The following is a 114,608-nucleotide window of genomic DNA, read 5'->3' on the forward strand; positions in this document are numbered from 1 at the left end:
ACCAGCGTACCTTCCTCAATCACAGCCCACCCACCGGGTTACATCGATCGGGAGCTGGAGCAAATCGTTGGCCTGCAAACCGATAAGCCCTTGAAACGGGCGATTATGCCCTTTGGCGGCATTCGCGTGGTTGAAACCGCCCTCAAGGCCTACGGCTATGAACTAGATCCGCGCACGAAGGAAATCTTTACCAAATATCGCAAAACCCACAACGATGGGGTCTTTGATGCCTACACACCCGAAATGCGCCGCTGCCGCAAATCGGGGATCATTACCGGACTGCCAGATGCCTACGGTCGGGGTCGGATTATTGGTGACTATCGCCGCGTGCCGCTCTACGGGGTGGATCGCTTGATTGCCGACAAACAGGCGCAGCAGGCCTCCCTTGACGTCGATGTCATGGATGAAGAAACCATCCGCCTGCGCGAAGAGCTCTCAGAGCAAATCAAAGCCCTCCATGAACTCAAGGAAATGGCCGCCAGCTATGGCTTTGATATTTCACGGCCAGCGGCCAATGGCAAAGAGGCTATTCAGTGGCTCTACTTTGGCTACCTGGCGGCGGTCAAAGAACAAAACGGCGCTGCCATGTCCCTTGGGCGGGTCTCAACCTTTCTGGACATTTACTTTGAACGGGATTTGCGTCACGGCACAGCCACAGAAGCCGACCTTCAAGAGTGGATTGACCACTTTGTCATGAAACTGCGGATGGTGCGCTTCCTGCGGACGCCGGAATACAATGAACTCTTCTCTGGGGATCCCACGTGGGTCACGGAGTCCATTGGCGGTATGGGTCTCGATGGTCGCCCGTTGGTGACGAAAACCAGCTTCCGTATTCTGAATACACTCTATACCCTGGGGCCTGCCCCCGAACCCAACCTGACGGTGCTGTGGTCGGAAAACTTGCCGGAGGCCTTCAAGCGTTTCTGTGCCCAAGTGTCCATTGACACCAGTTCGATTCAATACGAAAACGACGACCTGATGCGTCCCTACTGGGGGGATGACTACGCGATCGCCTGCTGCGTTTCAGCGATGCGAGTCGGCAAACAAATGCAATTCTTTGGGGCACGGGTGAACTTGGCCAAGGCCCTCCTCTACGCAATCAACGGGGGGCGGGATGAAGTCTCTGGTCAGCAGGTGGCACCGATGTTTGCCCCAATTACCGGCGACACCCTGAAGTGGGAAGAGGTGCTGCCGCGCTTTGAGCAGATGATGGCTTGGTTGGCGAAGGTGTATGTAAATACCCTCAACGTCATCCACTACATGCACGATAAGTACTGCTATGAGCGGCTGGAGATGGCGCTCCACGATCGCGATGTCTTCCGCACAATGGCCTGTGGTGTGGCTGGTCTATCGGTGGTGGCGGATGCCCTCTCGGCCATTAAGTATGCCGAGGTGAAAGTAATCCGCAATGCCGAAGGGTTGGCCGTAGATTACGAGATCAAGGGCGACTTTCCGAAGTACGGCAACAATGACGATCGCGTGGATAGTCTTGCCGTGTGGGTCGTGGAAACCTTCATGAACGAAGTCCGCAAACACAAAACCTACCGCAATGCCGTGCCTACGCAGTCAATCCTGACAATTACCTCCAACGTCGTCTATGGCAAGAAAACCGGCAGTACTCCCGATGGCCGCAAGGCGGGTGAACCGTTTGCACCAGGGGCCAACCCCATGCACGGTCGCGATACCAAAGGGGCGATCGCCTCACTGGCGTCCGTGGCCAAGTTGCCCTATGTCCATGCCCAAGATGGCATCTCCAACACGTTCTCTATCGTGCCTAGTGCCCTTGGCAAGACCCGGGAAGATCAAATCAGCAACCTGGTGAATATGTTGGATGGGTACATCCATGATCAGGGCTTCCACATCAACGTCAACGTGCTCAACCGCGAAATGTTGTTGGATGCTATGGATCACCCTGAACGGTACCCACAACTCACCATTCGGGTGTCTGGATATGCGGTGAACTTCATTAAGCTCACCCGCGAACAACAGTTGGATGTCATTAACCGCACGTTCCACGAACACTTTTAGGCTCACGGGGCAACTGCTGCCCAGGTGAACGCCGCCTCCTCTACTTCGAGCGATCGGGGTAGATTTTTTATGGTGGTTGCGTGGGGGTTCGAGGGCATGGTGAGTCTGGTAAATCTTCCCTTTTTCTATGGCCATGGGGCGGGCGATCGCGCCTGTTTGCTCCTCCATGGCTTGGGGGGCGGGGCTTATGAACTGCAACTGTTGGGAGAAGTTCTCTATGAAACGGGCTGGACGGTTCAGGGTATTCTCTATCCGGGGCACGATCGCCCCAGAGCCCAAATGCCGCCTTCGACTTGGCCGCAGTGGTATGAAGCAGCAGTGAGCGCTTTTGAGGCCTTGCGAGAGAGCTACTCAACGGTTGCGGTGGTCGGCTTTTCCACAGGGGGGACCCTAGCTCTCCATCTTGCCCGTCACTACTCCATTGATGCCCTAGTGCTCCTTGCGCCCTTTTTGCGTATCTATCGGCCTTGGTTTTTGCCGATCACGCCAGAGCGGCTTGTGCAGTCTCTTGGGCAGTGGATTCCCTGGGTGCCTCGGCGGAGCCTACCGCTTCGCGATCGCACTGTGCGCCAAGCCGCAGAAGCCGCCTGTTTTTTTAAGAGTTTCAACTTACAAGCCGTCCGCAGTGCCCTCGACCTCATTGCCCAAGTGGAGCAGGAGCTGCCAATGATCACAACGCCGACACTGATTCTCCAAAGTCGCGCCGACACCATCGTGGCTCCCCAAGGGGCACAGAGGATCTATGAAGACTTAGGCAGTCCCGACAAGGAATTGCATTGGCTCAAGGATTCGGATCATTTGCTCCCCCTGGATGTGGAGCGAGAGCAGGTATTCGCCAAGGTGGTCGCCTTTTTGGGAAGATAGTTGCAGTTGGTTACTGGCCCTGCCATGGAAACATTGGATCTACGGGGAACGCCCTGTCCTTTGAACTTTGTGCGCACGAAACTGCGCCTGCAACAGTTGCCCCCCCAGCAGCCCCTTGAGGTGTGGTTGGATGCAGGAGAACCCATTGAGCAGGTGCCCGATAGTTTGCGGATGGCAGGCTATGAGGTTCTCAGAATTGAGCCACGGCAGGACTATTTTGCCCTTCAGGTGCAGCGTCCCGCATGAGTGAGCTGGTGGGCTTGGTGCGAGCTGTCCAGGCCAATTACTATCGTGTCCGCCTACGGGAACCCACCAATGGGGTTGAGGAACTCCTCTGCGTGCGCCGTGCTCGCCTCAAGAAGATGGGGCAACAGATCTGCGTGGGAGATTGGGTGGTGGTGAGCCATCCCGATTGGCCAGGACAACGGGGGGCGATCGCTGAGATTTTGCCCCGCCGCAATCAATTGCCCCGCCCGGCAATTGCCAATGTAGATCAGATTTTGCTGCTTTTTGCCTTAGCCGAACCCCCTGCCGATGTCCATCAAATTACCCGCTTCCTTTTGACCGCTGAAGGGTTAAATGTTGAAATTCAGGTGGTTTTTACCAAAGCGGATTTGGTTTCTCCCCAAGTGCAACAGCAGTGGCGCGATCGCCTGCAACAATGGGGCTATCGTTGCCATGTCCTCAGCCTTATCCAAGGAGCAGCTTGGCAGGCTCTGCGTCCCCATCTGGCCAATCAAATCACGGTCGTCTGTGGCCCCTCGGGGGTCGGCAAAAGTAGCTTGATCCGCCATCTTACACCTCGGGAGGATATTCGCGTCGGCGTGGTCTCCGATCACTGGCATCGAGGACGGCACACTACACGTCATGTGGAACTCTTTCCCCTACCGGCGGGGGGCTGGATTGCCGATACACCGGGCTTTAACCAACCGGAATTGCCCCCAGAGCCGCAGCAATTGGCGGCGGCTTTTCCGGAGATTCGCCAACGGCTAAGCAAGAATCAGTGCCTCTTTGATAACTGTCGCCACGATCAGGAACCGGGCTGCTGTGTCCGTGGCAACTGGGAGCGCTACCCCCTCTACATTGAGTATTTACACCAGCTAGAAACAATCGCTAGTTCAGAGCCATCCTTGGGGAAGGTGCCCCCAGTGAAGGCCAAGAGTGACCGCCAAGGTCAGCAGCGCCTTGAACCCCTCTTGGATCCGAAAAAATATCGTCGGCGATCGCGACGGCAGCAACATCAGCACCTCAATCCCATGGCTGAAGAAGTCCTCGATAGCGAATGGTGATGACTATGCCCCCCGTGTTGACCTCTATCCTGTTGAGTGTCACAGGTCTTGCCCTTCTGATCTGGCTGGTTTTGCTGCTGTTTTGGGGAGAGTTTTGGCGCCCAGACCAGCGGCTACAGGGGGGAGATCTGAAGGTGTGGCCAACGGTCGTGATTGTCATTCCAGCCCGCAATGAGGCGGCGGTGATTGGCACCAGTGTGCGATCGCTCCTAGAACAGGACTACGCAGGACCCCTCCACCTGATTGTCGTGGACGATCAAAGTGACGATGGCACAGGAGACATTGCTCGCCAAACGGCTTTTGATCTCGGTCAGGGCGATCGCCTGACAATTATCGAGGGCACACCGCTCCCCCTCGGCTGGTCAGGTAAGCTCTGGGCACTGTCCCAAGGCATTGAAGCAGCCCGTGCCTTTGATCCCGATTACTTGCTGCTGACGGATGCCGATATTGCCCACGATCGCCAAAATTTGCGCCAATTGGTTGCCCACGCCCGTCAGCAAAAATGCGCCCTGGTGTCCCTCATGGTGAAACTGCGCTGCCAAAGTCTCTGGGAAAAACTCCTGATTCCCGCCTTTGTCTTTTTCTTTGCCAAGCTCTATCCTTTCCGTTGGGTCAACGATCCGCAGCGGGCAACGGCAGCTGCCGCCGGCGGTTGTATTTTGATTGATCCCGCGGTGCTGGACAAAATTGGTGGCATTGCCTGTATTCGGGATGCCCTGATTGATGACTGTTCCTTGGCCGCCGCCGTCAAGCGAGCCGGCTACCGCATTTGGTTGGGGCTGACCCCCACCACTGTGAGCCTGCGTGCCTACAATACGCTCGGCAGTATTTGGCAGATGGTGGCTCGCACCGCCTATACGCAGTTGTCCTATTCGCCGCTTTTGCTTGTGGGAACGGTGATTGGCATGACCCTGGTGTATTTGTGGGCCCCCTTTGCCCTTGGGATCGGTCTTATGAGTCAATCACTGCCCTTAGCCGTCATGGGGGGACTCACTTGGGGGGCCATGGCGATCGCCTACGGGCCAACGGTGCGTTTCTATGGCCTTAATGGCGGTTGGGCGCTGACACTGCCCGTGATTGCCTTTCTCTATACCCTGATGACCCTGGATTCTGCCCGTCGTCACTGGCAAGGCCGGGGCGGTGCTTGGAAAGGACGGGTTTATCCGCGCAAGTCATAGCAAGTCATAGATAGGGCGATAGGCCATGACAATGAGGGCGTCACTGGGGTCAAGGCCCGGAGAGTCTGTGGGACAAGGGTTGAGCAACACCTGTTGATTTTGGCGGCGAATCCCCACAAGGAGAACTGGATTGGCGGGATGGCGGTTGCTGTACTCACTCACCCAAGCACTAAGGGCAGGAAATGAGAGGCCATAAAGGTGGCAGGATAGTACCTTGGCTCAATAAAGTAAAACTCATTGGGGTGATCGGAGTAGGTCAGGAGTTGGCGATAGACCTTGGGCATTTGCCGAAAGAGGGCACCTTGAGCCAGGATGCCAGAACTCAGGATGCCAGAACTATAGTCTTGGCTGAAAATGACTTCATCGACCCCTGCTTCCTTGAGGTGGCGCTGGCGATCGCTATTCACCAATTCGGCCACCACATAAATATCCTGCTCGTGGCCGGGGGTTTTCTCTAGGTGCTTCACCACAAGGGCAATAAGCACATTTTTTTCATCGGGGACTGCCATATCGACATCGGCACGCAGAATAATTGCCTTGGCCTGGGGGCATTGAGGCATTCGAGGGTACTGCGGTGGGTGGCATCCCCCTGCACCACAAAACCATCGGTGCGCTCTTGAAATTCGGAGTTAAGTTTAATGGGTTCCGCACACAACAGGACAATATCGCGGGGAGAGTAGCGGTTGGCCTCAATGAGTTGCCGTAGTACAAGGGGAGCCTTGGTGTTCCAATTGCAGATAATAATTGCTAGCAGATAATAATATGGTTGCTAAAGAAGTTCATGGGCAGCGTTTGGGCAAGGGCTTGGCTGACAAAGTCGGCGGAAAAGTCGGCGGAAAACTTGCCAATCAGGGCACCAAAGGCAAAGGTGCCAAAGCGCAGTAGTAGCCGTTCACGACTTGCCTCAGCAGGGTTCGCGGGCATCGGGATACTCTCCCACCAGTGTGATGATTGCATTACTGAGGGCCTCCCAAGCTCGGCTTGGCGACTGCAATGCCTCTTCGCTCCAGACAAAAGCCACAATCAACAGCCCCAGAATCGCGATCAACCCCAGGGTCAGGAAGCATTAAAGCCGCGCTTGCATTGGCTAGTGAGGGAAGCATCACGTCTATTCTAGGATTCCCTTGGTGACTATTTCCCTCTTGTAGAGTCTCCCAGATTCCAGTATCCTGACTGCTATACAGCCCTTTGCAATAGGATGGAACCCCCTCAAAACTGCAAAGACTGCTTAATAATGGAATCACATCCCCTCCGTAGGGCGATATGGCAGAGGAGCAATTTATCCAGCATCATGGAAACAACATCGGCAGTAAGGGAGCAGTCTCTTGAATAGGTCTGACCACCAACGACGCCGACGGAGAATGTATATCTGGGGTCGCCCCTAGAAGAATAGCTGCAATGTCTGCCGCTGCCTCAGAAATTTTATTTGTCCTGCTGCTCACCATCGCCAATGGTATTTTTGCTGGTGCTGAAATCGCAGTGGTCTCTGCGCGCAAAGCCCGCCTCGAGCAACTGGCAAAACGCGGTAAACGCAAGGCGAGGGCAGCTTTGAAACTCGCCAACTCCCCCAATGATTTTCTCTCGGCTGTACAAATTGGCATTACTCTGATTGGTATTCTCAGTGGTGCTGTGGGGGGCGCCACCCTTGCCCAGCGGTTACAGGCTGCCCTGAGTCCCGTGCCATGGCTGGGTCAATACAGCCAGCCTTTAAGTATTGCCCTTGTGGTGACGGGGATTACATATCTTTCCTTGGTGATGGGTGAGCTGGTGCCCAAGCGAATTGCCATGACCTATCCGGAGGCAATTGCCTGCAATATTGCCAAGCCAATGACTTGGTTGACGAAATTAGCAGCCCCGATTGTGCATTTACTTAGTGTCTCCACAGATGCCATCTTGCAAGTATTGGGCATTGCCACCACTGCCGACCAAACGGTTACGGAGGATGAAATCAAGGTCCTGATTGAGCAGGGGGCCCGGGCGGGTCTCTTTGAGGTGGCAGAGCAGGACATGGTGGCGCGGATTTTTAACTTGGGCGATCGCCCGATTCAGTCCATCATGACCCCCCGCACCGATATTGTTTGGCTGGATATTGAATCTTCCCTTGAAGAAATAGAGGCGGAAATCCTAGCCAGTTCCCATTCACGGTTTCCTGTAGCTGAGGAAACCATTGATCACTGCTTGGGGATTATCTCAGCCAAGGATTTTTTAGCGGCTCGCTTAACCCAACCAACCATTGACCTGCGGCAACTGGTGCAGCCGGCGCTGTTTGTTCCCGAAGGCCTACCGGCGCTTGATGTCCTTGAGCTCTTTCGCCAGTCGAGCCAACACATTGCCCTAATTACCGATGAATACGGTGGCATTGAAGGACTAGTCACCCTCAATGATCTCACGGAAGCAATCATTGGCACACTGCGCCACGATGAGGAGGAGGAACCACAAATTATTCAGCGGGAGGATGGCTCTTTGCTGTTGGATGGTCTCCTTTCTACCTATGAACTGAAGGAATTGCTGCGGCGGGAAAGCTTGCCGGAGGAGGACACTGCCAACTACCACACCCTTGGCGGGTTGATCATTACGCTATTTGGTCGCATTCCCCAGTCGGGAGATTATATTGAAACCGACGGCCTGCGCTTTGAAGTGGTGGATATGGATGGCAACCGCGTTGACAAGGTGCTGGTGACTGAACTGGTGAGCGATGATGCCCTTGCCGATGAGGGCAAGCACAAGGAGAAGGATTAACGACGGCGCAAATCGGCTACCGTGCGTTGCAGCGATCGCCAGCGTTGTTGTCGCAGTTGGTTAAGGGCCCGTTTCAGGGGGGGCAAAGGGGGGCAATCACCGCCATAGCGCCAAGCCACATAGGCCTGGGTCAGGGTTGCAATGGCCCGCTGACTGACGGCATCAAGGCGGCTACAGGTTTGCAGCGATCGCGCGTATTCCCAAGGGGTTTGATTGGCGCGCTTCGGTAATCCCTGCTGTGCCAGACCATCGAGCATTTGCACATAGAGGCGGGCGATCGGCGGCAGTTTTTGCAGACGTTGACGGTATCGCCACCCCTGGAGAGCGTACCCCAAGCCCCAGACAGTGATGGCGCCCCCGAAGAGAATCAAAATCCCTTGGACAATACCCCCCAGCCCTTGGCTAAAAAGATCAAAGAATTTTTGCAAAGCGGTTTCGAGGGTGGCAAAAAGGGTACCAAAGAGTCCTGTCACTGGGGTCGGCAACCAGCCGGTGACCCACTGCCAAAACTGCTGGAGAACGCTAAAGGTCTGATCCACTTCTAGAGTAGCTGGATAGAGATCGTGCCCCGGAATCGGATCAAAGAGAAACCATCCCAAATTGGGGAAGTAGGCCTCCGTCAAGGCATAGGCATCGGTATTACGAACCACGTACAGACCCGTGAAGGGGTTAAATTCCCCTGTTCCTAACCCTGTTACCAAGCGGCTGGGAATACCAATACTGCGCAACAGCAGTGTCAACGCACTGGAAAAGTGATCGGGATAGCCCCCGCGCCACTCAAAAAGAAAGGCCTCCACCAAATCTTGATCTTTACCTAGTTCAGGAATATCAGTTCTCAGGGCATAGGATTGCTTCAGGGCCTGGGTGAGGTAAAGGGCTTGCTCGTAGGGTTCAGGAATCGAGCGATCGGCCTTTGCCAGCAGATCCTTAGCGAGGGCTTGGAGTCGCGGTTTGAGATCCGCCGGTACTGCCAAGTAGGCCTCATACCCGAGGGGAGAATGCAGTCTAGGAGCGCTGCGCAACAGGGAGCGATCGCGCACCGGCACTTGAGAAATCACGGAATAGGTCAGCCCCGCTGGCAAGGGCACCGGCGCCCGCAGCCCACCATCGAGATCGCGGGCAATTTCACGGGTGGGAAAATAGAGTTCGCGCGGCTCATAGAGGTGGGGAATGAGGTTACTAAACTCAGAAACAATCGTGTAGGTCTGAATCACTTCCTGCGTTGGCATCTGGGAGAGTTGCTGCGGCAGCAGATAGCGAAAACTCCAAGGGGAACGCTGCAGCACTTCCGCCTCATCGTTGCGACTAATGCGCCAACCCCGCCCCGTATATTGGTCAAAGGCAAGGACTCGCCAGAAGCCGGGGGCTTGCGATCGCACTCGCAGGAGCTCCTGAGGGGTCATTATGCCCCCAATGGTCTGGTCAATCTCGGCACCAAAGCCATAGTAAAAGTTCGAGTCAAAAGTTTGATCGGTCAGTTCCTCCCCCAAACCGCGACCACCACGACCACTGACGTAGCCCGGATTGATCACACGGGTTTGGTCAAACTCCCCTTGAACTTCAATTTCAGCACTGACGGGCAAGGTGCGAATCTGATAGCCAGGGAAACGCGGCAGCAGCACAAAGACCATCATTCCCAAGCCAAGAATCAGGGCAAAGAGACCAACCCATTGCCGCCAAGGCAAGCGCAGGGACTTTAGTGTAGTGGATAGCAAGCCCAGGCGTGAGCGGTAGTCGAGGACTAAAACCGGTAGGGCGATCGCCAGAAAGATTAAAAGAAACACGCCAAAGATCATGGTTTGACTGAGGGTGGCCGCTACACTGATCAAAATCAGGGCAATCACCATCGAGTAGCCCAAATCCTTGCGGCGGGGCAAGTCAAAACTGTGGAGCACTTGCAGTTGGATTAACAGTTCCGTCAGCAACACCCGTGAATCTTGGTTCAGTGCGGCCAGCCGCCCTAAAAACACCGCCAATGCCACCAACATACCGATGGCAATCACTAGCTTAGCGACAACATTGCTTTGCCGCCGTGCCCACCAACTCCAACCAAAACCGGCAATGGAGAGGGGAACTGCCCAAAAACTATGCGTTGTTTCTGAAGCAACATCCGTGGTCACCAGGCCAACAATGACCATGCCCAATACCCCTAGGCGCAGCAGCAGGGAATCCTCAATATCTTTGGCCGGGGCCAGCATCGGTGAGTGGGCAAGGGGTTGCAGCCAAGACCGAAACATAAAGGCAGCAGGGAAAAACTGTGCCCTAATCCTAACAAATGTCTACTGGAGAGGGGGCAAATTAGCCCCTAGGGGCATGGCCTTCTAGCTCCAGCGTTTCCTTACCCTTCAATCACAGGGTTTGTCTATATTTTGCCTCTGGGCCAAGTCAGTGCAGCAGGAATCAGACCCTCCCCTGGCGACACCTTAGCCGCCAGCGATCGCGGGAATGATGCTGACCTCGTCGCCATCCTTAAGGGGCGTTTCAATGCCATTGAGGAAGCGAATATCCTCATTATTGACGTAGAAATTCACAAACCGCCGCAGCTGACCGTTTTCATCACAGAGGCGCCCTTTAATGCCGGGGCAGTCCTGCTCTAGCTTCTCTAGGAGTTCAGCGATCGATTGGGCTTGACACTCCACCGTTGCCTGATCGCGGGTGAGTTTTTGCAAGGGAGTCGGAATCAAAACAGTAACAGCCATAGACCTCTAAAAACCATCCATAGATTTCAACAACGTGTTAGGAAAACTAACTAGACCAATACCGGTTGCCAATCCAACCGTTCGAGGGTGCGCGATCGCTCCAAGGCGCGCTCAAAGCTGGCCAACTTGGGTTCAATTGTCAAGGGTTGACCAATATCGTTTTGTACCGCCTCTTGGGTTTTCAGGCCATTGCCCGTGATATAGACAACGGTCACCTCTTCGGGGTCAATTTTGCCCGATTCCACCAACTTTTTGAGAACAGCAATTGTGGTACCGCCAGCGGTTTCGGTGAAAATCCCTTCCGTCTCCGCAAGCAGCTTAATGCCTGCCACAATTTCTGCATCGGTGGCCGCCGCGATCGCCCCATTGGTTTTGCGGGCAATGTCTAGGGCATAGACGCCATCGGCGGGGTTACCAATGGCAATCGATTTAGCAATGGTGTTGGGCTTCACGGGTGCCACAAAGTCCCGCCCCTCGGCATAGGCTTGGGCAATGGGGGAGCAGCCGACCGCTTGGGCACCACTACAGCGGACAGGTTTGTCAGCCACTAGACCCACTTCCACAAATTCACGGAAGCCTTTGTAAATTTTCGTGAACAGAGAGCCGGAAGCCAAGGGGGCCACAACGTGGTCAGGAAGTTGCCAGCCCAACTGTTCAATTACCTCATAACCTAGCGTCTTTGACCCTTCCGAGTAGTAGGGGCGCAAATTGATATTGACAAACCCCCAGCCATGGGTATTTGCCACCTCCGAGCAGAGACGGTTGACTTGATCGTAGTTGCCCTCAACCGCCATCACCGTTGGTCCATAGATGAGCGTCCCCAAGACCTTACCCGCTTCCAGATCCGCTGGAATAAACACGCAGCAGTCTAGCCCCGCATGGGCCGCGATCGCCGCCGTTGAATTCGCCAAATTGCCGGTACTGGCACAGGACACCGTCGTAAAGCCCAATTCCCGCGCCCGTGTCAACGCCACCGACACCACCCGATCCTTGAAGCTGAGGGTGGGCATATTCACCGCATCGTTTTTGATGTACAGATGCTTGAGCCCGAGCCGCCGCCCCAGCCGCTGGGCTTTGATGAGGGGAGTCATCCCTGTGCCCACATCAATGGGGTTTGCCGAGGTCACCGGCAAAAAGGGACGGTAGCGCCAAATGGACTTCGGACCCGCCTCAATGGTGCTGCGCGTTACAACTGCCGCCAAGCGTTCCAGATCGTACTTCACCTCTAGGGGGCCAAAACAGTACTCACAGACATGAATGGCTTGGGGTTCGTACTCTGCGCCACACTCTTTGCATTTGAGGTGGGTAAAATAGGCGGTTTCGGTGGTGGAGGTCAAGGTTGCGGTCATGGGTCTCAGACTGCCTCAGACAAGTTGTTGACCATCCTAGCAGGGGGCGATCGCCCTGTCAAACATATCCGACTATTTTTATCGGGATTTGAGTGACCAGCAAAAGTCTTGCTGTTGGCGATATGTTCCTAATCCTCGGTTGGCACTCTCCTGAGGCCTTTTGAGACTTCAACGAATGGGGGTATGGACTGTCACCAGCTTTGTGCCATCGGGAAATGTTGCCTCGACTTGCACCTCTGTGAGCATTTCTGGCACCCCCTCCATAACCTCATCACGGGTGAGCAGCGTGGTGCCATAGTTCATCAAATCGGCAACCGTGCGCCCCTCCCGCGCTCCTTCCAAGATGGCCGCAGAAATATAGGCCACCGCTTCGGGATAATTGAGCTTGAGACCCCGGGCTTTGCGACGTTCGGCCACAAGAGCAGCCATAAAAATCAGGAGCTTGTCTTTTTCTTGCGGGGATAGTTGCATCGTTGCTAGGGTTAAGCATTGGCTCTACCTCATATACTAACCTGTGGCTTGGGGGCCCAGAAAATCAATGTCAAATCAATGAGCGATAAGGTCAGATTGCGAAAACACTATCTTGAATGGCGGCAGCACCTGAGCGATCGCGAGTGGCAAGAGCGCAGTCAGCGCATTTGTCAGCACTTGTTTGATCATCCCCAGTTTCAACGGGCAACCACGGTGTTGACCTACGTGCCCCATCGCCGCGAGCCTGATTTGCGCTCCCTGTGGTCACTCCCGAAACAGTGGGGCTTACCTCGTGTGGTGGACCAGGATTTACAGTGGCATTGTTTTGATGCCAAAGAAGACACTCTCCAGCAAGGCCCCTATGGCCTCTGGCAACCGTCCCCCGCAGCTCCCCCTATTGATCCCGCTTGCGTTGATCTGTGTTTGATTCCTGCGGTTGCCTGCGATCGCCAGGGGTATCGCCTCGGCTACGGCGCGGGTTTTTTCGATCGCCTCTTTGCCCACCCTGAGTGGCAGCAGGTGTGCCGCTGGGGGATTGTCTTTGAGGCAGCGGTTGTAGAAGAATTGCCCCATGATCCGTGGGATCAGCCGCTGCAAGCGATTTGCACCGAATCAGGCCTCTGGGAAATCAGCTAAAGACCCAGCTTGGCCAACACTGGCTGCGTCGAGACGACGTGTTTTCTCAAACCGAGTTCCTCAGGATGCAGGCCAAGGGCGAGACCCACCAGTTGCGGCAAATGGAGAATCGGCAGATTGAGGGAAACCCCCACCTGCTGGGCAATCTCCGGTTGACGGGCATCGAGATTGAGGTGACACAGGGGGCAGGGGGTGACAATGCAATCCGCACCCTTGGCGATCGCGCTTTGCAGTCGTTGGGCTGCCATCGCAAAACTGGCCGCCGTGGCATAGCTAGAAATTGGCCAACCACAGCACTGGGTACGTCCCTCATATTCCACAGGGGTCGCTCCCACCGCCTCAAATACCTGCTCCATCGAAGTGGGGTGAAGCGGGTGATCAAAGGGAAGTCTCTCTTGGGCACGCAGCAGGTAACAGCCATAAAAGGCAGCGCAGCGAAGTCCTGTGAGGGGACGACGGACGCGATCGCGCAACCGGTCTAGACCCACATCGCCAACAATGGCCCAGAGCAAATGCTTGACCTCCGTTGTCCCTTGGTAGGGAGCACAACCCTGGGCTGTGAGAACCTGATTAATTTCGGCCACGTACTCCGGGCGATCGCGCTGAAACGTCTTGAGGCGCTCATCCACATGGCCAATCACCCCCTGACAGGTGCTGCAATGGGTCAACAGGGGCAAGGCCAACTGTTCTGCAAGGGCAATGTTGCGGGCATTCACGGTATCTTCCAGCAGCCACGAATTTTCCTTAAATGTCCCTGAGCCACAACAACTGGCTTCCTTCAGTGCCACAAGCTCTATATCCAACAGGGGGGCGATCGCCCGCGTTGAAAAATCTAATTCCCGACAGGCACCTTGAGCCACACAACCGGGATAGTAGGCATAGCGCAAAGCAGACATACCACTTGAAAAGTCTAAAACCTGCCCCTAGTCTAGCCAATCATCAGATTCCTTCGTAACGTCCCGCTGCTCAGTTATAATCCTAGGACTTAGAAACAAGTGCTCAGTTTTTAGTCAAAAGTGCGTGTTGCCATCAGGCAATTTCTTGCCTTCTTTCAATCATCTATGCCATAGGAGTGCGATCTTGCGTTACTTATTCAGTTCAGAGTCCGTCACCGAAGGCCACCCCGATAAAATTTGCGACCAAATTGCCGATGCCATTCTGGATGCTTTGCTTACCCAAGATCCCCAGAGTCGTGTGGCCGCTGAGGTGGTTGTTAATACGGGTTTAGTTCTAATTACCGGGGAAATTACAACCAAGGCCCAGGTCAACTACGTTAACATAGCGCGGCAGAAAATCCATGAAATTGGCTATACCGATGCCAACAATGGCTTTGCCGCCAATAGCTGTGCCGTCATTGTTGCCCTTGATGAGCAATCCCCCGATATTGCCCGTGGTGTGGATACGGCCCAGGAAGCCCGGGAGCAGCTCAGTGACACCGAACTGGATCGCATTGGTGCCGGCGATCAGGGGATTATGTTTGGCTATGCCTGCAATGAAACCCCGGAGTATATGCCCTTGCCCATTAGCTTGGCCCACCGCATGGCACGTCGCTTGGCCGCTGTCCGTAAAACTGGTCAGCTTCCCTACCTACGTCCCGATGGCAAAACCCAAGTCACGGTCATCTATGAGGATGGCAAGCCAGTGGGGATTGATACAATTTTGATTTCCACCCAACACACAGCCACCATTGATGACCTTAGGGAGGAAAGCGCTGTTCAAGCCAAGATTAAAGCCGATCTCTGGGAGGCGGTTGTCAAGCCGGTTTTTGCCGATTTGACCCTCCAACCCGATGGGAACACCCGCTTTTTAGTGAATCCTACGGGCAAATTTGTGATTGGCGGTCCCCAAGGGGATTCAGGACTCACGGGGCGCAAACTGGTGGTGGATACCTACGGTGGTTATGCCCGCCATGGCGGCGGTGCCTTTTCCGGTAAAGATCCGACAAAAGTGGATCGCAGTGCCGCCTATATGGCTCGTTACATTGCCAAAAACATCGTTGCCGCAGGGCTAGCGGACAAATGCGAGTTACAGATTAGCTATGCCATTGGCGTCGCTCGCCCCATGAGTCTCTTTGTGGATACCTTTGGCACGGGTAAACTGGCCCCAGAACAATTGTTGGAGTTGATTAAAACCCACTTTGATCTGCGCCCCGCTGCCATTATTCAAACCTTTAACCTGCGTCAGTTACCCCAAGATCGCGGTGGTCGCTTCTACCAAGATGTGGCCGCCTATGGTCACTTTGGGCGCCATGATCTTGACTTGCCTTGGGAAAGACTCGATAAAGTCGCCGATCTGCAAGCTGCTGCCGCTCAGTTCCTAAGTGCAGTCTAGAAAAACATGGGGGGAGTTGTCTCCCCTGTAGTTACTGGCTGACCCGTTGCAGGCAGGTTTGGGCGGTACTGGTGAGCATCTGGCGCACTTCCGGCTTGATATTGGTCTGCACACTTTCACCAATGGCTTGAAACTCGGCTAAGGTCAGCGAGGATTGCAGTTCATTGATCACACAGGTGCAGTAGGCATTGCCGTATTGCGCCATTTCGGGCACTTGCTGTTCCAGGGCGGTGGTGCATTCACTGGTGAATCGAGAGACCACCTCTGGCGGATAGGGGGTGGCGATCGCCCCCCCGCCGAGAGACACTGCACCTAAAATCGTCATCGTCAAGGGGATGGATGATTTTTTTAGTAAAGACATTCTGGCGATTCCTCGTATATCAAAGCTTAATGCCCATTGTTGAGAGACTTCTCCAGTTTAGGCAAGTTCCAGAGAATGCGCCACGGTCGCGGATTCGTCCCGTGGCCAACATTTACATTCCCATAGCCAAACGATTAAACTAAAGGATTGGATTGATTGCCCCTACTTGGTTGTTACCCATCGCTCTATGACCCTATACAATCCCTCTTTGTACGAAGAACCCATTTCCCAAAAGAACCTCACTGCTGTTGGCCGGGCCGATCGCTCTATTTTGGAATGGTTACAACAAACGGGTCGATTAATTCCCCGTGATGCCAATGAGGCGGACCCAATCATTGATAGCACCCTCGATGATATGGGTGAAATTGAGGAATTTGTGGGTGACTCCTTGGGCGATTACGACGAAGAAGAGGACCTAGGGCTTGAGGAGTAGGGCACAGATCCCCCTATTATTCGGAGTGATGTGCTAGAGCTATCCCCATGCCCTCCACCAAAACCACCGCTGCCATTGAACCCCGCTGGCTGACAGGACAGCGACTTTTTCGCCTCCTCGCCCTTGGCCTCCTCATTGCTAGCATCGCTTACGACACCGGGGCAAACTACTGGCAGCGGCCGTTGCAAACCTTAACAGTGCCTTGGTTGGTGAGTTTTGCCATCGTGGCGGTTCTAGGGATGGCCGTCGTGCCCATATTGCGGCGGTTGAAAACTGGGCAAATTATCCGCGAAGATGGCCCACAATCTCACCTGCAAAAATCGGGTACACCGACGATGGGGGGAATCTTTTTTGTGCCGCCGGGGTTAGGGCTGGCGCTCCTGTGGACGGGGTTTGCTCAGGGGAAGCTATCGCCAACGGTGGTGGCGATCGCGCTGCTGGTGCTGTGGTATGCCGCCATTGGTTGGTGGGACGACTGGCAAGTTCTGCAGCGCCAATCCAACAAAGGATTATCGGCTCGGCTGCGGCTGCTCCTAGAGGGCATTGGGGCGGCTCTTTTTTGTGCTTGGCTGGTGGGTAGTGATCCTGCGGCAACGGTTGTGACGGCTCCTTGGGGGTGGGTCTGGCCTTTAGGGGTGGTATTTATCCCCTTGGCAATTTTTGTGCCGATGGCGGAAGGGAATGCCCTGAATCTTACCGATGGTCTCGATGGTCTTGCCGGTGGCACTGCGGCGATCGCCCTCCTTGCTTTAGGTATGATTCTGACTGCCCATCCCGATTTGCAAATTCTGGCCGTTGTTATGAGTGGTGCCTGTCTTGGCTTCCTCTGGCACAATCACCACCCGGCACGGGTGTTTATGGGGGATACCGGCTCCCTGGCCCTGGGGGCAGTTCTTGCGGGCATTGGCTTGGCGAGTCACCACCTCTGGGAACTGTTAATTGTCAGTGGTCTTTTTTTTGTGGAGTCCCTTTCAGTGATTGCCCAAGTGCTCTACTACAAGGCCACAAAAGGCCCCGACGGTGTGGGCAAGCGGCTGCTGCGCATGGCCCCGCTGCACCATCACTTTGAGTTGGGGGGCTGGTCGGAACTGCGGGTGGTGAGTACGTTTTATGGGGTGGTCGCCCTGTTGGGACTGCTCTGCTGCCTCCTGCAATGGTTGGCCTAATCCAATGGGGGAAGTGCCATGAAGGCCGCAGTGCTCTACGGCAAAGAAGATGTGCGCATTGAAACCGTAGCCGATCCCACACCGGGGCCGGGGGAAGTGGTGATTCGGGTACGAGCTGCCACCACCTGTGGCACCGATTTGAAGGTGTGGCGGCGCGGCGGTCATGCGCGGATGCTGACACCGCCGATTCTCTTTGGCCATGAGGCGGCCGGGGAAATTGTTGCGCTTGGAGCCGGCGTGACGGGATGGCAGCTGGGCGATCGCGTGGTGGCCAATAATTCCGCCCCCTGTGGTCAGTGTTTCTACTGTCAGCGGCAGGCCTTTTCCCTCTGTCCCCATCTGGAATTTAACAATGGCACATTTGCCGAGTACTTGAAAATTCCCGCCAGTATTGTTCGCCAAAACCTTTTGCCCATTCCAGAATCCCTCCCCTTTGCTTTAGCCGCCCTCACAGAACCCCTCGCCTGTGTTCTCCACGGCATTGCCCGCTCTGGCTTTGACCCGGCGATGGTGGAAACGTGGCCGAGTCCACCACAAATTGTTGTCCTTGGGGATGGCGCCATTGGCCTGATGTTTGTCGGCGTGCTGGCCCAGCAGGGGGCACGAGTTCTTGCCTTTGGCGGTTCCGATCAGCGGCTGGCGATCGCTACCACCTTTGGGGCAGAGCAAACCATCAATCATCACCGGTGCGGGGATATTCCCGCCGTCGTCAAAGACTGGACAGCAGGACGGGGCGCCGACATTGTCATTGAAGCCACTGGGATTCCTGAAGTCTGGGAAACGGCAATCGCCTGTGGTCGGCCGGGCGCCACAATCAACCTCTTTGGCGGTTGTCCTCGGGAAACAACTATCCACGTGGATACAGAACGCCTGCACTACGAAGAACTCACCCTCAAGGGCGTCTTCCACAACACCCCTGCCTTTGTCCGCCAAGCCCTGGCATTGATTGCCAGTGGTACACTGCCCTTTGAAAAGCTCATTAGTGGCCAAGCCCCCCTAACGGAGATTGAAAATGTTCTGCAAGCGATGAAGGCACGCCAAGTGATTAAAGTGGCACTGCAACCCTAGCTATTCCCGCAGCAGCAAATAGTACAACTGCCCTGGCGTATTAATGAGACCGGCGCGCACTTTGGCGACATCTCCCGTACCCATGAAAATATCGACACGACCGGGGCCCCGGATGGCACTACCCGTATCCTGATCCAAGACAAAACGGCTAACGGGGGTTTGCTGCCATTGACCTTGGGCCTTGAGGGGAATCTGCGTGTTGATCACCGCCAAGGCGCCCGGTGGCATTAGAGACTTATCGGTGGCAATGGAACGCTCAGGCGTGACCGGTATCGAGAGACTACCTGTGGGGGGACGCCCTTGGGTGGGTTCAAAAAAGACAAAGCTGGCGTTGCGGGGTAAATAGTGATCTAACTCAGCGGGGTTGGCCTGAAAGTAAACGATAAGGCGGGGTAGTGTCAGTTCCCCACGGGCCATCTTGCCATCGCGAATGAGTTCTTGGCCAATACTGGTGTAGGGGTGATTCGTTTTGCCGGCATAGCCCACGGTAAAGCGGCGACCATCGGGCAGTTGCAGTTCAGCCGACCCTTGGACGTGCACAAGAAAGGCCTCTAGGCGATCGCGCAAATAGACCAGTTCCAGACCCCGTAAAGGGCCATTGCGCCACTGCTGCCCATCTGCTCCTTCCAGTTCCAAGCGGGTGGGGTGCGGCTCTGGCCACTGCTCAAAATTAGGGGGGCGACGAAATAGAGGGTAGCGGTATTCTGCTGTGGGCACCAAGCTGGCACGATAGGTCGGGGCATAATAGCCCGTGAAATCCACTCGCCCTTGGCCATCGGCGCCGATGGCCTGATAAAAAACAAATTCTCGTTTGACGGCTGCTTGCAGTTCTGCTGCAGAGCGACAGGTTTGTACCAGATGGCGAAAGCGTTGGAGAGAGCGAATGACCCGCTGCTGGAGATTTGGCCCCAGGATTGCACCGGGCTGGCCGGGGGCGGTGTAAGTGCTATAGTCTTGACCCGCTTTAGGAGTGTGCAGGTAACGCAAACTGTGGTCAATGGCTTGCAGCAGCCGTGCTCGTTCCCTAGGAGATTGGCAGAGGGCAGTATCTAGGGCAACGGTTGGTGGGAGTTGGCTTTGGCGCATCAAGGGGGCAACCCTTGGTGCTGTGGCGATCGCGCTCGCTGCCAGGATCACGATGCCCGAAACAACGCCTGTCAACAAACCCGCCATTGGTTTTAGGCAAAGCGATCCACACTAGAGGTAAACACAGGCTCTACCCGAATGGCAAATACCTTCGAGGGGCGCACCACCATATATTCCCCTTGGATATTCTTGATGGGAACAGAAATAAAGTCGTTGGAATCGGCTTTGGCCGCTAACTCGTTGCTGTACCACTTCTGGAAGTCTTGAATGGTGGGGAAGCGCACCTCCTCACGGTGACCGCCCTCTAGAAATAAATGAACCGCAAATTCAGAAGGGGTTCTGGGCATAGGCGCGATCGCTCATCCTTATCGTGCACATTATCTTCCTATTATCGCCGCAATTGGTGGCTTCAGGTACTAGGGACCGCCCGTGAGGGGCCGGGGGGCGCGATCGTAGTACTGGGCGGTCATGGCTGGGTTGAGAGCGCGAGCACGCTCATAGTCCGCCTGCGCCAGCTCAACATTGCCACTGTCGAAGTGGGCCATGCCCCGACTATAGTAGGCAGCAACAAATTGAGGATCCCGTGCTAGGGCAGCATCAAAGTCCACAATTGCTGCATTGTAGTTTTGTAGGGCAAGATAGGCCATGCCGCGGTTGTAATAGGCGGCAATAAACTGGGGATCGTTGTGCAGCGCGGTGGTGAAGTCCGCAATCGCCCGCTGCATATCCCCTTGGTCGTAATAGGCCAGGCCGCGAGCAAAGTAGTAGTCAGCACTGGGGTTGAGTCTGATCGCTTGGCTAAAGGCATCAATGGCAGCGGCCAGATCCCCCGTCCCTTGGTGCATTAATCCCACGTTGTAGTAGTCCTCGGCACTGCGGGGCATAAGGCGTTGCAGTTCCTGAAGTTCGGGGGGAGTCAGGGTGGCGATCGCTATGGGCTGTGCCACAACAGCACTGCTGAGACCAACAAAAGCAGCTAAGATTGTCAAAGCACGGAACAGGTGTTGGCGCATCGTCGGCCTCCTTTCGGCATTGCTCAGCCTTACTTCGATCCTAAAAGAAAATGAAGCCATCGGCCAGCAAACGATAACAGTTGTAATAAATTGCTGGCTACGACCCTTTTCGGGGTGGTACACAGTCTTGCGCTCTATAGCGGCTTTAACTCCTTGGAAAAAGGGCTGGGTGTGGATATCTTGAGGTTTTTCTGCGCCGAAGACAGTGCTCTATTTCTTGGATGAGGTGTGATCTAGGGCACTGACACGGAACTGCGGATGACGTTCAAAGGGGCTTGTAATTAACAATGCGCCCAAAACTCGCCGGCTGCAAACTAGCGCCACCCACCAGCACCCCATCAATTTCTGGCTGGGCCATGATCGCATCAATGTTGTTGGCATTCACTGAGCCACCGTACTGAATAGGGACATCGGGATTTTGCAGCTTACTGCGAATCAGGCCAATGACCCGGTTGGCTTCTTTTTCTTCACAGGTATCGCCCGTCCCGATCGCCCAAATGGGTTCGTAGGCAATCACCAAATTGGTCTGATCCACATCCACCAAGTCCAGCGCCAACTGCTGCAAGATGTGGTTTTCTGTTTCGCCGGCATCCCGTTGGGCCTTCGTTTCACCAACACAGAGAATCGGTGTCAGGCCGTGGCGTTGGGCAGCCTTGAGCCGTTGGTTAACCGTGGCATCCGTTTCACCAAAATACTGCCGCCGCTCACTGTGGCCAATAATCACGTAGCGCACCCCCAGCTCCGCCAGCATTGGTGGCGAAATTTCACCCGTAAACGCCCCTTGATCTGCCCAGTGGACATTTTGGGCGCCCAGCTTCACCCGCGTGCCGTGCAGATTCTTGGACAACACACTCAAACAGGTGTAGGGAACACAGAGCACCACCTCGCGATCGCTGGGGGTATCCACCAATTCCCCTAAGAACTCCTGGAGGAAGGCCACTGCCTCCTGTTGGGTTTTGTGCATTTTCCAGTTGCCAGCAAGAACTTTTGGGCGCACTCGTCCTGACTTTCCTCTGCGAAACTTAACCTGATCAAGCGTACCACACGGGTTATCCCTAATCATTAGAGGAAGTGACTGCAAACCTCTGCTTGAGACCTAGCCCAACTTGTCCCAAACCGCCGCGACACGGGGAGATTGACCCTTGGCTTGGACGCGCGGCGTACGCCGTCCGAATTTGACTTGGTAGGTGTCATTGTCAACTGTTACGTAGCCCCGTTGCAGAACCTCCGCGAGGGCGGCGCTGACCTCTTCGGCAGACCACTGTAACTGCTCAGCCAATTCTGGCACGGTGCAGGGCATCGGCTGGCGCATCATCAGTGTCAACAGCGATCGCTGGCGATCGGGTAAAACCAGTAAATCTGCTGGATTGAGACCCCCATTAGAACCACTGCTGGCATCTTGACTATTCATCATCGGTAGTGTTCCTCAACGGCAGTGGCACCCAAGAAGATCAAAATTCCCTACTCCTAAGCTACCCTAATCCAACAGATGCTGCACAATACTCCTGATAACAAGACTGTAGGGATGCTCAGGATAGCGTAAACAGAAAATATCGCTGCTCCCCAGTTGAAACATCTCTTCACAAACAGGCAGGATGCCCGCAACCGGCACACCATAGGTCGTCTCCACCTGCTGCTTGAGGGAGTCTTGATTAAAAGCACTGGGGACTTTGTTAACCACCATCACCATTTTCGGCACATCAAGCTGTCGCGCCACATCAACCGTGACCGCTGTTCCTTGAAAGTCTTGGCGATCAGGGCGCAGAATCAGTACCAAGGCATCGGAAATCGTAATCGACAGCAGGGTTTCCTCATTCAGTCCTGGGTGGGTATCAATCAGCAAAAAGTCCAGATTCAGCCCTTGCAGCAACTGCTGAAAACCATCATTCAGGAGGCCGACATCGTAGCCCTCCCGCAAGACACGGGTAATTTCACTCGTTTTGAGGCTAGAGGGAATCAGATAGATGGCTCCTTTGGCTTGCTGGCCGTGGGCAGTAATGAGATGGCTGACCTCACGCGCCACATCGGTAATTTTACAGCGTCCCCACAGGTAATCATTGAGGGCATGTTCCGTATCTTCCGACTCAAGGCCAAAGAGCACATGGATACCGGGGGATTGAATATCGGTGTCTACGATCGCCACCCGATAGCCCAATATCGCCAAGGTACAGCCCAGATTTGCGGTTGTATTTGATTTGCCTGTGCCCCCACGAAAAGAATGCACAGAAATAATGCTCCCCATGGCCGCCCTCGCTGATCTGAGAATTCAACGTCTATTTTCCCATTCTGCCGTCGAGGAAACATCCCATCCCAAATTCAGAAGATAGAACCCAAAGGGCCAGCCCATCAGCGAAAAGGTCATTCCGCGTCTGGGAAATACTGCTGGGTGTAAAACTGGGCATAGCGGGCAGACTGGGCAAGCAGTTCTTCGTGGCTACCGCTTTCAATGATCCGCCCCTGCTCTAGAACAAGAATGCGATCGGCGCGACGAACCGTGGCCAAACGGTGGGCAATAATAAAGACGGTGCGGCCCTTCATTGCCTTCTCCAAAGCATTTTGCACCAAGGTCTCTGATTCGGCGTCCAAAGCGGAGGTCGCCTCATCCAAAATTAAAATCCGCGGATCGGCATAAATGGCGCGGGCGATCGCCAGGCGCTGCCGTTGGCCGCCTGAGAGATTGATACCCCTCTCCCCGAGCCATGTCTGATAGCCATCGGGAAGGCGCGTAATAAAGTCATGGGCATTGGCAATTTTGGCTGCGTTAATCAGTTGCTCCCAATCGGGTTGAGAATCCCCAAAGGCAATGTTGTGGGCAACGGTGCCCGAAAACAGTATCGTTTCCTGGGGCACGATGCCAATTTGCCGCCGTAAACTCTTGAGAGTGACGGTTTTAATATCAATGCCATCAATGAGGACCTTCCCCTGCTGGGGATCATAAAAACGGAGCAACAGGTTGACAACGGTTGATTTCCCGGCTCCAGAATAGCCCACCAGGGCAATGATCTCTCCCGGCTCCACCAAAAGATTAAAGTCCTGCAGAACGGGCTGCTGGGGGTCATAGCCAAAGTAAACCTGGGCGTATTCGACTTTTCCAGAAATTGGCGGTAGGGGTTGGGCGTCGGGTAACTCCCTGACGTTGGGCTCAATGCTCAATAGACCAAAACTGCGATCTAGGGAAGCTTCGGCAATCTTGAGATAGTTATAGTTATTGGAAATTTGATTGACTGGATCGATGAGCAGGGCGGCAGCAGCGCCAAAACTCACCAACTCTGGTGCACTCAGATGCCCCAGGCCAATCTGCCATGCCCCCAGAATAAACAGAGTCATGATGCTGAGGGCCTCTAGAAACCCGACCACAGGGTACTGAATGGCCTGAATACGGGCAATTTGAAAGCGGGCGCGACAGTTCCTTTGCACCTCCTGCTCAAAATGCTGCAGGGCATTGTCTTCCGTGGCGAAGGCTTTGATGAGGCGAATCCCAGCAACGACCTCCATGAGATAGGAGGACAATCCCCCCACGGCGTCTTGGTTACGACGAGATGCTGCCCTTAGCTGACTGCCAAACCAGCCCATTAGGGCGACGACTAAGGGGGTGAGGATCAAGGCGGCAAAGGTTAACGGCCAGTTGAGATAGATCATGTAGACCAACAGGACAAGCACCGTGAGGGCAGCGGGTAGCAGTTGTTGCAAAATCCGCTGAATAATTTCGGCGATCGCCTCCACATCTCCCGTCAGACGGTAGGTCAAGTCCCCTGTGGCTGCCCTTTGAAAATAATCGATACCAAGAGACTGAAGATGGCTATACAAGGTCAGGCGAATGTCATAAATCGTACGTAGAACGCCGTAGGCCATCAGCATGTCTTGACCGAATTGACAGGTACTGCGCCCAACAAACACCCCCAGCGCAGCCAGACACCAGGGCAGCAACTGCTCTAAATTGCCCGCACCTACCAGTGCCGCCGTCTGACCGACTAATTGCACAATCAGGGGGGTAGTGCCGACAAAGCCCAAGGTACACAAAAGCGCCAAGAAAAATATTTGCCAATAGCGCAATACATAGGGAAGAAGAAAACGATAACTGGTTTTGCCCAGCATGGCCTATTTACCAATACAAAAGCGGCTAAAGATTTCTGTGAGGATTGACTCGGTGACCTCTTCCCCCGTCAATGTGCCAAGGGCCCGGGCGGCCGCATGCAGGTCAATTGTCCAAAAATCCAGGGGAAGTTGGGCCTCAATGGCAGCAAGAACATGGTTGAGGGATTGGCGCACCTGCTCAAGGAGAGCAGCTTGGCGTTGATTGATGGCCAAATCCCAATTGGCGGCTGTCACCCCTTGACCCTGGACTAGGTTGAGAATGGCCGCCTCAAGGTGCTCAATTCCCTGTTGACTCAAGGCAGAGAGGAGCACAGTGGGGATGGGGGCGATAGGCAAGGGAATATCCTTAATCGCGACGGTTTCGCTGAGGAGATCAGCTTTATTCAAAATGACCAAGACTGACTGAGGCGCTTGCTGCCGCCGCTGTTGCAGCTCGAGTTGGTCGTAAATCTCCTGATCGGCAGCTGTCCACCCTTGACTAGCATCAATGACCAGGAGGATGAGATCAGCACTGGCGGCGGCCTGGCGCGATCGCTGGACGCCAATTTGTTCCACCAGGTTATCGGTCTCGCGAATACCTGCGGTATCAAGCACTTGGATTGGAATCCCACCGACTACCAATTGAGACTCCACAATATCACGGGTGGTGCCCGGCAAATCGGTGACAATGGCGCGATCGCTGCGGCTCCAAGCGTTTAGCAAACTGGACTTCCCCACATTGGGCCGGCCAACAATTGCCACTTTCAGCCCTGTGCGAATGAGCGCTCCCCGCTCCGCTGTGGCTAGAAACTCTGAAACTTGCTGCTGTAGGCCGCGAATTTCCGCGGCAATGGCCGCAGGATTCAGGGGGGGCAGCTCGTCGGTAAAATCCAACCGGGCCTCAATTTCCGCCAACAGGGATAGGCAAGTTTGACGAATTTGCTTTAGGGGCCGAGCCAATTTGCCCGTCAGACCCGCCAGCGCTATTTGGGCAGCGGTGGTGGATTGGGCAGCCACCAGCTCGGCCACACTCTCAGCTTGGGTAAGGTCAAGGCGACCGTTGAGGAAAGCACGCAGCGTAAATTCCCCCGGATCTGCCAGGCGGGCACCCGCAGCAATACACAGTTGCAGCACTCGCTGCACCGGTATCAAGCCGCCATGGCAATGAAATTCCACCACGTCTTCGCGGGTGTAGGAGCGCGGTGCCAACATTAGCAGCAGAAGAGCTTCGTCCACCCGTTCCTTGGTTTGGGGGTCTCGGACATAGCCATAGAGAATACGATGGGATTCCCAAGGCTGCTTGCCGGGAGCCTCAAATAAAGAGCGGGCGATCGCTACCGCTTTGGCTCCGGAGAGACGGACAATACCGATACTCCCCTGCTGGGGCACAATGGCCGTGGCGATCGCCGCAATCGTGTCATGGAGATGTCGCACTACCGTTGGCGATATGACTGTTGGCGATAGGACTCCCTAGAAACTCATCTCCGCTGCTTGCACTTTCTCCACCTGTTTCTTCTTCAGAACCAGGAGAATCTGCGAAAGGGTAATTGCGGCAAAGAAGACCAGCAACCACTTAATGCGGTTGGGATCCTGAAGGACAATTTCCGTATCCTTTTGGCCAAAACCGCCCACATTGGGATTGTTGGTTAAGGCTTCGCCGGCAGTCACCGTTTGGCCTTCACGGACAATGAGCTCAGGACCGGCAGGAATGGTTTCCGTCACTGCTTCCCCGCCCTCTGGCGTGATCACCACTGCTGTGCTGCCATCGGGGTTGGCGGTAATACTAGTAATCGTGCCCGCGATCGGTGCAGTAAAGACATTGTTGTTGCTCTTTTCGCCATTGGGATAGACTTGGCCGCGACCGCGGTTGCCCCCGGCATGGACAGAGTATTTACCGAAGTGGATGGATTTATCCGTCACAGGATTGGGGGCGAGGACAGGGAAAACAATTTCCTGATACTGCTCCCCCGGTAGCGGCCCCACCAGAATAATGTTTTGCTTATCGTCACTGTAGGGTTGGTAGTAAATGCCGCTGGTTTTGGCTTGCAGCTCCTCGGGGAGGCGATCGGGGGGGGCAATTTTGAAGCCCTCTGGCAGCATGAGAACTGCACCCACGTTGAGCCCACCTTTGGAACCATCCCCCAGCACCTGTTGCACGCTGGTATCGTAGGGAATTTTCACCACCGCTTCAAAAACAGAATCGGGGGTAACGGCTTGGGGCACTTCGACTTGGATGGGCTTAGCAGCTAAGTGGCAATTGGCACAGACAATCCGACCGGTGGCTTCCCGCGGACTGTCGTATCCCTGCTGGGCATAGAATGGATAGGCCTGCGCTGGCGGTGACCAAAAAAGTACACTGGCGGCAAGGGCGATCGCCAGCGTTAAAGACTTGAAAAAGCGTTTCATACCACTCCCTAATTTCTACTTACGTCCACCAAGGTTCCTTGCCGGTACGGAAATCGGTTTCCGTCCAAGGGGTAAACACGAGTTTGTCATCTTCTGTCACCGTGGCATTCACCAATGCCAAAGAAAGGGGAGCAGGGCCGCGCACCACTTTACCCGTGCTGTCGTATTGGGAGCCATGGCAGGGGCAAATAAACTTGTTTTCACTCACATTCCAAGGCACCACACAGCCAAGGTGGGTACAGACAGCGTTTAAGCCATAGTTGGCGATTTGGTGATCTTCGGTAACAATCACATAGGTAGGATCCCCTTTAATTCCTTGGGCAAGGGAGCGATCGCCCGGCAAATGCTTTTCGAGATACTCGGAAACCTTAATATCGTTGCCCAAGGCATCCTTGGCAACCACCCCCCCTCCTGTGCCCCCCCTGGAGGGCGGAATGAAGTACTTGACGACAGGGTAAAGAGCGCCCAACGCCGTACCGGTGATGGTACCAAACGTCAGCAGGTTCATAAATTGTCGCCGCCCCATATCGGGCACATCGGACATTCCAGAAACTTGAGCCATGGTTTGTGCTTATTTGCTAAGGAATCGAAACGGACAGCCGTAAAATAATTACGTTTGTTAACTATTATCACACTGTCCGAGCCGTCCCAACCGCAAAGGCTGAAATTCTTGCCCATGCTGACGCCCCTTACTGGTGATCAACTCCATGCCTTGCTCCTGCGCAAATGGGGGCGCTCCTTTGACCTTCAGTTTCGCCGCGTTGGCCATCGCATCTTTTTGCAGGTAATGTGGCGCTACCTTGAGCAGGCCTCTTATCCTGATACCCCCGAAGACTATGCTGCCCACCTAGGGGCGATCGCGCAGCACCTCAATGACTGGGGCTGCGCCCAGCAGGTCTGCACCTATATTGAGACCACCCGTGAAAAGCCCCGCCTCGGCAAGGCTGTGAATATTCCCCTCGACCTTGGCACCCGCATTATCGAATGGCTGGAATAGCTGCCCTTAGCAGATTTTTGAAAAAACGTTAAGAATGTTAAAAAGGATTGCAATGATGTGGGAGATGTCCCCCCTATGCCTGAGAATGTTTGCGGAAGGTTACGTCAGCTCCTCGGGTCAATCCCCGTACCTCGCTCTCCTTCAGGAGTTCGGTGAGTCGTAACATTCCAATGGCAGATGCCACATTATCAAGACCCTTGTTTTACAATTCCAACTTTGGAGGAACTCAATGAGCGTCGTCACGAAATCGATCGTGAATGCAGATGCCGAGGCCCGTTACCTCAGCCCCGGTGAACTGGATCGCATTAAAAACTTTGTCAGCACGGGCGAGCGCCGTCTGCGCATTGCCCAAACCCTGACCGAAAACCGCGAGCGGATTGTCAAGCAAGCGGGCGATCAACTCTTCCAAAAACGGCCTGATGTGGTCTCCCCCGGTGGCAATGCCTACGGTGAAGAAATGACCGCCACCTGCCTGCGTGACCTCGACTACTACCTGCGGCTGGTGACCTACGGTATCGTCGCTGGTGATGTGACCCCCATCGAAGAAATTGGTTTGGTGGGTGTGCGTGAAATGTACAACTCCCTCGGTACCCCCATTCCCGCTGTGGCCGAAGGGATTCGCGCCATGAAGAACGTTGCTTGCTCGCTGCTATCTGCGGAGGATGCCGCTGAAGCCGGTTCTTACTTTGACTTCGTGATTGGCGCCATGCAGTAGGTCGCCTCAGCATCCTTAGATTCATCCATCATCCAAATCGTTTTTGAGGAAAAAGAACTATGCAAGACGCGATTACGGCTGTCATCAACGCCTCTGACGTGCAAGGCAAATACCTCGACACTGCCGCCATGGAGAAGCTGAAAGCTTACTTCGCCACTGGTGAGCTGCGGGTGCGGGCTGCCAGTGTGATCAGCGCCAATGCCGCCAATATTGTCAAAGAAGCAGTGGCCAAATCCCTGCTGTACTCTGACATCACCCGTCCCGGTGGCAACATGTACACCACCCGTCGCTATGCAGCTTGTATCCGCGACCTCGACTACTACCTGCGCTATGCCACCTATGCCATGTTGGCGGGAGATCCTTCTATCCTCGATGAGCGGGTGCTCAATGGGTTGAAAGAAACCTACAACTCCTTGGGCGTGCCCATCGCTGCCACGGTGCAAGCCATCCAAGCCATGAAAGAAGTCACTGCCAGCTTGGTGGGGGCGGATGCCGGCAAAGAAATGGGCATCTACTTTGACTACATCTGCTCTGGCTTAAGCTAAGTACAGCTCTCCAGTCGCTCATCTGTCTGGGAGTTAGGGGTTAGAGTGTCAGCCTGTCATGGCAATTGTGCTTAAACAGTCTGAATCTGGCCTTTAGCTCCCAGACGTGTAATCACCCCACACAGATTTGGAGTCCCATCCCATGCGCATGTTCAAAATTACCGCCTGTGTGCCGAGTCAAACCCGCATTCGCACCCAGCGCGAACTGCAAAATACCTATTTCACGAAACTGGTGCCCTACGAAAACTGGTTCCGCGAGCAACAACGCATCCAAAAAATGGGTGGCAAAATTGTGAAAGTGGAACTGTTTACGGGTAAGCCCGGGGTCAATACTGGCCTGGCCTAGGTCCTTTTCTGAAGACTGTTTCCTAGATATACTCCGGCTTCACCGTTGAGATAGTTGATTGGGGGGCTTCCTTCTGCGGCAATTATCTAAGCGGTGAAGCTTTGCTCATTCCAGAAGCGTTAGAGAGACTCTTGCAGGCGGCTAAACAAGAAAACGCTCCCAGCCATCGCCATATTGGAACCGCATTTTCGGGAAAACCGCCTCTAAATTTTCGTGGGGGCGCGGGATCACTGTTGATGATAAATAGAGCGTTTTTTCCTTGGGACTCTGGGCTGGAATTTTCTTGGCGGCTTCGACACCCGCTGCAACGGCAATTTGCACTTCAGAAACATCACCGCGCACAATAATCGTCAGGCGAGCACCACTGACCACTTCATAGCCCACAAGGGTAACACGCGCCGCTTTCACCATGACATCCGCAACGGCTAAGGCAGGGGGATGACCCAGTACCTCTACCATCCCAAGGGCAATGGGCATGAAGACCGCTCCTAAACACAAAAAGTTGTTAAAATAGTGCCATTCTTGCGCTCGCCAAGGAACGCACTGATTGGGCAACATCAGCATATCATCTCTATTGAGAGCCTTGATAAGTTCTAGGGGCGATCGCGATAATTGATTCTTATCACCAAAATCATCTTTCGTAATTGAGTCTTTTTTGGGCTATTTTAAGAACGCCCCACCCCCATTAGCTTAGCCAAGCCAATCCCCGTGAAGTAGAGGGCAAGCAGCGCACCCGCCAACAGGCCTTGAGTAATTGGGTCAATGGAGGGGGTCAAGACCGCTGCCACGGCCACGGCAATGATCACCACATAGCGCCATTGGCTGAGCATTTGCGGAATTGAGACAATGCCTAGGGCAATGAGAACGAACTGGAGAATGGGGACTTGAAAGGCGAGGCCAGTGGCCAGCAGCAGCAGCAAAATGAAGTCTACATAGCGATCGATCGACCACAGTTGCTCAACCACATCTGCCCCATAGCTAATGAAAAAGCCGAGGGCGGCGGGAGCCAAGAGGGTATAGGCAAAGGCCAAACCGGCAATAAAGAGAAGGGATGAACCGAAAACCACCGGTGCCAGCAAGCGTTGCTCACGCCGTGTCAATCCCGGCAGAATAAAACGGATTGCTTGGTAGAGAATCATGGGCGTTGCCAGCAGGATGCCACTGTAGGCCGCTGCCTTACAGGAGACAAAGAAGTATTCCCCGGGACTCAGTTGCAAAAACTTCGCGCCCTGAGCTGGTTTTTCGAGGAACTGAATGATCCAGCGGACTTGGGTAAAGCAGAGCACCGTGGTGACAGCCACAGTACCGAGGACAACAAAGAGCCGCTGCCGCAACTCCTCAAGGTGATCCCAGAGGGACATTGCCACTTCGTTGGGCAGCTCATCCTCTGGGTCAATGGGGATGTTTTCCTCAAGCGAAGTGTCAACAATGGCTGAGGGGTTAGGAGAGGGACTCTCAATATCTGGAATATCGGGCGATCGCGTCATCAAATGTCAGGAAGTCTATCTCTTCAATAATTATGAACGAAGTTTCTAGATTGCATCCCCTTGATGTATCCCCTATTTTAGAGAAGGAGTGGAGTGTCAGACTTTATTATTTGATTATTTGATTCGATTATTTGCTAATTTGCTAATGCTCCCCTAAGGGGTAGAGATTCAAGTCTAAAGTCCTAGCGCCGACACTGTCTATGTCCTTGATGGCAATTCCCCGCAGTTGGGGTAAGCTGCCGCTGACGGCTGAACTGCTCAGCAAATTACAACACCAACGGGAACTGGTCCTTACGGGGATGCCCCGCCTTGTCAAGGGCTTAGTGGCCACCACATTGGCCCAGCAGAGTCAGCAATCGCTGTGTGTAATTACGTCCACCCTAGAGGAAGGGGGACGCTGGGCGGCGCAATTGGAACTCATGGGGTGGGATGCGGTTCTCTTTTACCCGACTTCGGAGGCCTCCCCCTATGACCCCTTTGACTTGGAAGCGGAGATGGTCTGGGGGCAACTGCAGGTCTTAGTCGAGAGCGATCGCCCCAATATTGCAATTGTCACCACGGAGCGGGCACTGCAACCCCATTTGCCCCCACCAGAGCAGTTTCGTGCCGCCTGTTTAACCTGGCAGGTGGGTCAAGAGTACGCCCTAGGGAAGGTGGCCACCACCTTGGCAGCCCTAGGTTATGAGCGGGTTTCCTTGGTGGAAACGGAGGGTCAGTGGAGTCGGCGCGGTGACATTGTGGATATTTTCCCTGTCTCGGCGGAACTGCCAGTGCGCTTGCAGTGGTTCGGCGATGAGATTGAGTCGATTCGGGAGTTTGATCCGGCCACTCAACGCTCCCTCCACACCGAGGGCGATCGCCTAGATGCCCTGGAGCAGGTGACATTAACCCCCGTTAGCTTCACACCGCTGATTGCTCAAGCCCTGCGGGCAGCGGATCACGCCCATCTGATTCCAGAGGATCAGGAGGGACTGCGGCGCTATCTTGGGTTGGCTTTTCCGGAGCCAGCTTCCCTCTTGGATTATTTGCCTGCCCAAACCCTCATTGCCGTGGATGAGCCGCCCCTGTGTGCTGCCCATGGCGATCGCTGGTATGAACACACTCACACCTACTGGCAAAGCCTTGACACACCACCGCCGGCCATCCATCGCCCCTGGTCTGCCAGTGCCCAAGCCCTCGAGCGATTTCAACGGCTGCATCTCTATGAGCTGGCCAGTGAGGGCCTAGGTCTCAATTTGTCAGCACGGGCGGTTCCAGCGATTCCTCACCAATTTGGCCGCTTAGCGGCAATGCTGCGGGAGGAACGGGATAAGGGCTATACCGTATGGTTGGTCTCTGCCCAACCGAGTCGCTCTGTGGCGCTTTTGCAGGAGCATGATTGCCCCGCCCAATTTGTGCCCAATCCCAAGGACTTTGCCGCCATTGATAGGCTGCAACAGCAGCGACTGCCCATTGCCCTAAAAGCCAGCGGTCTAGCGGAAATCAGTGGGTTTATTTTGCCCACGTTTCGCACGGTGTTGGTGAGCGATCGCGAGTTCTTTGGCCAGCAGCACCTTGTCAACCTGGGCTATGTGCGCAAACGCCGCCGGGCCGCTGCCAAACAGGTGGATCTCAACAAGCTGCAGCCGGGGGACTATGTCGTCCATCGCCAACACGGCATTGGTCAGTTTTTGCGCCTAGAAACGCTGACCCTTAACAATGAAACCCGCGAGTACTTAGTTTTACAGTACGCCGATGGCCTTCTGCGCGTTGCGGCCGATCAACTCAACAGTCTTTCCCGCTACCGCACCCAGGGAGACAGGGTCCCCCAACTCAACAAATTAACAGGCAACACCTGGGAGCGGACCAAAGCCCGGGTGCGCAAGGCCATCAAAAAAGTGGCGGTGGATCTGCTGCAACTCTATGCCCAACGTGCCCAACAACAGGGCTTTGCCTTCCCCCCGGATACGCCGTGGCAGCGGGAGATGGAGGACTCCTTTCCCTACCAGCCTACCCCGGACCAACTCAAGGCCATCCAGGAGGTGAAAGCCGATATGGAGAGCGATCGCCCCATGGACCGGCTGGTATGTGGGGATGTTGGCTTTGGTAAAACCGAGGTGGCCGTTCGCGCCATCTTTAAGGCGGTCATGGCGGGCAAACAGGTGGCTGTTCTTGCCCCCACCACTATCCTGACGCAGCAGCATTACCACACCCTCAAGGAACGCTTTGCCCCCTATCCCATTCACGTGGGGCTGCTCAACCGCTTTCGTAGTGACAGCGAACGGCAGGACCTCCTCCGAAGGGTCAGCACAGGGGAAATAGATGTTGTAGTTGGAACCCATCAATTGCTGAGCAAGGCCGTCAGGTTTCGCGATTTGGGGCTACTGGTGGTGGATGAAGAACAACGCTTTGGCGTCCATCAAAAGGAAAAAATTAAAGCCCTCAAGCCCCAAGTGGATGTCCTTACCCTCAGCGCCACGCCGATTCCGCGCACCCTCTACATGGCCCTGTCGGGGGTTCGGGAAATGAGCCTGATCACCACCCCACCCCCCTCGCGGCGCCCGATTCAGACCCATCTAGCCCCCTACGATCCTGAAACGGTCCGCAGCGCCATTCGCCAGGAACTGGATCGGGGTGGCCAGGTGTTTTATGTGGTTCCCCGCATTGAAGGAATTGAGCAGGTGGCCACCAAACTCCAGGAAATGGTGCCCGCTGCCCGCATTCTCATTGCCCATGGCCAAATGCCGGAGGGGGAACTGGAAGCTACGATGTTGGGGTTTAGTAATGGCGAGGCGGATATTTTGGTGTGTACGACAATTATTGAGTCGGGCCTGGATATTCCCCGCGTCAATACGATTTTGGTGGAGGATGCGCAGCAATTTGGTTTGGCTCAACTCTATCAACTGCGGGGACGGGTCGGACGCGCCGGAATTCAAGCCCATGCCTGGTTGTTTTACCCGCGTCAGGAGGTGCTCACCGATGCCGCCCGCCAACGGCTGCGGGCCATTCAGGAATTTAGCCAGCTCGGCTCTGGTTACCAACTGGCGATGCGGGATATGGAAATTCGCGGTGTTGGCAATCTCTTGGGGGTGGAGCAGCATGGTCAACTGGACAGCGTCGGCTTTGATCTCTATGTGGAGCTGCTAGAGGAGGCGATCGCTGAAATTCGCGGTCAAGAGATTCCCACAGTAGACGATACCCAGGTGGATCTGAATGTCACGGCCTTTATTCCCGCCGAGTATATCCCTGATCTGAAGCAAAAGATGGCCGCCTACCGCGCTGTGTCCGCCGCAACCACTAAGGAGGAGCTGACCCAATTGGCAGCGGAGTGGAGCGATCGCTACGGCCCTCTCCCCAAATCTGTCCAACAACTGCTGCGGGTAGTGGAACTTAAACAACTGGCCCGCCAGTGTGGCATTAGTCGCATTCGTCCCGAAGGTAAGCAACACGTGATCCTGGAAACTCCCATGGCAGAACCCGCTTGGAAGCTGCTCCTAGAGCAACTCCCTAGCCACCTGCAGGGCCGCTTTGTCTATAGCCAAGGGAAAGTTACTGTTCGGGGTCTGGGGATCCAGCCGATGGAGAAACAGCTAGAGCAACTGATTGACTGGTTGAGGCACATGAAAACAACCGTTGCTACAGCCTCCTAAAGAACGGATTGAGGATCCAATTGGTTCAAAAGCGGTTCAAGGACGACTTCCCAAGGGGGGAAGGGAGTGCCGAGCACAGCTTCTAACTTCTGACAATTCAAGGTGGAAAAGGCGGGTCGTTGGGCCAGCGTCGGATACTCGCTGCTGGAAATTGCCTCTAGGGCAGCCACTGCCCAGCCCTGGGTGCGCAGGTGGTCAAAAATTTTAGCAGCAAAGCCATACCAACTGGTGCTACCGCGGGGCGTCAGGTGATAGAGGCCACTCAGGGAACGATCCGCCTGCCAGCGCTCCAGGAGTTGATAGGTGACTCGGGCAATAAAGGGAGCAGCAGTGGGTGTGCCAATTTGGTCGGCCACCACCCGCACCAGCGGCCGGGTTTGGGCAAGGCGAGCCATAGTGCGTAGAAAGTTCTTGCCCCGCAGATCATAGACCCAACTGGTGCGCAAAATCAGGTGGGCAGGGTTGTGGATGGCGATCGCCTGCTCTCCTAGCCACTTACTGTAGCCATAGGCATTGAGGGGGGCAGGGGGATCGGTTTCGCGATAGGGCAGCGACTGAGTGCCGGCAAAGACATAATCGGTGGAGTAGTGAATCAGCAGCCCGCCTAGGTCAGCCATGGTTTCTGCCAAACGGCCAACGGCTGTGCCATTAATCCGCTGGGCCCGCTCGGGTTCCTGTTCCGCCTGGTCCACGGCCGTGTAGGCCGCCGCATTGATGACCACATCGGGGCGAAAGGTTTTCAGTAACTGAGGAATGGCATCTAAATCTTCCAAGTCCAGGGTTACGGCGGTACCTTGGCGAGCCACGGGAATCACTTCAATGCTAGGCGGGGCCTGCCGCACCAATTGCCAACCCACCTGGCCCGTTGCCCCCAAAATGACTAGCCGCACTTTCCCTACTCCTTGGTGATGAACTGATTGTTAAAATACTTTAAGAGTTTGCGCCACTGCCCATGAATACGGCCATTGTCCCCAGCGATTCCGCGCCCCAAGAGATTGCGATCGCCGCTGAACCCCTTCCCAATGATCCAGATACCTTTCAACCCTACGATCCAGTGGCCATTGATGCCTACTATCGGCAGCGCCCTTTACTGGTGTTTAGCCGCTGGCTGCGGATTCTCTGGCCGGTGTTTTGGCTGCTTTTTAATCGTTGGTGGGATAGGATCACAGGCCAAGCTCAGCAAAATCAGCGCAAGCGGGCGATCGCCCTGCGGGAAACCCTAACCCGCCTTGGCCCTGCTTATATCAAAGTGGGACAAGCCCTCTCCACCCGTCCAGATCTCCTTCCTGCCGTCTATCTAGAGGAATTGACAAAACTCCAAGATCAGTTACCCCCCTTCCCCAATGAAGTGGCCTTTCAGTTTATTGAGGAGGAACTGGGCGCCCCCCCCAGGGAACTCTTTGCTGAACTCAGTGATCATCCCATTGCCGCGGCTTCCCTGGGACAGGTCTATCGCGGCAAACTCCCCAATGGCGAAGAGGTGGCCGTTAAAGTGCAGCGCCCCGGCTTGGCAGAGAGTATCACCTTAGATATTTACATTCTGCGGGGGGTGGCCTATTGGGCAAAACGCCTGATCAAGGAAATTCGCAGTGATTTAGTGGCCATTCTCGATGAATTTGCCAGTCGCCTCTTTGAGGAAATGGACTATACCCAAGAGGCGCGGAATGCCGAACGCTTCGCCCGTCTCTATGGTCACCTGACCGATGTCTATGTGCCTAAAATTTATTGGCAATACACGCGGCGGCGGGTGCTGACGATGGAGTGGGTAACGGGGGTCAAACTGAACCAACTGCCGCAAATTCAGGCCCTGGGAATTGACCCGCGCTACATGGTGTACGTGGGGGTGCAGTGCTCCCTACGGCAGTTGCTCGAACATGGTTTTTTCCATGCAGATCCCCATCCGGGAAATCTGTTGGCCATGCCCAGCGGCAAACTGGCCTATCTCGACTTTGGCATGATGAGTGAAATTGCCCCGGAGCAGCGCTATGGACTTCTGAATGCAATTGTTCATATTGTCAACCGTGAGTATGAGAGTTTGGCCTACGACTATGTGAAATTGGGGTTTCTGTCGCCAGACACCAATCTGGAGCCGATTATTCCCGCTTTGGCCTTAGTTTTTGAGGATGCCCTGGGGGCCAGCGTCTCAGAACTGAATATCCAACGCATTTTCGATCGCCTCTCAGAGGTGATGTATGAGTATCCCTTTCAAGTGCCCGCCTATTATGCCTTGATTGTGCGATCGCTCCTGACCATGGAGGGGATTGCCATGGGCGTTGACCCCAACTTTAAGGTGCTCAGTGCTGCCTATCCCTACATTGCCAAGCGACTGCTCACGGATCCTGCCCCGGAGCTGCGTACGAGTCTCACGAACCTGCTCCTCAAGGATGGTCAGTTTCGCTGGACGCGCCTAGAAAATCTGCTGCGCAATGCCCGTGAGAGCCGTGACTATGACTTTAATGTAGTCCTGGAACAGGCTTTGGATTTTCTCTTTTCGGAGCGGGGAGCCGAGTATCGCGATCGCCTAGCGGATGAAATTGTCAAGAGCCTTGACACTTGGGCACGGACGACGATGGGGCAATGGAACCTTGCGCAACTCTTACCCCTAGTCGGCCGCCCAGTACCCGCAACGGCCAGTTCCAACATCATCAGTGAAGCCAATGCCCTAGAGCATTTGCGCCGCATTTTCAGCATTTTGCAGGATACCCCCGGTTTTGATTGGGGCAAAGTTATCCCTGCGATTCTGCGGATTATTGTGCGCCCAGAGGTGCAGCAAATGGGTCAGCGCATTGTCAACGGCCTCCTGCAACGGGCGATCGCTCGCTTGATCCGGGAGATGTTGCTGGCGGACTCGCAGCCGGCGCTACAGACGACGACTCTGTCTCGCTAGGTTCTGGGGATACAGCCGGTGGTGTTGCCTCAGGGGGCGGGGAAGTTGGTGCAGGGGTCACTTCTCCAGCGGCTGGGGGTGAAGCCTGATGAGCCTCAGAGGGGTTAGGCTCTCCTTGAGGGAATGCTGCTGGCGGGGGCGTTGAAGGGGCTGGCGCGGGGGATTGCTGGCGGGGGGGTGAAGCAGCGGGCGGGCACACCTCAGGACGATACTCAAAGGCAAAGGTGATTGCCAGGGCTTGATATTTGCCTGTGGCCTCAAAAGCTTGCTTTCGTACCTGCTCTAGGGCCGCCTGATCCAAAAGGGCAGAGCCACTACTGCGAATAATCTGGGGATTGCGGGTGAGCAAGCCCGTTTCTGGGGCGGCATTTGCCGGAAGCAATTCACCTTGGGGAGTGACTACCACTGCAACCGTTGTTTCCCCTTGTAGGCGATCGCCACAGGCCTCCTGAGGATAAAAGTCCGCAATCCGCTGCGCAAAATTCACTTGGATATCTGTCGTATTCAGCGTTGAGCGCGTTTCATTAAACCAGCGGGACAAAGCTGCTGCTGCTGCCGCTGTTGTACGGGCGATCGGCTCATTCGGTGGGGATGTAGGAGTCGGTGAGACCAGTTCTGGAGCAACGGCAACATCTTCATTGGGGCTGGTGGGGATAACCGGTAAGGGGCGGGTGGGCGGGGGCAATTGCCACAGGGGGGGCAAAGGCTGCACAGGAGTTGGATTCGGTAGCGGTGGGAGTGCCGTCAATGGCGGCAAAGGGGGGTAGCGGCGCCAAGGGGGCAAAGGAGAGGGGAGGAGGCTCAATGGCTGTGAATGGCAACGGCGGTGGTGTGGTTGTGGCCAGGGGCGGCAGTTCTGTAGGCAAGAGGGGTTCGATAGACGGTAAATCCGCTTCTAGTTCTGGAGAAAGACTGACCAAGGGCACCAGTCGATCATTGGCCAACTCTGGGGGTGTGGGTTCGGGGACACGCACAAAGGAGAGGATAACGGCGTGCAAAAGAATTGAACCGGCGATCGCCAGCCGGTTTGACTCCCACACTGGCCATTGAGAAACCCTCTGCCAAATCGGTTGAATGGGTAACCGCAACATACAAGAACTCCACACCCGTGAATATCCATGACGATTTTATCTTGGCTGATTATTCCTAATGCCAAGGGAAACTTGCTACGATAAGCGAATAATGCTGTCCCAATATGGCTGGCTGCCAATACTGGCCCTATCAGTGATGTCCACCCAATTTCAAGAAGTTGAAGTTATACTCAATCGTTTTTTTGTAAAAAATCTCACTCAACTAGATCTTACGTTTCATGAATACCAATGCCAATTTACTCAAGTGCCAGAACAAGGTAGCGAGCAGAAAGCTATTTCCAGCGTTTGCTACAAACTAGGAGTTACTGCTGTTCGACTAGGGAGCCGCATTATCACGAGGGAGCCCATTGACCCTAGGAGAATGCAAACTCAGGATTGGCAGTTACAGCAAATAGGATATAGAGAACTGAGCTGTCAAAACTATCACGAAAGGCAGGCTATGGAATCCTTTGAAAGAAAAATCCTAGAGGAAAAGTTAAAACGATTTAATAAAACCGCAATCGAAAAAGACTATGAATTAGGGTTGATTTGGTGGATTTCTAGTCAAGAAGGATTAGAAAAAATAGGTCATGGCTGGCAAGTACATAGAGGCAGACAAATTGATCTTATAATAGAAACAGATGGAAAATTATACTTACAAATTGATATTCATCATCGGTTTTATACTCCATTCACACTTGAGTGGTGGCTAACTGAATATCCTGATATTCAACTCAAGTACGTGCGGAATACTTACGAAAACAAGACAAACTGGCTCTTTGAAGGCCTTTCGGACAAACGTCCAAATGAAATAAAAATAGAAGAGCTAGGAGTGAGTGTAGCAGAGTATCACCGTAAAAAGGGAGCAACTGAACAAGAAATAAATGAGTCACATGTTGTAATTGTTAAGAAAACTAGCGGCTACACGGCTAAGCCAATACTTCATTTGTCTCAAAGATTATCACCGATTCTGACAATGGAAATATTGGCGCAAATTGCTGCGCAAAGAGGAGAAGAAAGTGAAATTCAAAATGTTTTTGACTACATCAAGAAAGATATTAACTCGCGTTTACAAGAATCGCAAAAAACAGCGAAATTTATTTTCGAAAATATCTATAATCTCAGTAGTCAACCAGAGATAATGAAAGTTAATGGCTTTGTCATGCCTCGGGCAAAACTATTAGCTCGAAATAACAAAGAAATCGATAAAACAGCTAAAATCAGAATTCTCGGCTGTGCTAGGATTGGTGAAACCCAATTTGGTTGCCTAAATCTTTTTGAGAATCAACCTGAATGCCCAGCGGAAGTACGCAAATGCCTGCTGGACATAGCAAGAAGCAGTGGCACGCAGATACAAATAGACTCCTGTTTTACAGGAAGTGACTATCCAAAAGATGATCTAGCTCAACAAAGATTCTGGCAACAATGGGCTGCTCAAGGAATTAAAACCGTTTTAGTAGTGATGCCTTGGTCACCCCATGGGGAGAAAACAAGGCTACGAATTCAGGCATTAAAGGCAGGAATCGCTACTCAGTTCATGATACCAACACCCCAGGCTAATCCCTACAAAGCTCTCAATGTTGCCTTGGGACTGTTGTGTAAAGCTAAGTGGCAGCCTGTCTATCTAAAACCATTAGATGATTCTCAAGCTGCGGACTTAATTATTGGTTTTGACACAAGTACAAACCGAAAGCTGTACTATGGTACGTCTGCTTTTGCAATTTTAGCCAATGGTCAAAGCTTGGGTTGGGAGTTACCAGATATACAACGGGGAGAAACTTTCTCTGGTCAATCAATTTGGCAAATTGTATCTAAGCTAGTGCTTAAATTCCAAGATAACTATGGTTCCTACCCTAAGAAGATACTACTGATGCGCGACGGGCTTGTTCAAGAAGGGGAGTTTGAACAAACAATCAAAGAACTGACTCACCAGGGGATTGATGTCGATATTCTAAGTGTCCGTAAAAGTGGCTCAGGGAGGATAGGACGTGAATCTAATTCAGGCAATACCGAAATAACCTATCATGACGCTGAAGTGGGCACTGTAATTTTTTATTCTGAAAGTGACTCATTTATATTACAAACCACCGAGGTCATCAAGACAAAAACTGGCCCCCTTGGCAGTGCTAGACCTCTGCGGGTTGTGCGTCACTATGGCAATACACCTTTAGAGCTACTGGCTTTGCAGACCTATCACTTGACTCAGTTGCATCCTGCCAGCGGATTTAGCTCCTGCCGACTGCCTTGGGTACTGCACTTCGCCGATAAAAGTAGTAAGGAGTTTCAGCGGATAGGTCAGATCAGCCTTTTGCAGAATATTGATCGAGAAAAGTTAATTGCTGTTTGAGAAGAGAATAGATTTTAATCTATCAAAATATAGGAAAAAATTGAAATACCCTATGCAGTCTACCCAAGGGCAAGCAGAAGCCTCTTAAGCGGGCAATTAGCCTCTGGGGAGATGATTATCTTTAGATAAAGTTCTATGAATTAAGCGATTTGTATTGATCTATCTTGAGTTGAAAGGGGTATCAGGCACTTAAAATTAGATTTGATAATACGATAAACTAGAAAATATTATCAATCGTTATATTGTCAAAAGAAACCCCTCACCCTATGCTTGTTTTAGAGATAAAGAGACGGTGATTAACGTCACGATAACAATCGGCTATCCCGTCATTATTTTCTGTAGCGATCGCCCTGATTGCAACTCTAGCTTGTGTACTGCTTACCCTTATTCTAATTTAGGAGAGCTGACTCATGCCAATTGCTGTGGGAATGATTGAAACGCGCGGATTTCCCGCCGTTGTCGAAGCCGCAGACGCAATGGTAAAAGCCGCTCGGGTCACCCTTGTGGGCTATGAAAAAATAGGGAGTGGTCGGGTCACCGTGATTGTCCGTGGCGATGTTTCTGAAGTGCAGGCCTCAGTGGCTGCCGGGGTTGATTCTGCCAAACGTGTCAATGGCGGAGAGGTGCTGTCCACCCACATTATTGCCCGTCCCCACGAAAACCTTGAGTACGTCTTGCCCATTCGCTATACCGAGGCAGTGGAGCAATTCCGAAACTAAAGGGTTTGGCAGTTTGGTAGAGTTTTCAGTTGCATCGCTTATCAATCCTCTCGTCCTTTTAGTTCTTGACTTTTTGACGTTTAGGAGTTATTGCAATGGCAATTGCCGTCGGTATGATTGAAACCCTTGGTTTCCCCGCAGTGGTAGAAGCCGCAGACGCAATGGTGAAAGCTGCTCGCGTTACCCTTGTGGGCTATGAAAAAATCGGGAGCGGTCGGGTCACCGTGATTGTCCGTGGTGATGTTTCTGAAGTGCAGGCTTCGGTGGCGGCGGGGGTCGAAAACGTGAAACGTGTCAATGGGGGCCAAGTGCTCTCCACCCACATCATTGCTCGTCCCCACGAAAACCTTGAATACGTGCTGCCGATTCGCTACACCGAAGCGGTGGAACAATTCCGCGAAAGCGTTAGCGGTATCCGCCCGATGGGTCGCCCATAGTGAAGATCGCGCGAGTGTGCGGCACCGTTACCAGTACTCAAAAGGAAGACACCTTAACGGGAGTCAAGTTTCTCGTCTTGCAATATTTGGGTGAGGACGGCGAATTTTTACCCGACTACGAAGTGGCTGCGGATACGGTTGGTGCAGGGCAGGATGAGTGGGTATTGGTAAGCCGAGGCAGTGCCGCCCGCTGTATTATCAATGGCACCGACAAACCCATTGACGCAGCCGTTGTCGCCATTATTGACACCGTAAGTCGGGATAATTATTTGCTCTACAGCAAACGTACCCAGTATTAGCATTGGAGACTTCTCCCTATGGCGGTTCAAAGCTATGCGGCCCCTCCGACGCCGTGGTCTAGGGATTTAGCGGAGCCAGAGATTGCCCCCACGGCTTACGTTCACTCCTTCAGTAACCTCATCGGCGATGTCCGCATCAAAGATTATGTTCACATCGCTCCCGGCACCTCCATTCGTGCCGATGAAGGAACGCCCTTCCACATTGGCTCCCGCACCAACATTCAAGATGGTGTTGTGATCCACGGCCTGCAACAGGGGCGGGTGATTGGGGATGATGGCCAGGAGTATTCTGTCTGGATCGGTGATAATGCCTCAATTACCCACATGGCACTGATCCACGGCCCTGCCTACATTGGCGATGGCTGTTTTATTGGCTTTCGCTCGACGGTGTTTAATGCACGGGTTGGCGCGGGCTGTGTGGTCATGATGCACGTCCTCATCCAGGATGTGGAAATTCCGCCGGGAAAATACGTGCCTTCGGGAATGGTGATCACGACGCAGCAGCAGGCGGATCGCCTCCCCGATGTGGAAGAGTCAGATATCCACTTTGCCCAGCACGTGGTTGGCATCAATGAAGCACTGCTATCGGGGTACCAGTGTGCTGAGAATATTGCCTGTATTGCCCCGATTCGGAATGAACTCCAGCGTCAAGCAGACCCACCCACTCTACACGTTGAAATGCTCACCGGGGAAAAGAATACCATGACCGCAGATTACGGGACCCATGTCCGCCAATTGCTACAGCAGGGATACCAAATTAGTTTGGAATATGCTGATGCACGGCGGTATCGCACTAGCTCTTGGCAAAGTTGCCCGACGTTGACAGGGCAGCAGGAGTCGCAAGTGATGGCGGCGATCGCCCAACTCCTCAAGGAGCATGAAGGGGAGTATGTGCGCCTGATCGGTGTCGATCCCAAGGCCAAGCGTCGCGTTTTCGAGGAAATCATTCAACGCCCCGGTCAAGCACCTGTGGTTAGTCGCCGTAGCTCTCGTCCCAGTGCCACGGTGAGCGCAGCGCCAGTGGGCTCCTTGGATGCTTCGGTTGTGGCTCAGGTGCGGCAGTTGCTTCAGCAGGGCTACCAAATTGGCACAGAGCACGCCGATGCCCGTCGCTATCGCACCAGTTCTTGGACAAGCTGCGCTCCCATTCAATCCAAACAGGAGCCCGAGGTGTTGGCTGCCCTTGAAGCCTGTCTTAAGGAACATGCGGGTGAATATGTGCGTCTCATCGGCATTGATCAAAAGCAGAAGCGGCGCGTCCTGGAGCAAATTATTCAGCGCCCGCAGGGACCGGTGGCGATCGCCACAAAAGCACCCACCCCAGTGGCTACTAGTCATGGCTCCATCAGCTCTGACGGCAATGAGACTCTTCTCAGTGCCGATCTCGTGAACCAAATCCAAGACCTATTGCGCCAAGGCTGCCAAGTCATCACCGAGTATGCCGATCAGCGTCGCTTCCGTACCAGTTCTTGGCAAAGCGGCATCAAAATTACCTCTGCCCAGCAAATCAATGATCTGAGGGCTTTTCTTGCTGAGCACCAGCGGGACTATGTCCGCCTTGTGGGTGTCAATCCCCAAGCCAAGCAGCGGGTCCTGGAAACCATGATTCACCGTCCCAATGGCAAAGCTGCCGGCAATGGCACGAGTACCCGTGGTCAAGGGTTTGCACCGCCTCCAACTGCTTCTGGTCAAGGGAGCACCCCCACTCATGGCCTCAGTCAAGAGGTGATTGAGCAAATCCGGCACCTCCTGCAACAGGGCTATACCCTCGCCCTAGAACACGTGGATGCCCGTCGCTACCGCACCAACTCCTGGCAAAGTGGCCCCCGCATTGAGGCCAAAAATCTTCATGAAGCCCTTGCTGCAATTCAGGCCTGCCTCCAAGAATACCGTGGCGAGTATGTGCGGCTGATTGGTATTAATCCTGTCGGCAAGCAGCGGGTGGCCGAAATCCTACTCCAACAGGCTGCTAAGTAGCTCCTCCCCGTGAGGTGCCCCCATGCCCCTGCCGCCCTTAGTCCTGCCCCCTTCACCTGCGGTTCGCATTGTGGGTGATGTGGTGGTGGATCCCCAAGCCGTTTTGGCACCGGGGGTGTTGCTTTGGGCAGAAGCAGGGGCTTCGATTCGGATTGCCGCAGGGGTCTGCATTGGCATGGGTAGCGTCATTCATGCCCACGGCGGCACCATCGCAATTGGTGAAGGGGTCAACATCGGTGCGGCAGTGCTACTGATTGGGGCGGTGACCGTTGAACCCCATGCCTGTATTGGCGCCAGTACCACGGTGATGCAAACAACGATTCCGGCTGGTGCTGTGGTGGCCGCCGGTTCTCTGCTTGGGGATCGGAGTCGTCGTTGGCCCCCCCCCGCAGCAACGAGTCAGCCCCAACAGAGGGCTGTTTTCCCTGAAGATCCTTGGCAAGAGCCACCAACAACTGCCCATCCTGCAGAGAATTCCCCCCCAGAGCAGCAGGATTCTACCGCCTCTCCCCCTAGCCATCAGGAAGGTCCGGCCGCTACCCCACCAGAGACAAGCACGGCGACAAGGCCTAAGGCCAGCGTGGTCTATGGTCAAGCCTATGTGAGTCAGATGTTTGCCAAGATGTTTCGGGTAGCGCCCATCCCCCCCACGGGGGATAATCCTGCCCTAGGAAGTCAGTAACGCAATGGTTTCTACATGAGCCGTTTGCGGAAACATATCGAGGGGCTGAATTTTTGCCAGTTGATAGGTACCGCTACCGCAGAGGTGAGCCAGATCCCGTGCCAAGGTGGCGGGGTGACAACTGACATAGAGAATGCGTGGCGGACGGTTGTGGAGAATGGCGTCAAGAACGGCGCGATCGCACCCTTTACGCGGTGGATCAAGAAGCAGCACATCCCCGGCCTGATCGTACTGGGGCAGCCACTCCTCTGCCTTGGCACAGACAAAGTGAGCATTGTTAATGCCATTGTGTTGGGCGTTGGCGATCGCCTGCTGTACCGAGGCAGAATGCACTTCCACACCAATGACTTCAGCCACAGCGCCCGCAAGGGGTAGGCTCAGGGTCCCCACACCACAGTAGAGATCCACCAGTCGTTCCCGACCCGTTGGGGCAATCCAGTCTCGCAGGGTGGTGACCAGTTGCTCCGCTTGGGCTGTGTTGACTTGAAAAAAGGTGGTCGAGGCAATCTGAAACCTCACCCCTGCCATTTCTTCCCAAAGGTAGGGCCGCCCGGCCAGCACCTGTGTCTCGTCGCCAAAGATGCGATTCCCCCCTTGATGATTGAAGTTGACACAGACCCCCACCACCCCTTGAAACTGCTGTAACCAACCTTCTGCCTCTGCCTGTAAACCAGCGGGCAATGGCCCGGCAAGCACAAGGGTAATGAGCTGCTCCCCTGTGCGCTGACCGATGCGCAAACCAAGGTGGCGCAACCCCGGTTCATGGGTCTGTTCGCTGTAGATCGGCCAGGGTTGTAATGCTTGCTTCAGGGCAGCCAGGAGGGGATTGAGGCGGGGATCCTGCACCGGACATTGATTGAGGTTTACAAGACGGTGGGAACCTTTTTGGTAATAACCAGCAATGACCTTTCCCCGCCGCCGACCGAGGGGGTAGGTTACTTTGTTGCGATAGCCAAAGGGATGAGGGGCAGGGACAATGGGCAGGAAGGCCTGTGGTTCTAGATGGCCAATGCGGGCGATCGCGTCCTTCACTAGTCGTTCTTTGGCCGCCAATTGAGCTGCATAGGCCACACACTGCCACTGACAGCCGCCACACTTATCGGCAACAATACAGCTTGGGCGCACCCGCTGTTCTGAAGGCTGCACCACCTCCAAAACTTTGCCGTGGGCATATTGTCGCTTGACGTGGGTCAGTCGCACCCGCAGGCGATCGCCCGGAACCGTATCGGCCACAAAGACCACCCGATCCTGCCAGCGTCCTACCCCCTCCCCCGTGTGGCTTAAGGAGTCAATCCCGAGCTCAATAGTGGCACCCTGCTGCCAAACGCTCATCAATTTAGGTCTAAAATCACTAAACGTTAGGGATAAGTTAAGGAGAACCAGCAAGCTCTATTTTCGCTGCTATACTGCTAGCGGTGCAATCCGACGTTTGTACCGACGTTTCTACTGAAGTGATTTTGGAGTCGATCCCCTATGCTGAAGCGCCTTTCACCGTGGTTACTGGCACTGGCCCTCCCCGTAGGTGCCCTTTTCACCCCCCCTGCCAAAGCAGCTAACGTGGTTTCCCTCACCTATGGTCCTTTTCAGCGCTCCTTCCCCATGTCAGAGCTAGAGGAATTTGTGTCCACCCAAGAAGCAACAGGTCAATTGCGAGGATTGATGCGGCTGGTTCCCAAAGATAACCAAGCCAAGCTCCTTGAACTCTTGAGTATGCGGCTGCCCTTTAATGTTGTGCAAACCGATCAAATTCTAGCCAGTCCCATTGGCAAAGATTTACTCAAACAATTTTCTCAGGTCACAATTCGCCGTGATCAAGCCGGGGAAGTTGCCCTGCGGGGTGCTCTGCTCACTGCCGCTGCTTCCCCAGAAGGATTGAGCATGATGTCGTTTTTGAAAAACTATCCTGGTGAAACCATTAACTTGGATTTGCGCAAGCTCAACCAAATGCTCACGAAACAAGATGGCATTATGAGCATGCTCGGGAAATTACGCCCATAGCGCCAAAGCACTGACTGAGATTCAAAATTAACAATTCAGGTGCAGGGGTAAGGAGACTCCTGCATTTTTTCATGAGCTACTCCTGTTCTCGCAGCCACGTCCACCAGCGATTCAAGGGGGCATAGAGCAAGGGTGCCCAAAGACTACTCATAATCGCTGAGCTAAGCGCTACTTGCCGATGGTGCTGCCAAATCTCCTCTAGGGGAAAGCCACTGCCAAGGGTCATTTGGATTGCGATGATGGTTTGCTGCAGGATGGCCATGGCAAAGGTAATCAGAGCAACGGAAATAAAATCCTCAGAAACAAAACGCTGCTTTTGCATCAGGGCAGTCAGCCCCCCCACCAAAGCTAAGCTGACTGCGTGGCTAGGATGAGCACTGACCAAGCCATCTTGAATCCAGCCGAGGGCAATACCCGCCAGTACCCCTTGACTCCAGGGTCGCTTGACACTCCACACCACCACCCAGATTAAAAACCAGTCCGGCACCAATAGATGCAAGTTAGGTAAGTGAATAAAGCTCAGCAGGGCACAGAGTCCCACAGAGCCAAGGGTAATCAGCCAGTTGAGACTAGTTCGGGGTAAACGTGTCTGTCGGTTCAGCATAGGGAATGACGGTCACCCATTCAAGGCGATCTAAAGGGGCACCGAGAATGACGGTGGCATGGGGACGGGTGGGATCGCTGAGTTCCACCGATTGCACCTCACCAATGGGGATGCCTGCTGGATAAAGACTACTCAGGGCGGAGGTGTAGAGAACATCCTTGGGCTGTACCTTCGGGTCTTTCTCTAAAAACTCGACAATCACCTGCTGGTTGAGTTGTCCCCGCAGAATCCCCATCTGCCGCGTTCGACCAACCACGACCCCCACGCGACTGGCGGGATCTGTCAGTAACATCACTCGGCTGGTATTGGGAGTGATGCTCGTGATGCGGCCAACAAGACCACCGTTGCCCACCACCACTGAGCCAAGGGTTAAGCCCTGACGAGTGCCTTCCCCCAAAAGGAGCGATCGCCACCACTGATCGGAACTGCGACCAATCACCGGCACAATGCGGCCCTGCAAATGGGGGAGCATCGGTGCATTCAGCATTTGCCGCAACCGTTGGTTTTCCGCCTGAAGCGCAGCTAATTGCTGCTCCAGTTGCCATGTGCGGGCTTGAATCAGGGCTTGCTGATTGTCCACTGCGCCTTGAAAGGGCAAACTGAGAAGGCGGTAGAGTTCACGAATCGCTGCCCCATTGGTCTCGCGCAAAATCCAAGCAGTTGTGAGTACTAAAGCGACAAGGCCAAGGCTACCTGCATATCGTCCCCACCAGCGCAGCAGAAAAGCCATAGCTCCTTAACCAATCACTGCCGGTTGTGTAGAAAAGACCCGAGCCAAGTCCTTGAAATTTTCCAGGACGCGACCAGTTCCCATGACCACACACCGCAGGGGATCCGCTGCCACATGGACGACAATGCCCGTTTCATGGCTAATCAGGGTATCGAGACCCCGCAGCAGGGCACCACCGCCCGCCAACATAATCCCGCGATCCACAATGTCTGCCGCCAGTTCTGGGGGTGTGCGCTCAAGGGTACGCTTAACGGCTTCAACAATGGCTGAGAGTGGCTCCGCCATGCTTTCGCGAATCTCCTCTGCTTTGACTACAACTGTGCGTGGTAGGCCAGAGAGCTGGTGCAGGCCCCGCACTTCCATGGATTCCGAGTCATAGCTGTCATTGGGATAGGCAGAGCCAATGCGAATCTTGATCTCCTCAGCCGTGCGTTCGCCAATAATCAAGTTGTGTACTTTTTTCAAATATTGGACAATCGCGTCAGAAATTTCATCCCCAGCCACCCGGACGGATTCACTCAAAACGGTACCCTGTAAACTGAGAACCGCCACTTCAGTCGTGCCACCGCCAATGTCGACAATCATGTTGCCCGTTGGTTCTTCCACTGGTAAACCTGCCCCAAAGGCAGCGGCGACGGGTTCATCAATCAAATACACCTCCCGCGCCCCCGCACCCCGAGCAGCATCCTCAATGGCACGACGTTCGACACCGGTAACACCACTGGGAATACCAATCACCACACGGGGGGCAAACAGATTCTTGCCGCCGTGCACTTGGCGCATAAAGTGCTTCAGCATCAGTTCGGCACGTTCAAAATCGGCAATCACACCATCCCGCAGTGGACGTACGGCCACGACATTCCCGGGTGTCCGACCCAGCATTCGCTTCGCTTCAGCACCAACGGCAAGGGGTTGTTTGGTGTTTTGGTCAATGGCGACAACGGAGGGTTCCTCTAAAACCACACCGCGTCCGGATACATAAACCAGTGTGTTGGCTGTCCCCAAGTCAATGCCAATATCTCGTGATAGCCGACTAAATAATCCCACGATGGTGTACCCCTTCTTTGAATCCTGTTGGTTTTAGCAGTGCTGTTACCAAAAAACGTGATGGCAAGATTGTATTATGTTTTGTTTGGAAAATCTCGGTGGGTTCTCCCTCTGTCGCGATTGTTGGCTAAGGGGATGACTCTTAATTTCTTGGCTCATATTCCTTAGCTGACGACCCCAAAGTAAGCTATTGATTGACAGCATCTTCTTCATCAGGGTCACTCAAGGCCATGCCATTGGCTTCACGCCGAAAGGTTTGCTGCTGCTGCTGGGTGACTTCGATACCGACGGCGATCGCTTCCTTGAGCCGTTCTAGGGTCGCCTGCCAGCGCTCCTGGGTGGTCTCTGAGAGGCGATCGCGATATTGCTCAAAACTGGCAGTCATGTCTTCGAGCAGTTCGGGTAGGGCATCAGCGGATTTGCGGAGCAGTTGTCGGGTTTCTTTACCAGAGCGGGGAGCAATCAATAGTCCCACGACTGTGCCGATCGCACTCCCTAGGAGCAGACCTCCCCAAAAGGCACCACCGCCACCCTGTTGCTGACTCATCGCTTTCTCCTTCGTAGGCGGCTACCATACCACCCTATCCAGCTTATCAAGGTTAAAAATAGACGGACATTGCGCCGTTGCTGATTCCATTTTGGCAATTGCGATCGCAGGTCGGCGACACCCCGCTGACCAATGATAATCACTTCAGGCGCACCGCCTAAAACCCTATGGGTACTGCGTTCTGCATTGAGTAGGGCACGGGACACCCCCCGTAGGATTTGCCGCAACTTCACCAGCTGCCATGCCAGCCATAGGGCGCCCAGGGCAATCAGGCAATTGCAGCCAATCACAATCCAAACCATGCGCGGTGTCGGGGGCATTGACGTTCACAATGATGGAATGATGGGTTGATCTTTTCATAGCACCTGCGCAAGGAAAAAGGAAACCTGTAACTTTAGTCGCGGGTGCTTTGCAGATGGCCACACCGTAGTTTACTAAAGACAGCAGGGTTGCTGGCTGAGGGCACCGCGATGGTCAAATTCCTCTCCAAAGCAAAACGTTGCCAACGGATAGGGCCTTGGCTGCTGTCGCTGTTGCTGGCGACTCTCTTCCTCGGGGCTGGGCTGGGCTGGTGGCACTACGGGCGATCGCCGGCGCCTCCCTATAGTCTCAATGGAGAGGCCCCGCCCAAAAGTGGGCCGGCGTTGTTGCCGTGGGCGCGCTCTGGAGATCCCCTCAGGCGCGATCGCGCCCGTTATCTGCTGGCGGCTGACAGTCTGCGTCGAAATCAGCCCCAAGGGGCTCTCCAGTGGCTTAAGGGTCTGGAGCAGACTTACCGGCCTATGGCTGCACCGATTCTGCTCCTTCGGGCTCAGGCCTATCAGCAACAGGGAGATGACCGCAGGGCAAAGGCAACGTGGCAACAGTTGCTGCGGGAGTATGGCACGGAACCGGAGGCAGCGGTAGCCCTGTTGAATCTGAACCGGCCAGAAGAGGCGATCGCCCGCTTTCCACAGCATCCTGCTGTCGTCAACTATGTGGCGCAACAGTTAGCGAAAAATCCCGATCAAGTCCCTTACCTGAAGCTGGTGGCACGCCACGGTCTTTTTCTTCAGGCGTACGGCACCTACCTGGAAATTTTGCGCCAGCGCTATGGCGACCAACTGACGCCAGCCGATTGGGAAGCGATCGCCTTTGGCTATTGGGAAAAAATGCAGTACGGTGCTGCGGCAGCTGCCTACGCCAAGGCACCGCCCACACCTTTGAATCTCTATCGTGTGGGACGAGGGCGGCAATTGAGTGGGGATACCGCTGGGGCGATCGCTGCCTATGAAGCCCTGATCCAACGCTTTCCCAACAGTTCAGAAGCCCCCCTTGCCCAACTGCGCCTTGCCCACTTAGCCAAAACGCCGGCGGAACGTCTCCCTTTGCTGGCCAAGTGTCTTCAGTTAGCCACCCAAAATCAAGCGCCAGCGATCGCGGCTGATGCCCTTCTGGCACAGTACCAAGCTTATAGGGAACTGGGGAATACCAAAGGGGCACACCAAAGCCAGCAACAGCTCTTTAAGATCTATCCCCAAAGCAGCGCTGCAGCAGAACTGCGCTGGCAACTGGCCCAAGGAGCTGCCCAAAAACGGCAGTGGTCTCAGGCACAACAGTGGGTTAGGGAGATTCTCAAGTTTAACCCTGAGAGTGAGCTGGCCCCCCAAGCCGCCTTTTGGCAAGGAAAATGGCAGGGGGAGGCAGGACAACCCCAAGGGCAACGCCAAAGCTGGCAACTGGTTACGGAGCGCTATCCCCACACCTACTATGCTTGGCGAGCTGCCAGTCTGCTTAAGAAACCAGTGGGCACCTTTACAACCCTGCGACAGCAGCGCCCCTCAGTGGCGGGCGATCGCCAAACCCTGCTCCCTTTAGCGACGGGCAGCCCAACCCTGCAAGAACTGTATCTGCTGCGGCAATTTCCGGAGGCTTGGCAGCGCTGGCAGTGGGAATTCCAGAACCGAGTGACACCAACAGCGGCAGAGCAACTCACTGATGGCCTGATTCGCCTTGGTGTGGGGGAATACCTCGATGGCATCTTTATGCTGCAAAACTTGTTTACGCGGGCCGCCAGGGAACCGCAGGTGGCCACATTCTTGGCGCCCCTTCGCCGTGATGTTCGCTTCTGGTATGCCCTTTACCCCTTGCCCTACTGGGAATTGGTCAAAAAGTGGTCACTGGCCCACAACTTAAATCCCCTGTTGGTGATGGCCCTGATTCGCCAAGAATCTCGCTTTGAAAAGGACATCCGCTCAGTGGTGGGGGCAACGGGGTTAATGCAGTTGATGCCAGAGACGGCCGCTTGGATTGCCGAGCAGTTGAACCTAGAGGACTATTCCCTCGTGGATCCGGAGCACAATATCCGTTTGGGCACGTGGTACTTTGACTACACCCACAATCAGTACAATCAAAACACGCTCTTAGCCTTGGCCAGTTACAATGCCGGTCCTGGCAATGTCAATCAGTGGCTAGAGCGATTCGACATTGGCGATAGCGATCGCTTTGTGGAATCGATTCCTTTTCCTGAGACCTATGGCTATGTCAAGAGTGTCTTGGAAAACTACTGGAACTACTGGCAACTCTATGCCCAGCCCTAGGAAAAATCGTCTATTCTCTACAAAAGAACAGGGTTGAATCATGGATCAAGATATTCCTGTTGCGGAGCGGCTACAACCCATTACCAAGGATAAGGAGGAGCCTCGGCGAGGGGGAGGGGCAATCGCCAGCGCCATTGCCCTCATGGCTTTCATGGGGGTAGGAGCAGCGTGGTTCCTGAATCGTTCCGCGGAATCACCCACGGGAACGGCGGCAACGGTAATGCCAACCGAGAATCTGCTGGGACATCTGCCCTATGAAGAGGCTCCCCTCGCCGAACTGGAACCGGTGAGCGCCGATGGCCAAATCAAGTTACGGCGCGCCGCAGCAGAGCGGTTTCGGGCAATGGTGGCCGCCGCGCAGCAGGAGGGGGTGGTGTTGATACCGCTTTCTGGATTCCGTTCCAAACAGGATCAGGACTATCTTTTCTTTGAGGTGAAGGAGCAGCGGGCACAACGGGCCAGTGAGCGGGCATTGGTGAGTGCGCCCCCGGGCTATAGCGAGCACCATACGGGCTATGCCATTGATATTGGTGATGGCGCCCGGCCACAGACCCATCTTAAGGAAGCCTTTGAGGACACCCCTGCCTTTCGCTGGTTGGGAAAGAATGCGGCTCGTTTTAGTTTTGAACTGTCCTTTCCCCGTAATAATCCTCAGGGAGTGAGTTATGAGCCTTGGCACTGGCGATTTGTTGGCGATCGCCACAGTTTGCAAACCTTCTACAGAGCCCGACAACTGACATTGAGGAATAATCCATGAGGGGATTTACCCATCGGGCGGTTTTGGTGACCGGCGGCACCGGCGGGCTGGGCCAAGGGGTAGTGCCAGTTCTGCTGAGCCACGGCTACACCCTGACGATTCCCTACATTGATGGGGCTGCCCGTGCTGCTCTCGAAAAGCAATTGGCGGCGGCGGAATTGGCCAACGTGCGCTTTGTGGCGGCGGACTTGAACAATGAAAGTGAAGTGGCAGCTCTGGTGGAGCGCATGCCGCAATTGGATGCCGTGGTTCACCTCGTGGGTGGCTTTAGTATGGGGGCAACAGCACAATTTGCCCTCAGTGATTGGCAGCAGAGTTTTCGCCTCAATGTGGAGACGACCTTCCTGGTCTGTAAGCACGCCCTGAAACGCATGCAGGCACAGCGGTATGGACGCATTGTCACCATTGGCTCACGGGGTGCAGTTGAACCGGCGGCTGAACTGGCTGCCTATTGTGCCGCCAAAGCTGCAGTCGTGGCCTTGACGCGGGCAATCGCTGCTGAAACCAAAGGCCAAAATATCACTGCCAATGTGATCCTGCCCAGCATTATTGATACCCCCGCCAATCGAGCGGCGATGGGGGAAGCCCAAGCCGCAAATTGGGTGAGCCCTGCGGCGATCGCTGAACTGATTGCCTACCTCATTTCCGAAGGAGCGGCGGCCGTGAGTGGCGCCGTGATTCCCATCTATGGCAATGCCTAGGGCAAGTTGCCATGCTCTTTATCATTTTGCTAGCTCTTCTTTGTACGATCACCAATCTCTTTACCAAGGTGCTGATTTTAACTCCCCTAGAACTGTTGCGCGCCATTCATATTCCTGCAGTCGTCCTTTGGGGCGGTCTGATCCTGCTCTTGGCATGGGTCATGGGAGACTAGAGCCCTACACCTGCAGGACTGTCTGGCTAAATTCGGCAATTTGGGCAGCGGCCACCTCTAAACAGGGGCGATCGCGCACGAGGGCAAAGCGCACATAGCCCTCTCCCCCCTCACCAAAACCCGATCCGGGAGCCGCGGCAATCCCAGTTGCCCGAACAAGGGCTTGACAAAAGCCCAGGGAATCCCGTTGCCAAGGCGCCGGCAGTTGCGCCCACACATACATCGTTGCTGGCGGGAGGGGCACCGGCCAGCCATGGTCGCCGAGGGCTTGGACAAAGGCATCGCGCCGCTGCCGAAAAATCTCCCGCGTCTGCTGGACACAGGTTTGATCCCCCGTGAGGGCAGCAATGGCCCCCCGCAAGATGCCGGCGTATTGGTTAAAGTCAATCACCGATTTGATTTGGCGCAGGGCAGCAATGATGTCGGCACGACCAATGGCAAAGCCAATGCGAAACCCGCCCATATTGTAGGACTTGGAGAGGCTATAGAATTCAATCCCCACTTGGCGATCGCGATCCACTTCAAAGATCGAGGGTGCCCGCTCCCCGTCAAAGACCAGATCAACGTAGGGAAAATCATGCACCAGTAAAATCCCGTAGCGATCGCAAAACTTAACCGCTGTCTTGAAAAAGTCCAAGGGCGCAACTGCCGTGGTGGGATTGTGGGGATAGCTGAGAATCAAAAGTTTGGCCTGCTCCCGTACCCTCAGGGGAATCGCCGTCAAATCTGGCAAAAAGTGATCTTCTGAGCGCAGGGGTAGTGGATACACTTGTCCACCCGCAAGATAGACCCCACCCGCATGGGAGGGATACCCCGGATCGAGCACCAGTGCGTACTCTTGGGGGTTCATCACCGCAAGGGGCAAGTGCGCTGTCCCCTCCTGAGAGCCAATGAGCGTCAGTACCTCCCGCTCGGGATCTACCCTGAGGCCAAAGCGGCGTTCAAACCAAGTGGCTACTGCCTGTCGAAAGGCCGCCGTACTAGCAAAGAGTTGATAGCCATAGGTACTGGCATCGCGCACCGACGCTTCAATGGCCGCAAGAATGTGATCGGCGACGGGCAAATCCGCAGAACCAAGGGAGAGATCCACAATCGGCCGCCCCGTGGCCGCCACCGCTGCCTTTGCCCAATCCATGGCATCAAAAACATTGCCTTGGAAATACCGCAGGCGATCGGCCAGCCTCATGCTGCCACCTCCACATCACTGGAGAGTAAGGCCTCGACAAATTCAAAACTGGAGAAGGGGCGCAGATCTTTAATGCCCTCGCCAGCACCAATGAAGCGAATCGGTAGCCCCAATTCCTGTACCACCGCCAAGGCCACCCCCCCCTTGGCCGTCCCGTCCAACTTGGTCAGGATGACTCCAGTCAGTTGCGCTGCTTCTGCAAAGATCTGCGCTTGCCGCAAACCATTTTGGCCGAGGGTAGCATCGAGAACGAGGAGCGATTCAATTTGAGCATCGCCCGCCTTTTTATCAATGATGCGGCGGATTTTCTTGAGTTCCTCCATCAGGTTGGCTTTATTTTGCAGACGGCCAGCGGTATCCACCAGCAGCAATTCTGTACCTCGAGCTTGGGCAGCCCCAATAGCATCAAAGACCACAGCAGCGGGATCGGTATTTTTGCCGGGGTTGGCAATCACCTCAACATTGGAGCGCTGTCCCCAAATTTTCACCTGTTCGGTGGCGGCTGCCCGAAAGGTATCTGCCGCCGCAATCAAACAGCGATAGCCCGACTGGGTGGCAATGTGGGCAAGTTTGCCGATGGTCGTGGTTTTCCCCACGCCATTGACACCTGTAATCAGCCAGATATTGAGTGTTCCTTTTTTGGGAGCAAATTCACGTTGGTAGCCCTCTTGAAACGGGCGATCCAAAATCTGCTGCAGAATCTCCTTGAGGGAGGCGATCGCCTGATCGGCAGGAAGTGTCTCTTGGCGAATTTTTGTTTGCAGCGCCGCAATAATTTGATCTGTGGCCTTGACCCCCACATCCGCCTGCAACAGCAGCATCTCAATTGCTTCGACGGCATCCCGACTTAAGGGGCCTTGGCCGACGATCGCCCGCAGTTGATGCACCAGTCCACGACGAGTTTTGCCCAGACCTTGGCGCAGGCGTTGTAACCAGGTAATTTCCTCAATATCCACCTCCTCTGGGCGCCGGCCTTGGGCGGCAAGTACCGCCGCCGACCACAAAAAGCCCTCATCCAGGATAGGGGAGGGGTCTGGTTCCCCAGGCTCAGCGGCAACAATGGGCTGGACAGCAGCAGGTTCATCAGCAACAGCGGCCTGGGCAGACTCTATAGAGACGGGAAGGGGGGCATCAGCGGCCGCTGGTTCAGCAGTTGCTGTGCCCTGAGTTTCTGCAGTGGTTTCAACGGTTGGAGAACGCTGCGCTTGCTGTCGCGCTTGAATGGACTGGAGTGCCGTTTTGGCCCAGTTGAGGATGCTGGGGGAAGCAGCCGCTTCGGTGGATTCTGGGGGTGGCGCTTCCGTTGGGCTTTCGGCAGCGGGCGATGGCTCCTCGCCACTGCCGCCAAACTTGCGTCGAAACCAATTAAAAACCATGCCCTGTCCTTTATCCGACTGAACTTGCCTATTTTCCAGAATAGCCTTGATTTTCCTGTAAAAAGGCTTGCAGGCGATCGCCCACCCAACGGCTCAAGGCAGGATGACATACCACCAGAGGTTGCCAGTGCTGCACATCGGCGCGATTGTAGCGGGGTAACTCGCCATTGGCATAGGTAAAGGCGCCCGCCGCCTCCTGCATGATCAAATCCGGTGCCGCCAAGTCCCAATCTTTGGGGGCACTGCCCCCTGGGAGGCTGACGTACAGATCCGCATCCCCTTGGCAAATACTCGCCGTTTTACAGCCCATACTGCCCATCGGCATTAGCTGCACTGATCCCAAGCTGGTTAGAAATGCCTCTAAGCGATCCCCCCCATGGCTACGGCTCATCACCACCCGCAGGGGCTGGTCAGGGGTGGGGGGCTGAACTTGCAGGCGTGTTGACCGGTGGCGCGTCTCTCGATAGGTGCCGCCACCGGCAATGGCGGTGTAGATCACCTCCTGTTCAGGCCAGACCACAGCAGCTAAACAGGGGCGGTGTTTATAGACAAGGGCAACGTGAATTGCGTACTCTCCCGTCTGTTGCAGAAAGTCATAGGTGCCGTCCAAAGGATCAATGATCCAGGCATAGGGCTGCGATAGGGACTGACCTGCTGTGTAGGTTTCTTCTGTGAGATAGCCAAACGCCGAGGCCGGAAAATGCTCTTGGAGGGCATGGCGCAAAAAGGCATCAATTTGCTGATCCGCGAGGGTGACGGGATCACCGCCTTTATCCTGCACCGTTAGATCCTGCACCTGGCGGTAAAACTGGCGCAGTTGCTCTAGGGCCCGCCAAAGAATGGGGCGTAGGGTGGCAAGGGTATTTTCAAGATCAAGGGCGGGGGACATCTAGGCTGCCTCAAGGGAAAGACCACGGGGAATCGCGGCAATTAATGTGCGGGTATAGTCGTGCTGGGGCTGCTGGTAAACAGTCTCCGCCTCACCCATTTCGACAATTTCGCCATTGTACATAACCATCAGGCGATCGCTCATAAATTTAACAACACTGAGGTCGTGGGAAATAAAGAGGTAGGTCAGTTGAAATTCCCGCTGCAGTTCCTTGAGTAGATTCAGCACCTGCGCCTGAACCGACACATCCAAAGCGGACACCGACTCATCACAGACAACAAACTCGGGATTCAAGGCCAAGGCACGGGCAATGCAAATTCGCTGTCGCTGACCCCCCGAAAATTCATGGGGATAGCGATTCTGAGCTTGGGGGTCAATGCCCACCCGTTCAAGGAGATAGGCCACCCGCTCCTGGTGTTGCCGCTTAGACTGATGGGGGCGATGGATGCGCAGGGGTTCGGCCACCAACTCGCCAATGGTCATGCGGGGGTTCAAGGAACTGTAGGGGTCCTGGAAAATCAGTTGCATGCGTTGCCGCAGGGGACGCAATTGGCGAGGCGATAAATGGCTAATGTCGCGATCGCCAAAAAAAATCTTGCCCTGGGCGGGTTCTAGGAGGCGCAAGAGGGTGCGTGCCAAGGTGGTCTTACCACAGCCCGATTCCCCCACAAGGCCTAAGGTCTCCCCTGTGCGAATCGTAAATGAGACATCCCTGACTGCGGTTAGGGAGCGCTGTCCCCCCGCAACCGGATACTTAACCCAGAGGTGCTCCACCCGCACCAAGGGGGGTTGGCTGGCCAAATGGGCGAGACGTTCCTGCTGCTGCACTGGGGAAATCACTTCTAATCGCGGGGGAGTGGCCCCTAGAAAATCCGCCACAGTTGGCAGAATCGCCAGACGCTGATCCAAGCGGGGACGACAGGCCAGTAGCCCCTTGGTATAGGGATGTTGGGGGTGGCGAAACACCTGCTGAACGGTCCCCGATTCAACAATTTGCCCTTGGAACATGACAACGACCTGATCCGCCAATTCCGCAATCAGATTCAAATCATGGGTCACAAAAATCAATGAGAGAGGGTACTGCTGCTGTAATTCTCGCAACAGCCGTAGGATCGCCGCCTGTACAGTAACATCGAGGGCAGTGGTGGGTTCATCAGCAATTAAGAGCGCTGGCGAAGCGGCCATAGCCATGGCAATCATCACCCGCTGAATTTGCCCCCCGGAGAGTTGATGGGGATAGCGACCGAGAAACCGCTTTTTCTCCTCAAGGGGGTCTTCCGGTTTGAGGAGATGTACCTGCTCAAGGAGGGCGATCGCCCGCTGTTGACATTGCCGTTGGGAAAGTCGTTGCTGCGGATCAATGGCCTCTGCCACTTGAAAGCCAATAGAATACACGGGATTGAGGGAACTCATCGGTTCTTGGAAGACCATACCGATTTGGCGACCCCGAATCTGCTGCATTTGGCGGGGGGAGCAGCGCAGCAAATCAATGGCTGTCCCCTCTGGTTCTGGCTGAAACCAGGCTTGGCCGTGGCTGATCTGGCCCGGCGGCAACAGCAACTGCAAGAGTGCCAAACAGGTCACTGATTTCCCTGAACCCGACTCGCCGACAATGCCAAGGGTCTGGCCACGCTCCAAGCGAAAGGAAATCCCATCCACTGCCCGTAGGGTTTGATCGCCTTGACGAAAGTCAACGGTGAGGGCTTCGACACACAAAAGAGGTGGGGACATAGGGCAAACAACTCGGAATAATCCTAGAATAGAGGCGATTTTGACACTCAGATATGGAGTTTATCCTTTTCGGCCTTGGCTTGTTGGTGGGGCTGGCCTTTTGCTTTTGGCAGCGGTGGCAGGTTGGGACATTGCTAGAAACGCTACTGCAAGAATATGGCGTGCCCCACGGCAATTCCTCACCATGGCTAGGGTTGAAAACTTTACTCCGGGAACAGGGGAAGCAGTTAGAAAGTTGCCAGCAGCAAATAACCCAATCGCAAATTCGCGTTGAGTATGCCCCCATTGCCTATTTAGAGGTGGATGAGGCGAACCGTGTGGTCTGCTGTAATGCGGCAGCGCGATCGCTATTTGGCTTAAGGTCTCCTGAAGGCCGCCTTTTTCTAGAACTGGTGCGCTCCTATGAACTGGACTGTCTCATTGAGGAGGTGCGCCAAGAGCAAACCATAACCGAGCAGGAATGGCTTTACGCTTACGTCACCCCAACGGGGCAAACCAAGCGCAAACCCCTGCGGGCACGGGGACTTTTCCTTGGGGAAGGACATGTGGGTGTATTCATTGAGGACTGCGCAGAGGTCGTGCGGCTGCGGGATGAGCGCGATCGCTGGGCAGCAGATGTGGCCCATGAACTGAAAACGCCCCTAACTTCGCTGCGCCTGGTAACTGAAACCCTGCAGCAACGGGTACCGGAGTCCCTGCGGCATTGGGTCGATCGCCTCCTGGGAGAAATTATTCGCCTTAGCCTTCTGGTGCAAGAACTCCTTGAACTCAACCGCCTCAGCCATACTCCTGCCGATAGTTTGGAGCGGCACCCTCTGGATCTGGTTCAAGTTATTCGCACCGCTTGGCAATCCCTTGCTCCCTTAGCTCAGGACAAAAACATCCAGCACGAGTACACCGGTCCAGACAAGGTTCCCTACTGTGGGAATGAATCGCAACTGTTGCGCCTACTGGTGAATCTTTACGACAATGCCATTAAACACGGCCCCGTAGGCGGTCAAGTCCTGACGCGGTTGCGGCGCGATCGCGAGGGGGGGTATCTCTGTCTTGAAGTCATTGATACTGGTAGTGGTTTTCCCCCCAAGGACTTACCCCATGTCTTTGAGCGGTTTTATCGGGCACAGGTACGGCGGCATCGCTTTGTCATCCCCATGGATCATGAAGGGCGGCTGCCTCCTGTGGGCAGTGGCAGCGGTTTGGGGTTAGCCATTGCCCGCCAAATTGTTGAGTGCCATGGGGGCTATATCCAAGCGGCCAATCATCCTGACTATGGGGGAGCGTGGCTACGAATTTACCTTCCCCTAACTCAGGGATAACTCCCTAGCCACCCAGCGATCGCGCCCGCGGGTTTTGGCTTCATAGAGACACTGATCCGCGAGATGCAACAGCATTTCCGGGGGATGGTCAGGGCTAGGGACGGTTGTCGCAATCCCAAAACTGGCCGTTAATTTCGGCCCCACTGTACTTTTTGCATGGGTAATATTGGCGGCAGCCAGTGCTGCTTGGATATTCTCAACAATATGAATAGCTCCCCTTTGATCGGTATTGGGTAAGATCAGGGCAAACTCTTCCCCACCAAAGCGGGTGGCCAAATCCCCCGCCCGCTGTAAATGGCTTTCCAAAATTTGTGCCACCTGCTTGAGAATCTGATCCCCTTGCAAATGACCGTAGTGGTCGTTGTAGGCCTTAAAACAATCAATATCCACCATGATTAAACTTAAGGGTCTTTGCTCCCGTTGGCAGCGTCGCCATTCCTTTAGGAATAATTCATCAAAACAGCGGCGATTGCCAATATCTGTGAGACTGTCAATATACACCATTTGCTGGAGATTGGCATTGGCCTGCTCTAGGGCTTCGTACATCTCCGCCTGTTGTAGGGCGACCGTCAAGGGTTCAGCAATCCGCTGCAGTAGGAACAGCTCCTCCCGCTGCCAGAGGCGAGGGCTGCGACAATGGTGAGCAATGAGGAGTCCCCACAGGTTCTGGCCCTGCAGCAAGGGCACCACCAAATTGGCCTGCACCTGCAAGCGAGTCAGTAACTCACGATAGCAATCCTGGAGTTGCGCTTGGTTGACATCGCTAATCGTCAGCGTGCGCCCTTCCAAAAACCGCTGCGCTGTTTCTTTGGTAAAACAGGGATCGTGGATTACTTGACCCAAAATTGAGTACTGGGGTAGGGCGGTCGCCTCCACGGCAACTATGCCACTGCCATCGGCTAAAAAGCGGTAAATCAGCACGCGATCGCTCAACAGCAGTTGTTGGATGCTGGTTACCGCCCGCTGCAAAATCTCCTCTAGGCGAATGGACTGGCGAATGTCCTGAATGATGGTGCTGACAATCATTTCCCGCTCTAGGGAAGTTTTCAGTCGCTCCTCTGTACGCTTTTGATCCGATACATCCACAAGGACGCCATGGAGCATTTGACTGTAGGGGTCAAACTGGCCGCGATCGCTCAGGTAGCGGAAACGGCCATCCCGATGTCGAATGCGGTAGGTGGTACTGTAGGGCCGCTGTTGCTGAAGGGCCTGCTCAATCTCCCGTTCAGCCAGGATCAGATCCGGGGGTGGCACAAGTTGCCGCCAGTCGGGTAAATCCTGGGGAAAGTAACCCGTGAGCTGGTAAATTTGGTCGCTGACATAGTTGAATTGCCACAGGCGATCGCGATCGCGCCGATAGAGGGCAACAGGTAAGTGACTAATGAGAGTGTTATAGCGCTGTTCACTCTCCGTAATTGCCGCCGTAATTGCCTGTTGCCGCGACAGCTGCCAGCGCAATTCCGCCGTTGCCTTGCTGAGTTCCTGTGTTAGCACCTGAATCACCCCTTGAGCCTCAGTGATGTCAATGGCTGCCAAAAGATTGCTCTGGGTTACAATTCCCACCATCTGGCCATCATCATCCACGACCACGACGCGACGCACTTGATGCTCCTGGAGCAGATGATTCACCTGCCACAAACTTTGATCGGGCTTTACGGTCAGTACGGGCTGGGACATCATACTGCCGACGGTTCCTGTGAGCACTCCTCCTTGGCGATGCAGTGCCTGAAAAATATCCTTTTCCGTAATAATGCCGCGCGGCAGCACACCACGGGAGGTTTCTTCAGGAATCACCAAACTGGTGACACCCCGTTCGCTCATCAGAACAACCGCCTCCTGTAACGAAGCCTCAGCCGCAATGGTGGCCACATCACATACCATCACCTCTGCTACCCGCTTGATCCGCAGCAGATCCGCAGGACGCAAGCGCTCACGCAGCCTTTGGCGGGTCAGCAGTCCTTCAACCCGTTGAGATTCATTGACCACTGCCAGGGCATCCACCCCCAGGTGACGAAAACGCCCTAGAACCCCCAGGAGATCATCGAGATCCTTGAGGCTCAAACAGTAGTCCGATGGCAGCATGATCCGCTCAGCAGTTATCTCCTGGGGAGAGTAGCCCTTGCCAAGGGCGCGGATCACTTCCCGTTGGGTGATCAATCCCCGAAACTGCCCCTGCTCCTCGACAACGAGGCCAGAACCCTGATTTTCCTGTAAGCCTTGGAGAATATTATTGAAGGAATCCCCTGGAGCAATTGCAACAAAGTGCGTTTGCACTAAGGCTTGCAAATTTAAGCCTGAACTCAATTGCTCCATAGTCTATCCCTCTCAACTCCACGATTCCTTAAGACTTTATTTATGCGTTTATTGATAAGCGCTGTAGCAAATAACATTAAAATTCACAAAAACTTGCACCCCTGGTTTTGAGGCGCTTGCCTAAAGATTGACTTTATTCAATTCTATCTTGGGGCTGCGGTAGCCACCTATAGGCTTGACCCACAATTCCGCTGTTGCCGCACAAAGGCTAGGATAGGGAATTGAACGTATGCTCTTGGCCGCTGCTATGGACGAGTGAATACTGGTTCAGTAACTTCTTGATGCATACCTGCTGCGGGTGATTATGACTGCGGCGGCCATCTCAGGATTGAAGCGATGAATCCACCTGCCCCTAATCTTATTTGCCCGGAGTGCGGCACGGCCAATTCCATTCATCAAGTTGAGTGTTGCCACTGTCAGGTGCCACTCCTAAAACGCTATTTGTGGGCCATTGGCTCCGCTTTGGATCACTATCGCGTCGGTGAGCTGATGGGCGATCGCTATTTAGTGCAAGGCAAACACTTGCTCTTAGACTTATTGCCGGGGGAACCAGCCCCCAATGTGGACAATACTGCCCAATTCTACCGTCCCTACCTGCGCCTATTTCCCAAGCGTCCCCATGTTCCAGAACTCTTTGGCGCGCTTTCCCTCCCAGAAGGAGAACTGTTGCTCCTTGAGCATGCCCCCGTCAGTTGCATTGACATTGCCGATGCCAAAGTTGTCCCCGGCCTGACCCATGCCGCTCCCCTCACCACCATCTGGGACAAAGCCAATTTAGTGCGCCGCCTCAACTGGTTATGGCAAATCATCTCCCTTTGGCCAGCGCTGGTGGCAGAAAATGTGGCTCTCACACTCCTCAATCCCCAGCTTTTGCGAGCCGAGGGTTCCCTGGTGCGGCTTCTGCAACTGCAAGCAGGCAATAATCCTACCTTGGCTGACCTTGGCCAATTCTGGCAAACCCACTTCAGCTTTACCGATCAAGGGGAAAACTTTCAGCAGGCCTTCACAATCCTGTGTCAACAAATGCAGGATCCTCGGGAAGCCGCCCCTGAATCTGTGCGCCAAACCCTAGAGGTCCTCTTTCAACAGGCTCTCGATGACCTTGGTTATGAGTACCACTACGATATTGCCAGCCGCTCCGACCAGGGGCCTAGTCGCAGTCGCAATGAGGATAAGTGCTTGCCCCAGACTGACCTTGCCGATCAGTCACGGGTTTTGGCCTTGGTGTGCGATGGTGTGGGGGGCCATGAAGGCGGCGATGTGGCCTCAGGCTTGGCCATTGACATCCTGGCGGAAACCCTCAAATCCCTTAATCTTCTAGAGACCCCTCCCGCCACAGTGGAGCAAGCGATTCAAACAGCCATTCACGCCACTAATGATGCGATCAATCAACGCAATGATACGGAGCAGCGCCACGAGCGCCAGCGCATGGGAACCACGGTTGTCGGTGCCCTGATTGAACACGCCCATCTTTACCTTGCCCACATTGGGGACAGCCGCGCCTACTGGATCAATCGCTGGGGCTGCTACCAACTCACCCTCGATGACGATGTGGCCAGCCGCGATGTGCGCTTGGGAATGAGTACCTACCATCAAGCCCTGGAGTTGCCCTATGGTGGCTCCTTGGTGCAAGCTTTGGGCATGGCACCCTCCCAGCATCTCCACCCCACGGTTGAGCGCTTTTTGCTGGATGAAGAGGGAATTCTGCTGCTGTGTTCCGATGGTCTCAGCGACTTTAACCGCGTGGAAACCTACTGGCGACAGTACCTGCTGCCTGTACTCCAAGGTCGGGTTTCCCTTACTGTTGCTGCTGAACAACTGATTGATCTTGCCAATCGCCTCAATGGCCATGACAATGTAACGGTGGTGCTGATTCACTGTCGGGTAAAGAATACAGCCGGTGTCCTTGACTTGGACTATAGCGACATTGTCTGTCAAGGGGAGCTGCCAGAGGTGACAGACATTACAATGAGCTACGTCCCTCCACCCGAGCCATCAGAACTCAATCTGACGGTTTCCCCAGTTGTGGAATCCCCTCAACCCCAACGGCAGCAAACCCATAAACTTGGTTCCCAGGGGTGGCTGCTCCTGCTGATTGCTGTGGGTGTTGCCACTGCTGCCTTTAGCTTTCTGGCTGTTATGACTTCTATGAATCGGTCTAATACTGTAGAAAATCCCCCATCCTCACCGTTGATCAGCCCCAAGTGATGCCTAACCCTGCGGATTTTTCCCTGGATGCCTACGACTATTTTTTGCCAGCGGAGCGGATTGCCCAACAGCCGGTTTTTCCCCGCGATCGCTCCCGCCTGATGGTGGTGACCCGCGACACAGCCGCAGATCACTACTTCTATGAGCTACCGCAACTGTTAGAGCCAGGGGATCTGCTGGTACTCAACGATACGCGGGTGATTCCAGCGCGGCTGATGGGTCAAAAAGTGGGCGGCGCCGGCAGCACCGTCGAGGTGTTTCTCCTTGAAGAGTTGAGCGATCGCCAGTGGTTGGCCTTGGTAAAACCCGGTCGAAGAGTGCGCCCTGGGGCAGTGATTCAAATCGGTTCACTGCGGGCAATAGTACAGTCCATTGATGAGGCTACGCGGGGACGGGTGATTGAATTTGACCTGCCGCCGGGCGATCGCCTGTGGGCCTACTTAGACCAACTGGGGGAAGTGCCCCTACCTCCCTACATTAACTGCCCCATTGCCGATACCGAGCAGTACCAAACCGTCTATGCGCGCCGTCCCGGTGCCGTGGCTGCACCAACCGCTGGCTTGCATTTTACTCCCGAACTCCTTAGCAAGTTGGCCTATCGCGGCATTGATCACTGTTTTCTAACGCTCCATGTGGGCATTGGTACCTTTCGTCCGGTGGAGGCCAAGGATATTCGTCACCACCATCTCCACGAAGAATGGATTGAGGTACCGGCTGCCACCGTCGAACGGATTCAGGCTACCAAAGCCGCCGGCGGACGAATCATTGCTGTCGGCACCACCGTTATTCGCTCCCTAGAAACCGCTGCCCAGTCAGGCACCCTGCAGCCCTTTTGCGGCAAGAGCGATCTTTATATTTATCCGGGGTATCAGCCCAAGATTGTTGAGGGGTTCATTACCAACTTTCATCTGCCCCGCTCTAGCTTGATGATGCTCGTCAGTGCCTTTATTGGCCGTGAACGGTTGCTGCAGTTGTACCAACAGGCCATCGATCGCCAGTACCGCTTTTATTCCTTTGGCGATGCCATGCTAATTTTGCCCAGCGCTTGCCACAATACCGTCTGAGTGTGCTATTCTAAACCCAGTTGTTGTGCAAATTACCGTTCAGGGAGATGGAGGTGATGCCCATGGCAGATAGTAGTAAACGCTTGGGTCGTCGTTTCGGAGTAGCTCAACTCTAGGGAAGAGTTGTTCTCCATCTGTTGATTTTAAATCAGCATCTAGGAGGCCGCTTCTCCTAGGAGTTGATACCCACGATAACCACCAGACCGCTCCCGAGGCCTTCCTGGGGAGCGGATGGCTTTTTAGGGGTACCTTGGCATGTCTGACAATAATGTAGTTTTATGATCAACCATTAAAAGACATTTCAGATGCAGCGTTGCCCCTGAAGCAGCCTCTATAGTAGAGGCAACCGGAACTTCGCCATTGTTGGCCACAGCAGACAAATTGAGAGTGAGCAACAACTAATAATGGTGGACTCTGGAACTGCTGCGTTCTGAGAGTAGCCATGGCCGTCCAGTTTCTACCCCAAAAAACGCCGCGCTTACATCCCATTAGTAGTACCAAGCTACTGCTAGTTGTGCTGTTGAACCTCTTTATTGCCGGCTATGTCTTTTGGGCCTATCGCAGCGCCCATGAGCATCAGCTCCCTACCCAACGCAATCCGATCTTGCGGAACCTGCGTTCTCACTAGACTTGCCCTAGGTAGATTGCAGCGCTAGAATGAGGGATTGCTGTCTTTTTTGCAACAGGCATGAAATCCTATCTCGCTGCCGCAGTTCAAATGACGAGCCAACCCAATCTTGAGGCAAATTTGGCTCAGGCAGAAGAACTCATTGAATTGGCGGTGAGACGAGGGGCAGTCCTCATTGGGTTGCCAGAAAATTTTTCCTTTCTGGGGGACGATCGCGAGAAAGTTGCCCAAGCGGCAACGATCGCTGAGCGGACTGAGGCCTTTTTGAAACGAATGGCCCAGCGGTTTCAGATTACGCTGGTGGGGGGTGGCTACCCGGTGCCGGCAACGGAAGGCAAGGTTTATAACACAGCGGTATTGATTGGGCCGACGGGGGAAGAATTGAGCCGCTACCAAAAAGTGCATTTATTTGATGTCGATTTGCCCGATGGCAATATTTACCACGAATCGGGCACAGTGCTCGCCGGACGGCAGTTGCCCTCCGTCTATCCCAGTAAGGAACTGGGCAATATTGGCTTGTCGGTGTGCTACGATGTCCGCTTTCCCGAACTTTACCGTGCCCTCTCCCAAGCGGGGGCAACGGTGTTGTTTGTGCCGGCTGCCTTTACCGCCTTCACGGGTAAGGATCACTGGCAAGTTCTACTGCAAGCTCGGGCAATCGAAAATACCTGTTATGTGATTGCACCGGCCCAGACGGGGATTCACTATGCACGGCGGCAAACCCACGGCCATGCACTGATTGTGGATCCTTGGGGAACCATCCTCGCCGATGCGGGCGATCGCCCCGGCCTCGCGATTGCGGCCATTGAACCCAGCCGCCTTGAGCAAGTGCGTCAACAGATGCCTTGCCTGCAACACCGCGTCTTTTTCTGATGCTTGGCTAAATTGTGAAATAAATCGTAACATCCCATACAGACGGGGGGAGTTTCCTAGGCTATCGTAGAACCATAACTGCATCCTTCCTCTCACTCCAAACCGACTAGGAGAGTATCTATGGAAAGCGTTACGGTTCCCAACCCGCAGGCCTCCGCCGAGGTTTGGAACTCCCTAAAGCGAGCGATCGCCCACAGCTCGGGTTTTCAACGGTGGCTGAGCGAAAAGCAAGCGGCTGTTGTCATTGAGCAGCCCACGGATCTTGATGCTTGCGTTACCGCTTACCTGCGTCAGGCCCTCGAAACCCTTGCCTATTAAAACGCCTATTAAATGCCTATTAAAACGCCTATTAAAACTGGGTAGGAATTGTAAGCTCTGCCTCCATAACTAGGAGCATTCCAACTCCTTGGTCACATATTACCCGCAATATTACCCCCACAGGGCATTCCATTTGGGGGTTCTTATTTTCAAGGCTAGGGTAACCCCCTCCTTCGGAGCTCCCTTGGCTATAGTGGAAGGTGCCAGCCCCCAAGGTGCATATGATTGAAGGCCCGTGGATCCATAAGTTTATTGTTTCCAATGGCATCCGTCTCCACTATGTGACCCAAGGAGAAGGGGAGCTGGTGCTACTGCTCCATGGCTTTCCCGAGTTTTGGTACTCTTGGCGACATCAAATCCCAGTATTGGCGGAAAAGCGCAAAGTCGTTGCCCTAGATTTGCGGGGCTATAATCTCAGCGATAAACCCCAAGATACCGCCAGCTATGTTCTCGATGAGTTAATTCTTGACATGGTCGGTGTCATTGACGGCCTTGGCTATCGGCGCTGTCACTTGGTGGGGCACGATTGGGGAGGAATGGTGGCTTGGGGAGTCGCCTATGCCGTACCTGAGCGGATTCAAACCCTGAGTGTGCTGGCTTGTCCCCATCCTGCCAAGTTTCAACAGTTAAGTTTTGAGCAATGGTTGCGCAGTAGCTATATGCTGCTCTTTCAGCTGCCGTGGCTACCAGAGATACTCTTGGAGTGGGGAGGCTATGGGGCGATCGCCCAAATCTTTCGCTGGGCAGCTGTGAACCAGCAGGCCATCCGCCCCCTGGACATTGCCCGCTATCAGGATGCCGCCGCGCAGCGGGGGGCTCTCTCGGGAATGCTCAACTACTACCGTGCGGGGTTACAAAGTCTTTACAGTCGCGAGTGGGGCCTACTCGAAGTCCCGACACTGATGCTCTGGGGGCGCCAAGACCCCACCTTGGGCATAGAACTCACCTATGGCACGGAAGCCTACGTTAAGGAGCTGAAAATTCAATACTTGGACTACTGTGGCCACTTTGTGCAGCAGGAGCAACCCGACTTGGTGAATGAGTATCTGCTGGAGTGGTTAGAAACCGTTTCTGCCCCCCTCAATTAGACCTAAATCAAACGACGTAACTGCGTAATTTGGTCAGCGATCGCCAGCAGTGATTCTGGCATTTCAGGCCCCGTCAACATGACATCGAGGGTGCGGGGGCGACTCTTGAGAAAGTCCAGTACTTCCCCTTCAGTTAGCAGCCCCAGTTGCATGGCCACACTGACCTCATCTAAAACCACCAAACGGTGCTGTCCCTCCTGAACTTTGGCTTGCAAATGCTGCCACAGCTCACGCACTGCTGCCTTTTCTTGGGGCGTGATCGAATCTCCTTGGCCTAAACAGCGTTGCAGCGCCGGTCGCCACCAAGTGAGATGCTGCCCCAACTGAATCGGGTGCTCGACCCCCGTTTGAATGCCGCCCTTGAGGAATTGCACAATCATGACGCCACTGCCCTGGGCAGCAACCCGCAAGGCCTGGGCCATGACTGTGGTGAAAAAGTGCCGCTGCGGACAGGTAAACACCTGCACCACTCCCTCAATGCCATAGGCTAGGGGCAAGCTTGCCTCAGAAGCGGAAACCGAGAGTTGTGCCACCATCGTGTTTCTGTCCAGTCAAAAAGGAGAACAATCCCCTAGGGGTATACATCTAGTGTAGTACGCTGTGATTTAACCCTAGTGAACACTAGATGTACGTGGCCGTCAAGGGGGGTGAGAATCAGTTATCTTAAAACACAGTAACTGTTACCGAGGATGCACCGATGCCAGCAACACAGGCCCTTGATGCGCAGGCGCTCTTTCGCGCTGCCTACGAAAATCGTTACACCTGGGATGAAAATTTTCCCGGCTTTACGGCAAAGGTCACACTCATTGAGGGCGATCGCACCTACCAAGGGCAGGTCAAGGTTAGCCGTGATTACAGCGTTGAGGTGAGCGGGATAGAAGACGAAGCCATCCGTGAATCCCTTTACAATCAACTGCGGGATGTGATTGTCCACCGCAAGCGTACCAGTTTTGAAGCTGCCCACGGCAAAAACACGTTTCAAATTGGCCAAACCGATGCCAGCGGTGCCGTGGAGATCCTAGTCAGTGGCGATGCCATGGGCTCCAACTACAAAGTCAGGGACAATCAAATTGTCTATGTTAGCCGTGTCATGGGCCGGGTCGCCTTTGCCATTACCCACCGTGAAGCCCTTGACACTGGTTCAGGCTACATTTCCACCAACTATGTGGCTGTCTTCCGCAATCCCCAGACGAACGAAGTGGTGCGGCAAATGACGTTTGAGGATACCTATGTGCCCGTGGGCAACTACTACCTGATGAGTCGGCAGGTGGTACACACCCATGAACATGGCCAAACCAGCACCGTAGAAATTCGTTTTGACGATCTGCAACTCCTAGACGACTAAGCGTGGAAATCACATTTCTAGGCACGAGTTCTGGGGTGCCCACCCGCACCCGCAATGTTTCCAGTGTGGCGCTGCGGCTGCCCCAACGTAAGGAAATTTGGCTCTTTGACTGCGGTGAAGCCACCCAGCACCAATTGCTGCGCAGCGACCTGCGCCCCAGTCAGATTCGCCGGATCTTCATTACCCACATGCACGGCGATCACCTCTTTGGCCTCATGGGCTTGCTGGCCAGTTGTGGCCTTGCGGGAACGGTGAGTCAAATTGATGTCTATGGCCCACCGACCTTGGATCGCTACATTGCCAGTTGTTTGCGCTGGTCAGTGATGCGGCTTCCCTACAAGTTGCAAGTGCATACAGTGGAGCCCGGGGAAGTCTTTAGCGATGGCGAGTTTACGGTGACCTGTCGGCTGCTGCATCACCGTGTTCCCGCCTTTGGCTACCGGGTGACTGAGGGCGATCGCCCCGGTCGGTTTCATGTGGAAAAAGCCCAAGCCCTGGGGATTCCCTTTGGCCCGCTGTATGGTCAACTCAAGCAGGGAAAAACCATCACTTTAGAGGATGGCCGCACCTTTGATGGTCGCGACTTCTGCGATCCACCGCAGCGAGGACGCAGTATGGTCTATTGCACCGATACCGTCTTTTGTGATAGTGCCGTCGAGTTGTCCCAGCAGGCGGATGTCCTCATTCACGAAGCCACCTTTTCCCATCAGGAAGCGAATCTGGCCTTTGCCCGCCTCCACTCCACCTCCACCATGGCGGCGCAGGTAGCAGCGTTTGCCCAAGTGAAATTGCTCTTTCTCACCCACTTTAGCGCCCGCTACGCCCCCGGCAACCCTGTGCAGGTGGAGGATCTGTTGGCAGAAGCCCAAGCCATTTTCCCTAATACCCGCTTGGCGCGGGATTTTCTCCACTACGCGATTCCCCGCGCTGGCCAAATCCGTGAGGACATGCCCCCTAGCCATCAGGACAGTCCTGCTGTGGCTCATACAGACACTTTGGATGCAACCCTAGAGCCACTTGCGGCGCAAACCGTTGCTCCCGATCCAAAAAATGGGCCGGCGATCGCCATCAACCGTGCTACTCGCCACCAGATGCAACAAAAGCTAGGAATTGACGCCACCACAGCCAACGCGATTTTAGAGCGACGGCGGCGGCAAAAGTTTACCTGCCTTGAGGAATTGGAACGCCTCTACCCCCAGGTGGCCTGGGCGACTCTCAATGTGCAGTTCTAAAGACTGGGCCCCTTCCTCTACCAGCCTGTTGCCCCCTATTTCCCAAATGCAGCAGCTCAGCAGCACAAAGGCCCTACACCGCATCATTGGCTACAATAGCTCTAGGGAGTTCACCATTTTGCCGTTGATTCTTGGGAGCGGCGCCTGCCCATGCAACTGTATTTTGACTATGGAGCGACAACCCCCTGTCGGCCTGAGGCGATAGCGGCGATGGTGGCCGCCTATGAGCAGCAGTGGGGCAACCCCGCCAGTATTCATGAGTGGGGGCAGCGATCAGCGATCGCCCTGGAACAGGCACGGATGCAGGTGGCGGCGCTGATTCATGCCCAAGCCGATGAGATCATCTTTACCTCTGGGGGCACAGAAGCCGATAACCTTGCCCTGTGGGGAGTGTGCCAGCGCTACCGCCAACCTCAGCATTTAATTATTTCAGCGGTTGAGCATGCGGCGGTGGCTAAACCGGCTGCTGCCCTTGAAGCCCAAGGCTGGCAGGTGACGCGCTTGCCGGTGAATCACTGGGGACAGGTGGAACCTGCTCAACTGCGGCAGGCACTTCAACCGAATACGGTTTTGGTCTCCATTATCTACGGCCAAAGTGAGGTGGGCACCCTCCAACCCATTGCCGAGCTGGCAGCCATTTGCCAAGAGGTAGGGGTGCTTTTCCATACAGATGCGGTGCAAGTGGCGGGGCGAGTTCCCTTGGATGTGCGACGCTTGGGGGTGGATTTACTCTCGCTGTCTAGTCATAAAATTTATGGCCCTCAGGGGGCGGGGGCGCTCTATGTGCGATCGGGGGTGGCCTTAGAACCGCTCTTGCGCGGTGGTGGACAAGAACTTGGCCTGAGGGCAGGAACGCAGGCAGTGCCGACCCTCGTGGGTTTTGGGGTGGCGGCGGCGTGGGCAGCCACTGAACTCGCAGTAGAACCAATGCGCCTTGCCCAATTGCGCGATCGCCTGTGGCAGCAGTTACAGGATCATCCCCAAGTGGCACAAACGGGACATCCCTGGCAGCGACTGCCCCATCATCTGAGTTTGATTGTGCGCGATCGCCACGGCCAGCCCTTGAATGGCAAAACCTTTGTCCGGCAACTCAACCTTGCGGGCATTGGCATTAGTGCCGGATCCGCCTGTCAAAGTGGCCAAACCCAACCGAGCCCAACCCTCTTGGCCATGGGCTACGATCCTGAAACCGCCAAAGCAGGGATTCGTATTACCTTGGGGCGAGAGACCACCGCTGCCGATGTGGATTGGTTAGCCATGGTGCTACGGCAGTATCTTGCAGAGGCGATCGCTCCCCCCTTAACGGTATCCATTTCCTAGGATGCATCATGGTGTGGGCAGCATTATCTGCACAGGGGACTTGGGTACTGGCTAGCTACGGCGCAGTGGCGACGTTAATTCTGCTGTGGACGATTCTGCGATCGCTACGGCACCCATCCCAAAACGCCACCCTTGAGGCCGAATTGGCACGGCTAGAAAATTACTGCACTCAACTCCAGCAGCAACTTCAGGCAATAACTGCGGAAAATCAACAATTACGAGCAGAGCGCGATTACTGGCAACAGCAGCATCAAAGCCTCAATGATCAACTCACCACCCTAGAAGCCACCTATCAGCAACTGGAGATGAACCTTCAACGCCTCGAACAGGAGCGCGATCGCCTGCAACAGGCCCTGGCACAGCCCGCCGACTGGTGGCAGGAAATCACCAAAAATTATCAAAGTTGGTGGGAAAGCCTCCCCTTTCTTCCCCATGAGGATACCAGCAGCACATCCTAAGGCAGGCGATCAATGGGCAATGGCGGATAGAAGAAGTACCCTTGGCCATACAGACAGCCGAGATCCATTAATTGGGCGGCTTGAACCGCCGTTTCCACGCCTTCGGCAACCACATCTAAACGTAGACTCTTGCCTAGGGCAATCACGGCACCAATAATTTCCTGTGCCGCTCGGCTTTCCTCTAAGCTCTGGACAAAGGAGCGATCAATTTTCAGGGCGTGGATGGGTAACTGATGCAACCGACTCAGGGAGGAATAACCCGTGCCAAAATCATCAATGTTGAGGGCAACCCCCAGCTGTTGCAGTTCCTCGGCCACCTGCAATGTGGCTTCAAGGTTGCGGATCATTGTCGTTTCAGTAATCTCCAGATGGAGGAGATGGGGGGGCAATTGGGCACTGCGCAGCACTGCCAAAATATCACTGACAAAGTTGGCATCCACCAGTTGTTGAGGCGAGATATTAATGGCCAAGTTCATGGCCTGGCGATGGCTGTCCTGTTGCCGCCACTGGCTGAATTGCTGGATGGCGCGTTCAAGGACCTGCCGGCCAAGGCTAACGATGAGACCTGCCTGCTCCGCCAGGGTGATAAATTCACTGGGCGGAATTCCACCTTTTGCGGGGTCAAACCAGCGGCTGAGGGCCTCAAGTCCTACAATTGCCCCCGTATTCATCTCAACAATGGGCTGGAAATACACCTGTAACTCACTGTTGGCGATCGCCTGATGCAGTTGGCTCTCAAGGGTAAAGCAACTTTGGGCCTGGGTGTGCATTTGCGGGTCAAAGATGCGACACTGCCCCAGTCCCTGTTTTTTTGCTTGGTACATGGCAATGTCCGCATCCCGCAGGAGGGTAGCGGCAGAGGCGGCGGCGCGATCGCTAAAGGCCACGCCAATACTGGCACTCAAGCTTAACAAGTGACCATCAATGATCAGGGGTTCCTGAATTACCCGCTCTAGGTCAGCAACCCGCGCTTGCACTTGTGCCACCATCTGTTCGGGATCAAGGTCTTCACAGAGGACCACAAATTCATCCCCACTCAGGTGAGCTAAGGTATCCCCCTCACGCACCACACTCTGCATTCGCTGGGCAAGGGTCATGAGTACTTGGTCACCGGCTTGGTGTCCCAAGCTATCGTTAACCCGCTTGAAGCGATCAATATCAATGAAAACAACAGCAAAGGGGCGATCGCCATGGCGTTGATATCGTCGCCAACAATGCTGCAATCGCTCCTGGAGGAGGGTACGATTGGGAAGTCCCGTCAGGGGATCGTGGAGAGCATCGTGAATAAGCTGCTCCTCCATTTGTTTGCGGCGGGTAATATCACGCCCCACACATTGATACTCCACACAGCGCCCATGGTGATCAAAAAAGGCACGTGTTGTCCATTCAAACCAGGCAAGCTGTCCTGTATTTAATGTCACAGCGCATTCAATGGTGCTGATGGGCTGCGCTGGGCTGAGGGTTTGCAGATGCTGTTGAAAGCGTTGCTGGGTCACAGGATCAAAGGGATGTTGGAGGACCTCTCCCAGATCACAACTCACGCCCACCTCAGCCAGATAGCGAAAGAAGGCGGGATTGCCAAAGGTCAGATGTCCCTCAGGCGTGCAGCGATAGAGCAGTTCTGTCTGCGCCTCGAGAACCCGCCGATAGCGCTCTTTTTCCTGATGTAGGGCACTCACTAATTCAGCGCGGTGAATACCAAAGCCCAGTTGTTCCCCCAGTTGGCGGATCAGTTCCACCTCGTCATTGGCCCAAGGCCGCGCAGAAGAGCAGTGGTGGCACAGAAATAATCCCCAGAGGCGTTCCTCCTCAATAATCGGTACTGTTAATAGGGCACGCACCTGCAATTGGCTGAGAAAATCGCGGTGACACTGAGCGATTGTGGCGGTGTTAATATCCGCAAGCGCCAGCACTCGCCCTTGCAGGTAGGCTTCGGCAGCCTCGCGTTGAAAACAAGGGTCGCAAAATGTACGGTTGAGGAGGGAAAACTGCGGTGCTGCAACGGACTCGGCCACCACTTCCCCTCTGCCGTCAGCGTAGAACTGGAAAATGAGGGTGCGATCTACATTCAAGAGTTGGCGGATTTCTTCAAGGGCGGTTTTGAGAACGGTTTCTACATCTAATGAGCGGCGGATTTTGATGGTCAGACGATGCAGGAGTTCGGCTTGAGTTTGCCGCCGCTGCAACAAGGTACTGGAGTCCACCTGCAGTGTAATGGCCAAACCACGGCTGGTGGGAAATACCCGTACGGCGAACCACTGGTTGAGCCCCTCATAAAAGGCGTCAAATTGGACGGGAGTCTGCTGTGTCATTGCCCGCCGACATTGCTCCTCAAAAATCGAGTTGCGGGCATCGGGGAAGAACTCCCAGAGGTTTTTTCCTAGCATTTGTGAGGCGGGTTTGCCCACCAAGCGGCAGAGATTGCCATTGACATAAATAACCGTAAAATCATGATCGACCTCAAAGAAGTGATCGGACAGGCTCTCTAAAATGTCACTCACTTGGCTGTAGGCCGCTTGCAGGCGATCGCCAGATGGCTGCTGCTCAGTCACATCCCGCGCCGCGGCGTAAATTCGACCCTGGCTCAGCAGTCCTTGCCATTCATACCAGCGGTAGTCTCCCCCCTGGGTGCGCAGGCGAATCGTGTGGTTTGTGATTTGCTCGCCGGCAAGGAGACGTTGCTGCATTTCTCGATGGCGGGAGCGATCGCCCGGATGCAGAAATTCCTCAAACTTTGCCCCCATCACCTGATTTAGGTCATAGCCTAGGCAGGTTTGCCAATATTGATTCACCCGCCGCAGCCGTCCCTCAGTATCGGCGATCATAAATAGCGCGAGGGAAGAGCCAAAGAAATACTCTAGTTCGGCGGTCTTTTGGACAATTTCTGCTTGCAGACGGATGCGATCGCTAATGTCCCGCTGCACGCCAAAGTGGCCAATAATTTCCCGATTTTCGTTGTACAGACAAACGTAATTCCCTTCTATCCAAAAAGAGCTACCGTCGTGGCGGTGCAGCTCAAGTTCAGTGTGAAAGTGGCCCAAATCAAAGAGGGCTCGCCACAAGCGTTTAGCCAGTTCCAAATCCTCCTTAAAGCACAGGCGCGGTGTCAGGCCAATCAACGCTTGGGGGGGCAATTGATACTGCTGGGCAAAGGCATTGTTGACACGGGTAAGCCGCTGATGATCAAAGACATACTCCAATACGTCCTCTTTATTGACCGTGTCATCCCAGCGAATAGGCTGATCCAACATCATGAAAAAGCAGGCCTCAAGGGACTGCTGAAAAAAGGTTTCTAAGAGTTTCTGATTCGCTTTGAGTTCTAGTTCCAGTTGACAGCGATGCGTAATATCCCGCGATGTTGTCACTAAAAATAAAACATTTCCCGCTTCATCACAAATGGGTTGAATGCAGGTTTCTAACCAAACATAGCCACCACTTTTTTTCCGCATGCGATAGGTTTCTGTCAAATTGGCGCTGCCCTTTAGGGCGAGGGCGTGGGCGCCACTGCGAATTCGCTCAGCATCCTCAGGGTGAAACAGGGTATAGGGATTTTTACCAATCAGTTCTTCAGGAGAATAGCCCAAAAGGGTTTGACTGGAGGGAGTCACGTATAGGTAGTTGCCATCAGTTGCGTGCAAGCAAATCAGATCATCGGTGTAGTTCACCAATAATTCGGTAAAGTGCTCAAATTCGTCAATGATCATGCTTGAAAACTTCTCCCTGCCAGCACCAAAGGTGCCAAAACTTATTTTAATTCATGATCGCAGTTGAATGTTACTAATTATTAATTTATTAATTATTTGTCGAGGAGACTGCCCACCAGTTGGCACTTCCCCTCAGGGATAACGGCGCATATTTAAGCGAGCCGTGGTTCCCGCCTGTGGACACCGCAGGTACGGAGCATAGGTGCCACCAATGCGCCAGACGGAAATATAGCGATCGGTACGCACCCATTGAATGGTCACTTCACCACTACAGCCAAAATTACCCCCTCGATCGCGATCGCTAAAAAAGCCCCGCAGGAAGCCGTTGCCGATGGCTGTTACGGTAATTGTACCCTCATAAACTCGCCCACCCACCTCTGTGGTGTAGGGGAGAACATCCCCTGGGGTGTGGCTAAATTGATAGTCGTAGATGCGGGTCAGACCACTATCGGAAATTAGCGTTTCAGCGGCAGCTGGCAAGGCAGAGGCCACACCCAAAACTAGAGTACTCAGCAGGCCCTGTAACACCTTCATAGGAATGCCCCCTCTCACAACATCCCTATGATGATCCTAGACGAGACTAGAGTTTATATTTTCCCTGTCTCTCATCTCTGAAGAACTGCCTTGCCAAGACAGTGGGCGTAAAGGGGCTGATCGGGATCAACAGGCGTCTAAAGGAACGCTCGTACATCGGTCACTTCACCGGCAATTGCCGCTGCTGCCACCATCGCCGGGCTCATGAGGAGAGTGCGCCCACTGGGAGAGCCCTGGCGCCCCTTGAAGTTGCGATTGGAGGAGGAGGCGCTGATTTGCCGCCCCTGCAACTTGTCGGGGTTCATGGCAAGGCACATTGAACAGCCGGGGTGGCGCCATTCAAAGCCGGCGGCTTTGAAAATGACATCTAGGCCTTCAGCTTCCGCTTGCGCTTTCACTCGTTCTGAGCCGGGCACCACAAAGGCTTTGACGCCGGGTTTGACTTTGCGCCCTTCGACAACTTTGGCCGCCTGCCGCAGGTCACTGATGCGACCATTGGTGCAACTGCCGATAAAGCAGACATCAATCTTGGTTCCTTGAATGGGCTGCCCTGGTTGCAAATCCATATAAGCATAGGCTTCGGCGGCGATCGCCCGTTCTGCTGCGGGCAAGCTCTCTAGGGTGGGCAAGGTTTCATCCACTGCAATGCTCTGGCCAGGGGTAATGCCCCAGGTCACCGTCGGTGCAATATCAGCCGCCGCAAATGTGACAACATCATCGTATTCAGCATCGGCATCACTGGCGAGCGATCGCCACCATGCCACCGCTTCGTCCCAGACTTTTCCTTGGGGGGCAAAAGGGCGTCCCCTGAGGTAGGCAAAGGTGGTTTCATCGGGGTTGACATAGCCGCAGCGGGCACCTCCCTCAATGGCCATATTGCAGACGGTCATGCGTTCCTCCATTGAAAGTTGGCCAAAGGTGGTACCCGCAAACTCATAGGCATAGCCAACCCCACCCTTGACACCCAGGTGGCGAATAACGTGTAGGATGACATCTTTGGCATAGACCCCACTCGCAAGGGAGCCATTGACTTCCACTTTGCGCACCTTCAGCTTATTGAGGGCAAGGGTTTGGGTGGCCAAGACATCCCGCACTTGACTGGTGCCAATGCCGAAGGCGATCGCCCCAAAAGCACCGTGGGTAGAGGTGTGGCTATCGCCGCAGGCAATTGTCATGCCCGGTTGCGTTAACCCCTGCTCCGGGGCAATGACATGGACAATGCCCTGACGACCGGAGCCAATTCCAAAAAAGGGAATATTGTGGGCACGGCAATTCGCCTCAAGGGCTTGTAGCATCTCTTCGGCCAGGGGATCCTGCAGGGGGCGCGTCACGGTATCCGTAGGGACAATGTGATCAACCGTGGCCACCGTCCGCTGCGGATACAACACCGGCAACCCGCGTTCCCGCAGCATGGCAAAGGCTTGGGGACTCGTCACTTCATGGATCAGGTGCAGGCCAATAAACAGTTGAGTTTGCCCAGAGGGCAGTGTAGCCACTGTGTGCTGCTCCCAAACCTTGTCGAAGAGTGTACCGCGACTCATAGACTCGTCAAAAAATCCAATTCATTAATTATAGGCAAAAGCAAGAAAGTCACATCTCCTGAGTGGTTTAGGTTGAATGTGAGCCAAGGAGCCAAGCCATCACCTGTTGACCGAGGCAAGTCCCATTGAGGCGATCAATTTCGCGAACACCAGTGGGGCTAGTCACATTCACTTCTGTTAAGTAGCCGCCGATAACATCAATGCCAACAAAATAGAGGCCATCACGTTGGAGGGCCGGAGCAAGGGTTTGACAAATCTGGCGATCGCGCTCCGTAATCTCTGCGGCTGCCACGCGCCCACCTGTGGCCATATTGCCCCGAAATTCGTCCCCTGTGGGAATCCGGTTAACGGCACCGATCGGTTCGCCGTTGAGGAGAATAATCCGTTTGTCCCCATCCTTGGCCGCGGGTAGGTACTCCTGCAGCATCACAGGCAGTTGTCCCCGTTGGGTACTGATTTCAATCATGGAGTTGAGGTTGCGATCGCCCGCCTGCAAAAAGAGAATGCCTTCGCCCCCTTTGCCCCCCAAGGGTTTGAGCACTGCCATGCCCTGCTGCTGCACAAATTCACGAATGCGCTGCTTGTCTGCAGTGACAATGGTCTTGGGAATGACACTGGTAAATTGCAGGGCATACATCTTTTCATTGGCCTGGCGTAGTCCTGCTGGCGAGTTGAGGACAAGGGTGGTTTGGGGATCGACTAAATCAAGACAGTAGGTGGCATAGAGGTAGGCGGTGGTGACGGGCGGATCCTTGCGCATCCACACCGCTCGGAAGGTATTGAGGGGGCGCCATTGGACTGCACCCGGCTGAAACCAGGGTTGGGGAATCTGCCACTGGCCGTCCACCAGTTGCACTGGCGCTAACTGGATCGGGGTAAGCGCCGCCCATACCTGACCTTCTTGGACCAGGAGTTGGGACATCTCCGTTACCCACACCCGTGCCCCTGCCGCTTGCGCCGCCTCCATCAAGGCCACACTGGTATCGTGGCCGGGGTCAAGGCTGGCGATGGGGTCAATAATAAAGGCAATATCCACTAAGCTACCCCTTGCAGCAGGGCATCCAATTTTCCTTGAGCCTCCAGGGCATAGAGATCGTCACAGCCGCCAATGTGTTCATTGTCAATAAAAATCTGCGGTACCGATCGCCGGCCATGGGCACGTTGAGCCATGGCATCACGGGCAGCTTCATCGCCATCAATGACGTACTCGGTAAACTTCACTCCTTTGCGCGTCAGCAATTGCTTTGCCCGAATACAAAAAGGACAACGCGACCACGTATAGATTTCGACCTTAGCCACAGCAGTGACACCTCGTTACAAAAATTCACTTTGCTTCCAGCCTAGCAAAAAGGGAGAAGAGACACACCCCTCTCCCTCCTCCTGCCCTAGAACTCCCTACAGATAATTGGGGTCTTGAACATTGCGGATTTTGCAGGCTTCGGCAATGCCGTACTGGGGTCGCAAAAAGCGATCCATCTGCGCCACAAAGAAGCGCCGATTGGCCATTAGATGCTCTGGATTGGGGTCATCCAAAGGATAGTAGAAGGCGGCACGGGTGGCTTGCAAAACGGCAGAGGTCACAGTGTACATAGAGTGCTGGAAGGCAATCCCCAACTGCACCAAAATATCATCCTCACCGCGACAGTGCTGGTGGAAATAATCCCTGAGGTACTGGGGAAGGAAGTGATACATATCTTGGTGAAGCAGCGTTGGTGGAATCCCCGCCGTCCCCACAGGGAATTTATCGGCAAAGAGAATGCCGTAGTGGAAGTCCACTTGATCGGTGGGGACTTGATTGGCTTGGGCATTGTAGGACTTAGTGCCACGGAAAGGAGAGGTGCGGTAAAAAACCGCTTCCACATAGGGGAAGGCTGCCTCGTAGAGCCACATGAAGCCCTTCTCTTTGGGCACAAGGACATAAACCTCGTCATCAATATAGACATGGTGGTAAATGGGGCGACCGGCAGCGGCAAAAATCCCATTCACCAGAAAGTTCATAGCATCCTTGACACTGGTAATGCTGCCCTCATCGTAGCGATCGCTAATCTCAAAGAAGACGGGTGCCATCACTTCCCAAAACAGCCCCAGCACATTCATGTACGTGGCTTGGCGAGCCTGCTCTAAAAAGAGGTCGGGAAAGAGTTTGTACAGCCCAAGCATCAATGGGTTGCGCTTGAAGTAGGCACGAATCGCCTTATCCGCTGCCGCTTTGTACTCCTCGGAGTCAAGGTAAATATCCAACTGACCCCCCATGCGGTGCCACATCATTGCCCGCGCCAAATCTTCAGAAAACTCCATGTTGATGCGGTCATGCCAGAGGTGGTGGAGCAGACGGGGCATTTTGCCGGTCTCTCCCTTCTCAATAAATGCCATCAGTTCCGGGTGAGCATGGGCAGGGCCGCGCCAAATCCGCAGATCCGCGGTATCACCGGCGTAGTGATTCGGCAACTCAAAGTATTCCTTGGTCGGAAAATACTTAAAGAAGGGAAAGGGATTGATAAACACCCGCTCACCGAGATAGAGCAAGTCCCGCCAGTAGAAATCCATTGGAATTGAGTAAGCCTTGTACATCCCGATAATTTTCATCAGGTTCACTGGCGTATCGGGAATCAGGGCACCTCCTGCCTCAAGGCGGTAAATAATGTCGGCGAGGGGGTGATCTAGGGGTGGCAGCTTGGCAGAACTGGGGCGCTCCATTGCTTGAACCATGGGAAATCCTCCTAACTATTGGCTAAACTGGCAACAATTTCAGTGGCCTCGGGGATGGCGGCAACGATCTGAGCACTAGTGGTTTCACTCCAGCGCACCAGCCAGGTGGGTTGAACCCCCAAAAACAGAATCAACAGGGTCAGGACCAGGGCTGGCATTGTCTCCCACCAAAGCACGCGCGGGTAGTAGGCAGTGGCATTGTCCAGGCGACCAAAGCAGGTGCGGTTAATCATAATCACGAAATAAACAGCTGTGAGGCCAGTGCCCACCACGGCAATCAGGGTTGGCAGGGGGAAAATCCTGTAGCTGCCTTGGAAGATTAAAAATTCCGCCACAAACCCCATGAGTCCTGGAATACCCGCGCTGGCCATCCCCCCTAAAATTAAGAGCGCACTGGTGGTCGGTAACCCCCGCAGGGGATTGAGCAAGCCATTGAGCACATCCAGTTCACGGGTGCCGACTTTCGTTTCAATCACACCCACCAGATAGAACAGGAGTGCCAAGATCAGGCCGTGGCTAATCATTTGGGCGATCGCCCCCACCATGCTGAGGTGGGTATGGGCGGCTGCCGCTAGGAGAACGTAACTCATGTGACCCACCGAACTGTAGGCCACCATTCGTTTAATGTCCTTTTGGGCGATCGCCGCCAGCGCACCATAGGCAATGCCAATGGCTGCAACAAGTGCTAGGAGGCCAGAAAACTGCCCCCAGGCCTGCGGAAAACAGCCCAGGGCAAAACGCACCAGCCCATAGGTGCCCAACTTAGCCAGTACGCCGCCAAGGAGGATGGCTGTCGGGGTTGAGGCTTCCACATAGGCATCGGGCAACCAACTGTGGAGGGGCACCAAGGGCATTTTGATGCCAAACCCTAGGACTAACAGCAGCAGGAGAAGGGCTTGGGTGGTGGGCGCCAAGCCAGCAGTGCGTATATCTTGATACTCAAAGCTAGGAGCGTGGGTGAGCCAGCCCATTGCCAAAAAAGCAGCTAGGACGAGAATTCCTGAGACAGCCGTATAGAGAAGAAACTTGACAGCCGCCTGCTCGCGACGCTGCCCCCCCCAGATCAAGATCAAGAGGTAAAAGGGTGCTAACTCAACTTCGTAAAAGAGAATAAACAGCAGCAGATTTTGCGCTGCCAAAGCACCGCTAATTCCTGCGCTGGCCAAAAGGACAAGGGCATAGAATAGCCGGTGGGCACTTTTTTCACCCGTGAACACAACCACCAGGGTCAAGAACGTCCCCAAAACAATGAGGGGCAGCGATAGGCCATCTACGCCCAAAGAATAGTTCAAACCCAGGGGCGGCAGCCAGGGCACAAATTCCCTAAACTGTAGCACCGGCTGCTGCACATCAAACCGTGTCAACATCCAAAGGGACAGAACAAAGGTGAGGCCTGAGGTGATCAGGGCAAGGGGACGTGAGGCTCGCTCTGGCAGCAGCGGCATCAGGAGGGCACCGATCACTGGCAAAACAATTAACAGTGTCAGCATAGGGCAAAAACCTCAAAGAATGGAGCACTAAGCCAGCAGGGGCCAACAAATGGCAATGACAAGAATGGCAACCCCCACCAAGATAGTGAGGATATAGGCTTGGGATTGACCGGTGGTGCTGTACTTCAGGCGATCGCCCCCCAAGAGGGTCACCAGGCCAAAGGTATTGCCCGTGCCATCCACAAACGTGCGATCGAACCAAGCGGTAATGCGGGAAATGATATCCACCACTCCCACCACCGTTGCCCTGTAGAGCTTCGGCGTATAGAAATCGTAGGCCAGCAGCTCCTGTACCGACGGTAGGGGAAACTGCACGGGTTTGGGAATTGCGTTGCCGAGATAGACCCATGCAGCTGCTCCCCAACCCACAAGAGCCGTTACAGTCAGTGCAGTGGCGGTGGCCAGCGTAGGCTGGGTCCAAATCACCCAATCAAAGCGCCCCATGAGAATGGGCAAGTGTAGCACCAGCCCCAGGTCAACGGTCATCGGTAAAATCATCGGCCAAAAGACCTCGGGCGATCGCGCCGTCATGGGCTTGACTTCACCACCCCAAATCAAACAGAACGTGCGACCGAGGCTAAAGGCAGCAAAAGCATTCATCAACAGGAGCACCCCCCCCACCCAGGGCACTTGGGCAAAGGCCGTATCCAGCAATTCTGCCTGGGGAAAAAAACTGCCCAAAGGAGGAACCGCCAGCAGCCCTGCGGAACCCACCAGAAATGAAATCCCAGAAATGGGGCGCCGTGACCACAGCCCGCCCAGGAGGCGCAAATCTTGGGTAATGCTATTCCAAATGATGCCGCCAATACTCATCATCAGCAGTGCCATAGCCAGACCATAGGCGAGGATAAAGACAAGAGCCAAGCCTGGCTCCCTAAGACCGACGGCAATAAACACCCACCCCATATAAGCACTCACCAAATAGGAGAGGGCACGTTTAATGTCCACTTGGGCAATAGCAATGAGGCTGCCTCCCAAAGCCGTGACACTACCAATAACCAATAGGGCGGTGAGTGCTAGAGGCGAAAGGCTGAGCACTGGCGTCAGTTTCACCAGCACCCATGCCCCTGTGGCCACAACCACTGCATTCCGCAGAATGGAGGCCGGAATTGGTCCTTCCATGGCTTCGTCTAACCAGAGGTGCAGCGGAAATTGGGCACATTTGCCCATTGGCCCTGCAATCAGCGCCAAGCAAATCAGGGTAATGAGGGTGGGGTTCACTTGAGCCGTTGCTGCCCAAGCCGCTAAATCGTCGTAGTTCCAAGAACCAGCGAGGGGATAAATGGCCAACACCCCCATCAGTAGCACCAAATCCCCTACGCGTTTCGTTAAAAAGGCATCGCGGGCACCGGTGACCACCAAGGGCTGGTTAAACCACAGTCCAATCAGCAAGTAAGTGGCAAGGGTCAGAATTTCCAAAACCACATAGCTGAAAAAGAGAGAATCGAGGAGTACCAGCGCCCCCATGCCCCCTTCAAAAAGAGCAAGCAGCGCAAAAAAGCGGGCCCAGCCCCAATCCATCTCCATGTAGCCCACTGCAAAAACCTGGGCCATCAGGTTTAAGCCGGTGATCAGCATCAGGGCGGTAGTCGTCAAAATCGAAATTTCAACGGGAATGTCAAAGTGCAGACCCGCCACATCCAACCACGTCCAATGCAAATACCGCGGCGGTTGGTTGGCGATCGCCACCGTTGCCAGCAGGGCATGCACAAAGGAGAAAAACGTGAGCAAGATGTTTAAATAGCCGGCCGGACGCGGGCCTGTTTTGCGGGTAATTCCTGGTGACCAAATCAATGACAGCACCATTCCTAGCAGCGAGTAAAAGGGAATGAGCCATACTGTGTCCGCAAATGATTGCAACATAAACTTAGCTTATGCCTATGGACCAAACTAGTTAAATTTAATCTTATCTATGAATAGCGCCAGACCCGAGGGAGTTCAGGGCCGAATTGCATCAATATCCCTTATCCCCCAGATAAAAGGCGACTATGGGGGGTTGAGGGCCTTTGGGGTAGAGATAAAAGCCTAGGGTCTAATTTGAAAGGTTACCCGTGCTGTGTAACCCACGTAGCAAAAGTTATCCTCACCCCAATCTTTGTCAGAATCTAGCTCCACACGCACCTGACTTTGACGCGGATAGTTTTCGGGAATTGGAATGACCTGATCATCGCCGGGGTTGAGGCGACCCAAGCCAGAGCGAATGTTAGCGACTTTACCCCAAAGGATTTTCCCTTGACTGCCATAGAGTTGAATTTTTGCCCGCGTGCCCGGATGAATCAGCCCCAGCGATTGTTCATCCACAAAGACATCAATCCAACGGCGGCCACAATCCAACAGCTGCAAAATTTGATCCCCTTTACCGAGAAACATCCCCAGCCGCGCATCCACCCGCCAGACATAACCGGCAATGGGAGCAGTCACCTTCACCACTTTGCGCTGAGCAACCTCCCGCTGGGCTTGGGCCACCTGTCCTTGTTGGGCAGCGATTTCCCGTTGAATCCCTCGGACGATCGCCTGCTGTTCGCCAATCTGAATTTGTAACTCTTGCAGTCGTAAGCGGGGGTCATAGTTACTGCGAGTGTTGCGCAGTGTCAGCCCCAATGCAGCAGCACGGGCATCGGCCTTCAGAGCCTCAACGGTGCGAGCCGCAGCTTCCACATCCCGTTGACGAGCAGTCACTTGGGCTTGGCTTTGCTGCAACTCCGTTAGAGCGGCATCCGCTTGGGCTTGGGGTACCGCTCCCTGCCGTGCTAACTGGCTAAAGCGCTGGTAGTTAATTTGTGCCAGTTGATAGCGTGCCTTAGCATCCGCAAGCTTGGCCTTAGCCGCCGCGAGTTCTGCTTGAGCAGCAGCCACTTGGCGATTGGTTTGCTCTACCTCTAGTCTGTGCTGATTACGTTCATCCCTTTGGGCAGAGGCAAGGAGTTTTTGCAATTCAGCCAACTTTGCCTGAGCAGCTGCTAATTCTCCCCGTCGCCGCTGTAGCCATTTTTCAACCTCCTTGAGGTTGCCTTGACTGACATAGTCATTTTCTATGAGGGCTAAGGGTGCAGCCGTGGGTTCGACAAAGTCCCCTACCTGCGCCTGGAGTTTCACCAGTGTTCCTTCTTCTGGAGCACGCACATTCACAATCACGCCATTAATAACTGCATCACGACTACGCACCGTTGTTAAATGGCGGTAGAGAAACAGGCCTGCAAAGGCAAGGATGCCACACCCGGCTGCGAAAACTAACAGATTAGCAAGGAGCGATCGCCGTAGCTTGAGTTGCTGAGCCGGTACAACCTGATTTTTAACCTCCGTCAAAGAAGTTGAGGCCTGCTTGTTCATAGGAACCTGATAACCAGTTAGTTAAAGCCAATAAAATTACCTAGCTATTTTGTCTCGTTTATGTATGTATCTAATTGATATGTATGTATCTAATTAATACGTGAGGGCCTTGCTCCAAAAACTTTTTTAATTAAAATATTTTTCCCTAGTCCCATCTAAACACATTCCCTAACTTTTTGTTATCCGTAAAAATACTGAAGTTGACATCTGCAGATCAAAAGCATCCAATCTCGGATTTCTATAGATTTTCAGAATCTTAGCCATCTCCAAAAGTACCGAGGGAGTACGTATGATAAAAGTATCCGTGGTCAACCCTCATGACGCGCTTCCCAGACGTTGACAAACAAGCATGGCTGATTGTGCGCTCCCAAGGCATGGTGGTGGGCAAGTATCACCTCACAGGAAAAGCGTGCTGGAAAATTGGCCGCGGCAGCGACTGTGACATTATTATTCATGATCCCTATATTTCCCGACATCAGGCAACCATTGAACTGCGGCCTCGGGGCAGTGCAGTGGTGTACCTCATCCGTGACAACAATAGTCGCAATGGTACACTGGTGAACGGCACTCCTCTATCGGATGAGCGGGTATTACACCATGGGGACATTATCATGATGGGGGACACAGATCTCACATTTCGCTATACGAGTCCGACGCCGTCAGTCACGTCGAATGTGTTGCAGCGCTCTTGAGAAACGACTTGTCACCCCTTGATGAATTTTTGTGGGCGATTTTAGGCCTTCTCCTAACCGTTGCCGGAACGTTCATGGAAGCCGCGATCGCCCTCCCCAACTTCTTTAACGCGGAGGGGCGATTTGCTTTACCCACCTCCTGGGCAGCGGTGCCAGTGCACCCGTTACCGGTCTCCTACCAGGTGGCCGCTGTGCTCTTTGTCGGCTGTATGGGGGGACGGCAAGCCGCCGCTCTCTCACAGGTGGCCTATTTGATTCTGGGGCTGAGTGGGTTTCAGGTTTTTTCTCAAGGGGGCGGCCTAGACTATTGGCGTGAACCGACCTTCGGGTACCTCTTGGGTTTTGTGCCGGGGGCCTGGGTCTGTGGTTGGCTGGCCTTTCGCCCCCAAAAACGGGTCAGTTTAGAATGGCTTGCCTTGAGCAGCCTAGGGGGACTGGTGCTCATTCATGTCTGCGGTGCCCTCTACCTCAGTGCTCTGGCTCTTGCAGGGCAGTTGAGTCACCCCTTGGTGGAGCTACTAGAGCAGTATTCGCTTTTTGCCTTGCCGGGGCAGTTGGTGATTGTCTGCTTGGTGGCGGCAGTCGCGCGGGTGCTGCGCTTGATTTTGCTGTACTAGGGGGCGCTGTTGCCCTCAATTAACCCTTCGGCCTCGAGGGCGAGCGATCGCAGGCGGTCTAACATCTGCGGATCAGGTGCCTCCCAAATTTGGCGTTGGGCAGCTTCCAGGAGTCGCTCAGCCATGTCCCGCAGTGCCCAAGGATTATGGTGTGCCACAAAGGCTTGCATTTCGCTATCCAGCAAATAGGTCTGGGCAATGCCTGTAAACACATAATCGGGTACACAGCGAGCCGTCGCGGCATAGCCAAAGAGATAATCTACCGTGGCCGCCATTTCGAAGGCGCCTTTGTAGCCATGGCGCTTGATGCCTGCTAGCCATTTGGGATTAATGACACGGGAGCGATAGACCCGCAGCAGTTCCTCTTGCAGCGTGCGAATTTTTGGCTGCTCTGGCCGTGAGTGATCGCCAAAGTAAACCGTGGGCTGCTGCCCGGATCGCGATCGCACCGCAACGGTCAAGCCCCCTTGAAACTGGTAATAATCATCGGAATCCAACAGATCGTGCTCGCGGTTATCTTGGTTTTGCAGCACCACTTGCAGTTGACTGAGTCGCTGCTCTAGGGCTTCCGCGGCATTGTGGCTGTGGGCTTCCCCAGTGTAGGCATAGCTACTCCAGTGGATGTAGGCGCGGGCAAGATCCTCATCCCCCTGCCAGTTTTGGGCTTCGATGAGTCCCTGGAGTCCGGCACCATAGGCACCAGGTTTGGAACCAAAGATGCGAAAGCGTGCCCGTTCCCGAGCTTGATCCAAGGAGAGTCCCTGCCGTTGCCAATAGGCCGTTTCTTTGGCCACTTGGGCCGCTAGGGGATTTTGATCGGGGGGTTCTGGCAATTGGCTCACCCGCCGCACCGCCTCATCAAAAAGGGCAATCAAGTTGGGAAAAGCATCGCGGAAAAAGCCAGAAATGCGCAGCATAACATCCACACGCGGTCGTCCCAACAGCGACAGGGGAATCACCTCCAAATCCACCACCCGCCGTGAGGCCCCTTCCCAGACCGGTCGCACTCCCAAGAGGGCAAGGGCTTGGGCAATATCGTCGCCCCCGGTGCGCATTGTTGCTGTGCCCCACACCGAGAGGCCAAGGGTACGGGGAAACTCCCCCTGCTCTTGACAATAGCGTTCGATCAGTGCTGCTGCCGAGCGTTCCGCCAACGCCCAGGCAGCCTCTGTCGGTACTGCCCGCAGATCTACCGCATAGAAATTCCGTCCGGTGGGTAAGACATCGGGGCGACCGCGAGTGGGGGCACCGGCCGCTCCACTGGGAACATAGCCACCATTTAAACCATGGAGAAAGTGGTCAATTTCCTGGCGAGTCTGCTGGAGTGCCGGGTAGAGCACTGTGCGTATCCACTGCAATACCTGCCGGGTTGCAGCACCACAGGGGAGATCGGCACCACCCCGCAATAAGCCCTCCACCAGTGTTGCGGCGGTTACCTCAAGGGCATTTTGCCACTCGCCCACGGAACGATACCCCGGCACAGGACTGGGATCGGTGGGATTAGCAGTCAGGGGGTCTAGATCAACCCCTTGATCTTTGGCTAGGGCACGGGTGAGACCCCTGTGCTGGCCACTGGGACTGCGGGCAATGGCAATCACCAAATCCCGCAACTGCTGTCCTTGGGGGCATTGGCCAAGAATATGCAGGCCATCGCGGATTTGGGCATCCCGCAGCTCACAGAGGTAGCCATCGGTGCGTGCCAGCCATTCTAACCATGTTTCCTGCGGTCGGGGGGGTGGAATCTCCTGATCTAGATCCAGTTCTTTAACTAGGGTTTCAATTTGCTGCCGTAGAACGCCTAAGCGGGGGCGATCGAACTGCTCAGCGGCGTAGTATTCCTCAATGTAGTGACTGAGGGTTTCTAGACCACCGTATAACTCGGCACGGGTCAAGGGTGGCGTGAGGTGATCCAAAATCACCGCTTGGGCGCGGCGTTTGGCCTGGGCGCCTTCACCAGGGTCGTTGACGATAAAGGGGTAAAAGTGGGGCACAGGGCCAAGGGCAATTTCGGGAAAACAGGCCTCACTGAGGGCAGTCCCTTTGCCCGGGAGCCATTCGAGATTGCCGTGCTTGCCGACATGGACAATGGCATCCGCCCCAAAGACATGGCGCAACCAAAAGTAAAAGGCGAGATATTCTGGGGTAGGTTCCAAATCGGGGGCATGGTAATTCAAACTGGGGTCGCGATCGTAGCCCCGACTGGGTTGGACGCCGACAAAAATGTTTCCCCAACAGTCACCCGCAATGGGGAGATCGGTGGTGGGTGCCGGCCAGCGTTGGTTAATGGCCGCCTGTACTGCCCTTGGTAGGTTCCGAAAATAGTGCTGGTAGGTGTCAAGGGAGAGGGTATAGCGGGGCAGCCGCCAGTGATTGCCTTCAGGGTCGTTGGTGCGGTAGCGGCTGAGGTGTTGGATTAGGGCATCGCCATCCTTGGGCAGAGGGTCAGTACCCAGATCATAGCCAGCGGCCTGAAGTGCTTTGAGCAGTTCCACGGTACTGTTGGGGGTGTCAAGGCCGACGCCATTGGCAAGACGACTATCACGGCAGGGGTAGTTGGCTAAAATCAGGGCAATGCGGCGCTCATGGGGGGCTTTGCGGCGGAGCTCGAGCCAGTTGGCCGCCAAATCACTGACCCAGTCTAGGCGATCGCCCACTGGGGCATAGGTGGCCACGGTGGTTTCCACCTCTGGTTGAATTTGTGAGACCGCCTTAAAGGAGACGGCACGGGTAATGATGCGGCCATCCACTTCCGGCAAAACCACGTGCATTGCCAGGTCACGGGGCGTCAGTCCTTGGGGATGTTGTTGCCAAGTCTCGTAGGTGCTACTGCTGAGAATGACCTGTAACACCGGCACATCCAATTGCTGCCACAGATTGACCTCGTTGGGTCGGGCGATCGCAAACCCCGTCGTATTGAGAATCAGCTCTACCTTGCCCTGCCATGCCGCCCGCAGTTCCCCTTGAATTTCCGCATCTTGAAGGGAGGAGACAAACACGGCAACAGGCGCCAATTGCCGCTGCATCAAGGCCTGAGCAAGGGCCTCAATCACAGCGGTGTTGCCCGCCAAGTAATGGGCACGGTAAAAGAGAATCCCCACCTGCGGCCAGTCCTTGGCGATCTGCCCTGAAATCGGATAGGTGCCCCAGCGGGGAATCCTTTGGGGGGGGCGGGGAGGAGCACCCCAACCGCAGCCGTAGTGACCAATAAACTCTAGGGCACAGTGAATATTTTCCTGTCCTCCCTCGCGAAAGTATTGCCAGAGGCGATCAACTTGCGCCAGTGGCCAACTGGAAAGGCTCATCAGTTCTAGATCAGGGCGATCGTCCCCCGGCAGCAAAATCAACTGCCCCCCCCGATCGCTGACCATTTGCTGTGCCACCTCAAGGCCATAGCTCCAATAGCCCCGTCCACCCAAGAGGCGAATCACCACCACATCGGCCTTGGCCAGAACGCGATCGCCATAGTCATCAATGACTGCCGGCGCCTGTAAATGCAGCAAGTTTGCCAATCGCAGATCTGGAAAGTCCTCTGGCAGTTGATGGTAGGCTTGGGCCAGCAGGGCAATATCCGTATCCGCGCCCGTTAAAATAACAATGGGAGCACTACTTTGCTGTAGAAATGCAACATTGCTGTTATCTGTAGCAACGGTTAGATCATTCAATGTAAGAGTTCGATGCATACGTTGACAACAATCATTAAAAAAACTGGTGGGCTTTCCCCCTTTTGTCCCTTGCGTCGCTACAACAGAAATTAATGGAAAAAGCCGATAGCGATCGCACCCCCCTGGCGATGCCAGCTTCTGCGCTGAACCGATCAAGGATTGAGATCAAGAATTGAATTTAAGAAACTATGCGCCTGCCCGTCTTTGATCGAATTTTACCAGCATTTTTCTATGAGCGAATTGCCACAGTCTTGCTTGCGGAAGCGAGCCAGCGCGGGGCCACTGTCCTCACCCATGAAGAGCTAATTGCCTCTGCCGCTGCCCCCTTTCTTGTCGTCGTGGCTGAGACCTTTGCACTGCTACTGCAGGCAGAGCCCACGCCCCAAAGGAGTACCTATCGGGTAGCAATTCTCACTGACCCCAGGGCGATCGCCCGCTTTTTGCGCAAAATCCGTAGCCAAGCCCCTCTGAACCGCCGTCCCCTGATCCGCACTGTCTTGCAGCAACTGACCCCCTTAAATGCCAAGGAACAGATGTTGCCCGCTGATCTGGCGATCGCCCTCATGGCCGTCCTCGGCGAAGAAATCACTGCCCAGTGCCAAAGTTGCCAACCCCTAGTGACGGCTGCCCTCAATGAACGGCAAGTCCAAGAACAACTGCTGCATCAGGTAACAACCCAAATTTGCCAGAGTCTTGAGCTACCTGAACTCCTGAAAACAGCCGTGGATCGCATTCGCGAGTTTCTGGATGTGGATCGGCTGCTGGTGGGGCAATTTGCTCAGACCCCAGGGGAGCTGCACGGCCAAATCACCTACGAATCCTGCCGCAATAGCGAAATTCCCTCGGTTTTGGGAATATGGGATGAATGTTGGCAGTGGTCAGCATTACCGAGCAGTAGCTACCAGCGCCTGAGTCAGGGTGAGGCGATTGTGGTGAGTGACATTCAACAGTTCTATGCTGAGGTGCCCTGCCTCCAGTCCTTTGCCGCTCACTGGCAGATCAAATCATGGCTAATTGTGCCGATTATTGTTCAAGATAGGCTCTGGGGCGTGCTCATTGCCCACCAGTGCGATCGCCCCCGCCAGTGGCAACCCCAGGAGGTTGAATTCCTGACGCACCTCAGTCAACACGTAAGCATTGCCATTTACCAAGCGCAACTCTACAGCGAACTACAACAGCAAAAGGCCACCCTCGAACAGCGCGTGAATGAACGCACCCAAGCGCTGCGGGAAGCCCTAAGTGCTATGGAAGCCGCCCACCGGATTAAAAACGACTTTTTGGCGACCATGAGTCATGAACTGCGCACGCCCCTCACCTGTGTCATTGGGGTTTCTGCCACCCTACTGCGCTGGCCGCTTGGCCCATTGACAGCAAAACAGCGGGAATATCTGGAAATTATCCATGAGAGTGGTACCCACCTGCTGGAGTTAATCAACAGCATTCTCGATCTCTCGGAGGCAGAATTGGGGCGATCGCACCTCCATCGCAGCGCCTTTTCGATTCAGCAACTGTGTACGGACTGCATTGAAGTCGCCAAACCCCAAGCCCACCGCCATCAGGTGAACCTGCGCCATCAACTGATGATTCCCCCTAGTCGCGATCGCTTTTGGGGAGACTATCGCCGCATCCAGCAAATTCTCATCAACCTGCTTAGCAATGCTATCAAGTTCACGCCGGCCATGGGGGAAGTGATTCTACGGGCATGGTGGAAAGAGGATGAACTCATTTTTCAAGTGCAGGATAATGGCATTGGCATCCCTGCGCACCTACAACCCTTGCTGTTTCAAAAATTTCAACAATTGGATAGCTCCTTTGGCCGCGCCTATACCGGCGTAGGTTTGGGGTTAGCCCTCACCAAGCAGTGGGTAGATCTGCACCATGGCTGGATTGATGTGGAGTCCACCGAAGGCAAAGGCAGTACCTTCACGGTGGGGCTGCCGGCAATTCCTGCAGACCCGCCACTAGACCCCCCTAAACTCAAGCTGGATGTCCCGCCTCTGGCAACAACCGATGTGCTAGTCGAACCTGAAGGGAGAATTGTTCTTGTGAGTGAGGACGAAGCCACGGCCACACTCATTTGCTCGATTTTGACTACCGCAGGCTATCAAGTGATTTGGCTGGTGGATGGTGAAGTGGAACGCTTGCTGGCACTGACCCCGATTGCAGTTATTTTGGCAGAACCCTTTAGCTATGGCGATGTGCAGGAGTTAGTGGATCAGTTGCGGCAACGCTGCACCCCTGAGCAACTCAAGATTTTCATTTTGGGGTCAAAGGGCACTTGCCAAGGGGTTGATCGCTACATTCCCTTGCCCATCAATCCAGAAAGTTTCCTACAACAGGTGACAATGGGGCTAACTTCCCTTGCCATTTCTGGCCAGTAGGGAAAAGGCCTGATCCACCTGACGGTAAAGTTCCTCCAGAGAACCTGTATTCCAGAGCACTGTATCTGCGCGCCGGATTTTTTCCTCTAGGGGCAGTTGACTGGCGAGGCGTTGGGCAGCTGCCTGCCCAGAGAGGCGATCGCGCCGCTGCAGACGGGCTAACTGTTGCTCAGGGGTAGCGGCCACTACCCAAATGTGATCCACTAACCCTTCAAGATGCACCTCAAACAGTAGGGGAATGACCAAGGCCATCAGGGGTTGATCACAGGTATCAATCGCTTGCGCCATCTCGGCAATCACCCAAGGGTGAATTTGCGCCTCTAGCCATTGGCGCTCCTGCGGCTGAGCAAAGACAATTTCCCCTAAACGGGCGCGATCCAAAGAGCCGTCGCTGCGGCAAATACTGGGACCATAGCGATTAACAATTGCCTGATAAATGGGGGTCCCGATCGCAACCGCTTGCCGCGCTAACTGGTCGGCATCGACAACCGGAAGGCCGTACTGCTGCTGCAAATAGGTTGCCACCGCAGACTTACCGCAGGCAATCCCCCCGGTGATACCGAGACGAAAGGGACTAGACACCCCCCTGAAGTATTACCGGCGGCTGGATTAACCGTACCTGGGCGCCACTATCTGCCGGCACGGTAGGCAGCATTTGCTGAAATGTCACCGTCTGCCCCGGAGCGATTGTGGCGGGTTCAGGGGTAGCGGCACCAGTTTGGAGAATTTCACCATTGGCAGCCACAATTTCATAGTTAATGGATTGGATGGTCACGGGTTGGCGGTTATTGTTTGTGACTGTGCCTTTCACCACTGAAGAGCCCGGTAACCTAATGACCGGCTCCAACTGGGGTTGACTGACGCGAATATTGCGTAGGAGCTGTTGTTCTAGAACTTTGGGATCAACTTCCTGGGAAGCCCCTGGTGTTGTGGGTGCAGAAGCGGCGGCGGCTGCTCCAGAAAGGTTGAGCAAGTGGTTCCAGTAGCGCTGGTTACGCCCCCACTCAGAAGGGGAGTTGCCAATAATCACAATGTCACCCGCAACCCGTTGTGCCAAGGCCGGCAGCGGCGCGATCGCTCCAAGGAGCACAATACCGGTTAACCAAAGGGGGAATGGCAATGGATGTCTTTTTAGCATGGCGCACGCTCCTATAATGCAGCCTACCTTCTATCCTAGGGCAACTTGATGTGGGGGTTGCCCTCAGCCAGCCGCCCTCAATATCGCCACAGGGAGATCTATCGCAACAACGGCATATTGGCAATTTGGGGCTCAATACCCGCGCTCTTGAGCAGATCCTGCCACTGCTGTTTGATCGTGGGGTCATTAGGACGCCGTTGCTGCAACTCCACAAGGGTGGCCAAGGTATCGTTCCAGAGTTGACTGGTGGCCAAAAGGGGCAGGCGATCCGCCGGTGCCATGGTGGCAATCACTCGAGCAAGGTTCCTGTCTAGCTCAGCCCGCTCAATCCAGCCCGTCACAAAGGGATTGGCATCCGGTTCATTGGGCTTACAGGTGAGGGAGAAGATCCACTGGTATTTTTGCCCTGGTTGAAGCTTCACCTTACTGGCATCAACAGTTACGGGCAAAATTCCAGCTTTGCCATGCAGGGGGATTTGTTGGGTGAGTAGCAGCTCGCCAGCTTCTGAAAGGAGCATCAGTTCCGCAGATTTGGCCGTGCTTTGGGGGACAAAGAAAAAGAGACTGGGATTGTCTACAGCCGTCATACCCAAGTTGTTATCGGGAACAATCGCAACAATCCTTGTCAGAGAGCCTGGGGTACATTCACCAAAGCGGGTCGCACCGGCAATGCGTTGCCCCGGCATGCCGCGATTTGTGGGCACAAATGTGAGGCGATTCCTTTGGGTGGCGTAGCGATCGCGAGCAATATAGGCCTCCACATTACTAATGGCCATGAGGGCATAGAGGTTACCGGGACGCAAACTGAGGGCACGGCGGAAACTCACCAAGGCTGACTGATAGTCGCGCTTGGCGGTGAGTTGATAGCCGCGCTGCATGTAGCGATCAAACTCACTGGCTGGGTTAGAGGAATTTTGGGCAACAGCAGGTAACGATGGCAAAATGACTGGCAGGTCACCCATCCCCATTGCCAAGGTACCGAGGAGTAGCCACGCAAGGCCAAAACGGTGGGCAGACATAGCATTTACCTACTGAACACGCTAACTATCTTTAAGGTACTATCGGGAAGAGGGCGCCGTTGTGATCAAGCTTGCCTACCCCCTGTGATTTCTGTAAAAGAGCAGCAAATTAAGGATCATTCCTCCCTTGAGCAGATTGCGCTTCCCTTGGTGGAGATCTTTTCAGCCATTCAAGGGGAGGGCGCCAATGTGGGGTGTCGGCAGATATTTATTCGCTTGGCAGGCTGTGATCTACGCTGCACCTATTGTGACAGTGCTCATACATGGTTTGTTCCCTCCCATGCCCTGATTGAAAAGCAGGCGGGCGATCGCGCCTTTGAAACCCTATCCAACCCAGTCACGGCCGCCCAGATTCTCGAAGCCGTACAGCAGCTCAATACTCCGCCAATCCATGACAGTATTAGCCTCACCGGCGGCGAACCCCTGCTCCATGCTGCAGCGCTGGCACCATTTTTGCCCCTCCTCAAGACCCATAGCTCCCTGCCCCTCTACCTGGAAACGGGCGGGCATCATCCAGAGGCGCTTCAACTCATTCTTCCCTATCTCGATAGCGTGGGTATGGACATCAAGCTCCCCAGCGTTAGTGGTGAGTGCCATTGGTCAGCCCATGAAGCCTTTTTGCGCCTGTGCGATCGCGCCCCTGTCGAGGTTTTTTGCAAAGTGATTATTTCCCAAACCACTGATCCTGCCGATCTTGATCGGCTCAGTACCCTTGTGGCCAGCGTAAACCCCCATATCCCCGTCTTTCTCCAACCGGTGACGCCCGTAGGTACCGGTCGCTGTACCCCCCCGCCCACCCCTGACCAAGTCCTCAAGTGGCAGGGGCAACTCAAGGCACGGCTGACCTACGTGCGCGTCATTCCCCAAACCCATAAATTTCTCGGCCAGCGCTAGGCTTATTTCTTAATCAGGATATAGGCACGGACGTAATGGGGTAGGCGACGAGCAGCCGCTTGATAGCTGGCACGGTCAGGAAAAATTCCCGCCAAAAAGTCCAACTGATAGAGATTGGGCATAAAAGCTCCCCCCGTATCGGCAATCACGCCAAGGCGCAGTTTAGGCCAACCGCCCTGAGTATCTTCAACTACAACGATTCGGCCAAGACCGATATTCCAGACATCACCGGCAAACGTCACCTCAGGTTCAATATTAATTTTATTCTCAACGGTGTTGCCGTAGCCCTTAATGGCAGCTACTTGGCGAAAATACCAGTAGCGTCGCTGCTCATAGGGATCAACCCCCTTGGCAAAGGGAATACCATTATGGCGATCCACATTGAAAAATTCTTCAGTGCCATCGGTAAATTGCACCAAAATCGTTCCCTGCATCAGGGCATCCTCAAGCCCCCTCCTCGTCAGGTAGGCCAAAGGCTTCACCCGTCCATAGAGGGAGCCACCCGGTTCAAAAATCCCTGCGAGTATCTGTTGCTTTGTGAGCTGCTTATAAAATAAATCCTCTGGTTGAGCGGGAACATGGGGCAGCAGAGCATAAAGCGCTGCATTGTAGGTCTCCGTGCGGCTGCGGGAGCCGCGATGGGTAAATACCGCGTAGTTAGTGAGGCGCAATTCCTCAGTTTGGTTTGGATTGCGGGGATTGTAGGGCAGCCATTGCATGACACGAAAGTGCTGATTAATAAATGCGGGGTCCTGCAAACGAATCGGCCGCTTGCGGCTAATATCTGCCGTGAGCGTCGCAATCATGAAATCTAGCGTATCGAGGACTTGGGGCAGCGTAACCCCCTTAATCGCCAGAATGCCTTCCCGTTGGGTAATCGGGTCGGTTTCACTAAAGTCTTGAAAATACTGGCGAGTGCTGCGCAACACTTGCAGTAGCTTCATGGGGGCGGTACGAATGCGGTGCGGTGGCAGGGGGCGATCGCGAAACAGTTGCCGCCCATCCACTTGAAACTGAGGCTGGCCAAACTCATCCAGTACAGTGTAGAGGGAAGATACAGCGACAGGGGATGGTGTAACTGTTGCAGATACCGCTGCTGGTGCTGAGGGCACCGTTGCCGCCTGACACCCCACTGCCAAGAACATCATACTCAGAGGCCCTGCCGCCCTTAGCCAATAGAATCGCATAGGTACACATTGAAATTCTCCAAATTATTCTATTCCCTAACCGGTTCTTGCCATCAAAGGAACATGAAGAAGAAAAAATGTTGAAGTTCCAGTAGGATAGCGCCGCTCAGCGGCGATGATAGACATAACAGGAAATGTTTGAGACCAGCAATGTACGCCGAACAAATTAACCACATCAAATCCCAGACGGCAAAGCTCACGGCAGCGATGCCCGATGCCATGAAAGCCTTTTATAGCTTGAGTCGGGCCTCTTCAACCCCTGGTGCCCTTGACACTAAAACCAAAGAGCTGATTGCCCTAGCCATTGGTGTGGCCAAGCATTGTGATGGCTGCATTGCCTTCCATACCCGTGCCGCCTTGCATGCGGGCGCAACCGCTGAGGAAATCATGGAGACCCTAATGGTGACTGTGGCCATGGACGGCGGTCCTGCCTTGATGTATGCCACCCACGTCATGGAAGCCCTAGAGGAATTTAGCCAAAAACAGGGTCCCTAGGCGGTTGTCAAACGGCAGTCGTTTCAAGGGGCAGTGGCTCTTCAGGTTCACTGACTTCCAGGAAAATTTCCTTAGACGGTTCGTCATAGCCAAAGAGTTCGGCATAGCGTCCCCAGTCAATGGCGGTATTGAGCTGGCGCTCGGCCTCCTGCGGCGTAAAGTGTCGCTCTAGAATATCCAGCACCAAACTTTCAGGAATGCGGTGGTTTTGCTTGGCCATCAGGAAAGTATGGATTTGCTGCACCAGACGGATATGCTTGAGGAGCTGCTGACGAATAATCAGCTTGCGCTGGTCAATGTCCCCCTGAATAAAGGCATTGCCAATAGGGGTCACACTGATATCCCCCTCCTTCAGTTCTACCAGTTCCATCATCTGGGCGCCTTCGACGATGGGCAGAATATCATCTAGCTCCAATTGCAACTCCTGGGCAATGCGGTAGAGGTCCTCTTTGCGGTGTTCTAGGAGTTCCAATAGACCGGCGATCGAGCCAATGCGCACATGGGGAAGCAGCGGATAACGCGGTTCCTGACGGCTGGCAATGGTAGTCGGCCTGGGTTCCAGTTCCTCCAATTCATCCACATTGGGGTTAGTGAGAATTTTATAGATGCGATCCACCGTGGCTTGAAACTCGGGGTTCTTGCGATCGCGATAGTGGGGCAAGGTGACGGGGAAATCAGCGCGGACGCGACCGGGGTTGCTCCCCAAAACAATAATGCGATCGGCGAGAATGACCGCCTCTTCAATGTGGTGGGTGACAATCAAGATGCTCTGGGTAGGAATTTTTTGCTCTAGCCACAGATCGAGGAGTTCAAAACGCAGGTTCTCGGCAGTCAGCACATCCAAGGCCGAAAAGGGCTCATCCATACACAGGAGTTCCGGCTCCACTGCCAAGGCACGGGCAAATCCCACCCGCTGCCGCATCCCCCCCGACAGTTCCTTGGGGTAGGCATTTTCAAACCCGTCTAAGCCAATAATGTCAATCATCCGCAGTGCCTTGCGCCGGCGCGATCGCGGGCCTTCCCCCAAGGCCTTTAACCCCAACTCCACATTTTCCAAAACCGTTAGCCACGGATAGAGCGCCGAACTTTGAAACACAATGGCAGCCCCCGGATTTAAGCCCTGCATGGGCTGCTCGCGGTACAAGACCTGCCCAGATGTAGGCGCAATCAAACCTGTAATAATGCGCATCAGGGTTGACTTACCAGAACCCGAGGGCCCTAAGAGGGCAACAATTTCCCCCGTGCGTAACTCAAGGTCAATGTTTTCCATAATGCTAATGACCTGACCGTTGGGCTGACGGTAGGCCTTCCCAACATTCAGTAAGCGGACGAGCGATTCCCCTTTGGTTTTGGCTTGCATGGTCCTGCATCCTGTGGCATTTCCACCGTTAAGCTACCATGAGGATTTAGACTTAGAAAACCTAAGGGACAAAAACTACCCCCGGGATTAGCGATCGCCACTCAGTTGTGGAATTTCTGATAGCCCCCCCTTAGGCTTTTATTGTAAACTGATCAGCGGTTTTTCACAAAAGGTAACAATTCCGCTATGGGACTCTTTGATGGCCTTTTCCGTCGACGCAAGCAAGCTGAGCCCCGACCCAGCAAAGACTTTTTTCTTGATCCCGATGAAGCCAAAACCTACGGCAACATTGAGTATATGCGTACCCCCAGGGTCGTGAAAAAAACGTTCCCTGCGACTGGCGGTGCCAAAGAAGAAGTAGAAGTGGTGGAGTTGGTCTCCTCCATCGAAAAGGTGAATCCAGAAGCGGAAAACAAAGGTAAACCCGAACCGAGTGTCAGTGATATCAGGACGCCTCCAGCAGAAGAACAGGAACGCCGTCGCAGCGATCCTAACTTGGACTTCTTCCGTTCTATGGCCAAAGATCTACGCCGTGGCTAAAACCTAAAAACTTCTGGGGGTTGGTACTTGCGCATCCCAAGGCTGCCCCCTAGGATCAATACAGCCCTTTTCGCAAAGTCTCTCAGTCGCCACGGAACACTTTGGATGAACGACCTTTGGAGCAGTGCCGCGATCGCCTACCTACACTACCTCAGCTTCATGGTGGCTTTTGCTGCCCTTGTAGTGGAGCACCTCACCCTGCGCAAAGACTTAGACCTCAAACAGGCTTGGCGATTGGTGATTACCGATGCCCTCTATGGTATTGCTGCGGTGACCGTTCTTGGGACCGGGATTTTGCGGGTTCTCTATTTTGGCAAGGGCACTGAATATTATTTAGGCAACCCTGTCTTTCACCTCAAAGTCGGCTTATTCATTTTGGTGGGGTTATTGTCCCTTTATCCCACCATTTCCTTTCTGCTTTGGATTAAACCGCTGCGGGAAGAGAAAGTACCCACCCTCGAGTTGCCGACTGTGCAGCGTTTGACTTGGGTAATTCGGGCTGAATTGGCCTTTCTCAGCGCTATTCCCTTTTTGGCAGCGATGATGGCGCGGGGGATTGGTTTGGATTGGATTCAACGGTAACACTCTTCAGCAGGGGAGCGATCGCCCCTATGATAGATCCTGCTGCCACGGATAAAACGGATGAGTCATCCCACGATTGAGTCGATTCTTCAGGAAAATCGCCTTTTTTATCCCCCCGCTGATTTTGTGGCCAAAGCGCGGATCAATTCCCTTGAGGCCTATAATGCCCTCTACGAAAAGGCCAAAGCTGATCCCGCTGCCTTTTGGGGCGAATTGGCACAGCAGGAACTAGAGTGGTTTCAACCTTGGGATCAGGTACTGGATTGGCAGCCCCCCAATGCCAAGTGGTTTGTCAACGGCAAAATCAACATCACCTACAACTGTTTGGATCGTCACCTCAAGACTTGGCGCAAAAATAAAGCGGCGTTGATCTGGGAAGGCGAACCCGGTGATAGCCGCACCCTGACCTATGCCCAACTGCACCGTGAGGTGTGCCAGTTTGCCAATGTCCTCAAACAACTAGGGGTGAAAAAGGGCGATCGCGTCGGTATTTATATGCCGATGATTCCAGAGGCAGCCATTGCTATGTTGGCCTGTGCCCGGATTGGCGCGCCCCACTCAGTGGTATTTGGAGGCTTTAGTGCCGAAGCCTTGCGCGATCGCCTCATTGATGCCCAAGCTAAACTGGTTGTTACGGCTGACGGTGGCTGGCGCAAAGATGCCATTGTGCCCCTCAAGGATCAAGTGGATAAAGCGCTAGCCCATCAAGCGGTTCCCACCGTTGAAAATGTCCTAGTGGTGCAGCGCACCCAGCAGCCAGTCACCATGGTGCCCGGTCGCGATCACTGGTGGCACGCTCTGCAAAAGGGGGTCAGTGCCGACTGTCCTGCCGAACCTATGGACAGCGAGGATTTACTCTTTATCCTTTACACCTCCGGCTCCACCGGCAAACCCAAGGGCGTTGTTCACACCACCGCAGGTTACAACCTCTACACCCACATCACTACCCAGTGGGTCTTTGACCTCCAAGATACCGATGTCTATTGGTGTACCGCCGATGTTGGCTGGATTACGGGTCACAGCTATATTGTCTATGGGCCACTGTCCAATGGGGCAACCACCCTCATGTATGAAGGGGCACCCCGCGCCTCTAATCCCGGTTGCTTCTGGGATGTGATTGAGAAGTATGGGGTCACCACTTTCTACACGGCGCCGACGGCAATCCGGGCTTTTATCAAAATGGGCGAACACTTGCCCCGGGCACGCAACCTTTCCTCCTTACGCCTGTTGGGAACCGTGGGTGAACCCATCAACCCTGAGGCATGGATGTGGTACTACCGTGTCATTGGCGGTGAGCGCTGCCCGATTGTGGATACATGGTGGCAAACGGAAACTGGCGGCCACATGATCACCTCACTGCCGGGGGCAATTCCGATGAAACCCGGCTCTGCTACCAAGCCCTTGCCGGGGATTCTCGCTGATGTCGTGGACCTTGAGGGCAACCCTGTCGGTGTCAATGAGGGTGGCTATCTGGTCATTCGTCACCCTTGGCCAGGGATGATGCGCACTGTGTATGGCGATCCCGATCGCTTCCGCCGCACCTATTGGGAGCACATTCCACCTCGCAATGGTCAGTATTTTTACTTTGCCGGCGATGGTGCCCGCAAGGATGAGGATGGCTACTTTTGGGTAATGGGACGGGTTGACGATGTAATCAATGTCTCTGGCCACCGCTTGGGCACTATGGAAATTGAATCGGCATTGGTCTCCCACCCTGCCGTTGCTGAAGCCGCCGTTGTCGGTAAACCCGACGAGGTCAAAGGGGAAGAGATCGTTGCTTTTGTGATTCTTGAAGGATCGGCGACCCCCAGTGATGCCCTCCAACAGGAATTAAAGCAACACGTTGTCAAGGAAATTGGTGCCTTGGCACGGCCGGCGGAGATTCGCTTTACGGACGCTCTGCCCAAAACGCGATCAGGTAAAATCATGCGGCGGCTCCTGCGTTCTCTAGCCGCAGGTCAAGAGGTGGTTGGGGATACTTCAACATTGGAGGATCGCTCAGTGCTCGATAGGCTGCGCCGAGGGGCTTGAGAGTCTCCCCTATCAATGGCCTTATAATTGGTAGGTAATGGCAAGTGGCATCCGCACAAAAACGCTCGTTCTTTTAACAACGGCAGCCATTTTAGGCGGCGGTCTCTTGCTTTTTGAGCCACAACTGCCCAGGCCCAACAGCAGGGATACGCAAACCCACCAGCGCCTCTTTAACTTTCAAGAGGCGGATGTTGTGGCATTGAAAATTGTTGCCCCTGATTACAGCTTGAACTTGAAAAAGTTGGCGACAGGCAACTGGGTGATTGATCGGGAAAAGCAAACCCCCGCAGAAGAGGGCACAGTCGTCTTCTTACTAAACTTATTGGCCACAGGTCAGCGCGATCGCTCCCTCGACGTACCTACTGAACGTGCCAGAGATTATGGCCTTGCTCCCCCTCTGGCCACTGTGGATATCACCCTCAAAGACGGCCAGCAGCACCGTTTACACTTGGGGGACACCACCTTTGACGGCCTCAAGCTCTACGCGGAAATTGACCCTCCCTCAGAACCCCGCGAAAAAATGACAGTGACCCTCGTTCCCCTTGATCTCAAAAATGCCCTCCAGCGCCCTTTGAGGGAATGGGAGCGTCAGCAAGCAGCAAACTAAAGCTTGAGACGTCAGTCAATCCTAGCACGACTCACCAAAAGCTCGTCAGAATATAAAAGCGTAGTGAACTATCGAGGGGACATCAATCATGGGATTCTTTGGCTTTAAAAAGTTGACAATGCCTAGCCCCAATACTGCATTACCCGGCCGAGCGGAACCAATGCCTGTGCCAAAGGCTCACTTGGTTAATGGTCATCCCCTCACCCCTCCCTATCCCGAAGGCATGGAGTTAGCGATGTTTGGCATGGGCTGCTTTTGGGGGGCTGAGCGCAAGTTTTGGCAGGTGCCGGGGGTCTATGTTACCGCTGTGGGCTATGCGGGCGGCTATACCCCCAATCCCACCTATGAGGAGGTGTGCACGGGCATGACAGGTCACAATGAGGTGGTGCGGGTGGTCTTTGACCCCCAGAAGGTGACCTATGAAGAATTGCTCAAGGTCTTTTGGGAAAACCATGACCCGACCCAGGGCATGCGCCAAGGCAATGATGTGGGGACGCAGTATCGCTCCGGTATTTACTACTATTCCCCTGAGCAAAAAGCCCTGGCCGAGGCGAGTCGCGATCGCTACCAAGCAGCCCTAAAAGCTGCAGGTTACGGTACAATCACCACTGAAATTCTGCCAGCACCTGAATTTTACTTTGCCGAACCTTACCACCAGCAATACCTCCACCGCAATGTAAATGGCTATTGCGGCCTTGGGGGCACCAAGGTTCCCTACGAACTCATGAGTGCCACCCCCCGCATTTAGGGGAGATTGAGACGATAGGGCATACGGGGACGGTAAGCATCGCTAAAGTTGGTCTGATCGACAGTGGCATTGTTTAACCGTGCCCACTGCATATTGGCTTGCTCAAAGGTAGCACCGTTGAGATTGGCGCGGCGCAAATCCCCATAGCGGACATCGGCTCCCGTTAAGTTGCTATTGCTGAAATTGGCACGGCGAGCACGACTATGGCGCAAAACTGCACGGCTCAGGTTAGCACCCCTAAGATTGACCTCTTCTAGGTTGGCTCGTTCTAAATAGGCGGCGGTGAGGTTGGCATTACTCAGATTTGCCCCTGCCAAATTGGCCACCATAAGGTTGGCATCCTGGAGGTTGGCGCCCTCAAGATTGGCACCGCGCAAATTTGCCCCCGCCAAGTTATAGCCGCGCAAATCAACAGTCCGTAGGTCACAGCCGGGACAAGCATTGGTTTGCACAAGTTGTTGCATGGGGGAAGGCATGGCAAAGGCGGTATAGCTAGCGATCGCCCCACTAATCATTGCTGTTGCCATCAATACCTGTCGCTTCACATTCCCATCCTCCTGCCACGCTAGAGAGACTTTAGCACAGGTCCTAAGAATTTAACCTGCGGCGACTGGAGTACCGATGTCGTTGCTGCCAATCCTTAGCACTGCGAACAGCCAACCACAACAGGAGTAAGGCAATCAACCCACCCTGCTTGGGTGCCCTCAGGGCAAATAAAATTAACAGCACACACAGGATATCCTGCCCGACAATGACCCAACGGGGTAGCTTCCCTACCCGATAAAACCAGCCCACCTGCACCAATTGCAACACCAAGGCAAAAAGACCACTAAAGGTACCAATGAGCCACTGGGGTGTATCTGTTGCTGTTGCCACGGTCATGCCAAGGAGGGCACCCACAAGGGGGCTAAAGCACAGTTGCACAAGGATAATGAAGCGGTAGCCCCAGAGGTTCCCAGAAAGAAAGATCTCAAGGAACGACCAAGCAGCCAGCACACCAACTACCCAATAGGGGGAACAATGGCGCAACAAAGGTACCTGTGACCAGAGTTGTTCCCCCTGCAATAGACCTATCAACAGTAGGGGAAGTGCCAGGCGTAGTCCCCCTGCTGCTGCCGCTGAAAGAATGGCCAAAACCTCTAGCATGGTTCCATTGGTTTCAAGATACAGGGTAGGGTTGCCAACAGGCGATCGCACACCGTTTCCGGGGTATCTTCCACCGTAATCCTTAGCTCTAAGTCTGCCTGAGCATAGAGGTATTGACGCGCCTGCAGCAGTTCACGCAAGCGTTCCTCAAGAGGCTGTTCCTGCAACAGGGGACGTTCCCGATCTTGGCCCAGACGTTGACAGAGCACCGCAAGGGGGACATGAAGCCAGACCACAATACCGTGATGCAGATAACTCCAGTTCATCGGGTTAAGGACAATGCCGCCGCCTGTGGCCACCACCAAGTGGTGGTAACTGGAGACTTGTGCTAGGACCTGTTGTTCCAACTGCCGAAAGGCAGGCTCCCCCTCTTGGGCAAAGATCTCGCGAATCGGTCGTTGGCGAAACTCCGTAATCACAGCATCGGTATCCACAAAACCGTAGCCCAAGCGTTGGGCCAGGATGCGACCCGTGGTGGTTTTACCGGCACCCATCATGCCCACAAGATAGATATTGGCTCCCCCAAGGCGTTCTTGCAGTTCCATAGATAACCATTTCTCGACACCGCCAAATCAGCACTTTAACCTAAATATAGAGGTCTGCCCAGAATTTCCATGCCCCAGCCCAATCCCTACGTGACCCTACAGGTGGCAGTAACGGCCACCCAAGCCGAGATTAAGGCCGCCTATCGGCGCTTAGTCAAGCAGTATCACCCCGACTACCACCCCAGCGATCGCTCCAGCCATGAGCGAATGGCGGCCATTAACGCCGCCTATGAAATCCTGGGGGATGAGCAGTCTCGGCAAGCCTATGATGCCCAGCACCGCGTCCACCCCAAAAACGCTAGGCTCGATGTTCAGGGTTTCCAAGCTGCCGATCGCGAGCTAAGACAATGGCTGGCACTCACCTACAAGCCCGTGAGTCAGATCATTGAAGCAGTCTTGCGATCGCTCCCCCAGCAGATGGATGTCCTTGCTGCCGATCCCTTTGATGATGACCTCATGGATCAGTTCCTCACCTACTTGCAGGACTGTCGCCGCGCCCTTACCCGTGCCCGCTATACATTCCAAGCCCAACCCAACCCCGCCGCTGTAGCCAAGGTGGCAGCCCACCTCTATTACTGTTTGAATCAACTGGTGGATGGTCTCGACGAGCTAGAGCAATTTAGCCACAGTTACGACGATCGCCATCTGCATACGGGGCAGGAACTCTTTCGCATTGCCCATCGCCTCTTCGCAGAGTGTCGGCTTGTCCGCTAAACTAAAGAGAATCAGCATCCCAGCACGGCAGCAAGATTCAATCCCCGTTATGAAACATACCCTATCGGTTTTGGTGGAAGATGAGGCGGGTGTCCTCACTCGTATTGCCGGTCTATTTGCGCGGCGTGGCTTTAACATCGAGAGCTTGGCGGTAGGACCTGCGGAGCAAATTGGCGTCTCTCGTATTACGATGGTGGTGCCGGGAGATGATGCTGTCATTGAGCAGTTGACCAAGCAACTCTACAAGCTGATCAATGTCCTCAAGGTGCAGGATATTACCACAATTCCCTGTGTAGAACGGGAATTGATGCTCCTGAAGGTGAATGCCACCGCCAGCACCCGCTCTGAAATTTTGGAACTGGTGCAAATTTTCCGCGCTAAGGTGGTGGATGTGTCCGACGATTCGCTAATCATCGAGGTCTCCGGTGACCCTGGCAAAATGGTCGCCCTCGTGCAAATGCTGAATAAATTTGGGATTCGCGAAATTGCCCGCACCGGTAAAATTGCCCTTGTGCGCGAGTCTGGGGTGAATACAGAATACCTGAAGTCCTTGGAAGCACGGGTCTAATTGGCGGTGAAGTATCCCTGGTTAATGCTGGCACTGGGGGCGATCGCCCTCAGTAGTTGTACGGCAACCGAGGCTCCCTCAGCAAACAACAATACATTGCCCCTTGGGGTTGCCCTCGCCCAAACCGGTAATGCGGCTCTCTACGGCCAAGAGCAACTACAGGGGGTGCGAGTCGCCGAGGAGTTTTTTAATCAATCAGGCCAGATCAAGAAGCGAACCCTGCGGCTGGTGATTCAGGATACCGGCAGTGATGAGGCGGGGGCAGTCAATGTCTTTCAGACCTTGATTAATCGCGATCGCGTGATTGGTATTGTCGGCCCCACCCTCTCGCAACAGGCCTTTAGTGCCGATCCCATTGCCGAGCAAGCGGGTGTACCGGTTGTCGCCCCCTCCAATACAGCGCGTGGCATTCCTGAAATTGGTGCCTTCATTAGTCGCATCTCTGCAGGGGTGGAGGTAGTAGCGCCCACCGCGATTCAAGCGGCCCTTGAGATTAACCCCACCATTCGCCGAGTGGCTGTCTTCTTTGCCCAAGATGATGCCTTTAGTCGCTCAGAAACCGAGATTTTTCAAAAAGCCATTCGTGAGCATCCCAAGCTTGAACTGGTGAGTGTCCAGCAAACCCAAACCACTGATACAAATTTCCAAGCCCAAATCAATGCCACCCTCAGTGTCAAACCGGACTTAATTGTCATCTCTGGCCTAGCGGCGGACGGCGGTAACCTCATTCGTCAACTGCGGGAACTGGGCTACCAAGGGTTAATTTTGGGAGGGAATGGCATCAATACCGTCAACATCTTCCCTGTCTGTCGTCGTCTCTGTAATGGGGTCCTGGTGGCGCAGGCCTATAATTCCGAAAACCCCGCTCCGATGAACGTCAAGTTCCGCGACGCCTTTGCAGCCAAATATGGCCAACTCCCCTCTCAGTTTAGTGCCCAAGCCTTTACGGCGGTTCAGGTCTTTGCGGACTCCTTAGCGCGACTCTCTCAAGAAAAGAACTTGTCGGAATTGCCCCTTGCAGATTTGCGTCAGGCCTTGAACCAAGAGATTCTCAAGGGAGTCTATGAAACCCCCCTTGGAGAAATTCGCTTTACACCTCAGGGAGAGGTGCTGCAACGTTTCTTTTACGTCGGTCAGATTGAGATGAGTGAGGAGGGCCAAAGCGGAAAATTTAGCTTGGTGAAAAAAGTTGAACGACGCCCCTAGCGGGCAACCACCTCAGCAGCTTCACGAGGTTTCTTGCTCCGCCAAAGGAGGCGAATTGGGGTACCCCGAAATCCTAGCTGCTGCCGAATTTGGCTCTCAATGTAGCGGCGATAGTTATCCTTGAAGAGTTTGGCATTGTTAACAAAAATCGCAAATGTTGGCGGTTGGGTGGCAACTTGGGTGGCGTAGTAGATTTTGCCTTGGCGGCCTTGGCGAGTGGCGGGTGGGGTATGCCAGCGTAGGGCTTCTTGAATTGCTTCATTCACCACTGCTGTACTGACTCGGCGACGATGTTGTTCAACCGCCGCATCCACCACTGCAAAAATTTTGTCAAGGCGTTGACCCGTATGGGCACTGACAAAGAGGGCATCTGCCCACTCCAGAAAATGCAACCGCTGATATAGGCGATCGCGATAGGCGTTAATGGTATAGGTATCTTTGTCGGGGACGGCATCCCACTTGTTCACAATCAGCACACAGGCACGCCCCTGATCGGCAATGTGCCCTGCCAAGCGCTGATCCTGTTCGGTAATGTCTTCAAGGGCATCCAACACCAACAGCACCACATCGGAGCGGTGAATGGCCTTAAAGGCACGATGGACACTAAACATCTCGGGCCCATAGGCCACATGAGTCCGTTTCCGAATACCAGCGGTATCAATGAAGCGGTACTGGGTGCCCTCGTGTTCAATCACTGTGTCAATGGCGTCGCGGGTGGTACCTGAAATCGGACTGACAATGGCGCGATCGCTCCCAATTAGGGCATTGAGCAAGCTGGATTTACCCACATTGGGACGCCCCGCAATGGCCACCTGAATCTCCGGCGCCTCGGGAAGGGTTTCTGCTGCTGGCAGGTAGCTAATCAACTGATCCAGCAACTCGCCAGTGCCACTGCCGTGGATGCTAGAAATTGGGTAGGGTTGGCCCAGCCCAAGGGACCAGAACTCTGCCGCCTGCACCTGACCCATTTGGCGCGACTCGCATTTATTCACCGCCACTAAAACGGGTACGGGAAGCTGGCGCAACCAGGCAGCAATCTCATAGTCGAGTGCCGTAGGCCCGGCTTGACCATCTACTACAAAAATCGCGGCCGTGGCCTCCTGAAGGGCAAGCTCTGCCTGCTGACGAATCAGGGGCAAAAAGTCACTGTCATCATCAAACACTAAGCCCCCGGTATCCACGACCAGAAATTCCCGATCTTGCCAAAATGCAGGCCGGTAGGTGCGATCGCGAGTTACTCCTGGTTCATCGTGGACAATGGCATCCCGTTCACCGGCCAGGCGGTTCACAAAGGTTGATTTGCCCACATTGGGGCGGCCAACGACAGCAACAATCGGCAAAGCCATAGTCAGGAGTGGTCTTCGCAAATCATGGTTTGGGCAATGCCCTAGAGTTCAAGCTGGCTGCCCCGCTTGTATTGTTGGTACGCAGCAAAGAATAACCCTGCCAAGGTCACTGGAATCAGCCCTAAAACAATCCCACACAGTAAAGGCTCAATCATCGCTCGATCCGAACTCAACGATCACTTCATTCCCCACGATACACTATTTGATAAGTGTTGCATCGGCAGTTCCCTTCTGCAAGGGTTTTCCTCCCCGGCCAGAATCTCTATGTTTCGCCTTCCTCTGCTCTCCTTTATCCAGCTTTTTTTGCCGACAACTGCAGTCATTGCTGCTCTTTTGGTACCCCCTTACCTTAGCGAACGGCAGGCGCTTCTCAAGCAGCTTCGAGTAGACCAGGAAAGTAAATTAGAGCAGATTGACTTCACGCTAGCGAATACCCTCGCCAATGCTGTGAATGCTCCCAAAGGTTTGGCCAGCCTTCACCTTTGGCACGCGCTAATTGATGGCACCGCCAGGGAGGAGGAGATAGATCAAGAAGCGCGAGAAGTAGTGCAGGAATGGCACCGCTTTAAGGGGGATTACGATCTGCTTTATGTGCTCGATACCAGTGGCAGAATCCGTTTTCAGTGGAGTGCAACGCCCCAAATTAAGCCGCCTGCTCCGCTGAAGGCCATTCACCCCTACTGGCCTATCCTCCGGCAATTAACGCCTAATCAGGTGTTTGTCTCCCCGATGGAGGTTATAGAGACCCAAAGCCAGCGTTTTCCGTTGCCCGTGCTGTATGTTGGCGTCCCCCTATACCACCAGTCCACACCCAGGGGCGTGCTCGTTGTCCGTTACCAGGTTAACTCCCTTTTCCAAGCGCTACTGCGGACGTGTAGTGCCCAAAGAGGCTGGTGCCTGCTCGCAGACAATCGGGGCTATTGGCTTCTTGGGGAAGATATTCGCGAGCAGTGGGGATTTCATTTTCCTGACCGACAGCAGTTCACTGTCCGCCACCAGTACCCCCTCCTGTGGCAGCAAATGCAACGTCAGCCTAGGGGCAGCCTATTTAGCCCCGATGGTTTATTCGTCTATCAAAGTTTTTCTCCCTGGCAAGAGGACGAGACCCCTGCTGAGGGAGTAGTTTACTTATCTGGCTCCCAACCTAGCATTCGTTGGTGGTTGATTGCATTCCTACCCAACAGCTCTATAGAATTAGACCTTGACCGCTTAAATCGAAACTTCTTGATCTTTTTTGCTGCCCTGTGTATTCCAGCAGCCGTGGTTGTTTTACTCATTAGCCGCGATCGCCAACGCAAGCGCACTTTACAGAAACTCTTGGAAACCAGTGACGCCCGTTTTCGCAGTGTCAGTGAAATGGCACCTGTGGGAATTTTTACCCTGGATGCCCAAGGACAACCCACATTCCTTAACCGGCGGCTCCTGCAATTGTTGCAGGTTCCCACGGCCGAGGAAGCACAAGGACAATGGATAGAACGTCTTCACCCTGAGGATCGCGATCGCGTCTTGAAGGCGTGGACAGCATGCCAGCAGCAAAGGGTACCTTTTCATGAGAAATTTCGGATTGTCCATCACGATAACAGCAGTCACTGGATTAACGCCCGGATTATTCCCCTCCCGGAAAGCAGCGCCACAGATAGTTTCGTCGGCACTTGGGAAGATATCTCCCAAATGATGGAGCAGCAAAAACTCCTAGAGGCAGCGCGTCAAGCTGCTGAGGAAGCCAGCCGCGCCAAGAGTGAGTTTTTGGCCACCATGAGCCATGAAATTCGCACCCCCATGAACGCCATCATTGGGCTGACGGGACTACTGCTCGATACCCCCCTCAATCCCCAACAACAGGAGTTTGTCAATACCATTCGCGTCAGTGGGGATGCTCTGCTGGCGGTAATCAACGATATTCTTGATTTCTCAAAAATTGAGTCGGGTAAGTTGGAGCTGGAGAGCTATCCCTTTAATCTGCGCACTTGCGTTGAAGAAGTGCTCGATCTACTGGCAAGTCGTGCCGCCGAACGTGAGGTAGAACTTGCTGCCCACATTGACGCCGGGGTGCCTTGCGCCGTCATTGGCGATATGGGACGGCTGCGACAGGTGCTTGTCAATCTCATCGGCAATGCCATCAAGTTTACCCAAAAAGGCAATGTCACACTCTACGTGAAGGCAACGCCAACACCGATGAGTCAGTATGAGTTTATGCCCTCATATTACTCCTACTTGTTTGCCATTCAGGATACGGGCATCGGTATTTCTCCAGCCGGGATGAATCGCCTTTTCAAGCCCTTTAGCCAAGTGGATGCCTCAACTACTCGTCAGTATGGCGGCACTGGACTGGGTTTAGTCATCTGCCAACGCCTTGTGGAGCGGATGGGGGGACAAATTTGGGTAGAAAGCAAAAAGGCGGGAGAACCCCTCATCGTAGCCGGAACACCCCTGGCGGCCTATGAGTCAATTCCAATACCCGAGAGCGGCTCAGTTTTTTACTTTACAACGCGGTTTTTGCTCAATCCGAAGCCGGCACCAGAGCCAATGGATGATACTTGCTACCTTGAAAATCGCCGCGTTCTTATTGTCGACGATAATGCGACCAACCGCCAAATTTTAGCGCTACAAACCAAAAAATGGAACATGCAGGCCTTGGTGGCAGAGAGTGGGGCCAGTGCCCTTACTCTTCTCCAACAACAAGGGGTACCGGATGTGGCCATTCTAGACCTCCAGATGCCTGAGATGGATGGGGTTACCCTTGCTCGCCAAATCCGCACAGCCTACGGTCAATTGCCCCTGATTCTCCTGACTTCCCTAGGAAACACCCTGACAGAGTCAGAAAAGGCCCTATTCTGTACTCTAATCAGCAAGCCTGTGAAACAATCGACACTATACAATGCCCTGAATAATTTATTTTGCGAAAAGCAGAAAACAGCATTCCCCAAACCAGCGACAGCGCTATCCTTTGAAGACCTAAAAGCAGAACTACCGCCCCTGCGCATTCTCGTAGCCGAAGATAACAAGGTCAACCAGATGGTGGCGTTGCGGATTTTGGAGAAGTTGGGCTATCGCGGTGACATTGCCGCCAACGGTTTGGAGGTCCTGGATGCGGTGCAGCGGCAGCCCTATGATGTAATCCTAATGGATATGCAAATGCCGGAAATGGATGGCATTACGGCTACCCGAGAAGTAACTCAACTGTTTCAAGGGCTCAAGAAACCCCGTCCGCGAATTATTGCCATGACCGCCAATGCCATGGAGAGCGATCGCCAGCTTTGTCTCGATGCCGGCATGGACGATTATGTGAGCAAGCCTATTCACCTTGAGGAATTGGTGCGTGCCCTTCGCCAGTGTCAGCCCCTCCAGACCCCAACAACTTAACATCTAGCGATACACTAAAAAAATAGACTCAGTGGGTTATCGATTCCAGCAAAAATAAATAATGATCTATGGTTACTCCTGAACAACTGACCACCTTAATTCAATCCAGCTTGCCCGATGCCTTGGTTCAAGTGCAAGATTTGACAGGAGGTGGCGATCATTACGAAGCGGTAGTCGTCTCCGCTGCCTTTGAGGGCAAGGGACTAGTGCAGCAGCACCAATTGGTCTATGGCAGCCTCAAGGAGCTCATGGCCAGCAATGAACTCCACGCCCTTGCCCTGAAGACCTATACTCCCCAACAATGGGCACAACGTCAGTGATTTAGAATGCAATTTTGTAACTTGTCAACTCAAGAGGGAAAGGGAACGATGACACCCGAACTGCACGCCAAAATTGAGAACCTCGTCAAGAGCAACAAGATCATTGTTTTCATGAAAGGGAGCAAGCTCATGCCCCAATGCGGTTTTTCTAACAATGCGGTGCAAATTTTGAATGCCCTCGGCGTCCCCTATGAAACAGTGGATGTCCTTGAGGATTTTGAGATTCGTCAAGGAATTAAGGAGTATTCCAACTGGCCAACAATTCCCCAAGTGTTTATCAACGGCGAGTTCATTGGTGGCTCCGATATTCTCATTGAGCTATACCAAAGT

Annotated in this window: 111 protein-coding genes (2 of these 111 cut by a window edge); 55 read left to right on the forward strand and 56 right to left on the reverse strand. The window is 54.3% G+C overall.

What is annotated here, in order from left to right; translation table 11 throughout:
- The 5 genes from pflB to Q0W94_RS08930 form a co-directional block, all read left to right on the forward strand.
- A protein-coding gene (gene pflB, locus Q0W94_RS08910; protein ID WP_297758007.1) for a formate C-acetyltransferase crosses the window boundary here: on the forward strand, window positions 1–2,028 show its 3' portion. 240 nt of this gene lie to the left of the window's left edge; only the last 2,028 of its 2,268 coding nucleotides appear in the window; its start codon lies off the left edge, out of view; it ends in the stop codon at window positions 2,026–2,028.
- A 69-nt stretch (window positions 2,029–2,097) separates the two neighbouring features.
- Window positions 2,098–2,892: a carboxylesterase gene (locus Q0W94_RS08915; RefSeq protein WP_297758010.1), complete on the forward strand. Its 795-nt coding sequence runs from the start codon at window positions 2,098–2,100 to the stop codon at window positions 2,890–2,892.
- A gap of 24 nt (window positions 2,893–2,916) precedes the next feature.
- Window positions 2,917–3,138: a sulfurtransferase TusA family protein gene (locus Q0W94_RS08920; protein WP_041429931.1), complete on the forward strand. Its 222-nt coding sequence runs from the start codon at window positions 2,917–2,919 to the stop codon at window positions 3,136–3,138.
- On the forward strand, window positions 3,135–4,181 hold the full coding sequence (gene rsgA / locus Q0W94_RS08925; RefSeq protein WP_297758013.1) for a small ribosomal subunit biogenesis GTPase RsgA: 1,047 nt from the start codon (window positions 3,135–3,137) through the stop codon (window positions 4,179–4,181). The genes Q0W94_RS08920 and rsgA overlap by 4 nt, the downstream gene beginning before the upstream one ends.
- Window positions 4,175–5,359, forward strand: coding sequence for a glycosyltransferase (locus Q0W94_RS08930; protein WP_315863057.1), 1,185 nt, complete (start codon window positions 4,175–4,177; stop codon window positions 5,357–5,359). The genes rsgA and Q0W94_RS08930 overlap by 7 nt, the downstream gene beginning before the upstream one ends.
- Here Q0W94_RS08930 and Q0W94_RS08935 read toward each other — a convergent pair.
- The 3 genes from Q0W94_RS08935 to Q0W94_RS08945 all read right to left on the reverse strand — a co-directional run bounded on the left by Q0W94_RS08935 (window position 5,354) and on the right by Q0W94_RS08945 (window position 6,283).
- On the reverse strand, window positions 5,354–5,521 hold the full coding sequence (locus Q0W94_RS08935) for a hypothetical protein (RefSeq protein WP_297758018.1): 168 nt from the start codon (window positions 5,519–5,521) through the stop codon (window positions 5,354–5,356). The genes Q0W94_RS08930 and Q0W94_RS08935 overlap by 6 nt on opposite strands.
- Entirely contained in the window at window positions 5,518–5,919 is a 402-nt protein-coding gene (locus Q0W94_RS08940) for a hypothetical protein (protein ID WP_297758021.1), read from the reverse strand. The genes Q0W94_RS08935 and Q0W94_RS08940 overlap by 4 nt, the downstream gene beginning before the upstream one ends.
- 187 nt (window positions 5,920–6,106) lie before the next feature.
- A complete protein-coding gene (locus Q0W94_RS08945) occupies window positions 6,107–6,283 on the reverse strand; it encodes a hypothetical protein (protein ID WP_297758023.1) in 177 nt (58 codons plus the stop codon).
- A gap of 474 nt (window positions 6,284–6,757) precedes the next feature.
- Between Q0W94_RS08945 and Q0W94_RS08950 the strand changes: the two genes are divergently transcribed.
- Window positions 6,758–8,098 (forward strand): hemolysin family protein, encoded by a 1,341-nt coding sequence (locus Q0W94_RS08950; RefSeq protein ID WP_297758025.1) that lies wholly within the window; start codon window positions 6,758–6,760, stop codon window positions 8,096–8,098.
- Here Q0W94_RS08950 and Q0W94_RS08955 read toward each other — a convergent pair.
- The 4 genes from Q0W94_RS08955 to ureA form a co-directional block, all read right to left on the reverse strand.
- Entirely contained in the window at window positions 8,095–10,335 is a 2,241-nt protein-coding gene (locus tag Q0W94_RS08955) for a DUF3488 and DUF4129 domain-containing transglutaminase family protein (protein ID WP_297758026.1), read from the reverse strand. The two genes, Q0W94_RS08950 and Q0W94_RS08955, sit on opposite strands and share 4 nt — an antisense overlap.
- A 186-nt stretch (window positions 10,336–10,521) precedes the next feature.
- The gene (locus Q0W94_RS08960) at window positions 10,522–10,797 is read right to left on the reverse strand and encodes a MoaD/ThiS family protein (protein ID WP_024125900.1); all 276 of its coding nucleotides are present in this window, start codon (window positions 10,795–10,797) and stop codon (window positions 10,522–10,524) included.
- Between the two features lie 50 nt (window positions 10,798–10,847).
- Window positions 10,848–12,146 carry a threonine synthase gene (gene thrC / locus Q0W94_RS08965; protein WP_297758029.1) on the reverse strand — a complete coding sequence of 433 codons (1,299 nt, stop codon included), beginning with the start codon at window positions 12,144–12,146 and terminating at the stop codon, window positions 10,848–10,850.
- Window positions 12,147–12,314: 168 nt separating this feature from the next.
- Window positions 12,315–12,617, reverse strand: coding sequence for an urease subunit gamma (gene ureA / locus Q0W94_RS08970; protein ID WP_297758032.1), 303 nt, complete (start codon window positions 12,615–12,617; stop codon window positions 12,315–12,317).
- A 96-nt stretch (window positions 12,618–12,713) separates the two neighbouring features.
- On the opposite strand from ureA, the gene Q0W94_RS08975 reads away from it, so the two are divergent.
- Window positions 12,714–13,253 (forward strand): 5-formyltetrahydrofolate cyclo-ligase, encoded by a 540-nt coding sequence (locus Q0W94_RS08975; RefSeq protein ID WP_297758035.1) that lies wholly within the window; start codon window positions 12,714–12,716, stop codon window positions 13,251–13,253.
- On the opposite strand, the gene Q0W94_RS08980 is transcribed toward Q0W94_RS08975, so the two are convergent.
- Window positions 13,250–14,149 (reverse strand): CoB--CoM heterodisulfide reductase iron-sulfur subunit B family protein, encoded by a 900-nt coding sequence (locus Q0W94_RS08980; protein WP_297758038.1) that lies wholly within the window; start codon window positions 14,147–14,149, stop codon window positions 13,250–13,252. The two genes, Q0W94_RS08975 and Q0W94_RS08980, sit on opposite strands and share 4 nt — an antisense overlap.
- Window positions 14,150–14,333: 184 nt before the next feature.
- Between Q0W94_RS08980 and metK the strand changes: the two genes are divergently transcribed.
- Window positions 14,334–15,584 carry a methionine adenosyltransferase gene (metK, locus tag Q0W94_RS08985; protein ID WP_297758041.1) on the forward strand — a complete coding sequence of 417 codons (1,251 nt, stop codon included), beginning with the start codon at window positions 14,334–14,336 and terminating at the stop codon, window positions 15,582–15,584.
- Window positions 15,585–15,615: 31 nt separating this feature from the next.
- On the opposite strand, the gene Q0W94_RS08990 is transcribed toward metK, so the two are convergent.
- A complete protein-coding gene (locus tag Q0W94_RS08990) occupies window positions 15,616–15,945 on the reverse strand; it encodes a hypothetical protein (RefSeq protein WP_297758044.1) in 330 nt (109 codons plus the stop codon).
- Window positions 15,946–16,132: 187 nt separating this feature from the next.
- Here Q0W94_RS08990 and Q0W94_RS08995 point away from each other — a divergent pair, with 187 nt between their 5' ends.
- The 3 genes from Q0W94_RS08995 to Q0W94_RS09005 are packed head-to-tail and all read left to right on the forward strand — an operon-like array spanning window position 16,133 to window position 18,612.
- Complete coding sequence (locus Q0W94_RS08995; protein ID WP_297758047.1) at window positions 16,133–16,378, forward strand: DUF3134 domain-containing protein; 246 nt, start codon at window positions 16,133–16,135, stop codon at window positions 16,376–16,378.
- Window positions 16,379–16,425: 47 nt separating this feature from the next.
- Entirely contained in the window at window positions 16,426–17,544 is a 1,119-nt protein-coding gene (mraY, locus tag Q0W94_RS09000) for a phospho-N-acetylmuramoyl-pentapeptide-transferase (protein WP_297758049.1), read from the forward strand.
- An 18-nt stretch (window positions 17,545–17,562) separates the two neighbouring features.
- A complete protein-coding gene (locus tag Q0W94_RS09005) occupies window positions 17,563–18,612 on the forward strand; it encodes a zinc-binding dehydrogenase (RefSeq protein ID WP_297758052.1) in 1,050 nt (349 codons plus the stop codon).
- On the opposite strand, the gene Q0W94_RS09010 is transcribed toward Q0W94_RS09005, so the two are convergent.
- The 10 genes from Q0W94_RS09010 to petC form a co-directional block, all read right to left on the reverse strand.
- Complete coding sequence (locus tag Q0W94_RS09010) at window positions 18,613–19,785, reverse strand: murein transglycosylase A (protein ID WP_315863058.1); 1,173 nt, start codon at window positions 19,783–19,785, stop codon at window positions 18,613–18,615.
- Between the two features lie 5 nt (window positions 19,786–19,790).
- On the reverse strand, window positions 19,791–20,045 hold the full coding sequence (locus Q0W94_RS09015) for a hypothetical protein (RefSeq protein WP_297758057.1): 255 nt from the start codon (window positions 20,043–20,045) through the stop codon (window positions 19,791–19,793).
- Between the two features lie 69 nt (window positions 20,046–20,114).
- Window positions 20,115–20,711, reverse strand: coding sequence for a tetratricopeptide repeat protein (locus Q0W94_RS09020; protein ID WP_297758061.1), 597 nt, complete (start codon window positions 20,709–20,711; stop codon window positions 20,115–20,117).
- A gap of 265 nt (window positions 20,712–20,976) precedes the next feature.
- Window positions 20,977–21,675, reverse strand: coding sequence for a triose-phosphate isomerase (tpiA, locus tag Q0W94_RS09025; RefSeq protein WP_297758064.1), 699 nt, complete (start codon window positions 21,673–21,675; stop codon window positions 20,977–20,979).
- 132 nt (window positions 21,676–21,807) lie between these two features.
- Complete coding sequence (locus Q0W94_RS09030; protein ID WP_297758067.1) at window positions 21,808–22,125, reverse strand: MarR family transcriptional regulator; 318 nt, start codon at window positions 22,123–22,125, stop codon at window positions 21,808–21,810.
- Window positions 22,126–22,188: 63 nt separating this feature from the next.
- Window positions 22,189–22,953 (reverse strand): MinD/ParA family protein, encoded by a 765-nt coding sequence (locus Q0W94_RS09035; RefSeq protein WP_315863060.1) that lies wholly within the window; start codon window positions 22,951–22,953, stop codon window positions 22,189–22,191.
- A gap of 116 nt (window positions 22,954–23,069) precedes the next feature.
- The gene (locus tag Q0W94_RS09040; RefSeq protein ID WP_297758072.1) at window positions 23,070–24,806 is read right to left on the reverse strand and encodes an ABC transporter ATP-binding protein; all 1,737 of its coding nucleotides are present in this window, start codon (window positions 24,804–24,806) and stop codon (window positions 23,070–23,072) included.
- A gap of 3 nt (window positions 24,807–24,809) precedes the next feature.
- Window positions 24,810–26,219: a tRNA uridine-5-carboxymethylaminomethyl(34) synthesis GTPase MnmE gene (mnmE, locus tag Q0W94_RS09045; RefSeq protein ID WP_297758075.1), complete on the reverse strand. Its 1,410-nt coding sequence runs from the start codon at window positions 26,217–26,219 to the stop codon at window positions 24,810–24,812.
- A gap of 36 nt (window positions 26,220–26,255) precedes the next feature.
- Complete coding sequence (petA, locus tag Q0W94_RS09050; RefSeq protein ID WP_297758078.1) at window positions 26,256–27,191, reverse strand: cytochrome f; 936 nt, start codon at window positions 27,189–27,191, stop codon at window positions 26,256–26,258.
- 19 nt (window positions 27,192–27,210) lie between these two features.
- Complete coding sequence (gene petC / locus Q0W94_RS09055) at window positions 27,211–27,753, reverse strand: cytochrome b6-f complex iron-sulfur subunit (protein WP_297758081.1); 543 nt, start codon at window positions 27,751–27,753, stop codon at window positions 27,211–27,213.
- Between the two features lie 114 nt (window positions 27,754–27,867).
- On the opposite strand from petC, the gene Q0W94_RS09060 reads away from it, so the two are divergent.
- The 4 genes from Q0W94_RS09060 (at window position 27,868) to Q0W94_RS09075 (ending at window position 29,794) form a co-directional block, all read left to right on the forward strand.
- Window positions 27,868–28,188, forward strand: coding sequence for a DUF3067 family protein (locus tag Q0W94_RS09060; RefSeq protein WP_297758084.1), 321 nt, complete (start codon window positions 27,868–27,870; stop codon window positions 28,186–28,188).
- Between the two features lie 229 nt (window positions 28,189–28,417).
- Window positions 28,418–28,903: an allophycocyanin subunit alpha gene (gene apcA / locus Q0W94_RS09065; protein WP_011056801.1), complete on the forward strand. Its 486-nt coding sequence runs from the start codon at window positions 28,418–28,420 to the stop codon at window positions 28,901–28,903.
- Between the two features lie 59 nt (window positions 28,904–28,962).
- On the forward strand, window positions 28,963–29,448 hold the full coding sequence (gene apcB, locus Q0W94_RS09070; RefSeq protein ID WP_011056800.1) for an allophycocyanin subunit beta: 486 nt from the start codon (window positions 28,963–28,965) through the stop codon (window positions 29,446–29,448).
- Between the two features lie 142 nt (window positions 29,449–29,590).
- Window positions 29,591–29,794: a phycobilisome linker polypeptide gene (locus Q0W94_RS09075; protein ID WP_011056799.1), complete on the forward strand. Its 204-nt coding sequence runs from the start codon at window positions 29,591–29,593 to the stop codon at window positions 29,792–29,794.
- Window positions 29,795–29,935: 141 nt separating this feature from the next.
- Here Q0W94_RS09075 and Q0W94_RS09080 read toward each other — a convergent pair whose 3' ends face one another.
- Entirely contained in the window at window positions 29,936–30,271 is a 336-nt protein-coding gene (locus Q0W94_RS09080; protein ID WP_024125880.1) for a carbon dioxide-concentrating mechanism protein CcmK, read from the reverse strand.
- 188 nt (window positions 30,272–30,459) lie between these two features.
- Entirely contained in the window at window positions 30,460–31,281 is an 822-nt protein-coding gene (gene tatC / locus Q0W94_RS09085) for a twin-arginine translocase subunit TatC (protein WP_297758090.1), read from the reverse strand.
- Between the two features lie 200 nt (window positions 31,282–31,481).
- Here tatC and mfd point away from each other — a divergent pair, with 200 nt between their 5' ends.
- The gene (gene mfd, locus Q0W94_RS09090) at window positions 31,482–34,910 is read left to right on the forward strand and encodes a transcription-repair coupling factor (protein ID WP_297758093.1); all 3,429 of its coding nucleotides are present in this window, start codon (window positions 31,482–31,484) and stop codon (window positions 34,908–34,910) included.
- On the opposite strand, the gene rfbD is transcribed toward mfd, so the two are convergent.
- Window positions 34,907–35,800: a dTDP-4-dehydrorhamnose reductase gene (gene rfbD / locus Q0W94_RS09095; RefSeq protein ID WP_297758096.1), complete on the reverse strand. Its 894-nt coding sequence runs from the start codon at window positions 35,798–35,800 to the stop codon at window positions 34,907–34,909. The genes mfd and rfbD overlap by 4 nt on opposite strands.
- Window positions 35,801–35,862: 62 nt before the next feature.
- On the opposite strand from rfbD, the gene Q0W94_RS09100 reads away from it, so the two are divergent.
- Window positions 35,863–37,797, forward strand: a complete 1,935-nt coding sequence (locus Q0W94_RS09100) for an AarF/ABC1/UbiB kinase family protein (RefSeq protein WP_297758098.1) — start codon at window positions 35,863–35,865, stop codon at window positions 37,795–37,797.
- Here Q0W94_RS09100 and Q0W94_RS09105 read toward each other — a convergent pair.
- On the reverse strand, window positions 37,700–38,509 hold the full coding sequence (locus tag Q0W94_RS09105) for an energy transducer TonB (RefSeq protein ID WP_297758101.1): 810 nt from the start codon (window positions 38,507–38,509) through the stop codon (window positions 37,700–37,702). The genes Q0W94_RS09100 and Q0W94_RS09105 overlap by 98 nt on opposite strands.
- Entirely contained in the window at window positions 38,433–38,888 is a 456-nt protein-coding gene (locus Q0W94_RS09110; protein ID WP_297758103.1) for a hypothetical protein, read from the reverse strand. Before Q0W94_RS09110 ends, Q0W94_RS09105 begins: the two co-directional genes overlap by 77 nt.
- A gap of 136 nt (window positions 38,889–39,024) precedes the next feature.
- Here Q0W94_RS09110 and Q0W94_RS09115 point away from each other — a divergent pair, with 136 nt between their 5' ends.
- From Q0W94_RS09115 to Q0W94_RS09140, 6 genes are all read left to right on the forward strand, one after another.
- Window positions 39,025–41,214, forward strand: a complete 2,190-nt coding sequence (locus Q0W94_RS09115) for an argonaute PAZ domain-containing protein (RefSeq protein WP_297758106.1) — start codon at window positions 39,025–39,027, stop codon at window positions 41,212–41,214.
- Window positions 41,215–41,624: 410 nt separating this feature from the next.
- A complete protein-coding gene (locus tag Q0W94_RS09120) occupies window positions 41,625–41,933 on the forward strand; it encodes a carbon dioxide-concentrating mechanism protein CcmK (RefSeq protein ID WP_011056791.1) in 309 nt (102 codons plus the stop codon).
- Between the two features lie 95 nt (window positions 41,934–42,028).
- On the forward strand, window positions 42,029–42,370 hold the full coding sequence (locus Q0W94_RS09125) for a carbon dioxide-concentrating mechanism protein CcmK (RefSeq protein WP_011056790.1): 342 nt from the start codon (window positions 42,029–42,031) through the stop codon (window positions 42,368–42,370).
- Window positions 42,370–42,669, forward strand: coding sequence for a EutN/CcmL family microcompartment protein (locus tag Q0W94_RS09130; RefSeq protein ID WP_149817455.1), 300 nt, complete (start codon window positions 42,370–42,372; stop codon window positions 42,667–42,669). The genes Q0W94_RS09125 and Q0W94_RS09130 overlap by 1 nt, the downstream gene beginning before the upstream one ends.
- A gap of 18 nt (window positions 42,670–42,687) precedes the next feature.
- Window positions 42,688–44,646, forward strand: coding sequence for a ribulose bisphosphate carboxylase small subunit (locus Q0W94_RS09135; RefSeq protein ID WP_297758110.1), 1,959 nt, complete (start codon window positions 42,688–42,690; stop codon window positions 44,644–44,646).
- A 22-nt stretch (window positions 44,647–44,668) separates the two neighbouring features.
- Window positions 44,669–45,328: a hypothetical protein gene (locus tag Q0W94_RS09140; RefSeq protein WP_297758113.1), complete on the forward strand. Its 660-nt coding sequence runs from the start codon at window positions 44,669–44,671 to the stop codon at window positions 45,326–45,328.
- Here Q0W94_RS09140 and rlmD read toward each other — a convergent pair.
- Window positions 45,314–46,660 (reverse strand): 23S rRNA (uracil(1939)-C(5))-methyltransferase RlmD, encoded by a 1,347-nt coding sequence (rlmD, locus tag Q0W94_RS09145; RefSeq protein WP_297758117.1) that lies wholly within the window; start codon window positions 46,658–46,660, stop codon window positions 45,314–45,316. The genes Q0W94_RS09140 and rlmD overlap by 15 nt on opposite strands.
- Window positions 46,661–46,801: 141 nt before the next feature.
- Here rlmD and Q0W94_RS09150 point away from each other — a divergent pair, with 141 nt between their 5' ends.
- On the forward strand, window positions 46,802–47,326 hold the full coding sequence (locus Q0W94_RS09150; RefSeq protein ID WP_297758120.1) for an alpha/beta hydrolase: 525 nt from the start codon (window positions 46,802–46,804) through the stop codon (window positions 47,324–47,326).
- 76 nt (window positions 47,327–47,402) lie between these two features.
- On the opposite strand, the gene mreD is transcribed toward Q0W94_RS09150, so the two are convergent.
- The 5 genes from mreD to Q0W94_RS09175 form a co-directional block, all read right to left on the reverse strand.
- Window positions 47,403–47,930, reverse strand: a complete 528-nt coding sequence (gene mreD, locus Q0W94_RS09155) for a rod shape-determining protein MreD (protein WP_297758123.1) — start codon at window positions 47,928–47,930, stop codon at window positions 47,403–47,405.
- Complete coding sequence (mreC, locus tag Q0W94_RS09160) at window positions 47,896–48,660, reverse strand: rod shape-determining protein MreC (RefSeq protein WP_297758126.1); 765 nt, start codon at window positions 48,658–48,660, stop codon at window positions 47,896–47,898. Before mreC ends, mreD begins: the two co-directional genes overlap by 35 nt.
- Before the next feature lie 6 nt (window positions 48,661–48,666).
- Window positions 48,667–49,707, reverse strand: a complete 1,041-nt coding sequence (locus Q0W94_RS09165; protein ID WP_315863061.1) for a rod shape-determining protein — start codon at window positions 49,705–49,707, stop codon at window positions 48,667–48,669.
- A 187-nt stretch (window positions 49,708–49,894) separates the two neighbouring features.
- Window positions 49,895–50,254, reverse strand: coding sequence for a YtxH domain-containing protein (locus Q0W94_RS09170; RefSeq protein ID WP_297758129.1), 360 nt, complete (start codon window positions 50,252–50,254; stop codon window positions 49,895–49,897).
- Complete coding sequence (locus Q0W94_RS09175; protein ID WP_297758132.1) at window positions 50,251–50,574, reverse strand: hypothetical protein; 324 nt, start codon at window positions 50,572–50,574, stop codon at window positions 50,251–50,253. Before Q0W94_RS09175 ends, Q0W94_RS09170 begins: the two co-directional genes overlap by 4 nt.
- A 150-nt stretch (window positions 50,575–50,724) precedes the next feature.
- Here Q0W94_RS09175 and Q0W94_RS09180 point away from each other — a divergent pair, with 150 nt between their 5' ends.
- From Q0W94_RS09180 to Q0W94_RS09195, 4 genes are read left to right on the forward strand one after another with little or no spacing between them, the layout of a single operon-like run.
- Window positions 50,725–52,833 carry a transglycosylase SLT domain-containing protein gene (locus Q0W94_RS09180; protein ID WP_297758135.1) on the forward strand — a complete coding sequence of 703 codons (2,109 nt, stop codon included), beginning with the start codon at window positions 50,725–50,727 and terminating at the stop codon, window positions 52,831–52,833.
- Between the two features lie 40 nt (window positions 52,834–52,873).
- On the forward strand, window positions 52,874–53,590 hold the full coding sequence (locus tag Q0W94_RS09185; RefSeq protein WP_297758137.1) for a M15 family metallopeptidase: 717 nt from the start codon (window positions 52,874–52,876) through the stop codon (window positions 53,588–53,590).
- Window positions 53,587–54,291: a 3-oxoacyl-ACP reductase FabG gene (fabG, locus tag Q0W94_RS09190; RefSeq protein ID WP_297758139.1), complete on the forward strand. Its 705-nt coding sequence runs from the start codon at window positions 53,587–53,589 to the stop codon at window positions 54,289–54,291. Before Q0W94_RS09185 ends, fabG begins: the two co-directional genes overlap by 4 nt.
- An 11-nt stretch (window positions 54,292–54,302) precedes the next feature.
- A complete protein-coding gene (locus tag Q0W94_RS09195) occupies window positions 54,303–54,464 on the forward strand; it encodes a hypothetical protein (RefSeq protein ID WP_297758140.1) in 162 nt (53 codons plus the stop codon).
- Between the two features lie 4 nt (window positions 54,465–54,468).
- On the opposite strand, the gene Q0W94_RS09200 is transcribed toward Q0W94_RS09195, so the two are convergent.
- The 4 genes from Q0W94_RS09200 to Q0W94_RS09215 are packed head-to-tail and all read right to left on the reverse strand — an operon-like array spanning window position 54,469 to window position 59,646.
- On the reverse strand, window positions 54,469–55,650 hold the full coding sequence (locus Q0W94_RS09200; protein ID WP_297758143.1) for an LL-diaminopimelate aminotransferase: 1,182 nt from the start codon (window positions 55,648–55,650) through the stop codon (window positions 54,469–54,471).
- Window positions 55,647–57,026, reverse strand: coding sequence for a signal recognition particle-docking protein FtsY (ftsY, locus tag Q0W94_RS09205; protein WP_297758145.1), 1,380 nt, complete (start codon window positions 57,024–57,026; stop codon window positions 55,647–55,649). The genes Q0W94_RS09200 and ftsY overlap by 4 nt, the downstream gene beginning before the upstream one ends.
- Before the next feature lie 28 nt (window positions 57,027–57,054).
- A complete protein-coding gene (locus tag Q0W94_RS09210; protein WP_297758148.1) occupies window positions 57,055–57,915 on the reverse strand; it encodes a 3'(2'),5'-bisphosphate nucleotidase CysQ in 861 nt (286 codons plus the stop codon).
- Window positions 57,916–59,646 carry an ABC transporter ATP-binding protein gene (locus tag Q0W94_RS09215; RefSeq protein ID WP_297758151.1) on the reverse strand — a complete coding sequence of 577 codons (1,731 nt, stop codon included), beginning with the start codon at window positions 59,644–59,646 and terminating at the stop codon, window positions 57,916–57,918.
- Between the two features lie 53 nt (window positions 59,647–59,699).
- Here Q0W94_RS09215 and Q0W94_RS09220 point away from each other — a divergent pair, with 53 nt between their 5' ends.
- Entirely contained in the window at window positions 59,700–60,962 is a 1,263-nt protein-coding gene (locus Q0W94_RS09220; protein WP_297758154.1) for a PAS domain-containing sensor histidine kinase, read from the forward strand.
- Here Q0W94_RS09220 and Q0W94_RS09225 read toward each other — a convergent pair.
- A complete protein-coding gene (locus Q0W94_RS09225; protein WP_297758157.1) occupies window positions 60,948–63,275 on the reverse strand; it encodes a diguanylate cyclase domain-containing protein in 2,328 nt (775 codons plus the stop codon). The two genes, Q0W94_RS09220 and Q0W94_RS09225, sit on opposite strands and share 15 nt — an antisense overlap.
- A gap of 420 nt (window positions 63,276–63,695) precedes the next feature.
- Between Q0W94_RS09225 and Q0W94_RS09230 the strand changes: the two genes are divergently transcribed.
- The 6 genes from Q0W94_RS09230 (at window position 63,696) to Q0W94_RS09255 (ending at window position 69,454) form a co-directional block, all read left to right on the forward strand.
- Window positions 63,696–65,483: a PP2C family serine/threonine-protein phosphatase gene (locus tag Q0W94_RS09230; RefSeq protein ID WP_297758161.1), complete on the forward strand. Its 1,788-nt coding sequence runs from the start codon at window positions 63,696–63,698 to the stop codon at window positions 65,481–65,483.
- Window positions 65,483–66,547 carry a tRNA preQ1(34) S-adenosylmethionine ribosyltransferase-isomerase QueA gene (gene queA / locus Q0W94_RS09235; protein WP_297758163.1) on the forward strand — a complete coding sequence of 355 codons (1,065 nt, stop codon included), beginning with the start codon at window positions 65,483–65,485 and terminating at the stop codon, window positions 66,545–66,547. Before Q0W94_RS09230 ends, queA begins: the two co-directional genes overlap by 1 nt.
- A gap of 442 nt (window positions 66,548–66,989) precedes the next feature.
- Window positions 66,990–67,175, forward strand: coding sequence for a hypothetical protein (locus Q0W94_RS09240; RefSeq protein WP_297758166.1), 186 nt, complete (start codon window positions 66,990–66,992; stop codon window positions 67,173–67,175).
- Window positions 67,176–67,235: 60 nt separating this feature from the next.
- The gene (locus tag Q0W94_RS09245; RefSeq protein WP_297758169.1) at window positions 67,236–68,048 is read left to right on the forward strand and encodes a carbon-nitrogen hydrolase family protein; all 813 of its coding nucleotides are present in this window, start codon (window positions 67,236–67,238) and stop codon (window positions 68,046–68,048) included.
- A gap of 120 nt (window positions 68,049–68,168) precedes the next feature.
- Window positions 68,169–68,366, forward strand: coding sequence for a hypothetical protein (locus tag Q0W94_RS09250; protein ID WP_297758172.1), 198 nt, complete (start codon window positions 68,169–68,171; stop codon window positions 68,364–68,366).
- Between the two features lie 221 nt (window positions 68,367–68,587).
- Window positions 68,588–69,454 (forward strand): alpha/beta fold hydrolase, encoded by an 867-nt coding sequence (locus Q0W94_RS09255; RefSeq protein ID WP_297758175.1) that lies wholly within the window; start codon window positions 68,588–68,590, stop codon window positions 69,452–69,454.
- Between the two features lie 2 nt (window positions 69,455–69,456).
- On the opposite strand, the gene Q0W94_RS09260 is transcribed toward Q0W94_RS09255, so the two are convergent.
- A complete protein-coding gene (locus Q0W94_RS09260; RefSeq protein WP_297758178.1) occupies window positions 69,457–69,990 on the reverse strand; it encodes a P-loop NTPase family protein in 534 nt (177 codons plus the stop codon).
- 161 nt (window positions 69,991–70,151) lie between these two features.
- Between Q0W94_RS09260 and Q0W94_RS09265 the strand changes: the two genes are divergently transcribed.
- The 4 genes from Q0W94_RS09265 to Q0W94_RS09280 all read left to right on the forward strand — a co-directional run bounded on the left by Q0W94_RS09265 (window position 70,152) and on the right by Q0W94_RS09280 (window position 73,809).
- Window positions 70,152–70,799: a DUF3386 domain-containing protein gene (locus tag Q0W94_RS09265; protein ID WP_297758181.1), complete on the forward strand. Its 648-nt coding sequence runs from the start codon at window positions 70,152–70,154 to the stop codon at window positions 70,797–70,799.
- A 2-nt stretch (window positions 70,800–70,801) separates the two neighbouring features.
- Complete coding sequence (gene rnz / locus Q0W94_RS09270; RefSeq protein WP_315863062.1) at window positions 70,802–72,031, forward strand: ribonuclease Z; 1,230 nt, start codon at window positions 70,802–70,804, stop codon at window positions 72,029–72,031.
- 150 nt (window positions 72,032–72,181) lie between these two features.
- The gene (locus Q0W94_RS09275) at window positions 72,182–73,351 is read left to right on the forward strand and encodes a cysteine desulfurase family protein (RefSeq protein ID WP_297758185.1); all 1,170 of its coding nucleotides are present in this window, start codon (window positions 72,182–72,184) and stop codon (window positions 73,349–73,351) included.
- An 8-nt stretch (window positions 73,352–73,359) separates the two neighbouring features.
- On the forward strand, window positions 73,360–73,809 hold the full coding sequence (locus Q0W94_RS09280) for a hypothetical protein (RefSeq protein WP_297758188.1): 450 nt from the start codon (window positions 73,360–73,362) through the stop codon (window positions 73,807–73,809).
- Here Q0W94_RS09280 and Q0W94_RS09285 read toward each other — a convergent pair.
- The 9 genes from Q0W94_RS09285 to Q0W94_RS09325 form a co-directional block, all read right to left on the reverse strand.
- The gene (locus Q0W94_RS09285; protein ID WP_297758191.1) at window positions 73,806–77,513 is read right to left on the reverse strand and encodes an EAL domain-containing protein; all 3,708 of its coding nucleotides are present in this window, start codon (window positions 77,511–77,513) and stop codon (window positions 73,806–73,808) included. The genes Q0W94_RS09280 and Q0W94_RS09285 overlap by 4 nt on opposite strands.
- 132 nt (window positions 77,514–77,645) lie before the next feature.
- On the reverse strand, window positions 77,646–78,047 hold the full coding sequence (locus Q0W94_RS09290) for a hypothetical protein (RefSeq protein ID WP_297758194.1): 402 nt from the start codon (window positions 78,045–78,047) through the stop codon (window positions 77,646–77,648).
- A 137-nt stretch (window positions 78,048–78,184) separates the two neighbouring features.
- Window positions 78,185–79,588 (reverse strand): 3-isopropylmalate dehydratase large subunit, encoded by a 1,404-nt coding sequence (gene leuC / locus Q0W94_RS09295; protein ID WP_297758196.1) that lies wholly within the window; start codon window positions 79,586–79,588, stop codon window positions 78,185–78,187.
- 67 nt (window positions 79,589–79,655) lie between these two features.
- Window positions 79,656–80,624 carry a glutathione synthase gene (gene gshB, locus Q0W94_RS09300; protein ID WP_297758199.1) on the reverse strand — a complete coding sequence of 323 codons (969 nt, stop codon included), beginning with the start codon at window positions 80,622–80,624 and terminating at the stop codon, window positions 79,656–79,658.
- Complete coding sequence (gene grxC / locus Q0W94_RS09305; RefSeq protein WP_297758202.1) at window positions 80,624–80,887, reverse strand: glutaredoxin 3; 264 nt, start codon at window positions 80,885–80,887, stop codon at window positions 80,624–80,626. Before grxC ends, gshB begins: the two co-directional genes overlap by 1 nt.
- 96 nt (window positions 80,888–80,983) lie before the next feature.
- The gene (locus Q0W94_RS09310; protein ID WP_297758205.1) at window positions 80,984–82,297 is read right to left on the reverse strand and encodes a CO2 hydration protein; all 1,314 of its coding nucleotides are present in this window, start codon (window positions 82,295–82,297) and stop codon (window positions 80,984–80,986) included.
- 11 nt (window positions 82,298–82,308) lie between these two features.
- Window positions 82,309–83,787, reverse strand: a complete 1,479-nt coding sequence (locus Q0W94_RS09315) for an NADH-quinone oxidoreductase subunit M (protein WP_297758208.1) — start codon at window positions 83,785–83,787, stop codon at window positions 82,309–82,311.
- Window positions 83,788–83,814: 27 nt separating this feature from the next.
- Complete coding sequence (locus Q0W94_RS09320; RefSeq protein WP_297758211.1) at window positions 83,815–85,650, reverse strand: NAD(P)H-quinone oxidoreductase subunit F; 1,836 nt, start codon at window positions 85,648–85,650, stop codon at window positions 83,815–83,817.
- 162 nt (window positions 85,651–85,812) lie between these two features.
- A complete protein-coding gene (locus Q0W94_RS09325) occupies window positions 85,813–87,093 on the reverse strand; it encodes an HlyD family secretion protein (protein ID WP_297758214.1) in 1,281 nt (426 codons plus the stop codon).
- 341 nt (window positions 87,094–87,434) lie between these two features.
- Here Q0W94_RS09325 and Q0W94_RS09330 point away from each other — a divergent pair, with 341 nt between their 5' ends.
- A complete protein-coding gene (locus Q0W94_RS09330; protein ID WP_297758217.1) occupies window positions 87,435–87,809 on the forward strand; it encodes an FHA domain-containing protein in 375 nt (124 codons plus the stop codon).
- Window positions 87,806–88,426: a biotin transporter BioY gene (locus Q0W94_RS09335; protein ID WP_399371596.1), complete on the forward strand. Its 621-nt coding sequence runs from the start codon at window positions 87,806–87,808 to the stop codon at window positions 88,424–88,426. Before Q0W94_RS09330 ends, Q0W94_RS09335 begins: the two co-directional genes overlap by 4 nt.
- Here Q0W94_RS09335 and cobN read toward each other — a convergent pair.
- Window positions 88,423–92,106 (reverse strand): cobaltochelatase subunit CobN, encoded by a 3,684-nt coding sequence (gene cobN, locus Q0W94_RS09340; RefSeq protein WP_297758220.1) that lies wholly within the window; start codon window positions 92,104–92,106, stop codon window positions 88,423–88,425. The genes Q0W94_RS09335 and cobN overlap by 4 nt on opposite strands.
- Before the next feature lie 170 nt (window positions 92,107–92,276).
- Here cobN and Q0W94_RS09345 point away from each other — a divergent pair, with 170 nt between their 5' ends.
- Entirely contained in the window at window positions 92,277–94,469 is a 2,193-nt protein-coding gene (locus tag Q0W94_RS09345) for an ATP-binding protein (protein WP_297758223.1), read from the forward strand.
- Here the strand turns inward: Q0W94_RS09345 and coaE are convergent.
- The 3 genes from coaE to Q0W94_RS09360 all read right to left on the reverse strand — a co-directional run bounded on the left by coaE (window position 94,440) and on the right by Q0W94_RS09360 (window position 96,626).
- Window positions 94,440–95,051: a dephospho-CoA kinase gene (coaE, locus tag Q0W94_RS09350; protein ID WP_297758225.1), complete on the reverse strand. Its 612-nt coding sequence runs from the start codon at window positions 95,049–95,051 to the stop codon at window positions 94,440–94,442. The genes Q0W94_RS09345 and coaE overlap by 30 nt on opposite strands.
- Window positions 95,044–95,607 carry an FxLYD domain-containing protein gene (locus Q0W94_RS09355; protein ID WP_297758228.1) on the reverse strand — a complete coding sequence of 188 codons (564 nt, stop codon included), beginning with the start codon at window positions 95,605–95,607 and terminating at the stop codon, window positions 95,044–95,046. The genes coaE and Q0W94_RS09355 overlap by 8 nt, the downstream gene beginning before the upstream one ends.
- 98 nt (window positions 95,608–95,705) lie before the next feature.
- Window positions 95,706–96,626 (reverse strand): DUF928 domain-containing protein, encoded by a 921-nt coding sequence (locus Q0W94_RS09360; protein WP_297758231.1) that lies wholly within the window; start codon window positions 96,624–96,626, stop codon window positions 95,706–95,708.
- Window positions 96,627–96,713: 87 nt separating this feature from the next.
- On the opposite strand from Q0W94_RS09360, the gene Q0W94_RS09365 reads away from it, so the two are divergent.
- Window positions 96,714–97,520, forward strand: a complete 807-nt coding sequence (locus tag Q0W94_RS09365) for a 7-carboxy-7-deazaguanine synthase QueE (RefSeq protein ID WP_315863121.1) — start codon at window positions 96,714–96,716, stop codon at window positions 97,518–97,520.
- 2 nt (window positions 97,521–97,522) lie between these two features.
- On the opposite strand, the gene Q0W94_RS09370 is transcribed toward Q0W94_RS09365, so the two are convergent.
- A complete protein-coding gene (locus Q0W94_RS09370; RefSeq protein WP_297758237.1) occupies window positions 97,523–98,707 on the reverse strand; it encodes a hypothetical protein in 1,185 nt (394 codons plus the stop codon).
- Window positions 98,708–98,857: 150 nt separating this feature from the next.
- Here Q0W94_RS09370 and Q0W94_RS09375 point away from each other — a divergent pair, with 150 nt between their 5' ends.
- Window positions 98,858–99,202 (forward strand): carboxymuconolactone decarboxylase family protein, encoded by a 345-nt coding sequence (locus Q0W94_RS09375; RefSeq protein WP_297758240.1) that lies wholly within the window; start codon window positions 98,858–98,860, stop codon window positions 99,200–99,202.
- A 7-nt stretch (window positions 99,203–99,209) separates the two neighbouring features.
- Here Q0W94_RS09375 and Q0W94_RS09380 read toward each other — a convergent pair whose 3' ends face one another.
- Window positions 99,210–100,562, reverse strand: coding sequence for a nitrate/sulfonate/bicarbonate ABC transporter ATP-binding protein (locus tag Q0W94_RS09380; RefSeq protein WP_297758243.1), 1,353 nt, complete (start codon window positions 100,560–100,562; stop codon window positions 99,210–99,212).
- A 186-nt stretch (window positions 100,563–100,748) separates the two neighbouring features.
- Between Q0W94_RS09380 and Q0W94_RS09385 the strand changes: the two genes are divergently transcribed.
- From Q0W94_RS09385 to msrA, 5 genes are all read left to right on the forward strand, one after another.
- Entirely contained in the window at window positions 100,749–101,102 is a 354-nt protein-coding gene (locus Q0W94_RS09385) for a hypothetical protein (protein WP_297758246.1), read from the forward strand.
- Window positions 101,103–101,207: 105 nt separating this feature from the next.
- Entirely contained in the window at window positions 101,208–101,684 is a 477-nt protein-coding gene (locus Q0W94_RS09390; protein ID WP_297758248.1) for a DUF2214 family protein, read from the forward strand.
- Window positions 101,685–101,744: 60 nt separating this feature from the next.
- Window positions 101,745–103,715 (forward strand): acetate--CoA ligase, encoded by a 1,971-nt coding sequence (acs, locus tag Q0W94_RS09395; protein WP_297758250.1) that lies wholly within the window; start codon window positions 101,745–101,747, stop codon window positions 103,713–103,715.
- Between the two features lie 37 nt (window positions 103,716–103,752).
- A complete protein-coding gene (locus tag Q0W94_RS09400) occupies window positions 103,753–104,322 on the forward strand; it encodes a DUF4340 domain-containing protein (protein WP_297758253.1) in 570 nt (189 codons plus the stop codon).
- Window positions 104,323–104,410: 88 nt separating this feature from the next.
- Window positions 104,411–105,070 (forward strand): peptide-methionine (S)-S-oxide reductase MsrA, encoded by a 660-nt coding sequence (gene msrA / locus Q0W94_RS09405; protein WP_297758255.1) that lies wholly within the window; start codon window positions 104,411–104,413, stop codon window positions 105,068–105,070.
- Here msrA and Q0W94_RS09410 read toward each other — a convergent pair.
- Genes Q0W94_RS09410 through Q0W94_RS09420 form a run of 3 tightly spaced genes read right to left on the reverse strand, consistent with a single transcriptional unit; the run spans window position 105,067 to window position 106,761 of the window.
- On the reverse strand, window positions 105,067–105,615 hold the full coding sequence (locus Q0W94_RS09410; protein WP_297758258.1) for a pentapeptide repeat-containing protein: 549 nt from the start codon (window positions 105,613–105,615) through the stop codon (window positions 105,067–105,069). The genes msrA and Q0W94_RS09410 overlap by 4 nt on opposite strands.
- Window positions 105,616–105,658: 43 nt before the next feature.
- Complete coding sequence (locus tag Q0W94_RS09415) at window positions 105,659–106,216, reverse strand: DUF4126 domain-containing protein (protein ID WP_315863122.1); 558 nt, start codon at window positions 106,214–106,216, stop codon at window positions 105,659–105,661.
- On the reverse strand, window positions 106,210–106,761 hold the full coding sequence (locus Q0W94_RS09420) for a shikimate kinase (RefSeq protein WP_297758263.1): 552 nt from the start codon (window positions 106,759–106,761) through the stop codon (window positions 106,210–106,212). The genes Q0W94_RS09415 and Q0W94_RS09420 overlap by 7 nt, the downstream gene beginning before the upstream one ends.
- A 69-nt stretch (window positions 106,762–106,830) precedes the next feature.
- Here Q0W94_RS09420 and Q0W94_RS09425 point away from each other — a divergent pair, with 69 nt between their 5' ends.
- From Q0W94_RS09425 to Q0W94_RS09435, 3 genes are read left to right on the forward strand one after another with little or no spacing between them, the layout of a single operon-like run.
- The gene (locus tag Q0W94_RS09425; RefSeq protein ID WP_297758267.1) at window positions 106,831–107,475 is read left to right on the forward strand and encodes a J domain-containing protein; all 645 of its coding nucleotides are present in this window, start codon (window positions 106,831–106,833) and stop codon (window positions 107,473–107,475) included.
- A gap of 49 nt (window positions 107,476–107,524) precedes the next feature.
- The gene (gene ilvN / locus Q0W94_RS09430; protein WP_297758270.1) at window positions 107,525–108,043 is read left to right on the forward strand and encodes an acetolactate synthase small subunit; all 519 of its coding nucleotides are present in this window, start codon (window positions 107,525–107,527) and stop codon (window positions 108,041–108,043) included.
- A 6-nt stretch (window positions 108,044–108,049) separates the two neighbouring features.
- Window positions 108,050–109,249 (forward strand): ABC transporter substrate-binding protein, encoded by a 1,200-nt coding sequence (locus tag Q0W94_RS09435; RefSeq protein WP_297762404.1) that lies wholly within the window; start codon window positions 108,050–108,052, stop codon window positions 109,247–109,249.
- Here Q0W94_RS09435 and der read toward each other — a convergent pair.
- Together der and petG are read right to left on the reverse strand one after the other, a co-directional pair.
- Complete coding sequence (gene der / locus Q0W94_RS09440; protein ID WP_297758273.1) at window positions 109,246–110,595, reverse strand: ribosome biogenesis GTPase Der; 1,350 nt, start codon at window positions 110,593–110,595, stop codon at window positions 109,246–109,248. The two genes, Q0W94_RS09435 and der, sit on opposite strands and share 4 nt — an antisense overlap.
- A gap of 41 nt (window positions 110,596–110,636) precedes the next feature.
- The gene (petG, locus tag Q0W94_RS09445; protein ID WP_011056721.1) at window positions 110,637–110,750 is read right to left on the reverse strand and encodes a cytochrome b6-f complex subunit V; all 114 of its coding nucleotides are present in this window, start codon (window positions 110,748–110,750) and stop codon (window positions 110,637–110,639) included.
- 109 nt (window positions 110,751–110,859) lie between these two features.
- Between petG and Q0W94_RS09450 the strand changes: the two genes are divergently transcribed.
- The 3 genes from Q0W94_RS09450 to grxD all read left to right on the forward strand — a co-directional run.
- A complete protein-coding gene (locus Q0W94_RS09450; protein ID WP_297758276.1) occupies window positions 110,860–113,958 on the forward strand; it encodes a response regulator in 3,099 nt (1,032 codons plus the stop codon).
- Between the two features lie 68 nt (window positions 113,959–114,026).
- The gene (locus tag Q0W94_RS09455) at window positions 114,027–114,278 is read left to right on the forward strand and encodes a BolA family protein (RefSeq protein ID WP_297758278.1); all 252 of its coding nucleotides are present in this window, start codon (window positions 114,027–114,029) and stop codon (window positions 114,276–114,278) included.
- Window positions 114,279–114,326: 48 nt separating this feature from the next.
- On the forward strand, window positions 114,327–114,608 hold the 5' portion of the coding sequence (grxD, locus tag Q0W94_RS09460) for a Grx4 family monothiol glutaredoxin (RefSeq protein WP_297758281.1). The gene runs 42 nt beyond the window's last position; only the first 282 of its 324 coding nucleotides appear in the window; it begins with the start codon at window positions 114,327–114,329; the stop codon falls past the right edge of the window.

The sequence above is a fragment of the Thermosynechococcus sp. genome, assembly GCF_025999095.1.
Lineage (GTDB): Bacteria > Cyanobacteriota > Cyanobacteriia > Thermosynechococcales > Thermosynechococcaceae > Thermosynechococcus.

Coding starts and splice junctions, on each gene's coding strand:
- Q0W94_RS09400 (WP_297758253.1), top strand. CDS start 103,753: ATGGCAAGTGGCATCCGCACAAAAACGCTCGTTCTTTTAACAACGGCA.
- Q0W94_RS09455 (WP_297758278.1), top strand. CDS start 114,027: ATGGTTACTCCTGAACAACTGACCACCTTAATTCAATCCAGCTTGCCC.
- Q0W94_RS09010 (WP_315863058.1), bottom strand. CDS start 19,785: ATGGCGGGTTTGTTGACAGGCGTTGTTTCGGGCATCGTGATCCTGGCA.
- fabG (WP_297758139.1), top strand. CDS start 53,587: ATGAGGGGATTTACCCATCGGGCGGTTTTGGTGACCGGCGGCACCGGC.
- Q0W94_RS09250 (WP_297758172.1), top strand. CDS start 68,169: ATGGAAAGCGTTACGGTTCCCAACCCGCAGGCCTCCGCCGAGGTTTGG.
- Q0W94_RS09260 (WP_297758178.1), bottom strand. CDS start 69,990: ATGGTGGCACAACTCTCGGTTTCCGCTTCTGAGGCAAGCTTGCCCCTA.
- Q0W94_RS09110 (WP_297758103.1), bottom strand. CDS start 38,888: ATGTTGCGGTTACCCATTCAACCGATTTGGCAGAGGGTTTCTCAATGG.
- Q0W94_RS09380 (WP_297758243.1), bottom strand. CDS start 100,562: ATGCAAGCCAAAACCAAAGGGGAATCGCTCGTCCGCTTACTGAATGTT.
- Q0W94_RS08980 (WP_297758038.1), bottom strand. CDS start 14,149: ATGTCTGCTTTGCGCTATGCCTACTATCCCGGTTGTGTGGCTCAAGGT.
- Q0W94_RS09210 (WP_297758148.1), bottom strand. CDS start 57,915: ATGTCCCCCGCCCTTGATCTTGAAAATACCCTTGCCACCCTACGCCCC.
- Q0W94_RS08955 (WP_297758026.1), bottom strand. CDS start 10,335: ATGTTTCGGTCTTGGCTGCAACCCCTTGCCCACTCACCGATGCTGGCC.
- Q0W94_RS08920 (WP_041429931.1), top strand. CDS start 2,917: ATGGAAACATTGGATCTACGGGGAACGCCCTGTCCTTTGAACTTTGTG.
- Q0W94_RS09310 (WP_297758205.1), bottom strand. CDS start 82,297: ATGGTTCAAGCAATGGAGCGCCCCAGTTCTGCCAAGCTGCCACCCCTA.
- Q0W94_RS09330 (WP_297758217.1), top strand. CDS start 87,435: ATGACGCGCTTCCCAGACGTTGACAAACAAGCATGGCTGATTGTGCGC.
- mreD (WP_297758123.1), bottom strand. CDS start 47,930: ATGCTGAACCGACAGACACGTTTACCCCGAACTAGTCTCAACTGGCTG.
- mfd (WP_297758093.1), top strand. CDS start 31,482: ATGTCCTTGATGGCAATTCCCCGCAGTTGGGGTAAGCTGCCGCTGACG.
- ftsY (WP_297758145.1), bottom strand. CDS start 57,026: ATGGTTTTTAATTGGTTTCGACGCAAGTTTGGCGGCAGTGGCGAGGAG.
- Q0W94_RS09275 (WP_297758185.1), top strand. CDS start 72,182: ATGCAACTGTATTTTGACTATGGAGCGACAACCCCCTGTCGGCCTGAG.
- Q0W94_RS09285 (WP_297758191.1), bottom strand. CDS start 77,513: ATGATCATTGACGAATTTGAGCACTTTACCGAATTATTGGTGAACTAC.
- Q0W94_RS09245 (WP_297758169.1), top strand. CDS start 67,236: ATGAAATCCTATCTCGCTGCCGCAGTTCAAATGACGAGCCAACCCAAT.
- der (WP_297758273.1), bottom strand. CDS start 110,595: ATGGCTTTGCCGATTGTTGCTGTCGTTGGCCGCCCCAATGTGGGCAAA.
- leuC (WP_297758196.1), bottom strand. CDS start 79,588: ATGAGTCGCGGTACACTCTTCGACAAGGTTTGGGAGCAGCACACAGTG.
- Q0W94_RS09080 (WP_024125880.1), bottom strand. CDS start 30,271: ATGCCCATTGCCCTTGGGATGGTAGAGGTACTGGGTCATCCCCCTGCC.
- Q0W94_RS08950 (WP_297758025.1), top strand. CDS start 6,758: ATGTCTGCCGCTGCCTCAGAAATTTTATTTGTCCTGCTGCTCACCATC.
- Q0W94_RS09200 (WP_297758143.1), bottom strand. CDS start 55,650: ATGAGGCTGGCCGATCGCCTGCGGTATTTCCAAGGCAATGTTTTTGAT.
- tpiA (WP_297758064.1), bottom strand. CDS start 21,675: ATGCACAAAACCCAACAGGAGGCAGTGGCCTTCCTCCAGGAGTTCTTA.
- Q0W94_RS09315 (WP_297758208.1), bottom strand. CDS start 83,787: ATGCTGACACTGTTAATTGTTTTGCCAGTGATCGGTGCCCTCCTGATG.
- Q0W94_RS09355 (WP_297758228.1), bottom strand. CDS start 95,607: ATGCTAAAAAGACATCCATTGCCATTCCCCCTTTGGTTAACCGGTATT.
- Q0W94_RS09175 (WP_297758132.1), bottom strand. CDS start 50,574: ATGCCCCCGACACCGCGCATGGTTTGGATTGTGATTGGCTGCAATTGC.
- cobN (WP_297758220.1), bottom strand. CDS start 92,106: ATGCATCGAACTCTTACATTGAATGATCTAACCGTTGCTACAGATAAC.
- Q0W94_RS09255 (WP_297758175.1), top strand. CDS start 68,588: ATGATTGAAGGCCCGTGGATCCATAAGTTTATTGTTTCCAATGGCATC.
- Q0W94_RS09265 (WP_297758181.1), top strand. CDS start 70,152: ATGCCAGCAACACAGGCCCTTGATGCGCAGGCGCTCTTTCGCGCTGCC.
- Q0W94_RS09220 (WP_297758154.1), top strand. CDS start 59,700: ATGGAGTTTATCCTTTTCGGCCTTGGCTTGTTGGTGGGGCTGGCCTTT.
- msrA (WP_297758255.1), top strand. CDS start 104,411: ATGGGATTCTTTGGCTTTAAAAAGTTGACAATGCCTAGCCCCAATACT.
- Q0W94_RS09020 (WP_297758061.1), bottom strand. CDS start 20,711: ATGCGCCAACACCTGTTCCGTGCTTTGACAATCTTAGCTGCTTTTGTT.
- apcA (WP_011056801.1), top strand. CDS start 28,418: ATGAGCGTCGTCACGAAATCGATCGTGAATGCAGATGCCGAGGCCCGT.
- Q0W94_RS08945 (WP_297758023.1), bottom strand. CDS start 6,283: ATGCCCGCGAACCCTGCTGAGGCAAGTCGTGAACGGCTACTACTGCGC.
- Q0W94_RS09005 (WP_297758052.1), top strand. CDS start 17,563: ATGAAGGCCGCAGTGCTCTACGGCAAAGAAGATGTGCGCATTGAAACC.
- Q0W94_RS09030 (WP_297758067.1), bottom strand. CDS start 22,125: ATGATGAATAGTCAAGATGCCAGCAGTGGTTCTAATGGGGGTCTCAAT.
- Q0W94_RS09240 (WP_297758166.1), top strand. CDS start 66,990: ATGGCCGTCCAGTTTCTACCCCAAAAAACGCCGCGCTTACATCCCATT.
- Q0W94_RS09040 (WP_297758072.1), bottom strand. CDS start 24,806: ATGCTGGGCAAAACCAGTTATCGTTTTCTTCTTCCCTATGTATTGCGC.
- Q0W94_RS09195 (WP_297758140.1), top strand. CDS start 54,303: ATGCTCTTTATCATTTTGCTAGCTCTTCTTTGTACGATCACCAATCTC.
- petA (WP_297758078.1), bottom strand. CDS start 27,191: ATGAAACGCTTTTTCAAGTCTTTAACGCTGGCGATCGCCCTTGCCGCC.
- Q0W94_RS08990 (WP_297758044.1), bottom strand. CDS start 15,945: ATGTCTTTACTAAAAAAATCATCCATCCCCTTGACGATGACGATTTTA.
- Q0W94_RS09290 (WP_297758194.1), bottom strand. CDS start 78,047: ATGAAGGTGTTACAGGGCCTGCTGAGTACTCTAGTTTTGGGTGTGGCC.
- ilvN (WP_297758270.1), top strand. CDS start 107,525: ATGAAACATACCCTATCGGTTTTGGTGGAAGATGAGGCGGGTGTCCTC.
- Q0W94_RS09185 (WP_297758137.1), top strand. CDS start 52,874: ATGGATCAAGATATTCCTGTTGCGGAGCGGCTACAACCCATTACCAAG.
- mraY (WP_297758049.1), top strand. CDS start 16,426: ATGCCCTCCACCAAAACCACCGCTGCCATTGAACCCCGCTGGCTGACA.
- Q0W94_RS08960 (WP_024125900.1), bottom strand. CDS start 10,797: ATGGCTGTTACTGTTTTGATTCCGACTCCCTTGCAAAAACTCACCCGC.
- Q0W94_RS09075 (WP_011056799.1), top strand. CDS start 29,591: ATGCGCATGTTCAAAATTACCGCCTGTGTGCCGAGTCAAACCCGCATT.
- Q0W94_RS09215 (WP_297758151.1), bottom strand. CDS start 59,646: ATGTCCCCACCTCTTTTGTGTGTCGAAGCCCTCACCGTTGACTTTCGT.
- Q0W94_RS09370 (WP_297758237.1), bottom strand. CDS start 98,707: ATGCGATTCTATTGGCTAAGGGCGGCAGGGCCTCTGAGTATGATGTTC.
- Q0W94_RS09140 (WP_297758113.1), top strand. CDS start 44,669: ATGCCCCTGCCGCCCTTAGTCCTGCCCCCTTCACCTGCGGTTCGCATT.
- Q0W94_RS09345 (WP_297758223.1), top strand. CDS start 92,277: ATGCGCCTGCCCGTCTTTGATCGAATTTTACCAGCATTTTTCTATGAG.
- Q0W94_RS08995 (WP_297758047.1), top strand. CDS start 16,133: ATGACCCTATACAATCCCTCTTTGTACGAAGAACCCATTTCCCAAAAG.
- Q0W94_RS08915 (WP_297758010.1), top strand. CDS start 2,098: ATGGTGGTTGCGTGGGGGTTCGAGGGCATGGTGAGTCTGGTAAATCTT.
- Q0W94_RS09385 (WP_297758246.1), top strand. CDS start 100,749: ATGGGACTCTTTGATGGCCTTTTCCGTCGACGCAAGCAAGCTGAGCCC.
- Q0W94_RS09170 (WP_297758129.1), bottom strand. CDS start 50,254: ATGAGTCAGCAACAGGGTGGCGGTGGTGCCTTTTGGGGAGGTCTGCTC.
- Q0W94_RS09425 (WP_297758267.1), top strand. CDS start 106,831: ATGCCCCAGCCCAATCCCTACGTGACCCTACAGGTGGCAGTAACGGCC.
- Q0W94_RS08930 (WP_315863057.1), top strand. CDS start 4,175: ATGGTGATGACTATGCCCCCCGTGTTGACCTCTATCCTGTTGAGTGTC.
- Q0W94_RS09450 (WP_297758276.1), top strand. CDS start 110,860: ATGTTTCGCCTTCCTCTGCTCTCCTTTATCCAGCTTTTTTTGCCGACA.
- Q0W94_RS09390 (WP_297758248.1), top strand. CDS start 101,208: ATGAACGACCTTTGGAGCAGTGCCGCGATCGCCTACCTACACTACCTC.
- petG (WP_011056721.1), bottom strand. CDS start 110,750: ATGATTGAGCCTTTACTGTGTGGGATTGTTTTAGGGCTGATTCCAGTG.
- mreC (WP_297758126.1), bottom strand. CDS start 48,660: ATGGCTTTTCTGCTGCGCTGGTGGGGACGATATGCAGGTAGCCTTGGC.
- Q0W94_RS08940 (WP_297758021.1), bottom strand. CDS start 5,919: ATGCCTCAATGCCCCCAGGCCAAGGCAATTATTCTGCGTGCCGATGTC.
- Q0W94_RS09120 (WP_011056791.1), top strand. CDS start 41,625: ATGCCAATTGCTGTGGGAATGATTGAAACGCGCGGATTTCCCGCCGTT.
- Q0W94_RS09415 (WP_315863122.1), bottom strand. CDS start 106,216: ATGCTAGAGGTTTTGGCCATTCTTTCAGCGGCAGCAGCAGGGGGACTA.
- acs (WP_297758250.1), top strand. CDS start 101,745: ATGAGTCATCCCACGATTGAGTCGATTCTTCAGGAAAATCGCCTTTTT.
- Q0W94_RS09150 (WP_297758120.1), top strand. CDS start 46,802: ATGCTGAAGCGCCTTTCACCGTGGTTACTGGCACTGGCCCTCCCCGTA.
- petC (WP_297758081.1), bottom strand. CDS start 27,753: ATGGCTCAAGTTTCTGGAATGTCCGATGTGCCCGATATGGGGCGGCGA.
- rsgA (WP_297758013.1), top strand. CDS start 3,135: ATGAGTGAGCTGGTGGGCTTGGTGCGAGCTGTCCAGGCCAATTACTAT.
- queA (WP_297758163.1), top strand. CDS start 65,483: ATGCCTAACCCTGCGGATTTTTCCCTGGATGCCTACGACTATTTTTTG.
- ureA (WP_297758032.1), bottom strand. CDS start 12,617: ATGCAACTATCCCCGCAAGAAAAAGACAAGCTCCTGATTTTTATGGCT.
- Q0W94_RS09015 (WP_297758057.1), bottom strand. CDS start 20,045: ATGCCCAGAACCCCTTCTGAATTTGCGGTTCATTTATTTCTAGAGGGC.
- Q0W94_RS09420 (WP_297758263.1), bottom strand. CDS start 106,761: ATGGAACTGCAAGAACGCCTTGGGGGAGCCAATATCTATCTTGTGGGC.
- Q0W94_RS09320 (WP_297758211.1), bottom strand. CDS start 85,650: ATGTTGCAATCATTTGCGGACACAGTATGGCTCATTCCCTTTTACTCG.
- Q0W94_RS09035 (WP_315863060.1), bottom strand. CDS start 22,953: ATGGGGAGCATTATTTCTGTGCATTCTTTTCGTGGGGGCACAGGCAAA.
- Q0W94_RS09060 (WP_297758084.1), top strand. CDS start 27,868: ATGCTGACGCCCCTTACTGGTGATCAACTCCATGCCTTGCTCCTGCGC.
- Q0W94_RS09375 (WP_297758240.1), top strand. CDS start 98,858: ATGTACGCCGAACAAATTAACCACATCAAATCCCAGACGGCAAAGCTC.
- rlmD (WP_297758117.1), bottom strand. CDS start 46,660: ATGAGCGTTTGGCAGCAGGGTGCCACTATTGAGCTCGGGATTGACTCC.
- Q0W94_RS09225 (WP_297758157.1), bottom strand. CDS start 63,275: ATGGAGCAATTGAGTTCAGGCTTAAATTTGCAAGCCTTAGTGCAAACG.
- Q0W94_RS09115 (WP_297758106.1), top strand. CDS start 39,025: ATGTCCACCCAATTTCAAGAAGTTGAAGTTATACTCAATCGTTTTTTT.
- Q0W94_RS09180 (WP_297758135.1), top strand. CDS start 50,725: ATGGTCAAATTCCTCTCCAAAGCAAAACGTTGCCAACGGATAGGGCCT.
- Q0W94_RS09125 (WP_011056790.1), top strand. CDS start 42,029: ATGGCAATTGCCGTCGGTATGATTGAAACCCTTGGTTTCCCCGCAGTG.
- Q0W94_RS09280 (WP_297758188.1), top strand. CDS start 73,360: ATGGTGTGGGCAGCATTATCTGCACAGGGGACTTGGGTACTGGCTAGC.
- Q0W94_RS09360 (WP_297758231.1), bottom strand. CDS start 96,626: ATGTCTGCCCACCGTTTTGGCCTTGCGTGGCTACTCCTCGGTACCTTG.
- Q0W94_RS09100 (WP_297758098.1), top strand. CDS start 35,863: ATGAATACGGCCATTGTCCCCAGCGATTCCGCGCCCCAAGAGATTGCG.
- thrC (WP_297758029.1), bottom strand. CDS start 12,146: ATGACCGCAACCTTGACCTCCACCACCGAAACCGCCTATTTTACCCAC.
- Q0W94_RS09135 (WP_297758110.1), top strand. CDS start 42,688: ATGGCGGTTCAAAGCTATGCGGCCCCTCCGACGCCGTGGTCTAGGGAT.
- apcB (WP_011056800.1), top strand. CDS start 28,963: ATGCAAGACGCGATTACGGCTGTCATCAACGCCTCTGACGTGCAAGGC.
- tatC (WP_297758090.1), bottom strand. CDS start 31,281: ATGACGCGATCGCCCGATATTCCAGATATTGAGAGTCCCTCTCCTAAC.